Source organism: Peribacillus asahii (assembly GCF_004006295.1).
Classification (GTDB): domain Bacteria; phylum Bacillota; class Bacilli; order Bacillales; family DSM-1321; genus Peribacillus; species Peribacillus asahii_A.
This window is the reverse complement of record NZ_CP026095.1, coordinates 1,883,433-1,998,775: the sequence shown is the minus strand read 5'-3', so window position 1 is coordinate 1,998,775 and position 115,343 is coordinate 1,883,433. Positions and strand designations below refer to the sequence as shown.

Genomic DNA, 115,343 nt, shown 5'->3' with positions numbered 1-115,343 from the left:
CATTTTTAGCGCCGGCCCGAATTCTCGGCAAAAAAGCACAATGCAGCTCAGCACAATGAAACATTGGAGCTGTAATTAAGCCTACATCATCACTGTCTAACTTTTGTGCCTTTGATAAAATATCGCTTTGGATAACCATCTCTTTATGAAGATGAACAACTCCTTTTGACCTTCCGGTCGTTCCACTCGTATACATAATCGCATACCAATCGTCTTCTGTTACTGTTTCATCTAGCACTAGATTAGGGGCTGATGATAATTTTTCATGATAATTGGCTGCATAAGATGGAGTATCTTCGTCAATATACCAAAATGCTATTGTTGGAAAACGCTCTTCTAATGCAGAAACAACCGATTCTAACGATTGTTCAAATAAGACTACTTTTGGCTCGGCATCTTGTAGAATGCAAGCAACTTCCTCAGCCATTAGACGAAAATTAATTGGATTAAATACCGCTCCAATTTTAGCACAAGCAAAGAAAGCGGTTGCTAACTCTTCATTATTATAAAGATACGTTGACACCCGATCTCCCTTTTTAACTCCTTCCTTCTTTAAAGCTCTGGCCAAGGCATCTACTTGATTGTTCCATTCTTTGAAGGTGAAGCGTCTATTTCTTCTGACATCGTATAGTGCTTCTTTGTTAGGGAATGTGTTTACTGTCTTTTCGAAAATCTCGCTAATCGTTTTGGACATATCCTTTTTCCCTCCTTCAATATAAATAAATGATCAATCTAGTCTTTCAATAATCGTTGCATTTGCCATACCGTGGCCTTCACACATTGTTTGCAGCCCATATCTTCCACCTGTACGTTCTAGTTCATGCATAAGCGTCACCATTAAACGAGCACCGCTGCCTCCAAGCGGATGACCGAGCGCAATCGCCCCACCATTTGGATTCACTTTTTTCGGATCAGCTCCTGTTTCTTTTAACCAAGCTAACACAACGGGCGCAAATGCTTCATTCACTTCAAACACATCGATATCGTCTATGGAAAGTCCTGATTTCTCTAATACTTTCTGAGTTGCTGGAATCGGACCCGTTAACATCAGGGTTGGATCTGAACCAACAACAACGCGAGTGTGTACTTTAAAACGAGGCTTTAGGCCAAGCTCCTCTGCTTTCTTTCGTTCCATTAAAAGTAACGCAGCTGCACCATCACTAATTTGGCTTGAATTTCCCGCATGAATAACACCATCTTCTTTAAACACCGTTTTTAACCCGGCTAACACTTCAAGCGTCGTTCCTGGTCGTGGACCGGAATCTTCCCTCACTTCGGTTAGATTTCCTTCTTTATCACTTCCAACAATCGGGATGATTTCTCGTTCAAAATATCCTTCACGTTGTGCACGAAGAGCGCGCTCATGACTTTCTACAGATAATTGGTCACATTCTTCACGAGTGATTCCCCATTTCTCAGCAATCCGCTCCGCAGAAAGCCCTTGATGAATCACTTCATACTTGTCTAAATATTTTTGACTTGTTTTAGTACCTTGGTAGTTCGAACCGATTGGTACGCGCGACATATTTTCTACTCCGCCTGCAACTATTACATCCATATCGCCGGCAAGAATCGCTTGAGCGGCAAAGTGAACAGCTTGTTGACTAGATCCACATTGGCGGTCCAGCGTTACACCTGGAACTTCAATCGGATATCCCGCAATTAACGAAGCAACGCGCGCAATATCACCCGCTTGCTCTCCTGCTTGTGAGACACAACCGAGAATGACATCATCGATTATCGCTGCATCAATGCCTGTCTTCTCCACTAACTTCTTCAACACTTCTGCAGCTAAATCATCTGGACGAATATCTCTAAAAACCCCATTTCTTCTTCCAACTGGTGTACGTACTCCTTCAACAATGACCACTTCGCGCATCCTACTTCCCCCTCTAAACGGTTACAACCCTAGATTTTTGGCAATGATTGTTTTCATAATTTCATTTGTACCGGCATAGATACTGGCTACAGGAATATCTCGATAGCGTCTAGCAATCTTGTATTCTTCCATATATCCATATCCACCGTGAAGCTGCATACAGGCAGTTGAAATGTTTCGAGCCATCTCTGTTAATTTCCATTTAGCCATAGATACCTCGGTTACTACATGTTCACCAGCGATATGCTTTGCGATTAATTGGTCGAGAAAGGCTCTTCCCATTTTAATTTCTGTTGCCATTTCAGCAATTTTAAATTGGGTATTTTGAAACTTGCTAATGGACTTTCCAAACGCTTCGCGACTTTTCACATATTCAATCGTCTCTTGAAGCATATCCTCTGATGCTGCTTGCGCACAAATTGCAACAACAAGCCGCTCTTGTTGCAATTTCTCCATTAAATAAGTAAAACCTTTGCCTTCTACACCAATTAAATTTTCTTTTGGCACACGACAATCTTCGAAGATCAACTCTGCTGTATCTTGACTATGTAGACCAACTTTGTTTAATTTTCTGCCTCTTGAAAAACCTGGCGTATCCCTTTCAATCGCTAATAAGCTAACCCCTTTATGCTTAGGAACTGCGTTTGGATCGGTTTTACAAGCGACAATCACTAAATCTGCATGAATTCCATTTGTAATAAATGTTTTTTGCCCGTTCACAATATAATGATTGCCATCTAAGACAGCTGTTGTTTTAATACTAGCAAGATCCGATCCTGCTCCCGGTTCCGTCATCGCAATCGCAGTAATACATTCTCCTGTCGTACATTTTGGCAGCCAACGCGATTTTTGTGCTCTAGTTCCATAAGCAGAAATATACGGAACGACGATATCGTTATGCAAACCTACGCCAATTAAACTCGAACCAACTCGTTCAAGCTCTTCATTGACCACAACAGAAAAGCCCCAATCCACATCTGAACCACCATACTCTTCTGGTAAATCTGGAGCTAAAAATCCTTGTTCCCCAAGCTTTTTCCAAAATGAACGTGGAATGATTCGATCTTCTTCCCATTGTTCATAAAAAGGAACAGCCTCTTTTTCTAAAAACTTACGCAATGATTGTCGAAAAATAACATGATCATCTGTTAAATATGGATGCTTCAACTGTCAGTCCTCCTCTAGGCAACATCATCATTTTGTCTACGGCTGCATGCGAATCGCGCCATCTAAACGAATCGTTTCCCCATTCAGCATCGGATTCGTTATAATGCTTTCTGCTAATTTCGCATATTCTTCTGGATAACCAAGACGAGATGGGAATGGTACCGTTTTTCCTAAAGCAATCATCGCTTCTTCCGGTAACGCGTCAACCATCGGTGTGTGGAATAAGCCTGGCGCAATCGATACGACACGAATGCCATTTGAAGCAAATTCACGGGCAAGCGGAAGCGTCATCCCAGCGACTCCACCTTTTGAAGCACTGTATGCAACTTGTCCAATTTGGCCCTCAAAAGCAGCAACTGAAGCGGTGTTAATAATAACCCCTCTTTCTCCTGATTCATTTGCTTCATTTTGAGCCATTTTCTCTGCAGCCAAACGAATCACATTAAACGTGCCAATTAAATTAACAGAAATCACTTTTGAGAACGCTTCCAATTCATGAATCCCTCGACGACTTAAAACCTTTTTTGCAATAGCAATCCCCGCACAATTGACAACAGTATTAATCTGCCCAAATCGCTGAACGGCTTGGTCGACAGCTCTTTGAACGTCCTCTTCCTTCGTTACATCGGTTTTCACAAACAAAACGGACTCACCATACTGCTTAGCAAGTTGCGCACCATTCTCTTCAAAAAGATCAAGAATGACGGCCTTTCCGCCATTTTCCACAATATGTTGTACCGTCGCCTTCCCAAGACCAGAAGCTCCACCCGTTACAATGGCAATTGAATCTTGAATGTTCATACGAGTACCCCTCTCCCAAATATTTGAAATATACTTTTATATTAGCATGACTATTTCGAAAATTCATATATCAATACCCTTTTTATGGTTTTTTTTACAAAAAGTTCGTATTATAACAGCTACGATTTGGAGATAAATAGGAATGTTATCATCATGTTTAAAGATTGGAGTATGTATAGCATGAAAATCATGCATTTAACAATAGAACTGATTGCGGGATTTTTTCTGCTTTTTATAATCATCAAATTCGTTGGCAAGAAAATTATTAATCAAATTACACCTTTCACTTTTATTTCCGCTATAGTATTAGGAGAATTACTAGGCAACGCCTTATACGATCATCAAATTGGGATTCTTTATGTTATATACTCCATGGTATTATGGGGAATTTTGCTCTTTATAGTCGAATATCTTGGACAAAAATCTTTATGGTTTCGTGGCCTTTTTGAAGGAAAACCATCTGCTCTTATTAAAAATAGAGTGGTTGACCGAGAAGAGTTGAGGAAAAATCGGATGAATATTAATCAGTTACAAAGCTTACTTCGGCAAAGTGAAACCTTTTCGATTCGAGAAGTCGCCTTTTGTTATTTAGAGGCGAACGGTTCTATTAGCATTTTAAAAAAACCACAGTATCAGAAAGAAAACAACATTGCAGGATTTCAATCTTTCAGGGACACCTGTTTACGTTCCTGTTACGCTCATTCGTGATGGGGAAGTACTGTGGGATGAACTAAAAGATTTAGGATTTGATGAACATTGGTTAAAGGTGCAACTCTCATCACAAAATATTTCAGATTATAAAGATGTTTTTATCGCTGAATGGTTGGAGGGAGACGGGATTTTTGTACAGACTTATCAGTTTCAATCCTCATCTTCTAACTAAGGAGGATACTATGCCGTAGTGGGGATAAGTTGGTATGGTTGTTTTATAAAGAAAGATATTCGCGAACCCCCCTGTATACACTACATTGATGGAGGTTCGCAATTTTTTTAAAAGCAATAGTTATTCAAAGTCAACAGGATTCCCCTCTTAAACTTTCAACGAATATCATTATAAATACACTTATCTATTTACAAAATACATAGTCATTGACTTATTTAGAGCGACCTCCCCACTCCCCCTCAAAAATCAATCCATCCAATTGTTGCCGCTTTTCCCAATTGTAGATCTCTAGCAAAGGTCGATCTGGATAATTTTCCGTATAACCAACGGAAAGTAAGGCGATTGGGTCCACATGATAGGGAATATTCAAAATCGTTCTGACATCAGCTTTTTTATAAAAGCTCACCCAGCCCATTGCTAGTCCTTCTGCATAGGCAGCAAGCCACATGTTTTGGATGGCACAGCTTGTGGACATTAAATCCGTTTCTGGAATCGAGTTTCTTCCTAGTACATGGTCACCGGCACTGAATGGGTTACATGTTACACAAATTGTGACAGGTGCTTCAAGAATTCCGGCAATTTTCAAATCTAAAAAGGTTAACTCGCGGTCCGTTCCTTCATAATGAATGGCGAGTGCGCGTCGTTCTTTTTCAACGATCGCAGCTAGCTTTTTCTTTGTTTCGTCATCTTTAATAATGATAAAATTCCATGGCTGCATAAATCCAACTGATGGGCCACTGTGAGCCGCTTCTAATAGTTTATATAATGTTTCATCCGGAATTGGTGTTTGTAAAAAGGTCCGAATATCTCTTCGATTAAAAATCGCTTTATAGACTCCACTTTTTTCTTCTTCACTTAACTTATTCATACTAATCCCTCCAATTTTTAGACAATAAAAAAATTCCCAGCCTAAATAGGCTGAGAATTTGCCAAATCTCAGAACATCCAATACTGGCAGGTCTCCTGGCTCTGATTCAACGTCAGTCTGTCCCTTCCCGGAAATAATCCGGTGGCTATGACAGCGACTCCTCAACTACAGTGGCGGGCTCCGCATCGTTTTACCGATTTCCCTATTCTCTTCCACATGGAAGCACCAATATGGCGTTTAGATAATATGTCTAATACTATTGTTATCCGAAACTAAATTACCATGACTCATATAATAAGTCAAGATTTTACTCTTTTGATAACATTCCTTCAACATTCTCTGATGCTTGCATGTTATAGATTGGTAGAATAAACAAAAGCCCGATAATAAATAGAATCGCTGCTACTTCAAAGATCATAATAATTGAAAACATTTCTTTTAAAATACCAGCAGTACTCATTGTTAACACCATCGCTCCAGAGAAAAGCGGACTTAACGTACCGTTCACTCTTCCAATAAATTCTGATTTTGTGTTTTGTAAAATCATCGTATTAATGCCGACTTGAATACATGGGAGGAAAAATCCGTTCACAAATTCAGCGACAAGAGTTAATGTAAGGTCTGTTGAAAAGCCAATCACACTCATCCCAATTGCATTGGCTAGCATCCCGATTACTAAAAGCTTTTGCGGAAGAAGAGATTTAGAGAATATAACAGAAGCCGCTCCCCCCAATATCATTCCAATTCCATTCACCATTAACAGCCATTGTAAATTTTCTTTTGCTAACTCTAATCGTTCTGTTACAAGAAAAACGGCTAAAGGTTGAATAAGTCCGATTGCAAGTCCTGCAGCCATAAAACAAATTCCAAGTAGCTTCAATTCCTTTTTAGCAAGAACATAACGAATTCCGCTTTTCATATCTTCAAGTAACGTTGTAGCTTTTTGTTCATCCTCTGTTTTATGGTCAGCTGGAATGAATAGAAGCATCACTGCAGAAAGAAGAAAGGCTATTCCTGTAACAACCATCGACACAACGATTCCAAATTGTTGGAAAATCATCGTACCAAGAACAGGCCCAAGCACCATAAAGACAGCAAAAATCGTTTGGTAAATCGACATCGCTGACTGCAGCAATTCCGGGCTTAAATGCATCTTAAATAGTTTCATCCCCGACGGCTGAGAAAACTGCGATAAAATCGACGAAATCAATGTAGCAAAAAAGACAATATGCCAAGAACCAAACACTAGTGTGAGAACTACCGCAAAAACCGAAATAGCACTTAATATATCACACCATACCATCGTTCTTTTTGGCCGCCAACGATCAGCAAATGTCCCGCCAATAAAAGAAAAAATAAAAATCGGAGCAAATTCAGCAACAGAGATCATGGAAACAGCAAAAGCATTTCCATTTGTTTTTTCCATAATAAATAACAAAATCGCAAAATTCCTCACCCAAATGCCTATTTGAAGAAACAAAGCGGATAGGAAAATCGCTTGAACAAATCGATTTTTCAATAATTGTGACATAACAGTCCCCTTTTCTATTAATGATTATGGGAGACAACAAAAAACCTCCCATCCGTTATTTTTGGATAGAAGGTCGTCTAAAACCATGGAAAAAGACGTAGTACACCATGTACTACAACTTCAATGATTTTTTTAAAGTACAGACTAATCCCATTCAAAAATAACTTCGTATTATATAACGAATCTATTCTTCAAAACAGGATTAGTTAATCATCGTCCTACGGTCACCCTTTCGATTTATGATGTACTTATATTACAGTTTTTCCCTATTTTTTTCAATGCATTTTTTACTAAATTAATAATAATTTTACACTTCCGGCGTATCCGTTGGCTTTGCATATCCTTCTTCATATTGTTGATCAATCGCTTCTCGTATTTCTTTTACCGTTTTTCCGTTGTTAAAATCAACTACTGCCTGAGCGGCAATTTCTAAACAGACACCACATTTAGTCCCATGATCATCCCAGACAACAGCTCCGCTTTCTTTGTTTTCAAACACAAAGCAGTCATAATTGTTTTTGTGATTGGCCGATTCCCCACATCCACAGTAACAGGGGATTTGCTCTAATAGCTTTTGATGTTTAGCAGCAGCTACATAGATTGTCTGCATATCTTCTGATTTATCTGCTAGAAATTCAGGCATTTGTTCTACCCCGCTTGTCTCTTCACGAATATCACCTGAATCTGTATGTTCCGTATGAATTGGATGATTATCATGACTTTCTTCTTTACTAGAACAAGCTCCAAGTAATAAGGTAGAACAAATTCCAAACGTTAGCATTGTTTTTTTCCATCTCATCATATACACCTCTAGAAAAATTTGGTTTTTCTTATTTTACTAGAAAAAGAGGAGTTTCTTCAAAGTTAATGTTTTCTTAAAACAAATTTATCAACATTCAATTGATAGGATTCTTCACTACTACTTATTCCTCCAACCTCCTATTCTATTAGTTCATAACCTGTCTTATTCAAAATCTCTCATTACCTCTTTTTCATATAAAAACAATATTCCGCCATATTCTTAATATTCATTTACTTTAAATTAATACCACCTTAATAATGTGGTTTTATATTGTATTCATAGGAATAAATACATAAAAAGGAGTAAAAACAATGAAAAACAATATTTTTAAAACATGCTTGGTCTTATCAAGTGCATTTATGTTAACAGCATGCGGACAAGAAACTAGTAATACCACATCAACAAAAGATGGAAAATCAAGCAATTTATCAGGAGAATTAACCGTCTACACAGCAATAGAAGAAGAATTGATTCCACAGTATTTAGAGACATTTGAGGAAACATATCCAGAGATTGACTTGAATATTGTGCGAGATTCTACAGGAATCATTACCGCTAAATTGCTTGCAGAAGGGAAAAATACAGAAGCTGATGTAGTCTGGGGAACGGCGGCATCTAGTTTACTAGAATTAGATGAGAAAGACATGATTGAAGGGTATACACCAAAAGACAGTAATAAAATTCTTCCGCAATATAAAGATAATTTACAGCCAGAAAAATGGGTTGGAAACACGACCTTCATGACAGGAATTGTCGTGAACACACAAGAGTTGAAAAAAAGAGGATTAGCTATTCCGAAATCGTATGAAGACTTATTAAAACCAGAATATAAAGGAGTAATTGTAATGCCTCACCCCGCTTCTTCCGGCACTGGATTTTTGACTGTCTCTGCTTGGCTACAAATGATGGGAGACGAAAAAGGCTGGAACTACATGACAAAATTACATAACAATATTGGAACTTATACACACTCTGGTTCTAAACCAGCCAAACTTGCAGCCTCTGGCGAATATCCAATTGGCGTTTCATTAGTATACAGCGGTGTGAAGCAAAAACAAGAAGGTGCTCCGGTAGAAATCATCTTGCCTGAAGAAGGTCTTGGATGGGAAGTGGAAGCCAACGCCCTAATTAAAAAAGAAGACAAAGAAAGCGACACATTAGCGAAAGCATTCCTTGACTGGGCAATTTCTGATGAAGTAATGAAAAAATACTATGAAGCGAATGGCTTCTCTACGATGAAAAATAATTTTGAACAGCTCGAAGCATTTCCAGAGGGTGTCGAAGAGAAAATGTATGCAGACAATAATTTAAAATGGGCTGCAGAATTCCGAAGCACGATCCTAGAAAAATGGGAACAACAATATGGCCAAAAAGCCGAACCGAAAGAATAAAAAGGAGTTGTAACCTTGACTAATCCCTATTTAAAAATCGATCAAATTCATAAACAATTTGGTTCATTTACAGCTTTAAATGATATTTCTATCGATATTAACAAAAAAGAGTTTGTTTGCTTACTAGGGCCAAGTGGATGTGGGAAAACAACGCTGCTTCGAATTATTGCCGGCTTAGAAGAAGCGACTACTGGAAGTATTTTTATGAATGGTCAGGATATTTCGACGCTGCCGCCTGCTAGGCGGAATTTCGGCATTGTATTCCAGTCTTATGCCCTCTTCCCTAACCTAACAGCTTTGCAAAATATTGAATTTGGATTAAAAGCAAGAAAAATCAATAAAAAAGAGGCAAGAGAAAAAGCTCTAGAATCACTCGCCCTCGTAGATTTGCTAAAGCAAAAAGATAAATATCCTGCTCAAATGTCAGGCGGTCAGCAACAACGGATTGCATTAGCACGTGCCATTGCTTTATCACCGGATTTCTTGCTTCTTGATGAGCCTCTCTCTGCTCTTGATGCCAAAGTGCGCGAAAAGCTGCGTAGAGAAATTCGTTCGATTCAAGAAAAGCTTCAAATTACAACCATTATGGTGACACATGATCAAGATGAAGCATTATCGATGGCAGATAAAATCGTCGTTATGAATAATGCAGAAGTCATGCAAATCGGAACACCGCAAGAAGTGTATCAAACACCTGCTAATCCATTCATTGCCGATTTCATTGGTTCAATTAACTTCTGGGAGAATGCCGAACCTACTCGAGATGTTGAAAATACATTTGCCATTCGACCTGAGCATATCCGCTTATCCAATAAAGAAGGCATTCTTTCAAAAGTAGAAGAAATTGAGTTTCGCGGGCCAATCTATCGCGTTCAATTTAAAGTTATAGATTCTTCTTCTTACTTGTATGGCAGATCTATTAAAGTAGATGTTTCTACTCATGATGTGCATACATTTAACCTTTCAAAAGGCGTGAACACCCATATTTCATTGCCAGCGGAAAGAATCCTTACTTATAAAGGACAGGTGGTTGTTTAATATGGATGTCATTCGTAAGACAAATAGCATCGAATCAAGGAACAGAATACATAAGGATGATTGGATACAACGCTCCCTCCTTCTCTCTATTATTCTCATTTTTCTTGGTGTATTAGTCTTACCATTAGCAACACTATTTACAAAAGCATTTCAACATGAAGATGGAACTTTTGTTGGTTTGGATAATTTTATTCATTACTTTTCAACGCCATCTTTAGTTCAATCTTTGCAAAACACACTCTTTATTGCATCAATGACAACTGTCATTTCTGTTTCATTGGCATTCGTTTATGCGTATTGCTTAATAAGAACAAATATAAAAGGAAAAGCGTTCTTTCATTTTGCAGCTCTCTTGCCTCTATTTGCTCCAACCATGATGCATGGAATTGCACTTATGTATTTATTCGGAAACCAAGGTTTGATTACAACGGGTTTCTTCGGAGCCATTCCCGGGTTCAACATTGATTTATATGGACCAATCGGAATCATTATGGCGGAAGTTATTTATACGTTTCCACAAGCCTTTTTAATCATGCTTGTGGCGTTAAATGGCTCAGATTACAGATTATATGAAGCAGCTAATACGTTGGGTGTTCATAAAATAAAACAATTTATGACCATCACTCTATCTAGTGTGAAATACGGTTTAATTAGTGCGATCTTTGTTGTTTTCTCACTTAGTTTTACCGATTATGGTGCACCTAAAGTCGTTGGAGGCCAATATAACGTACTTGCAACGGATGTGTACAAGCAAGTCATCGGTCAGCAAAAAATGGAAATGGGGGCAACGGTAGGAATCATTTTGATCTTACCAGCTCTAGTTGCTTTTCTCGTCGATCAGATGACGCAACGCAAACAAGGAAGCTATATTTCTTCCAAGTCTGCTCCCTATCAGATTAGTGAAAATCGTAAAAGAGACATGCTTTCATTGATGTTTTGTTTCCTTGTTTCAGCTTGTATTATGGCAATTTTTGCAGCCGTTGCATTAGCTGCAAGCGTCAAAGTATGGCCGTATGATATGAGTCTGACATGGAAGCATTTTGAACTTAAAAGCTATACAGGAGATGGACTTACTGCTTATAAAAACAGTTTAATAGCTGCTGCATTAACTGCTGTATTTGGAACGATCTTTACGTTTATATCAGCTTATGCTATTGAAAAAATCCGAAAAATGATGGGCTTGAGAAAGCTTGGACACTTTCTTTCAATCGTTCCACTTGCAATTCCAGGTCTTGTAATTGGATTAAGTTATGTGTTCTTTTTTAGCCAACCTGAAATAAACGTATTAGGTTTCACTATTTCGAACCCTCTTAACTTTTTATACGGAACAATTGCGATTGTTGTGATCGCCAACATTCTTCACTTTTACTCGGTTGCTTATGTGACAGCTACAACTGCATTAAAAAAGCTAGACCGTGAATTTGAACTTGTATCAGAGTCAATGGGTGTTCCTTTTTATAAAACGTTCTTCAAAATTACACTGCCGATGTGTTTACCGGCTGTGCTGGAAATGACTATGTATTTCTTTGTTAATGCGATGGTAACTGTATCTGCTGTTATTTTCTTATATACAGCCGACTTCAAACTGGCCGCCATCTCGATTGTAAATATGGATGACGCGGGGAATTTAGCCTCAGCTGCTGCCATGAGTGTTTTAATTATCGCAACAAATATTATTGTAAGAGTTCTGTATGAAAGCGTAACGAAGATCCTCCGCAAGAAAAATAACAAATGGCAAAATAAATGATGAGATGAAAGGAAAGATGAAGATGAACATGAATAAAATCGAAGCAGTTGTATTTGACTGGGCAGGCACAATGATTGATTACGGGTGCTTTGCCCCACTTGAAGCATTTCTAGAAATTTTCCGTAAACGTCAAGTCACCATTACGGTCGATGAAGCAAGAGAACCGATGGGAATGTTGAAAATCGAACACATACGTTCCCTTTGCGCTATGCCACGTATTCGCACTGAGTGGATTCGTGTTCACGGCACAGAGCCTACTGAAAAAGACATTATTGAAATGAATGATGATTTTGAATCAATCTTATTTAGCTTGCTGCCAGACTTCACCTCCCCTATTCCAGGTGCAATCGAATTAGTAGAACGCTTAAGAGAAAAAGGCATCAAAATTGGTTCAACTACCGGGTATACGAAAGCCATGATGGAGATTGTTGCTCCAAGAGCTAAGCAAAATGGATATGCGCCTGACTGCTATTTCACAGCTGATGATGTGAAAGCTGGTCGCCCATTTCCTTGGATGTGTTATGCCAATGCAACGGAATTAAATGTGTATCCAATGAACCGTATGATCAAGGTTGGAGATACGACAACAGATATGAAAGAAGGAAAAAACGCTGGCATGTGGACAGTAGGTGTTGTACTAGGAAGCAGCGAGCTTGCCCTTTCAGAAGACGAAGTTAAGCAAATGACTGAAACAGAATTACAACAAAGAATGGAAACCGTTCGTAAGCGCCTATTTGGCGCAGGAGCTGATTTTGTTATTGATTGTATTTCAGATTTAGATCAAATCATTGAACAATTAGAACAATAAACGAAAAAAGAAATGGAGAGATTCATAATGAAAAATCCGTACTTACTTTTAACACCTGGCCCCCTTTCAACAACAGATTCTGTTCGTGAAGCAATGATGCGAGATTGGTGTACATGGGATGATGAGTACAATGAACTTGTACAGAAAGTGCGTCATCGGCTGGTTACACTTGCAACGAAAAATCCAAAGCAATACACAGCAATTCTTATGCAAGGAAGCGGCACATTTTCGGTAGAAGCTACAATTGGAACCGTTCTACCCAAATCAAACGGTAAATTATTAATTGCTACAAACGGTGTATACGGTAACCGTATCGCTCAAATATGTGATTATTTAGGAATTAAAACAGTGATTGCCGAAGCAAATGAACAAGAGCCGATTGCATTAGACACGATGGAGCAGCTTCTTCAATCACACCAAGATATCACTCATGTGATGATGGTTCATTGTGAAACGACGACAGGAATTCTAAATCCACTTGAAGAAGCATGTCAGCTTGCGAAGCAATATAACAAAATCACAATTGTAGATGCAATGAGCAGCTTTGGAGGTATTCCATTAGATGTGTCCGAACTACAAATTGATTTTCTTATTAGTAGTTCTAATAAATGTATCCAAGGCGTTCCAGGGTTTGGATTTGTTATTGCTAAACAAGATGAATTAGCCAAATGCAAAGGTCATGCTCGTTCTCTATCACTAGATTTATATGATCAACATGAAACGATGGAAAAGTATAATGGGAAATGGAGATTTACCTCCCCTACCCATGTAGTACGAGCCTTCTATCAAGCTTTAGTAGAGCTTGAAGCAGAAGGTGGAATTCAAGCTCGCTACGAACGCTATCAGCAAAATCAAAAATTATTAGTTCAAGGAATGAAGAAACTAGGCTTTCAAGCATTGATAAAAGAGGAGTACCAATCACCTATTATCACCTCTTTTCTCTATCCAGAAGAGGCATTTTCCTTCGCTGCGTTCTATCAATTATTGAAGGATCAAGGTTTTGTCATCTATCCAGGTAAAGTATCACGAGTGGCAACATTCCGAATCGGAAATATTGGCGATGTACATATACACGATATCCAACGTTTATTAACTGTTATAAATAATACACAAGCAAAAGGAGCGGTTGTACGATGAAAGTATTTTGTTTAGGTGGAGCAGGTAAAATATGTCGAGAAGCGATATTAGATTTGGTTCAATATTCTTCATTTAAAAAAATAACAGTCGCTGATTTTAATGAAGAAGAAGGCCGCAAGGTTGTCGAATGGCTGAATGACTCTCGCGTTGATTTTGTGAAGGTCAATGTATTTGACCATGAAGAAACAGTCGAGAAAATGCGCGGATACGATATTGTTATGGATGGAACAACCATTAAATTAAATGGACTATCAACCGCTTGTATTGCTGAAGCTGGATGTCATGCTATTAATTTAAACGGTTTTGGTGAGGAAGATCACTCACACGAGATTTTTTTAGCACAAGGAAAAACATGCTTACCAGGATTCGGGATGACACCAGGCTTAACACAAATGATGGCGATGCATGCTGCCAACCAATTAGATTCGGTACATTCAGTACGTGTAAGCCATGGTTCTTATCGTCCAATTGCGTTTTCAAAATCCATTGCCGAAACAACAACATATGAATATGATCCTAATTTGCCAACGCGAGTCGTATATGAAAACGGTGAATTCATTCAAGTCCCTCCTTTCGCCCGCCCGAGGGAAATTCAGCTGCCTGAGCCATATGGAACAGCCGTTCAATATATCATTCCTCATTCGGAAACAAAGACGCTTGCAAAAGCACTGAAGAACAAAGATGTACAACTTATCGAAGTACGCGGAACATGGCCGCAAGAAAATATGGAGCTTGTACGTGCTCTTTATAACTACGGTTTCTTAAAAAACGAAACAATTACAATCCATGATCAACAAGTAGGAATTATGGATTGTATCAGTGAATACTTATATCAATCAGAAAAAGGAAATACGACTAAATTGTACGGGTATGCGCTTCATGTAGAAGTAACCGGTACAAAAGATGGAAAGTTCTATCAGCACACATTAACACATACTCACCCTGCTTCCGATGGTTCTGTTGAAGGCTGGGAAGGATTACGCGCTTATACAAGAAATGTAGGCATTCCTATGGCGATTGCTACTGAATTAATTGCCAAAGGAAGCATCGCTCAAAAAGGGGTCATTATTCCAGAAGAAGCTTTTCTTAACCCGCAAGCTATTTTTATGGAGTTAGAAAAACGTGGTATATTTGTACAAGAAGAAGTAAAAGAATTACAATCTTTAGAAGATGAAATCATTTTAGCTTAAAACGCAAGGAGTAACGTGGATGTCTTTATTAGCAGAAGAACGAAAAAAGCAAATTATTGAGATGATAGAAAGTCAAGGACAAGTAAAAGTAAATGACTTAGCTAAAGACTTCGAAGTATCTACAGAAACGATACGCCGTTATTTGGAAGATTTAGAAAGTGAAAATAAGTTAAAAAAAGTATACGGCGGTGCTATAAAAGTAGATTCGGAAGAAGAGCCATCTATGTTTGAACGTGAGATCCTAAGAATTGATGAGAAAAAACAAATTGGCCAAAAAGCCGCTTCTCTCATTCAAAAAGGTGATGTCATCTTTATTGATGAAGGCAGTACGACTTTACAGATGGCCTCCTCTCTTACTGACTTGCTGGATGTAACCATCATTACGAACTCCTTTCCTCTCGTGACGATGCTTATGAAATATGAAAGCAAAGGACTTTTTACAGGAGATATAATTTTTCTCGGTGGTCATGTGAACAGTAAACATTTTCGTGCATCTGGCTCACTAGCTGAAAAAATGGCTAAAGATTTCTACGTGAATAAAGCTTTTATTGCCATTGATGGCGTTCATCCTGAAACAGGCATCACAAGCTTTGATTTAGAGAAATGCCTTTTATCCAAGATTTTTATTCACAATGCTAGTGAAACATTCGTCCTTGCTGATCATACCAAACTTAATGTAAAAGCAACTTACAAAATAGAATCACTGAAAGAGATTGACCATTTGATTACGAATGTCCCAATGCCAACAGATTGGAATATACAAGATATGAACTGGATTATTTGATGAACCTCCCCCACCTATCGCGTTCGCGCTTGAGGAGGGGGATTCTTGTTGTTTCATTTATCTTTTTCACCCTACATTTTCGCTCGTTCTCTCAATTCAATCCTCTTACTTTTCGATTCAATTCCTTATTAGAAAAATAAACAAACTGAATATTTTCTTTCATAAAAAAGTATTTATGAAGATAGTTCGCTAGCAGCCAAATAAAAACATAAGAAAAACTATACCAAACAATGGTCATCACAACAGGAACAATGGTTGGAGAAAGTCCTATTAGGTAATGAGCAATAATATACCCTCCAGGAACGGAAACACGGACCAATGTATATTGCCAAGCTGGTGTGTTCTTCTTTGGCCGTTTTTCAATCGAATCATATTTTTTATATTGCTGAAGTATAGAAAAATAGACTGTCGCGAGAAATAATACACACATCACAATATAATAGATTGGTGATTGGATTCCGCCTATAAAAGAATACTTTAGCGCCATGAGAAAATAACAGATTGCACCAACTACACCTAAACACCCAATATATAATACAGAATCCAATTCTATATCTTCAACTTTCTTACACAAAAGCCAGATCGCCCATACACTTATTCCTGCTAATAAAGGTAAAATGACATACAGAAAAGCCTTCATATGCGGAAAAAGCAAAGGGATAAGAACAAAAGCATCCAGCAATAAAAATGTACCACCTGCAATAACAAATTTAATCTGATAAACAGGTAAAGGCTGTAGCTGGTCTTGAATATGTCCTGGTAATTGATTAAGTCTTTTATGTTGTGGTATTTTCAACATGTATGAACCACCTAATTTTTAAAGTATTATCAAAATAAAAAAGGCGAGTCGTGTCTCACCTTTTCCTTTTATATCGAATGAAGCCTATTGTTTAACCTGCTCCAATACAGTTTGGAACTCTTCCTCTTCTTCATTAGCAAATCCTTCAAAGATGACTTTAGCGATATTAGCATGATTAAACACATACGTATACTCCGGTGATATATAGCCTTCTGGATAAGGGACAGCTAAGTAATCATACATCGTTCCCTGTTGATTGTCTTCCGTCATCAGAATTTGTTTTCTTCCGTAAATCATTAACTTTATATTCCCGCCTTCTAGTACTACAATCGAACCATTAGGTACTAATTTCTGCTTCATGTTATATCCTCACTTTTTTATTCACATTTTTCAACCTACATTTCTGCCCGTTCTCTCAATCCAATCCTCTTACTTTCCGATACAGTTCTTTATTGGCAAAGTACGCTACATGCATGTTTTTCTTAATAAAAAAATATTTATGAAACGACCTAGCCATTATAAAAATAAAAAAGATGCAAAAAATCCAATAGACCAACATCATAATCGAAAGGAGGATTGATTGAGAAAAGCTCATTACATATTGTGCCACAATATATCCTGCTGGTACTGATATACTTACCAAGGTATACTGCCAAGCCGGTGTTTTCTTCTCTGATTGTTTTTCCAAAGACGAATATTTTTTTATTTGTTGACGCACAAAAAAATAAATCAACGCTGCATAAATCATAAACCAGATTACATAATAAATTGGTGATGTAAATCCTAACATATACGAATACTTAAGAATTAACATAAAGTAACAAAATGATCCGATGATGCCTAAACCACCTATAAATAAAAGGGATTCCATTTCGGTTTTTTCTGGTTTTCTAATCAGAAGCGCGATTGCCCAAATATTAATCATGGCCATTAAAGGAAATGTTACATAAAGAATCGGTTTGATAACCGGAAAAAGGAGTGGCATGATAATAAGAAAATCAAGAAGAAGGAAGGTATAAGCAAAAATCATTCCTTTAATTTGCACTGTAGAAAAAGGGGTTAATCCTTCCTGAATATGATCAGGTAAATCTCTTCGTTTTATATCTTTGCTGATTGTTAACATGTACTAAATCACCTATTTTCCATTCTATTACTTCAGCCACCCTGCAACCGTTTTGATTCCCTTTTGAACCCCATCTTTCAGACTATCAGAAATGTTCTTTTCATCTTTTCCAATCTTAATTCCGTCCAACACATAGGTACTAGCTATAGAAAATCCAAATCCTATTACAGCTGCTCCAAGTAAAGGAACACCGCCTGCGACAACTGCTGAAACAACTACAGCACCGGCAGCTAATGTCGCAGCCCCAATACCTGCATCCACAACTGCATCTCCAACAATTTTCTCGGCAGAAGCATTCGACTGAACATTTTTCACAATATTCTCTCCCGTTGATAAGGTAATTCCTGCGATTCCTAGCTTACTCATAAAGGCACTTTTCACAGCAGCTGAAGGTCTCACATGCTCAGCAATTTTTAATTTATGACCATTCCCTAATTTAACCTGAGAATCAATATAGCTATTTTTATAATCTTTACCGGACATATCTAGATACTTGCCATTTATAACTTTAAAACCACTATCATATTTTTCGATGCTCACTCCATGTTTTTTGACCTTATAAACGGTTTCCGTTAATGCACTGATTTCTGAAACCGTTCCAAATGTAGCCCCTTTGGAAGCAAAAGGTGCTGTGGCATCAAATACGACATGTTTCCCAAAAGGTGTAGATAAAGCTGTCCAGTTCACCTTTTCCATTTCTTTCTTCATATCACGATAACTGTCCATTTTTTCTAATTGCTTGCTATTAAAGCTGTCTATGGAGACTTTTCCGCTCTTAAACTTCGATTCTAGTTCTTTTACATATGCAATGAGAAGCTTCAGTTCTTCTTCTACTTCTTTCAGCGCTTTTGTTTGTTCTTCATCAAATATATTCAAGTTCTCAATCGTTTTTTCTATTTTCTTTTGTGAATCCTCTACTCCTATAATAACGTGATCATCGCGGAGTTTAGGCAGGTTTACAATATCATCTACTCTCGCTGTTAGTGTATTGACTTCATCTACCAAATCAATGGTCGTATTTTTAACTTTTCGTAGGCCCTGCTTCAATTCACCTTCCAAAAAGCTTTCTCGAACGAATCCTTTTTTATTTGGCTCTACTGTCGGATATGCATTATCCGCTTCTTTCAGGACACGGCGATATTTTTTAAGAAACTCGCTGTAATAGAGTAAAAAAGGAACATGACAATCTTGATAAAAGGATTTAATCGCTTCAGCACCCTTTCCCTCAAAAGCCTCACCTAAGTTAATCACGTCATTCACATCTTTAGATAATTGCGTAATTTTTTCTTGCTGATCATCTATCCCTTTGACTGTTTCCTCTATTCCGCTAACCAATGGCTCCACGTCTAATATTTTCATCAAACTTGACTCCTTTTGATACTCGCTGAAATAACCTCATCCGTTTCTTTCATCGCTTCCACAGACGATTGAGTAGCTTTGATATTTGTCAGTAAAAGAGCTTGATAGCTTTGAGCCAACGTTGCCAGATCTTTATTGATGTCGGTTATCTTTATTACAGCATTTAATTCATTGCTGCCTTCAATAGATGGTACTGTAAACTGAATAAGTCCAGTCGATGTTTGTACCTTATTCAGTGCTTTTTCCACTTCATCATAACGAATTTTGATTTCCTTACTCACTTGCATCACTTCCCTTGTAAAGCCTTAGCTTCTTTTTCTTCCCGAGCTGCTGCCTCTGCTGCAGCAATTGCTTTATGTAAAGCTTGAATTTCCTCCAATAAGCTCTCGATTTTTGACTGAATGATCAAGAAAAGTTGTGGAAATTGCTCATCTAAAATTTGTTTATAAGAATCATACACTTCTCTATTACGAAATTCATCAAAATCACTGGCTATGTCCCCTTTCCAAGCATCAGCAGCTAAACTCGGCTCTAGACAAGCCAATGCATTTATGGCGAAATCATTATAAAGCTGTTCTAGCTCTGGAATGATTTCCTGTAATCGTCGAAGCTCATCCTGCTTTTTAGCAAGTTTACTATATAAAGAGGAAAGCGAAGAATCGAACACGACATTAAGCACCTCACCCATTGAATCCTATAATTAATGTTTCTCACCAATCTATTAAATCATAAAAAATTTAGAAGTCTCAATGCTATTGATGAAGGATATGCCAAAAATGAGCCATATTCCCTGTTAGAGTAAAAACATTTCACAGGAAGAAAGAACCAAGCTGATTTTTTATAGAATCGACAAAGTGCTCCAAATCTATGAAACTATTCATTATAAAAACAAGCTTCCTTCAAAAGAAAGAAGCTTGCTGATGCTATTATTGATAAATCTTTGAACCACTCTGACGGAATTCCTCCGCTTTCTCTTCTAGCGCTTTATCCATTTCCATATCACGAATATTATGAGAAATCTTCATGCTGCAAAATTTTGGGCCGCACATTGAACAGAAATGAGCGGTTTTAGCTCCTTCTGCTGGCAGCGTTTCATCATGGTATTCCATTGCTCGCTCCGGATCAAGTGATAAGTTAAATTGATCACGCCAACGGAATTCAAATCGTGCTTTTGAAAGAGCGTTATCACGAAGTTCTGCTCCAGGATGTCCTTTGGCAAGATCCGCTGCATGAGCGGCAATTTTATACGTAATTACCCCATCGCGCACATCGTCTTTATTTGGCAAGCCTAAATGTTCTTTCGGTGTTACATAGCAAAGCATGGCTGTTCCGTATGAAGCAATCATCGCTGCGCCAATGGCTGACGTAATATGGTCATAGCCTGGTGCAATATCAGTCGTTAATGGTCCAAGCGTATAGAACGGCGCTTCCATACAAATATCTAATTGCTTATCCATATTTTCTTTAATTTTATGCATCGGTACATGACCTGGTCCTTCAATCATCACTTGTACATCATGTTTCCAAGCAATTTTCGTTAATTCACCAAGCGTTTCAAGCTCCGCAAATTGAGCATCATCATTCGCATCGGCAATCGAACCTGGACGAAGCCCATCTCCTAATGAAAAGGAAACATCGTACGCTTTCATAATTTCACATATTTCTTCAAAATGTGTGTATAGGAAGTTTTCTTGATGATGCGCTAAACACCATTGGGCCATAATCGATCCCCCGCGAGATACAATGCCTGTTGTTCTCTTTGCTGTTAGTGGGATATATGGCAGACGTACTCCCGCATGAATCGTAAAGTAATCCACCCCTTGTTCCGCTTGTTCAATTAACGTATCCCGGAACACTTCCCATGTTAAATCTTCGGCAATACCATTCACTTTTTCAAGCGCTTGATAAATCGGAACCGTCCCAACTGGAACCGGACAATTGCGAATAATCCACTCTCGCGTTGTATGAATGTTTTTCCCTGTAGAAAGATCCATCATCGTGTCTGCTCCCCAACGAATAGCCCACGTCATTTTTTCCACTTCTTCATCGATTGACGAAGTTACTGCAGAATTACCGATATTAGCATTAATTTTCACTAAAAAATTACGTCCAATAATCATTGGTTCACTTTCTGGATGATTAATATTAGCTGGAATAATCGCTCGCCCTTCCGCTACTTCTTTACGAACAAATTCTGGGTCCATATTTTCTCGCAATGCGATATATTCCATTTCAGGTGTAATGATTCCTTGACGGGCATAATGCATTTGCGTTACATTTTTCCCTTTTTTTGCACGAAGCGGCTTTCTTTTTAATCCAGGAAAGACAAATTCTTTTCCTTGATTGATATTTTTATAGCCATTGTCCTCAGGCTTTATTTCACGCCCGATATATTCCTCGGTATCCTCACGATTACGAATCCATTCGCTCCGTACAGATGATAGACCTTTTTCAATATCAATCTTCACTTGTGGATCTGTATAGGGACCACTCGTATCATAGACACGGATGGGCAGATTTACTTCTTCCCCTCGCGCTGTCACAGTTGGAGACTGTTCAATCTCACGAAAAGGAACTCTTATACTTGGTTGGGATCCTTCTACAAATACTTTTTTACTAGCTGGAAAACTTGTCATTACGACGTTCTTTTGTTCACTCATCATCCATTCCTCCTTTAGTTATAGGACGAAATCTGATTCCCAAACGGCATGAAAAAACCGGGATCTGTATAAACAGAACCCGGTAGTAGTCAGTTTTTTAAACGGCACAAAGCCATAAAAAAAGCAGATAACAACTTCCCCACGCTGGTATGAGCCAGATCAGGTCCTGAGGGTTAAGAAACTTCATCGTGTTTCTCTCTCAGCCCAACTTATTGGACACCCCTAGTACGAAAATATTAACTTTTCTACTACTACTATAGAATAAATTCATAGACATGTAAAGAGAATATTGGAAATTTTGTCTATTGAACCTTATTGTCTAAAAACTGAACAATTTCATTACATAACAAATCCAGATTATCCATTAATAGAGAATGACCACAAGCCGCCAATTCTTTAAAAACCGCTCGGCCATGAAAATCCTCCATGATTTCATCGGCCATTTGTTTAGAAATCACTAAATCATCACTTCCTCGTAATATAAGGACAGGTATTTGAATATCCTTCACTTGATTTCTACCTTGAAGCAACCCATTATGTTGATCACTTATATTAAAAATATTTAAAGTATGATAGACTTCGGCAAGATTGCGCTGTGTAAGCATATCGTCCACATATTCCTCATACTTCTTGTCATCAGGCTGCTTCTTTGTATAAATTAAAGTATTCCACACAGACTTCAAAAAGTCTCGATTATTCATATCATATGCTTGTTGTACAGCCATTGTCTTAGCATCATTTCTGACTTCTTCCTGTGTTTGCAGTCGTTTCGTCAAGTCCGGGCTGCCAAACGTTGGATATCCCCTCGTTGAAACAGAGGCTAATAAAATTAATTGCTCGCATAGCCCTGGATAATCCGCACAAAACTGCATTGCAACCGCACCGCCAGTCGACCAACCAATCATACTGAACTCGGACAGCTGTAACTGATCAACAAAAAGTTTGAGATCATCTGAAAAATCTTTGATGCTTTCAACCGGACGTATATACGTCGAATGACCGAAACCTCGTAAATCCACAGCTAATATTTTATAAGAGGAAGGAATAACATCGATTAAAAGATCCCAATGCTTAGAAGAGGTCATATTTCCATGAACAAGAAGTAACACTTTATCTCCGCCTGCTCTTTCACGGTATCCTAATGTTTCTCCATTTGCTAAAGTCGTTCTTTTCAGTTCCACTCCCACTTTATTCATTCACTTCATCTCCTCATCTACTATTTGCTAAATACACCCCTCGATTTCTTTTCTTTATCGTTTCGTAAGCGATTGTCTTACAAAATTTACGGCATCATCTAGATTTTCGAAGGTCATTTCATCATCGTCTTGAATATGAGTCACTTTAATCCTCCACTGCTTCTCTTCTGTCAATGTTTCCGTGTTTGCGAGATGGAAGCGAAAGATAAATGAAACGATTGTTTGCCCGCTCATCTCACCCCTCCTTCACTATATTCTCTGAAGTCGATACATCTTCCTTCTTTCCTTTTTTTGCAACAAGTTTTCGGACACTACCGACAATACCATTTGGAAAAAACATTACTGCAAGGATATACACAATGCCAAACAAAATAAGCCAACGCTCAAAAATCCAATGCACTTTTGCAAGTCCTGTCAACCAATGGTGAGCCAATTCAATAATAGCTGCTCCTAAAACAGGACCAATTAATGTACCCACTCCACCAATAATCGTCATTAATAAAGCATCAAGCGTAATGTCCATCGTAAATACACTCGTATTGACAAAACGCAGCGATAAAGCATATAAAGAACCACTTAAACTCGCAATTCCGCCAGCTACGATACTCGCAATGATTTTATAATGCAAAACTTGATAGCCAAGTGATTCTGCCCGTTGTTCATTATCCTTAATAGCTAGCAATATTCTTCCTAATGGAGACTGAATAAATCGTTTTAATCCAAAATAGACAATGATCATCAGCACAAGACAAACAAGATAAAAGTGAAGTCGACTATGGAAAAACTCAGGAACTCGAAACGTAAATCCATCATTTCCGTACGTAAGGGTCCTCCATTTTTCTGCAGCGACAAGAAATAGACCAGCAAGAGCCAGCGTCAACATCGCATAATAATGACTTTTTAAACGAAGCGTCATCAACCCTACAACAAAACTGATAATTAGAGAAAACAAAACACCCAAAATAATCGCCCCAGTAACAAGAAGCATCGTTGGTTCATAATGCTTTAACATAACACTGACACAGTAAGCTCCAATGCCAAAAAACATTGCATGCCCAAAAGAAACAATGCCGGTAAAACCAAGTAAAATATCATAGCTCATCGCAAAAATCGCAAAGATAAAAATTTGTGTAAAAAGGATTAACATGCTTCGATCTTCATAAATAAATGGAAATACGAATAAAGCGAGACCTATAATCAAAAATAGCAGAGACTCTTTATCAGTAAATCTATTCCTTCTCACCTCATCACCCCTTTAGCGCAAACAATCCTTGCGGCCTAACTAGTAAAACAACAGCCATAATCAGCATATTAACGGCTAGCGAAAGCTCAGGAACATAATAAGCCATAAAGGAACCAATAAGTCCAACAAGCGTAGCTGCTAAGATGGAACCTGTAATATTACCCATCCCGCCAATGACAACGACGATAAAAGCGAGAATCGCATATTCCATCCCCATATTTCCATGAATCACTCCCGCATATGGAGCAATCAACATGCCGCTTAATGCTGCCATAGCCGCTCCAGCCATAAACACATATAAAAAAATCCGCTTAATATTAATACCTAATGACTGAACCATTTCTTTATTAATCACTCCTGCACGTACAATCAGCCCAATCTTCGTATGTTTTAACATATAATAAATCAAGGCGTACATGAGGAAGCCGACCACAATAATAAAAGCTCGATATTTAATAATTAAAATATTCCCGATTTCCCAGCTTCCTGTTAAATAGGCTGGAGGTGTAACAGCAATTTGATTAGGTCCCCAGATTACTTTCAAAAATTCCGAGAGAACAATCATAAAACCGAGTGTAATCAATATTTGCTGAACATGATTTCCATACACAGGCTGAATAATCCACTTTTCCGTTATAAAACCAAGAATGATACCCATGAAAATAGCTCCTATTATTCCTGCTATAAAACTATTTGTTAATAGATACAGCCAGACACCGGCATATGCTCCCCAAGCAAAAAGGCCCCCATGAGCAAAATTCAAAACACTCATTAAACCGAAAATTAATGTTAAACCTGCAGCTAGAAGGAAAATTAACATTCCTGTTGCAAGACCATTAATCGTTAAATTAATGAATAGCTCCATATTATGCCCCCTAAGCGATTCCTAAATATTTCCGACGAAGACTTTCATCTTCACGAAGAAGCTGCATCCGTCCATTAAATACCGTTCTACCGTCGTCAATAATATAAAAAGAGTCTCCTATTTGACTGGCCATCAAAAAGTTTTGTTCAACTAGAATAATCGTTGTTTTTTGCTTCATTTCTTGAATAGAATGCATAACTTTCTCCACAACAATCGGTGCTAAGCCTTTACTTGGTTCGTCAATCAGCAACAATTCGGTTTCATTGACATAAGCTCTGGCAATAGAAAGCATTTGCTTTTGCCCGCCGCTTAGCAGTCCGCCTGGCTTTTTCCAAAATGTTTTTAAGTCTGGAAAAAGATTAAGAATCCATTCCATTCTCTCCATCACATCATCACTTTCTTTTTTAATCGCTACTTTCATATTTTCTTCAACTGTTAACTCTCCAAAGATTCCTTGGTCTTCTGGCACATACCCAATCCCTCTATTGGCAATGTCATGTGGAGGCAACCCGTTCATGATTGCTCCTTTAAAGGCTACCTCTCCCTTTGTCGGTGGATTTAAGCCCATAATCGTTCGTAAAGTTGTCGTCTTGCCCGCTCCATTTCTACCTAATAGCACCGTTACTTCTCCAGCTGGTACTTCAAATGAAATATCTTGAAGAATATGATATTGGTCAATATACGTTTCAACATTTTTAAGACTGAGAAGTGAATTCATCGTACAAACCTCCTAAATAAGCGGACTGCACCATTTCATTGTCCATAATTTCCCTCGGTGTTCCTTCCGCGAGAAGTTTCCCATTAAATAACACCATAATTCGATCAGACAAATCCATAATCATATCCATTTTGTGTTCAATCAATAAAATCGTTTTATCTCCTTCTTCTTTAATTTTTTTAATCACTTGTAGAATAGCTGGTACATCTTCCAACGACATTCCTGCTGTCGGTTCATCTAATAAGAGTAACTCTGGTTCAAGTGCAAGCAACATGGCCATTTCTAGCTTTCGTTTCTCTCCATGAGCAAGATTAATGGCTAATGTGTTTTCTTTATGATCTAGTAGAGCTACATGCAGCCAATGTAACGCTTTTTCTTCAAATTTTTGATAGCTGCGATAATGCGTAAAAGCTTGATAGCGCAATTTAGCTTGTGACTGGACAGCCAATCTTACATTTTCTAATACAGTTAAATTAGAGAAAACATTAGTAATCTGAAAAGAACGCCCTATCCCTAAGCGTGTTCGTTCAACGACAGAGCGCTTCGTGATTTGTTGTCCCTTCAGATATATTTCTCCTTTTGTTGGCTTCAATTGTCCACTTAAGAGATTGAACAAGGTCGTTTTCCCCGCTCCATTTGGACCAATAATCGATTTAAATTCATTTTTCTCAACCGAAAAGCTAACATCCTGTACAGCTTGGTGTGCTCCAAATGTAATGCCTAGATTTTTCGTTTCAAGAATCGCCACCACTCACTCACCATCCTTTTAAGATGTTCTATTTAAAAACTCCCCTACACCTTCACAGTCTGGTCCAAAGGCATAAGGGGAGTACAACTACATTTACTTATTCCGGATCGGCGGCGCTGTTTCTTCAGGGCTTAATTCTCTAATTAAAACAGGCACTGGATAATCCACACCCTTCTTATTCTCTAGTTTAATAGAATAAAGAGTTTGAAGGGCTTGATGATCTTCTTTACGGAAAGTCATCGTTCCTTTCGGTGTTTCAAAACTCATTCCTTCCATAGCCTCAATCAGCTTATCAGAATCCGTACTATTCTCTGTTTTCTTCAAAGCTTCGACAATTGAAATAGCTGCACTCATCCCACCTGGTGTAAACAAATCAGGAAGCTCACCATTAAAACGATCTTTATGCTCCTTTACTAACCAATCATTGACTTCATTGTTGGGCAGATCATGATAATATACGCTAAATCCTTCCATTCCTACTAATGGCTTCATTGTTTTTAACGCGGCAATATCTGGAGCACCAGTCGAAATGGTAATTCCTTTGTCTTGTACTTTCATATCAGCGATTTGATTCCAAGGAGAATTAGCACCTGCCCACACAACAAATAAATAGTCTGGTTTAGCATTGATAATTTTTTGGATATTGGAAGTAAAATCTGTTCCAGCCGGATCGGCAAATTCTTCATGAGTGATGGTTGCTCCCAATTTTTCTGCCGCTTCCTTAAATGCAGTTATTCCATCATGCCCAAAGCTGTTATCTGGTGCAAACGTAGCAATTTTCACTCCTTTTTTAGCAATCGCTGCTGCTCCTGCTACAGCATCTTGTGAGGAGTTTCGCGCTGTTCTAAACACGTATTTATTGAACTCTGAGCCAGTAATACTATCTGCAACAGCTGGTTCTACAACAAAGATTTTTTTATATTCTTCTGCAAGCGGTACAACAGCTAGCGTATCAACAGAACTAGATGACCCCACTAGAAAATCTACTTGATCCTCTTCAAGTAGTTTCGTTGCTTTTTGTACAGCTACTTCTGCTTTCGTTTCTGTATCTTCTATAATGAATTCAATTTTTCGCCCATCGATTTCTCGCGTTCCATCCGTTGCATAATCAAGCCCTAGCTCAAACCCTCTTGTTGTTTGCTTACCATATGATTCAAGTGCCCCTGTCATGGAAGCAAGCACACCAATTTTGATTGTTCCTTCTTTAGATGATTGCTCAGAGGATGAAGAGCCAGAGCTACAAGCTGATGTAAAGACCATCATAAGTAAAACTACAAACAAAGCACCTTTCATTTTCCTCATTCGTTTTCCTCCTATTTTAAAAAATGAAATCCATTACTGCTTGATATCATCTTAAAAAAAGGAAGTTACAAAGGAGTTACAAAATCGGGAGCGAATAAAAAAGCTGAATCGAGGCTTCCCTCATTCAGCTTAGATTGAGTCATTTTCGGATAAGGTGATATCTGTTGCTTCCATAATCATCTTATACATTTCTTTTGTAGCAGCAAGTGGTTCGACACCGATTTCTTCTTGCAACACATCACAGCACTTTTTGTACCATTTTAAACTTTGCGGACGATTGTTATGCATATAATAACAATACATTAAGAGACGATATGCTTCCTCCCAAGTGCGATCTTTTTCTAGAATTTTTTCACACCAGTAAATGGCCTCATGGTACGCTTCTGTGACAATACTTAATTGAGCATACCTCTCCGCTCCTCTCAGAAACAGCACCAATAATCGTTCTCGTTCATTTAAACACCAATCATGAAATTTGCGTTCAGGTAAATAATCTCCTTTATAAAGTGTCAATCCTCTTTTTAAATATTCTTTCGCCTGCTTTTGATTACGTTCTTCTAAGCCGCTTAACATCCATTGTTCAAACATGGTAGTATCCAGCATATAAGCTGACTGGTCATTTATTCCGTAACTACTGCCCACTCTTTTAATAAAAAAAGATTGTGACCTTGCTTTCCGTTCCGGCTCTAGTACACTATTAAGAGCATTTAAAGCTACTTTAAAATCTCGGTCTGCTGTTTTCTCATCTTGTTCAGGCCATAGTATCTCTATAATTTCTCTCTTTTGCAGCAGTTTATTTCTTTTTGTAAGAAATAGTTGAAACAATTCTTTTGCTTTGCCTCTTTGCCAGCCTTTATCCTTTACTTCCTGATTGCCTAAAAGGACTTTGAATTGTCCGAGCGTTGAAATCTTTAGTGTATAACCAGGATGTGTCAAAAGATCATGATATCCTAGTTCCTTTAACATTTTAGAAACAAACGGTTGCCCAATATTCCGTTTTTGAGCTTCGAGCAGAATGGGGACGAACTGCTGGACATCCACCGGACCATACAGTGTTCGTTTTAAAAGTAAATATTCATACTGTCCAAGTTGAATTTTTTGAAATAAATTTATACATTCCTGCTCAAATACATGCCAGGAACTTGCGGAATAAGCAAGCTGAACTTTCCATAGCGTAACAAGAGTAAGCCCGTAAGCATCGCCGCATTGCCAAAATAGCTGCTCCGCTTCATCCAATTCTTGCTCAGCTATCGTCCAACTTTCCGTATAAACATAAGCAATGGCGATACTTAAACGAATGTAAGCTGTCAGCCATTGGTCATGTACCTTTTCTGTTTCCTCCATAGCCAATCGTCCGTATTCAACCGCTTGTTTATCATCTTTTCTTCCTGCATAGTACAAACATAAGCCTAAATACGGTTCTGCTTTTCCTCTTGAATTTTTTATATCTCCCATAATCGTTAATGCCGTTTCATAACACTGTATCGATAAAGCAGGATCATAGGCTGAAAGCAGTTGAATGGCATGCCCCATTCTAATCCAGCCACAAGCTTCTATATAAGATGATTTTAGTTGAATTCCATGTCCAATCGCGGCTTGAGCTAAACGTTTGCTCTCTTCAGCATTACCAATATAGGTCTCTACTAAGGATAAAATAAGTTCCGTTTCTCGATGAAATTGAGGAATATGCGTTTCTTGATTAAAAGAGTACTCCTTCTGTCTTTCTTGTAAAATTTCTTTTGCCATCATTAATCTGCCTGTTCGCAAGTATAAACGAGCTAGCAAATTTCCATTTTTACTTGTGTTGATTTGCTTAATACGTGTTAACCATTGTTCTGCTTGATTCGTTTTTCCAGAATTAATTAAGTTTTCAACTAACAATTGATGCAGCTCTGCGATTTCCTCTTCATCGACACCATAGCTATTCTCTCTTAATTGAATGGCTGCTTGTAAATGCCGTTCAGCTTTACCAGGCTGGAGCGTGTCTAAATATATCCTCGCTTTCCCCTCGTGGGCACGACTCATTATTTGTTTATCATCATATTGCCTGCTAAAAAAAATCAATCGATTATAACAAAATTCTGCTCTTTCATATTGAGAACAAAGCCGCATCACTTCCGCTTCAATCAACCATAGCAAATAATGTTCATCTTTTTTTATTTCAGGAAGAGCGGTTACTTTCTCCAATAAATAATGAATCTTTCCTTTTTTCAACATACTCATCCCGTGCATATGCAAAATTCTAGCCATCCCACCGAAATCAACAAGTTTCTCCAAATGATAAAGACTCATTTCAAACAAACCTCTATTTTCATAATAGTGGGCGGCTCTCTTATTTAATTGAAAAAAACGGTCTGATTGCATGTCTTTACATCGGTTCTCCAATAGCTCTTGGAATAAGGGATGATAACGGTATTGTTGATGACCAGTTGGTATAATAAACAAGTTTTGAAGATTCAAATATTGCAGCATTTCCTCAGCATTCTCGATATCCAGAATATAATCACATGCTTCGGGAGACAATTCTTCTAATATACTTGTTTGTTCCAAAAAGGATTGAACTGTTGAAGATTGATTGCGTAATACTTCCAACGTGATATATTGAAAAAAATCCTCTAAATAGGAAGAACGATTGGTGATGATTTTATGAAGATGTATTCCCTCCATCAATTGTTGAGCAACAACTTCTAGAGCAATAGCCCATCCTTCCGTTAACTGAAAAATACGTGCTAACTCTTCGTCACATAACGTCAGATGGTAAAAGTCGATGAAAAGAAGCTCAGCCTCTTCCTTTGTTAGCGCTAAATAATCTTGAGTTATTTCAAGCATATGGCCATTCATCTTTAAACGAGGAATCCAGTTCCACTGCGGTTTATTTCGGCTAGATACAACAAGGTGCAGGTTCGAAGGATAATAGTTGATAAGGTATTCCATAAACAATTGAATAGACATAGATTTTTCTACATGATGAAAATTGTCGATAATTACAATCACTTCTTCAGATAAGGCAGCCAGTTCATTAATAAATAAAATACTCCATTCTACCAGCTCATCTGTTTTAGAAAACGGGGTACTTGCGTAAGCCCTTTCTAGTAAAACTTGTCCGAAAGAAGGATAGAGTTGTTGAATACTATGAATCATATACTGATAAAATTGAAAAAAATCATCATCTTGCGAAGAAACATCGTACCAACATACTTTTTCTTTCACATCTTGGACAAAAAGAGCTAAAGCTGTACTTTTTCCATAACCAGCACCGGCATGGATGATTGTCAAAGGATACTGATTGATCTGTTTCAATTTCCGGTATAACCCAGCACGCCTAATCTTTGGTTCGCGAATCATTGGAGGCTTTAGCTTAGTACTAATCACAGCAAGTGGTTTCATAAGCTTCATCCTTTTTTCATAGTTATCCAGATTCACTATTATATAAGCGCTTTCATTTTGATATTACACGATAAAAACAAAAAGGGAAAGTTATCCAAAAGCATAACTCCCTAAATCAACGTCTTTCATCTGCTTACTACAATAAACCCTATTCTTTCTATTTAGAATAACTAGCCGCTGTCCCATGTACCATTTCGACGATCAAATTCATCGTTGCTTGTGCGTCCTGTATTCCTAACTGATAAAGCTTCTTAAGCTTTTCCTTATTTTTTTCAAAACGACTAATCGTAATCGGAGAACTTGGCGCAATAACAAGTGCTCTTCCCTCACGTTCAAGCTTCGTCACATAATGAAGAGTTTCATTATAGATTTCATGACGTTGATCTAATAAACGAATCATTTCCGGATATTTCTTAAATAGACGTTTATAGATGATTCGGAATTTCTCAGGTGTTTTCACATAATTGCGATCACGTGTTAAAACGACAATTACTTTGTCACATCCATCCGCAATCGCTTTCCGTACAGGAATTGGATCAGATGTTCCACCATCTAAATATTTTCCACCTTTATAGTCGACCATAGGCGAAAATACCGGAATCGATGAAGAAGCACGAAGAACAGTCGAATCATAATTCATATGTTCTTTTCCAAAATAAACAGGCTTTCCTGTTATCACATCCGTTACACCTGTTACAAACTCACAAGAAGAGGCTAGAAAAGCATCATAATCAAAAATTTCTAATTGATGCGGAATTTCATCAAAAAGAAAATCCATCCCAAATAGCGATTTTGTTTTCATAAAGTTTGACAGGCTTACATATCTTTTGTCTTCAATATAGTTTGTGTTCACGCGATAATTGCGACCATGTTGTTGAGAAACATAAGATACACCATTACAAGCTCCTGCCGATACACCAATCACATAATCTGTCATAATCTGTTGATCAATAAACGAGTCAAGGACGCCGATTGTATACAATCCGCGCATACCTCCACCCTCTAAAACGAGTCCAATTTTTTCTTTTTTCATTATAATCCTCCCAACTGACATAAAACAAAATAAGTTCGTATACGTGTACTATTCATAATCATTAACAGGTATATTAATCTAGCATACACTTTTTCAAAGTAATATTTTCTCCATTTTAAGGATATCATTCATTCAACACATGTAACAGCAATTAGCATTCTGACCCTTAATATAGAAGCAATCGAATCGTTTAGCACCATTTATTAGTTATATCGAAATAAAGTAAAACTTCCAGTAACCCAATGTGGAGTACTGCCTCTTCATCCGTACACAAAAAATCCTTTGCTGAAATAGGCAAAGGATTTTTTGTACTATATATGAAAAAAGAATGGAATAAAGGAGCCAATAATCGCACCTAAAATAGCCGTTAACGCCATTGAAATCGAACTCATTGAGAAACTCAGTTCTCCATATTCAGAAGCCTTCGACGTTCCTAGTGCGTGTGATGCGCTACCAAGAGCAATCCCTTTCCCCATATCACTGTTAATACGGCTCCATTTCAAAAAAGAAGGTCCTAATACAGCTCCAACAAAACCTGCAATCACCACAAATACAACGGTAATAGCTGGGATACCACCTAATTGATCAGAAACTTCCATTGCTATAGGGGTTGTAAGCGATTTTGGTAAAAGTGAGAGAATCATATCTTTATGTAGTCCAAATACAAATGCCAATATAGAACCACTGATTATTCCTACAAACAACCCAATACATACACCTGTAATAATAGGTGCTAAATGCTTCATTAACATTTTTCTTTGATTATATAAAGGATAAGCTAAAGCGACAACAGCTGGCCCTAGCAAGAAATTAATCCATTTTCCGCCGATTAAATACGTATTATAAGGAATATGAAAACAAACAAGAAACCCTATAATAATTAGCACTGTTGTTAAAATCGGTGATAGCAGCGGAGAAGAGAAACGTATATATAACCGATTCATAGCTAAATAAATAATGACTGTCAACGTAATTATAATGATTGCGATGAGTGTTTGTGCCACTTTTTCTTCTGCTTCCTTTCTTTCGTTTTGCTTTCAGCAACTTCACTTGCTTTCCCTGCTGCGATCATTGTAATAACTGTACTGATAACAACAACTAAAAGGACCAAGATTCCTTTACCAGTAAAAAGCTCCGGATACTTAATAATGCCTACTAGCGTTGGAACAAATAACAATGGTAAAAAAGCTAATAAAAACCCTGCTCCCTGTTCAATCCATTTAACAGAGCAAACATTTAAAGATAATACAAGAAAAAGTAATAATAATCCTATAATACTTCCTGGTAATGGAATGTGTAGGTAAGTATGCACTAGATCACCAAGAAATGAAAAACCGAATAATATTGCAATTTGTACAATAATTCTGATGATATTCATAAATAAATAGATATCCCTTTTTTAGGACAACTATCCTCCTTCTCTTTTAGACTATGTTAAATCCTGTATTCTTTCAAAATCATTATACTCCCTTTTACCCCTTCATGAAACCTTAACAATTGAAGCTCTCTTTTTACATCATTTCCACCTTTTATTAACAATCTTCTTCTATTATGGAATTGTTGGAAGAAATGTTACATACTGGAGGAGAATATATGAGAAAAATCAGTAGAAAAGTTGCTGGACTGACGCTTGCTGGAGCAGTCGCTGTTTCATCAATCGGATTTATTGCCGCAAATCATGGAGTGACGGAAGCAGAAGCAAAAACAAAGAAAAAAGAGCCGACGAATGTCATTATGATGGTAATGGACGGGGCTAGTGATGATGCGGTCACTTTATCAAGATGGTATAAAGGAAGTAATCTTGCTATGGATGGAATTCTATCTGGCGGTGTCAGAACGTACTCAGCAGAATCTGCCATTACCGATTCTGCACCAGCAGCAACGGCCCTTGCCACAGCTCATAAGTCAAATGACAAATTTGTCGGTGTCCTCCCTTCTATTGTTAATTCTCCTGGACTTTCACAAGTGAAGTCAGAAGATGCTCAAAGACCAGTAGCCAATGTTCTAGAAGGAGCGAAGCAACAAGGAAAAGCAACCGGTCTGATTTCAACTTCAGAAATTCAACATGCTACACCAGCAGGTTTTTCTGCCCATGTGACACATCGAAGTAACTATGAAGATATTGCAGAACAACAAGTCTATCAAAATATTGATGTTGTATTAGGCGGTGGAAAAGAGTCCCTCTCCCCTGGTTCAACGAAGAATGCTCGTAAAGATGGCGAAAATCTGACTGATGTACTAAAAGAGAAGAACTATGATATCGTTGAAAATCGCGATGATTTATTAAATAGTAAATCAAAGAAAATTTGGGGAAGCTTTGCTCCAAGTGCTCTTGCTTATGACATGGATCGTGCGACAACTAAGCCAAGCGAACCTACATTAGCAGAAATGACTGATAAAGCGATTAAAACATTAAATAAAGACAAAGATGGATTCTTCCTATTTGTAGAAGGAAGTAAAGTAGATTGGGCTGCTCATGCGAATGATTCAATCGGCATGATTAGCGATATTTTAGCTTTTGATGACGCAGTAAAAAAAGCAGTAGAGTTTGCGAAAAAAGATGGAAATACAATGGTCATCGCTGTGACGGATCACGGAAACAGCGGTATTACAATCGGAAATGCTAATACAAGTTCAACTTATCCAAGTGTGCCTGTTTCTGCCTACATCGACCCGCTTAAAAAAGCGAAAATGACGGTAGAAGGTGCATTAAGTCAACTAAAATCAGACAAATCTAATCTAAAAGAAGTCGCTGCCTTATATGGGTTAGACGACCTTACTTCTGAAGAACTGGCTACTTTAACCGCTTCTAAAAACATAGCTGCAGATATGGTGAAAATGCTCGCTAACCGTGCAAATATCGGTTTTACAACAACAGGACATACTGGTGAAGATGTATTCCTCTATTCTTATGGTCCATCTAAACCAACTGGGTTAGTAGAAAATACAGATTTAGCGAAGAGCATGGCAAAATTTATGAACTTCAATTTAAATAAGGTAACCGACTCTATGTATTTAAATGCAGATCAAGCGTTTAAGAAAAAAGGCTATTCTACTCGTATCGACCAAACAGACAAAAACAATCTTGTTTTTGTCGCTACAAAACGGGATCAAACGATAGAGATTCCTGTCAACAAAAATATTGTGATTCAAAAAACGAAAAAAGGTCAAACAAAACAAGAAGTAAAGACCATTAATATTTATAACGGAAAAGACTTCTATGTTTCTGATGAAGTATTGAAAATAGTAAAATAAGAATAAGCAAACATAAAAGGAACCCCTTATTTTGTTATATTTAAGTTGAATAGGCAAACTTATGAAGATAAAAGGGTCGTACATATTAGATATGTCTAATATGTACGACCCTTATTTTATTTCTTGTTGAATAAGGAACAGGTAAATAACAGAAAGTTCATGGTATAATTATCATAAATAACCATTTGAGAAACAAAATAAAACCATCATTCTAAAAATTAAATCTCTTGAGAGGGCGATGAAAGTTGGTAAAAGAACAAACTATTTTTAATCACATCGGAAATAAAATCAAAACAGAAGATAGAGAAATTAATATAATTGCTAGATTAGAAGAACCACTAATAGTAATTTTAGGAAATGTTTTGAGTGAAGAAGAATGTGACGAACTAATTAGATTGTCACAAGACAAAATGCATCGTTCTAAAATTGGAGTTACCCGCGAAGTAAATGAGATCAGAACAAGCAGCAGTATGTTTTTTCAAGAAAATGAAAATGACATCATTGCCAAAATTGAAAAAAGAATATCATCGATTATGAATATACCCGTTGAACATGGAGAGGGTATTCAAATTCTTAAATATACTCCTGGTCAAGAGTACAAAGCTCATTTTGATTTTTTTACCTCTGCAAGTAAAGCAACAAAAAATAATAGAATCAGCACGATCGTCATGTACTTAAATGATGTGGAGCATGGAGGAGAAACTTTTTTTCCTAAACTAAATTTTTCAATATCCCCCGGAAAAGGAATGGCCGTGTATTTCGAATATTTCTATAACGACAAAAACATAAACGAACTAACTTTACATGGTGGAGCGCCAGTTATAACTGGCGAAAAATGGGTTGCCACACAATGGATGAGAAGACAAAAATAGTAGATTCTTCACCTGCACTCTTACATTCTAAAACAGACACACCCTTTCAGAAATCATTGTAAAGACTTAACTAAAATGTGTCCATCCATCAAATCCGATAACGTGGAGAAACAATAGAAATAGCATACAAAAACGAGTATAAAATCGCCAAGGTTTTTATACTCGTTTTTTTGTTGTTATATAAGGATTTATCGCTCTTTTATGATGAATTGACAACCGAAATAGCATATCAATTAACAAGATGACAATAGTTATTGTCACTTGGCTATTTCTTATGCAATTTAGGTTGTTATTTGAGGTTTTCTCCACAATAACGGAACTAATTATTTTAATAAGAGTTTCCTTTTATGCTTTTTATTTTTAGCCCCAATTACACCTTACTTCCCTATTAAAAATACAGAATCTGCAGTTGCCCAATTGTTCAATGGCACTACTATATATTTAACGTTAGGTTTCAATGTGCTGTTTGTCATATCGAAAATTCCAACTGCCCCTTTACGAGAAGAATTGCGATATTGAGCTTGTAAAACGCTACCGTCTTCCCCTTTTAATTGCACACTTCGACCTGCAAATAACTCCATGCCTGGGTCTTTATCCAATACAATTTGGAATGTCTTATTATCAATTGCTTCTGCCGATTGAAGTGTAAGCGGTGCGATATATTGTGCCGTAAATGTTCTATTTCCAATGTCAGCCCACTTAGATGTCACCTTATATGTTACACCTGGTTTTAATGTTTGTCCTGCTGGTAGTCGGAATTTTGGTGCTTGTCTTCCATCAGCAGCCTGAGTGAATGGAACGTAATTGGCTACAAACTGTTCTCCGTTATTTCCAGTAATCGTTACAACACGATCACGTAAAGACGAAATAATATCAAAATGCTTTCCGTTTTCATCTCTGTTTCTATTATTTAATTCAAATGCTAAATCACCACGCCCTGCACGGTAGGCTTCAATAATATTTGCGTAGTCTGTTACTCCATCTTCTAAAAATGATTCTATCTCAAATGTATCATTTGTTACTTGTTGAGTTTTACGGAAATCAATCTTTTGATCTGTGCCTTCGAAGGATTTTACTCGTTGTCCCTTGTAACTTAATTTATATTTAACGCCATCCTTTTGAATCGTAACTGGTACAATATATGTGCTTTTTGCTCCTGTTTTTAAACGAGGTACATTGACAATGCTCATACCATGATTAAATTTGAATTGTTTTTTAATATTCTCCAAGTTATTCGGATCGACATCTTCTGCCGCTAATGGTTTATTGAATGTAATTTGTAGTGTCATTGTATTCAATACATTTATTTTATTAATTCTTGCTTCTTGTTGCTTCTTCTCTTGTGCTGTTATGTGTTTACTCGCTGCCTCTACTTCTACTGTTGGATGAACAGTAACTATTCCAGATGATAATACAGATACAGCTAATACTGCTGGTATAATACGTTTTTTAAAGTGCATTTTTCACATTCTCCTTATTTTGTATTGTTAATTACAAAATTTATCATACAAGTAACATCTAAACTGGCTATAAAAAAATTCTTAAAAAAGTATAAAATTTTAAAATTTCTTTTATCGTGAAAACTACATAAAAAAGGAACCTCTGGATGTGAATAAGACTATTCTTTTCAGCTTGAAATGTTTTGTAAGTTCTTCTAGAAACTCTTCTTATTTTGTTGTTAAAGTGACTGTATCCGGTGTTGCCCAGTTGCCCATCGGTACGACCGCATATTTAACGCCTGATTGCAATGTTTTTTCGTTTAGCACATCAAAGATTCCAACAGGTCCTTTGCGAGAAGAGAAGCGGTATTGGGCTTCTATATTGCTGCCATCATCACCTCTTAATTCCACTTTACGACCAGCAAATAACTCCATACCCGGATCTTTATCTAATGTTATTTGGAACGATTTGTTATCGATTGCTTCTGCTGACTCGATTGTAAGTGGAGTAAACTCTTTAGCAGTGAAAGATGAATTCTTGATTATTGCCCAATCAGACGTCACAGTATATTTCGTACCAGGATTTAATGTTTGACCGTCAGGTAAACGAAATTTTGGTGCTTGTCTACCATCTGCAGCTTGGGTAAACGGAACATAATTTGCTTTGATTTCTTCACCCTTATCTGTGGTAATTGTGACTACACGATCTCGTAAAGATGAAATTACTTGATACTGTTTTCCATTTTCATCTTTATTTTCGTCATCTACTTGAAAAGCCAAATTACCACGCCCTGCCCGATACGCTTCAATAATATTTGCGTAATCTGTTACACCATCTTCTATAAAGGATTCAATTTCAAATGTATCGTTTGTGACTTGTCTAGTTTGACGAATATTAATTTTTTCATCACTTGCTTCAAAAGACTGTTTTTCTCCATCTTTATAACTAACTGTATACGTTGTTCCTGGTTTCTGGATTGTAACGGGCACAATATACGTACTTTTCGCACCAATCTTTAATCGTGGAACATTGACGATGCTCATGTCGTTATTAAATTCAAAATTCTTTTTAATCTTTTCTAAATTATCGATATTGACTTCTTCTTCCGATAAAGGCTCAGAGAACGTCATTTGTATTGTCATAGCATTTAAAGATTGTAATCTCGTAATTTGTGCTTCTTTTTGTATTTGTTCTTGCTTCGGTTCACTTTGGTTGTCTTGTATGTCCGTATTACACCCTGTTATAGCTAATGTTAATCCTAGAAGAACAGGTGATACTATCTTTACTTTTTTGTACATCATGCCATCTCCTAATTTTGCATATTTTTATTCTTTGAATCTGGTTATCGCGCTCCTGCTTTTAACAAAATTTGCTCAATCTCTTTAAAACCTTTTTCTCGTGCATGTTGTAAAGGAGTCATATTATTTTCGTCTGGAAGGTTCACATCTGCCCCATAATCTATCAGTAATTGAATAGTTTGCTGCAGTTTTTCATCCCCATCATTCAATAGGATTGCTTCTAATAAAGCCGTCCAACCTAGGTTATTGACGTGATTTACATCAACATCTGTATGAGTAAGAAGTTCTTTAACCACATTCACATATCCATGTTCGGAAGTAGGGATCAAAGCAGTTCCTCCATACCGGTTAGTAATCGTGGCATCCGCACCAGCATCTATCGTAAGTTTTAAGATATCAAGATATCCTTCTGCACCCGCAAACAGGAAAGGAGTGTTTTTCATATCATCCTGAATATTAACGTCCGCACCCGCGTCAATCAGGATCTTTGCGGTCGTAGCGTCATTGTTATAAGTAGCAATCATAGTGGCAGTTCGCCCTTCTGAGTCCTGTATATTAATATCGACACCTTCCTTAATCAACCTGCTTACCATTTCCGTTTCTTTATGTTCTACAGCTTGAATCAGTTGTTCATTCACATCTTCCTCTGTCTCTTTTTCTTGTTTATTTAACTCTCCTTCACTATCTATGACACAGCCCTGAAGTATAAAAAAGCATCCAGTGGCTATTATCAACCACTTCCACACGAAATATATCATTCTATTATTCTTTATGATGATTTTTCCCCCTTATAAATTTTTAGTTAGACTTTGATATTCCGTCTTACATTATGTTAGTCCTTAACCTTAAACTCCCTCTAAACAATTTCTTAAAAAAAGATAAACTTATTCATAAAATTTTTTAATGTTTATAAAAAAAACCGCCACTTTTGTGACGGATCATAAAATATACTATTTCAACTCTGTTAAATAATATTATTGATCAAATGAGCCCAAAATCAACAGCATCCTATAACAAACCCTATACATTAAAACGATATCCCGCTCCCCAAACGGTTTCCAAAAATTTCGGATGGGCAGGATCTCTTTCGATTTTTTCACGTAATTTTCTGATATGGACGGTTACAGTTGAAACATCTGCCGCTGACTCTAACCCCCAAATCCTTTCATAAAGCTGCTCTTTGCTTAATACTTGATTCGGATGCATCACAAGAAACGCTAACAAATCGAATTCCTTTGTCGTAAACGGCTTTTCTTCACCGTTAATATGAACTTTACGCGCAGACTTATCAATAGAAATTCCCTGAACGAAAATGGTATTTGTTTGAACCGGACTCCCTGCTAAACGTTCATAACGTGCTAAATGCGCCTTCACTCTTGCAACCAATTCACTTGGACTAAACGGCTTCGTAATATAATCATCTGCACCTAAACCCAGCCCCCGGACTTTATCAATATCTTCCTTTTTAGCAGATACAAGCAAGATTGGAATATCTTTAGCAGCTCGTATTTGTTTACAGATCTCAAATCCATTTAAACCTGGAAGCATGATATCTAAAATAATTAAGTTATAATCTCCTTGAAGAGCCTGCCTAAGTCCCTCATCACCCGTATGTTGCATATCAACATAAAAATCATGGATTTCTAAATAATCTCGTTGCAATTCTGCGATGCTAACTTCGTCTTCAATCAATAATATTCTTTTCACCTTGTTCACCTTTCCTTAAAGAAAAGAAAATACTTGTACCTTTTCCTATTTCACTAGTCGCCCAAATATTCCCTCCGTGCTCTTCAATAATTTGTTTTGTAATGGCAAGTCCCAAACCACTCCCACCCGTCTGAGAATTTCGAGATTGCTCCGCACGGTAAAAACGATTAAAAATGTATGGTAATGCAGAGGCTTCTATCCCCGCTCCATTATCAGCTACTTGTACGATGACATCATCCTCTCCTTCATGCAAAGACACAACAATCTTCTTCTGTTCTTTATTCATATACTTCACACAGTTGCTGATTAGATTCGTCAATACACGTTTTAATTTCTCTCTATCTGCTATCACATATATAGATTGGTTAATCAGTTGAAGGTCAATCTGAATTCCTTGTTGAATTAAATCGAGATAAAGTTCTTCAATGAAGTCTCTCATATAGCTATCTAGTTCCACAGTTTCAAAAGTAAAGGGTTCTTTTTTTAAATCTAACTTTGAAAATAAAAACAGTTCATCTATTAATGCATCTATATCTTTTGCTTTTAAATACACCGTTGATAAATACTTGTCCATTTTCTGTGGAGTATTTGCCACACCGTCTTTAATCCCCTCAACATACCCAATAATCGAAGTAATCGGTGTCTTCAAATCATGCGAAATATTAGACAGAAGTTCTTTTCGATTTTCCTCGTACTGAAGCTGAAGCTGTATGGACTCTTTTAATTTTATTCTCATTTCCTCAAACGTTCTATTTAATTGTCCGATTTCATCATTCGAAGTAGTTTTAATTTCAAAATTTAAATCGCCTGATTTGATTCGTTCTGCACCTTCTTTAAGAATCGAAATAGGCTTGATGATACTTCGTGAAACCAAATAGTTCAAAAGCCCAATAATCATAATAAACAGCAATAGTAATAAACCAAATAAGATCGGAAACAACTCTCGAGTCAACTCAGCATAGGAACTTGCCTTTCTCAAAACAAAAATACTTCCTTCGCTTTTATCTAAAAAATAAAAATCAAACTTCACATACGTGAAAAAAAAGTCATCGATTTTAATCGTATCTCGTGTATTAATGTTCGTCGCTTCAAATCTAGGAAGAGACTTAACTAATACCTGCTTGTCAAGAGTTGAAGAAGCGTACTCGACATGTGTATCTTTTCTAACCACAATCGCAAGATCCTTCTGTTCAATCTTCTGCAGCTGCTCTTCGTTTAGAAGCTGGTTCGGGTTATTTTTAGCCAACAGTTTTAAATCCAGAAACGCATTTTCTTCCGCTGTAGTCAATGGCCTTTGAACATAAGACTTTTTGTAAAAATGCTCCATAGATTTTATATCGCCCGTTATCGAAAAGATGATTAAAAAGCCAGCTACTAACAATAAAGTAATAGCAATAAGGATTACTCCAACGTACGACAATAGAAATCTCGTTTTAATCGACATGATTAATCACTCCGGTGTTTTAGACTATAGAATACTACGTTCACTGTATGGAATACCCTATAATTAGTTTATTCTTAAAGTACAGAAATACCATTTGCAAACCACTCTACCCTAATAATAAAAACCGTAACACATAAACCTTAAAACTTTCTAAAATATATATAAAAAATTCCTAAACATCCGTCTCTTTTAACATGAGATAAAGTAAAACTTCCATCTAAATACATCAGACTTTCACTGATGAGTCAATTATTTAAGAAACTTTTTAGCACTAGTTTAGAGAATTTTAAGATTTTAACTGTACTATATAATTGAAGGTAAAATAAGGCTACATGCTTTAAATACATATTTCTAAAGGTGAAACAACATGGAGAGACAACGTTTTTACGGTAGCTTAAGCACATTTCAATGGTTAGTTTTTCTACTAGCCAATTCCATCGCATTACCGATTGTAATCGGTGGCATATTTCATTTGTCAATTGAGGAGATTTCCTCATTAATGCAGCGAACGTTTTTCGTTGTGGGAATTAGTTCTTTTATACAAGGATGGCTGGGGCATCGATATTCGATTGCTGACGGACCTGCAGGATCATGGGTTAGTGTGTTTGTGATATTAGCAGATGTGGCTATTCAGCAGGGACAAAATACGAAGGAAACCTTACAAATTTTAGAAGGAGGATTAATCGTTGCAGGTTCTTTACTCTTCATTCTCGGTATGACCGGTTTAGTTCATCGGCTACTATTTTTATTCCCCCCTTTAGTTACCGGTTCCTTTCTTTTGATTTTAGCCCTTCAACTTAGCGGTGTTTTTTTAGAAGGAATGATGGGATTACAAGGAGAATCACCCCGCCCTGATTATGGAATAGCAGCCATTTCATTCGGTGTATTTTTACTTGTTATTATACTATCAAGTAAAGGAAAAGGATGGATGAAAAGTTACGCCGTGTTAATCGGGATTTTATTAGGATGGCTATTATCTACCCTATTCGGCAAATCTTCCAATACTTTTGCCGAATCGACTTCCTTGATTAAATTACCGGAAATGTTTGCTTGAGGTGTTCCGAAACTAAATACAGGAATTGCTATAACATCTATTCTTTTTACGTTTATTTTAGTCTCAAACACGATTGCAGCCGTTACAGCTGTCAAACAAGTAGTTCCAAAATCTGAGGAAAACGAAAAACAAACGATTAATCGTGGTAGTTGGGTTGGTGGAATTTCACATTTTATATCTGCTCTTTTTTCAACAATTAGAGTCGTCCCCTTACCAGTATCGGCCGGTTTTATCCGATTAACGGAGCAAAAAAGAATAAAGCCATTCCTTATAGCTAGCTTAGCTTTAGCGGGTGTAGCGTTCATTCCTGCAATCGTCCATTTTTTAGCTTTGCTTCCAGGACCTATTGCTAGCGCTGCACTTCTAGCCTCATTTGTCCAAATGATAGGAATTGCCTTTCAGGCTATTCTAAAAGAAGAACTAGATCAGCGCAGATTGACCATATTAGGAATCACATTGATAATCAGCATTGGATTAATGTTTCTTCCTACTGGTATATTTCAGGATCTTCCTTCCATTCTACAATATATCTGTAGTAATGGACTGCTTGTCGGTACTATAATTGTAATCCTGCTAGAACAACTATGGAAAACGAACAATAAGAGTACATGATTGTCGCATTTAAAAATCACCATTTATGTTACAAATCTTAATTTTTAAAAAGGAGTGTAATAAATATGAGTCACAATGAATTTATGCAACAAGCAATCGAGTTAGCTTATGAAAATACCAAGAAGAAAAAAGGAAAACCATTTGGCGCTCTTATCGTCAAAGACGGAAAGATTATTGCAAAAGGCGTAAATGATGTTCTCGAAACGCATGATCCAACTGCGCATGCTGAACTTCAAGCTATCCGTGAAGCTTGCCGTATCCTAGGCACTTCTAACCTTTCTGATTGTGAACTTTACGCAAGCGGCGAACCTTGCCCTATGTGTTTAAGCGCTATTTATTGGGCAAATTTAAAACATGTTTATTATGCCTACACTGCAGAAGAGGAAGAAGAAGCTGGATTAGGTACAAAATATGTTTACGATCAAATAGCGCTTCCAAAAGAGGAACGAGATATCAAGTTGAAGAATTTAGATAAAGACCTCCAAAGAAAAAATCCTTTTGCTCTTTGGCAAGAACTAAAAAAATAAAATAACGCTGCTGAAAATATCAGCAGCGTTTTTACTAAACTAAGAAAGAATGAAAACGTTTGTCTATTTCTTAAAATGCAAACCAATTTTCGTCCATCCACTCACTAAACTTAATATTGGACAAACGATGCAGAAGAATGCAAATGGTGCATATTCGAGAGTCGTGACACCGAGCACTTGCGTAAGGAATACACCACATACCCCCCATGGGACAAGTGGATTAACGACTGTTCCTGCGTCCTCCAATACCCGGGTTAAAGATTTCCCTTCCAAACCTAATTCACTATATTTGTTTTGAAAAGCCTTCCCTGGTAATAGAACAGATAAATATTGCTCTCCCGCTAGGAAGTTCACGCCAATCCCTGTGAAAACGGTTGCCGAAATTAAGCGACCTACATTAATCAGCAACCCTTGAATCGCATTCAAAATTGACGGAATAATACCAAGTTCAAATAGTAGTCCACCCATTGCGAGAGCGAGTAACACAAGAGAAATAGAAAAATACATGCTTTCAATTCCACCGCGAGATAGAATCGTATCGAGCTGCTCCACCCCGCTATTTAAAACAAATCCAGAGTATAATACATTCGCCATTTCTTTAACTGTCTGTGTTGGCGTTTCTATAAATGTAATCGCTATCGCAGATACAATACCCGCAGCTAACGTCGGAATAGCTGATACTTTTTTCAAAGCCATTCCTCCGACGACTATAAATGGTAATAAACTCCAAAGACTAATTGTCGTATGTGTACTTAAAGCTGAGAGCATGTCTTCAATTTCTTGTACATTACTTCCACTAGATTTTGGTGAGAGAAAGAAAAACAGTACAAGCGTTACCACAAATCCAGGAATCGTTGTCCATAACATATTTTTAATATGCTCAAATAATGGAACACCGACCGTTCCAGAGGCAAGATTCGTTGAATCAGATAATGGTGACATTTTATCACCAAGAAAGGCCCCAGAAATGATGGCACCCGCAGTAATCGCTAATGAGAAATCCAGTGAGCTTGCCATTCCGATAAAAGCAACACCAATGGTTGCTGCCGTTGTTAATGAACTACCAATACATAAACCGATTAAAGAGGTAATCAAAAAGACGACCGCATAAAAAGCTTGCCCCGAAATAAATTCAAAACCATAAAACATAATCGTCGGGATCGTACCGCTTGCCATCCAACTTGAAATCAACATGCCAATAAAAAAGAAAATATAGATGGCTCCTAAACCAGATGATGCTCCTTGCATCATCGCTCTTTCCATAATGGAAAAAGAAACCCCCTTTATTCGACCATACAATAGTAGGAAGAGAACTCCCCCTAATATTGGCATATGCGGAATCATTTCAAAATAAATAATCCCTGTTCCAATAATGATAAATAAGCAAGCAAGTACAATCGTTGCTTCTATGCATGGAAGCTTAAGCTTTGCATTTTCTAATTTCATAACCATTTCCCCACTTTAATAATGTCACTGTTTCTAGTTGATATATTTTTATACATAAACGCTTTTGCGCATAAAAGCATAAAAAAATTCTAAGGGAAAATAGAATGTAAGTCAATGAGAGTCCTAGTATACCTACAATTCCGATAATTCACTCAATTTCTTTGTGTATCAATCTCTCTCCTTTCAATCACTTTTATAATACTAAAATAGTGATAAACTCATATTTTTGTTAAACTATCTTTATAAGAGACTTGTAAAAATAATTGGAGAGTAGATGATGAAAAGAAAACGAACACGAACACTATTTAATATTACCTTTGGAATAGCTATCTTATTTTTTATCTGTACGATGACTCTTCTATTCCATACAATCGAGCAGTTTTTAAACTCAACGAACACAACAAAAGAAGCGACAACAGTAACCGAAGTAGATGCTTTTGCAGATGTAAAAAAATATATCCCGCTCCTTGAAGATGAATTAAAAAAATATCAACTTGAGGACTACACAGTCGTTCTTGTATCCTTAATGCAGCAGGAAAGTCGAGGAAAAGGCGGAGATCCAATGCAGTCTTCTGAATCGGCAGGCCTTGCCCCTAATACAATCACAGATCCTAAAGAAAGTATTAAACAGGGCGTAAAGCACTTTCGTCGTGTCCTTCAATATGGAAAGAAAAAAGATGTTGATTTTCCAACGATTATTCAATCATACAATATGGGGATAGGCTATATTCATTACATCGCAAAAAACGGCGGCACACATAGCGAAGAGCTAGCAAAGAAATTTTCAATGATTCAAGTGAAAAAGAATCCAAAGCTCTATAATTGCGGCGGAGATAAAGACAATTTTCGCTATCCTTACTGCTATGGAGACTTCACTTATACAACTAAAGTCACTAAAAACATTGAAGTGATTTCTAGTGATAGCATTCCGGCCATGAATACAGAACAAATCACAGGTAAAGCTTTTTAAGGTTTGCCTGTGATTTATTTTTATTAAATTCCACTTTTTACAAAACCATTACCTTTTCTTTTAATGATTAATCATTATACAATAATTTTACTGCATATCGTTTAAACGAGGAGGTATTACATTGAGAGGGCTTACCAAACTTCTTATTTTTCTATGCCTAGTCGGCTTTATTTGGTATAAATACGAAGAGAATCTTGCAGATTCTAACTATGAGGCAGCATATGAAGATGTACAATCGGATATTCGCTCTGTCATTAATCACCCTAACGTTTCGGCTTCACTTGATACACTGCAAGATGGTGTCAATCATCTAATTGGTGAACTGAACCAACTGATAGATCGTATCCCAAGTGAAGACAAACAACAAACCCAAGATCAAGTGGAGCAACCTGATTTAAAAACACCTGACAAACAATCCCTCTCTGTTTATAATATTGAGCTTGGTGATTCGAAAGAAGACGTTGAAAAACAAGCAGGGACAGCCAAGCGCTCTTCTTATAATGAATACGGTGTGAAATGGTATGCTTACCATAAAAACTATCACAACTTTTTCATGGCCGCTTATGATGAAAACGAAAAAGTAGTCGGTTTATATACAAATCAAGATTTAATTTCGGCAAAACAAGGGATCGAATTAGGAAGTTCAAAAGATACGGTTCTTAAGCAATTCGGTGAACCGATTACAAAGATTCGAAAAGGTTTTGTCTTTTATCAACTGCAAAACAACGATGAATATCATTTATTTCAATTAGATGATAGTTATGTGACCATCTTTTATGATAAACATGAGGGCAATACCGTAACAGCTGTACAAATCATAAGCGAAGAAGTCGAAGAACAAAAGAAAGACTTTTATGTCGAAGCAAGTCCACAATTAAAGGAAGGTTTTGAATTTCAACTGTTTGATTTAACAAATGCCGCTAGAGTTGAGCACGATCTTCCTGCTCTTTCTTGGGATAATACTGTAAAAGAAACAGCTCGCAATCACAGTTCAGATATGGCTGCAAATAATTATTTCGATCATACAAATTTGAAAGGGCAATCCCCCTTTGATCGAATGAAAGAAGATAATATTCGCTTTAGAGTGGCCGGTGAAAACCTTGCTGCCGGCCAATTAAGCAGCATCTTTGCTCATGAAGGTCTTATGAACTCACTTGGACATCGTGAAAATATTTTGCATAATGACTTTGAATCATTAGGAGTAGGCGTAGCCTTCAATTCGGAATACAAACCATATTACACAGAGAATTTTTTAACAAAATAGGAAGATATACCCTTGAAGAATGCACCCAACCTCCTTATCATGATGGACAATAAGTGCAGGTTACTCGCCACATATGATGAATAGTGAGTTATGTTCATACATGTAGAAAAATTTAGGAGATTTAAAAAGTGAAGATTATTGTACAAAATTTTATTAAGGGTATTTTAACGATTGTACCCATTATTCTAGTTGTATATGTTGTTTTTAAAACATTTATCTTTTTAGATAGCATTCTCGGTAATGTATTAAAACCTTATTTAAAGGAAGACTACATCCCTGGAATTGGTTTATTAGCAACGATTGCTCTCATCACACTTTTAGGCTGGTTGTCTACGAAGTTTCTCACAGGAACAATGATTGGGTTGATTGATAAGCTTCTTGAACATATCCCAATTGTTAAAACAATCTACTCTGTAATTAAAGACACCATTCATTCATTTCTTGGTGAGAAGAAATCTTTTTCGAAAGTAGCCTTAGTTACGATACCTGGCACAGAAATCAAAAGCATGGGGTTCATTACAACAGAAGATTTAGAAAGTTTTTATGATCCGTTAAAAGACTATGTTGCTGTTTATATTCAACAAACCTTTCAAGTAGCTGGTGTAACCTTATTAATTCCAAAAGATCAGGTAGAAGTGATTGATGTAAAGCCGGAAGAAGCAATGAAATTTATTCTATCCGGGGGAATGACTTCTACAAAAGAAAAACAGAAGGTGTAAATATAGTCACCCTCGATCAAGATCGTACATCATTTAATATTGGTCAACAAAAAAAGCGATCGTGTTATTTAATACTACTAACACGATCGCTTATACTTTTATCTTCATGATATTCGCACTTTTTCCTCATCTAATTGACCCGAGGCATCTCTATAAAATTGATGAAATAAATATGTTAAATACGAATTTAATTCAAATCGATCTTCTTGAACAAAATCAGATAGTCGTAATTTATTTTCTGTAGACATCGCTTCTCCCTCTCTCCATTATGTTTTCTTTTATTATAATCCCTTGGCTATTATTGTTTTAGACGTCCCTTTTTAAGTTTTTGTAAATATCCAGTAAAGCTCCTCACAAAACCATTTTTGAAACCATTCACAAGAAATTATGTTGTACAGGCCCCACCTACGCCTAATACCATGATGGCCACGCATGCCATCCACCTATCTACAATTATAAAGAAAACGCTTACATTTTCCAATAATTTTCATACAACAAGTTTCGACACATTCTGTTTAGCGTAAATATTACACATACACATAGTGAAGTAACTTGCTATTCAAAAGACAATGCGTATATATCGAAATAAAGCTCTGCTAAACCGTATTGTTTATTAACTAATTCCCGACCGAAATACGCCAAAATTCAACAATATTATTTAACAGAACCTTATCTTTAAAAGTTGCCACTAACTTCGCTTTCTCACTCTAAACTGATCGTTTAGTAATACCCAATTTTGCGGGAACGGATAACCGAGTACCCAATACCCAATTCCACGTATACCATATTCCTTTACTAGGTTAAATTTGGCTTGAGCACTTCTAGCATCTTCAAACCACACTTCATGCCTTTTCCCTTGTTCATCTACATATTGATAAAACGGAGATTGAGCCATTTCATCATATTGAATTGTTGTCTTATACTTCACTGCCCTTTGCACTGCTTCCTGCATATCAAACGTTTCAGCTTCTTGGCCCTGCACGTGCGGGAGAAGCCAATCGCGAGCGTACAGCTGAAAACTCATTAATATTTTATTCCTTGGGATAACTGTTACAGCGTACTCAAGTACACTTCTCATTTGATTCAGCGGCGAAATAGCCTGAGGCGGCCCTAATCGATAGCCCCACTCATACGTCATTAAAAAAACAATGTCAACGATTCGACCATGGGCAGCATAATCATGTGCTTCATAAAGAAATCCTGTTTGTTCAGCACTTGTTTTTGGAGCAACGGCAGTCGAAACAAAATAACCATCTTCATGCAAACGATTAACAGCACGTTGCAAAAACTGATTATAATTCTCACGGTCCGTTGGATATAAGTTTTCAAAATTGATATTTAATCCACGATATCTCTTTTGCTCAATCGTCGCTACAATATTTTCTAATAATTTATCTTGCAGCTCTGTGCTTGCCAAAATGGTTTGGGCAGCGTCCGATCCCAGATTCCCATACGTAAAATTAGTGATGCACATAACCGGAAGAACTCCTTTAAAACGAGCAGCCTGGATAATAGCCTGATCATCTAATGGCTGTAATTCCCCATCGCTTCTCACAACGTAAGAAAAAGGAGACATACAAGTTAAAGAATCCCCTGCCTCCCTCACTTCATCCGCTCCTTTTTCTCCCATGTTAATGACGTAAGTATAAACATCAATGATAGCTTTTGAAAAAGGAATAATTAATCTGGTTCCTGAATAAACCTGATTAAGATTTTGAATAGAATTCGCTTCAATAATGTCCTGCACTGTTGTTCCATAGTTTTGAGCAATTTGTCCCAAACTTTCTCCAGGCCGAACCGTATGTGTACGAGCGGGAATATATAAAACTTTTCCTGGATTAATGACCGAAGAATCAGTTAATTGATTAGCTTGCATAATGCTATCTACTGAAGCTCCGTATTGTTGGGCAATTTTCCATAATGTTTCCCCAGATTCGACAGTATGTTGACGAGCAGAGCTAGGAATGATAAGCGCTTGACCAATCACTAATCGACCTGCATCTGGAAGTTTATTCACCGCCACAAGCCGTGCAAAATCTATACCATAACGACTCGCAATCTGCCACAATGTTTCTCCCGGTGTTACAACATGAATAAGCATAGTAACCCCCTTACCCCAAGATCCTATCCCTAATGTATGCGGCCATTTATCTATCCATGTAACTCCTAACTCAAAAAAAAGGAAGGGCTACTGAACGTCCCCTCCTGTTTCTCATTCATTTATTTCTGTAAAAATTCTTGAATTCGCTTCGCTGCTTCTCTCAGTCTTTCAGCCGGTTGCACTAAAGCCATGCGAACATATCCTTCCCCTTCCTTTCCAAAAGCATCTCCAGGAACGACTGCAACGCCGGCTTTATCAATCAACTCATAAGCAAATTCACGTGACTTCCACCCAGCAGGAATTTTTGCCCAAACAAACATCGTCGCAGCTGATTTAGGTACTTCCCAGCCAGCTTTAGCTAGTCCAGATAGCAGAGCATCTCGGCGTGCCTCATACTCTTTCACTTGTTCAGAAAGAATAGCTGGATCTGCCATAAGTGCTTTTTCAGCTGCTTTTTGAATGGGATAAAAAATGCCGTAATCAATATGAGATTTTAATGTGGCTAAAATATTTAGCGCTTCTGTATTTCCAACTACATAACCAATGCGGCAACCTGCCATATTAAAGGTTTTCGATAAAGAATTGAACTCAATTCCTACCTCTTTCGCTCCCGGAATAGACATAAAGCTAATTTGCGGATGATGATCGAAAATTAATTCAGAATAAGCAAAATCATGAACAACTAAAATGTGATGCTTTTTCGCAAACTCAATGACCTCTTTAAAAAACTCTTCATTTGCTAAAGCTGTGACCGGATTTCCCGGGTAACTAATAATCATCATTTTTGTTTTTTTCAATACATCTTCTGGAATTTGATTAAGCTGCGGCAAAAATTGATTTTCTGCCGTTAAAGGCATTGGATAAATGGTTCCTTCAGCAAGTGATACACTAGCTTCATAGATTGGATAACCAGGATCTGGAACTAATACATAGTCTCCTGGATTAATAATAGCCGTCGCTAAATGGGCAAGCCCATCTTGTGAACCCATAAGTTGCAGCACTTCTTTTTCTGCATCCAGCTCAACCCCGTAACGATTTCTATAAAAATAACAAACTGCATCATGAAATTCCGTTATCCCTTTTAACGTATAACCATATTTGCTTGTATCTTGTGCATATTCAATTAGCGTATCAATGACAAAGGAAGGAGGTGGTAAATCCGGGCTTCCTACACTTAAATCGATTACATCCTTCCCTTTTTGCAATGCCTCTTGTTTCCGACCTGCTACTTCCATAAAAACTCCTGTTGTTAACTGTGCCACTTTTTCTGACGCTGTAAATTGCATGTAACATTCCCCTTTTAAAATTTATATCCAATTTTCCTTATTTTTTGAATCTTGAATAATATTATTATAGCAAAATAAAGAGGAAGAACACCCTATTTTAGTGTTCTTCCTTCCATACTACTATCCTCATACATTTATTCAGTTTCATATTGAAGCCAGTCTGACCCATTAATTTGATTAGAGACGTCAATGATTTTATTTTTCACTCGCTCTGCTTCTGCTCCTTCTAATAACAATGGTTGATAATTATTTCTAGACGTAACAGAAGAAATTGAGAACGGTACAACTTTTATTTCTTTTTGATCTGTCAGTTCCCCATCCTTCAGGTGAAACGTTTGCTGAAACACATATGTATCCTTATCTGCCGGATTTCGGTTCCCGCCAAACATAAAGTTTCCTAAACTATAGACAATAAACTTGCCCTTATACTCCTCAATTCCTTGAACAACATGAGGGTGATGTCCTAGAATCAAATCCGCTCCGCTATCGATTGCATAACGAGCCAGTGATTGTTGGGATTCAGTTGGAACATAGCTTCTTTCAATTCCCCAATGAAAATGGATTAAAATAATCTGGACACCTTGTTCTCTTAAGCGCTTTATATTCGCATCAACAATAGCACGCGTTTCTGGTGTATCTTCCCAGCCCTCATATCCAAGAGCTCCTACTTTCACGCCTTTAATCGTCGTAACATAGTGATGTTCGTATCCGAAATAACCAATTTTTTGCTTCTCTAGTGTTGCAATTGTATCATCATACCCTTGTTGTAAATAATCCATAGTATGATTGTTTGCTAGATTGACCGCTTCGATTCCACCAAGTTCTAAAATTTGAGCATAAGAAGGATCTCCCTTAAAGCGAAACTTTTTGATTGCTTTTTCAGTAGTATTTGTTAATGTAGTTTCTAAATTAACGGTTGTTAAATCATCTTCTTCGAAAATATGATCCAATTTTTCGATAAAGTAAGGCAGTCCATTTTTAGAAGCTTCGTCCGGAAATGAACCTGCATATGTAAAACTTTCATCCGTTCCGAGTGTGAAATCCCCGGCTGCACTGATTTTAATCGTTTCAATAACGGGTTCAGCTGGTGCCTTTTCCTCCCCGGATTGCGTTTTCCCTTTTTTCTCTTCCTCTGTCACACCACTTGTAACTGGCTGGTCTTTCGTCATGATGTTATTAAAAATAAGCAGTGCGATAATTAAAAGCACTCCCGCCGTTAATATACGTCGTACCGACCTTTTTAACCGCCTCCGTTTTCTCATTCGCCCCATATCTCTATTATCCATACTTGACGACCCCCTACCTTTCCCAAAACACATGCACATTATACCTTAATTAACTAAATATATACATACATAGTACTATAAAAATTGAATATTATGTATTTTTTAGTGGTAATTTGTAAAAAAATAACCCCTTATTCTAGAAGGGATTATCATAATAAAGTACGAATTTATATGTAAGAGTATATTTTAGCTTCAACTTTGAGCAACGGTATTCAAAAAAAGACATCATATTTTTAATAGTTGTATTTTCTCATTGTAAATAAAGTGAGTAATAAGGCGGGGACCGAAGATAAAGTCATACCTAAAAACGATAGCTTCGGGGATATTTCGTATAAGAAGCCTCCTAAAAACGTAAGGAGTGCTATACTTAAACCCATCGCAAAAGCAGCATACATACCTTGAGCCGTTGGAATTTGATTGGGCTTTAATTTTTGTGAAATATATTGAATGAATGCATAGTGTGCAACACCAAATGATAAAACATGTAAAACTTGAGAAAATATAAATACAACAACGTTTGGAAATAAATAAATCATAACCCATCGCAGAGTAGAACCAAGCGCAGCAATACTATACATCGTAGATACTTTCATTTTTGAAAAAAACTGATCCACCTTTGTAAAAAATACGATTTCACATACTATAGCAACATTTAAAATTAACCCGATATAGAAGCTGCCTACCCCTAAATCTTGTAAATAAACAAATCCATAATTGTAATAAGAAGCGTGAGACCCTTGCACTAAGATAGAAATAAGAAGAACGATAACAAATCCTTCTGATGCAAATAATTTATTCAAACTCCCTTTTTCATCCACTTGATTAATCGGCTTAGTTTTTACATGTAATACAACTGGAGAAGCTTGAAATTGCGAAAAAACGATGGCAATTAGACCTATAATCATTAGCCATAAAATCGCTGCCTCTTGAAATACCGCAGTTCCTGCACCTACGATTAAAAGAGCAATTGTATAGCCAAGCGAGCCCCATGACCGACTTCTTCCATAATGGATTTTTCCAGTACTCACCAAGACTGAGGCACTGCTTTCCATAGCAGGTAAAAGATTTGGATAAACAGCACTAAATAACACTGTAATGATGAATAATGAACTATATGTATCGAATGGTATGTATAACAGTACTACTCCTAAGGACCCGACAGCCAAGCACTTCATTACAACACTTAAAGAATATAGCCTAGTGAACAGCGGAAATAGGAATAAGGTTGAACAGGCACGTACAATCATCCCCGTCCCCATAATCATACTTGCAGCGGAAACTGAAAGATTTTTTTCTGCAATAAGCCAACCGGTCCAGTATGGCAAAAAAATACCCCACGTAAAGAAAAAAGTATAAAAATTTAAAGATAACCAACGTTGATTATTCATTTAAATCCTCCCTAGAATTTCAGCTCGCCATGGATTACACATCCATTATCTGTTTTATTGAATGAGCATCTCATAAAAATACAAAGTTACCCTTTAAAGTAAAAATAATTGTAACATAAAGAAAGGGACCATGATAATTGAATACGCATTTATCACTTCTTAACAGAATACTGCCCAAAAATATTTTTGGAATAAACGGAAAAAGTGCTCATAAAATTAGCATTGTGTGTTAACTTGGAATTCAATTTTAGGGGGAGAAAAAATGAGTATGAGTGTACAGTTTCCAAGATGGATTGCAGTTATTGTATCGATTTTCGCTTTAGCAACGGCCTTCATCTTTAGTTCTACTTCTAACGCTTCAGCATCTATTAACTATGGAGAAGAAGTAGCAGCAACAGCGGAGTTATATATTGGTACACCTTATAAATATGGAGGAACTACACCAAAAGGCTTTGACGCAAGCGGTTTTACTCAATATGTTTATAAGCATGCGGCAACAGAATTAACGATTCCAAGAACGAGTGCCGCTCAATATAAAATCGGGAAAGCTGTTAAAAAGAACGCATTAAAGCAAGGTGATTTAGTATTTTATGCCACAGGTAAAAAAGGAAAAGTATCCTATGTAGGAATTTACAATGGTAATGGCACATTTATCGGTACTACTTCAAAAGGAGTAAAAATCGTTAAAATGAGTGATAAGTATTGGAAAGAGCGCTACATTGGGGCAAAACGCGTAATTAAATAAGGATTGAGGAAACCGGATTATGGATAATACGATTTTTGGCTCATGTGTGTGAGACAGTGGTCTCACACACCTTCCAGCTCTGCTGAAAGGTTGCTCTAGCCCCATGAAACAAGGGAGTAAGAGCCAAAATCAACAACGTTCTATCACACAGCTAAATAAAAAAGAATAGATAAAAACAAGCTCCGGAATTACAAATCCGGAGCCATTTTTCGAGCTATTTTCAAAACGGATTATTTTCACATAGCTAAGAGTTAAATACCTTAACAGAAAACCATTAAATGCCTATCAATATTTAGACCTTTTCATCATTAAATAAAGAAAGAATATTATTAAAGTAAGGATTGATGAAAATGGCTAAAAAATATAGAGGAAAAACGTTAAAAAAGCTACCGTCAAACGGACGTGGAGAATGTCCATTATGTAAAAAAACAAGAATCAAGCTATTATATCCCCATAGAACAGAGACAAACCAATTGATTCAAGTATGTAAAAATTGTCGTAATAAATAATATGCGCCGGGCTGTCACAAGCCCTTTTTTCTTTATTACAACTCATTTGTGCCACACAAGAACTCTATCCACCTTGATTTCAATCAACTAACGATTCAACTTTCCTAAAAGCCCCATCGTCAAATACTGCTTCTCTTCATTAAAATCCCACGGCCAATATTTTAGTGAAAAATCTGCTTTATTTGCATTCTCAATAAAATCTTTTATAGCAATGAGTGCAGCTCCATATCCTATATTCGAAGCTAAAGCAAAAATGGCATTTGGTCCTTGCTTAATCGTGTCTATGTACTCCGGTTCCATCTTTAAAATATCCGTCCATGTAATAACGAAGCCTGTTGTCTTGCAGCATTTAAAAATGGAATCGTGGTAAGCAAGAATGATGCTATCTCTTAAATCCAAAAACCCTTCTTTGATTTGTTCTAATTCTTCCTTATTATATTGGGTTTCATATTGAGATAACGTATCCAAAGCCCAGTTATAAAACAATTGCGTATAAATAGCTGATGATGCGACAATGTCAAAGCTATCAAGAAAATCTGCCCATTCATCCTTTGAGCTTTCAACCACATACTTCTCTAGATCCCTCACATACTGTAGAATGCTCTCAACCTTCTCACCACATTTCAATAAAGAAGACAAATGATTTTCAAAATCGATGTTCTTTAATCCTGTCACGTCCAGCTCAACGAGTTTGATTTTGTTACGAGTACTTGCTAAGAGATACTGAGCCCCTCTTTTCATACTTTCTACATCGAGATCAAATAAATAAATCGAGTTACAGTTGGATGCCAAATAATTCAACTCTAAATCATCACAATTACCCGCTCCAAAGATGGCTATTTTATCAACGGACGCTTTTTTTGAAAAAACATCATGAAATAAGCCACTTACTTGGTTACGATGACCCTCCCATTTCGTTCTTCTTGACTTATCTCTATTTTCATTCATTTCCCTTTGAAAATCTTCCAAAAATATCTCTCCTTTTATGTATATACCAACATAGTTGCGACACTCACTTCTTATAAAGTAAATCCCGCTGCAACCATTTATAAAATTGTACACTATTTTGTTTTTTAACGGATAATCTTCTCCTGCATAGTTTCTTACCTCTAAGCAAAAAGTAACATTGGAGGTGAACGAAATGAGTAAAAAAATTAAAGAAGACCGTTCCAAGTCAGTCCTTGGTTCTTCACAAGTCGAAGGTCAAGGCACAACTACACAAGAAACAGGTTCTATAGAAGTTCCTTCATCAAATAAAAAACAAAAACGTGATTAACCCTATTTTCTTTCATATGTTAACCAAACCATTGAAGCGAGGCTGAAGCTATGACGACAGAAAAACAAACCCAACATACTCCAAGAATTTACGCTGAGCCCTCAGAAAGTCCAAAACTTGTTATCACTACAAATTTGGATCAAAATGCAACAGAACAAAATCCATATGAACAAAAAAATAGCCCTAACAAGAAAGAATTCAAAGAATTTTTTGATGAATAATATGTTCAGGCGACTCAAATGGGTCGCCCCCTTTTATTCCCGGCTACAACCATGCTCTTAAAATATTTTCCCCATAAAGATTGACAAATAATAAGATTAAGCAATTAAAAAGTATATACAAAAAACTAATGAAATGATAATAATAAAGATACTAAGTATTACCACAGTCTTTTTAGGTGCACGAAATGTTTGATTATTAATAGCAGTAATTTTTTTCATATATACAGCGGTAGCCATAATAATAGTCAAAATACCTAATCCAACCGAAGATATCCCAATAATATTAGCTAATAAGTCACCTATTGGGGAAAGGCTTGATTTCATTGTAAAATGGACATTTGTAACAAGAAACCCTACTCCAATAATAGCAATTGCTGTACGAATCCAAGCTAAAAATGTACGTTCATTAGCTAGATGCTGCTGAATATATGTAGAATCAACAGTTGGAGAGCTGCTTTCTAATTTTTTTGTTCGATTTTCCTTCATAAACAATCACTCACTTACTAAAATAGATGTTATTTTCGTTGTTAAACTCTTCTTATATATAACACTAAAATGATAAAATATTTACTTCTTTTTATACTTTTCACTAGTTCTTTTATGATCTCTCGATTCACTGTAACAATAATTTTCTCCCCAATTAGACCTTGATTAGCCATTACATAGCTTGTTGGAATGGTTCCTTTTTACTTTTAGTCATATATTGATAGAATACTTATTAAAAAGGGGAATGAAAATGAACAGAGTGATTTTATTTGATGGAGAGTGCAATTTTTGTGACCAAAGTGTTCAATTCATCATCAAAAGAGACCCTATAGGCTACTATAAGTTTGCCTCCCTGCAAAGTGATATTGGTAAACAATTGTTAAAACAATTTAATGCTCCAGAAGATATGGATAGTTTCTTTCTGATAGATCATAACAAATGTTATTTTAAATCCTCGGCAGCTCTTCAAGTTTGCAAAAATTTAAAGGGCCTTTGGAAAATCCCCTATTTTCTTTTAATCATTCCAAGACCTATTAGAGATTTCTTTTATGAAATAATCGCCAAAAATAGATACAAATGGTTTGGCAAAAAAGATAGTTGTTTATTACCTTCTCCTGAAATTAGAAATCGGTTCTTATAATACTGTACTTGTCGTAGAGGTTTAAGTTTCTGTTCCAATGTATTTTTTCACCTATATAGTACATGCTTTAAAATAAGGCCTATCAAATTTAGAACAAGTGGAAGGAGTTTCTCACCATGAAAAAAGAAGGTAAACAACATGCAAAAATAAACGCGGAAAAACAAGAAGAATTACAAACCGTAAATGATTTTTCTAACAAAGAAAATACGCAACCAGTACCTCAACCAAAAGACTATGATGAAATAGAGTATTGAGATGAAAGTATACTCCGACACAACCACGAATGGACAAATTCCCCGGGCAACAAATTCAAGGGTGTAGTCAAGAAAAAAACATTTACAAATTTAGTTTTTTAAAATTAGATATGTTATATGGGACTTTTAATTTTAGGTAAATGTGGAATTTTCATTAGGACAAAAAACCAATATCTAACCTCACCATAAAATAACATCACGTTTGAAGTATATCGAGGAAGGATGAGGAACACTAATGTATTATTATCCACCTTTAAATAACACGCTTTATATGCCTTACAGAGATTTAAAAAGTGAAACACTGCAGGCTGTAAAACCTTTTGTGGATTATGGTTTACTAGAAGCAACTTTTACATCATATTCTCATGCACTTACAGAAGTCGCAGCAATCGCCTATTTGCTCGGAAAAGGGTATGACCCGCAAACCGCTTATAAAACGGTTGAATCATGGGAAATGAACGAAAAATTTTTTTAGACATATGAGAATGTTATCTGTTAAGTAACAATTTTATCGAAGGGTTATTGACATTTAAGTCCCTATCAAAACATTTCCAGCATTATCAAACACCAAAAAGCAAATATTAGATGATGGAAGGCCATCAATTTTGCTTTCCAAATGATTGATTGAGGAGTGTTTGACATTGAATAACTGGATATCTGCGCTTTTAAATATAGGGATGCGAAAAAACATGTTTAAAATGTTTGGCAGAAAAAGAAACAATAGAGGGATGATGTGGACGTCTTTATTAGGTCTAGGAGTTAGTGCAGTCGCTTATGGATTAGGTAAAAATCGAAACAGAAATATGCAGAATCCTGTTGAACATGTAACGAACAGGAGTCGAACGCAAACAGCTAATCCAATGCTAAAAGCTGCTCTAACAGAGTTTTCAAAGGAATTAGGACTCGATAAAAATCCTTCGACAAAAAAATGAATTTCATTCACATAAAAATGCCCACTTTAATGTGGGTATTTTTATGTGAATGAAATTGAAATTAGTAAAATCCGAAACAATTTATTCTCTGGCTAAAGAACAAATAATAATTACACATGATATCGTCTAAAATATAGTTGCTATTGACGTGCAAAATAATTTGCGAATCTGGACACTTTATCTAATGTGATGCTGATCATAGTGCCAATAAAGGCACTTCCGATAATATCAGATGGATAATGATGACCTACCCAAATACGTGAAAAGCCAGTCAACACAGATAATATCCACATGATTGAACCAAGGACACGGTCATAAAGAAAGATAGAAGTAGATATAGCAAATACAAGCAGAGTATGTTTACTTGGAAAAGAAGAATCTTTTTTTGAAGGAATAAGTATACCAACCCGACGTTTTACAAATGGACGTGGTTTAAAATAAAACAATTTAATCAAAGTGTTAATAAACAAAGTTAACCCTACAGATATCACCGCATTGCAAGACACTTTTTTGTAAAAATCATTTCTAAACCACATAAAAATCAAAACAAAAATAAATACATAACGAATCTTATTTGATATCAATATCATGAGCAAGTCAATTGGAGAACAACGTCTAGACAGCGGATTGACTGACTGAAATACTTTGTAGTTCATAACAATTATCTCCTTAATTTATAGATGAAGTAATTAGTAACAAACTGTGGAAAACATACGCTAAGGATGAAACTCCCTTCATATTTTTTTAAAATAAAAAAGGATAAGCATCGATATAACAATGTTTATCTTTCCTCATATGTATAAAGTTATGAGTAAACTTTTTTAAAACTTTCATACATCTACAACGCAATATTGATTATGTTACTTCACTGTTTAACTTAGGTCTAACTAGTTTCTCCCACTCTTTTTACTTGTTTCAAGCCTAAGCTTCGCTCAACTATAACAATCGGTATGATTAATAAAGTAGACACCAAAACAATTAGTAATAAAAAAATAGTTGCAAGGAAAAATAAAATATAAAAAAATTTCAAAGGGATAGATTACAAAGAACAACAGGCCGTAATTACGCAAGTATTCTTCTACTAGAAATTTCATTTTATGCATACCCTTTTCAGCACGTATATCTCTATATTCAAATCCCTTGTTATTAAGGTAAAATAATGATTTCTTTGTTAGGTTTAATATATGAGTACAGCAATACATATTAACCATTCTGAATAAAGAATAATGCTTAAAGATTTTAGAAATGATTTCAGATTGATTGAGGTGGTTATATACATGCCAATGTTAGATATAGATGGTGCAAACTTATATTACACTGTTAAAGGAAACGGGATTCCTATCGTTTTTATTCATCCCCCTGTGCTTACCAGTTCAAACTTTAAATACCAAGTAGAAGGATTATCTCGGAATTTTAAAGTTATTACTTTTGATATTAGAGGCCATGGCAGAAGTCAATATTCAGACACGCCAATTATCTATTCACTAATTGTAAAAGATATCAAACGTTTATTAGATCATTTAAACATTCAAAAAGCATTCATATGCGGCTATTCAACCGGTGGCTCTATTGCACTAGAATATTTATTAAATGCCCCTGATAGAGCTCTGGGAGGCATTGTAATAAGCGGTATGTCTGAAGTGAAAGATAGGGAGTTAAAGCAAAAGATTTCTTTAGGAATATCGCTTGCCAATAAAAAAGCAGTTCCACTTCTTGCACTAGCCATTTCGTGGGGCAATTCAAATAAGCAAGAGTTATTCAATAAGATGTTTAATGAGGCCCTAACAGGAGATGCAATAAATATCGAACAGTATTACCGTTATAGTTTGCATTATAATTGTACTAATCAGCTAAAGAACATTACCCTACCCGTTTTACTTGTTTATGGTGAAAAAGATAAACCATTCCATTATTATGCTGAGTTATTACATAAAAACTTGCCATATAATGAATTACAAGTCATTAATCATGTAAAGCATCAAATCCCTACAAAATCAGCTAATGATTTAAATCGACTTATTACACATTTTATTGAGATGACTATGAATGAAATCACACAAAGATATTGATGTAAGAACGCAAAATACCGCTCACCTTATAATGGAATGAGCGGTATTTGACTATATAGACAGATTGCTTTTTAAAAGGGCATACTCCCATTAAACTTTAATGATTGAGTCCGAGACTATTTCTTTCGCTTTTGCGCAGAAAACTCTTTACCATGTGCCTCTTGTTCTGCAATAACAGCTTCTTCTGGAACATGGTTATTCTTTTTTGGAGAATTGATGCGATTACGATGTTTTTTACCCATTATTGAACTCCCCTATCTATATGTTTTAAATTTTGATGATGGTTAGGTCTCATCTTGTATGTTGAACTGTTTGAAACTTCCATCAGGTGTGAGGTCTTACCACTCATTCATTTGTGATAAAAACCGCTTTTAAACAAGCATTATTAGCTTTCCCACCTAAGATGAAAACATGCTCCAGAAGCACTTTTGACCAACTATTGGTTATCCCCTAAGACCTTTACTCTCTTTAAACACTTGAATAAACGTCCCAGGATCATCCTTAACAGTAAAAGGGTATACACCCGCACTTGTATGAAGGTACAATATTCCTTCCTCACCTCCCATTTTCCGAAAAGATATATCATGAACGGTATGAATAGGAAATTCACGATATTTTGTAGTAATTTTATTTTCGTATAAATACATATCACGATCGGAAATGACTGTTCTTTGTTCATTATAGGTGACTTCTCTAAGAATTCTATAATACGGCTGATGAGCTTTCCACTTCATATAAAACATCTCCATCATAATAAGCTAGCCTAATGTTGACTTGATCGATACCTTCTTCGATATCTACTATGATAACAAGAGTCACAAATTGGAAAACGTGATTCATCCGGCAGCTTCTTCCCACATTGTTTACATTTTTTCTGGTAATTGATTACTTCATCTTTTAATTGATCATGCACACCGTTACTAATCTCTTCTCGGACCCTTTCCCAATATATCGCTTCACTCCTCCTATCAATACGATATAAAAATAATAGATGAAGACCAATAGCTTTATACGAAAGCTCAAGCTCCTCTAGATTTCCCCTTTTGATGACTGGTTCTGGAAACTCCCGATTCTCAGCAATCGCGAATATGGTATCCAACCACTGATTGACGAGTCTTGGTTCTTTTGTTGAAAACGGGAGATGAAGAAATCCATATAAATCCATCAAGGGAAAGCGCGCTTCGATTTCCGTATCACAAATAAGTTCATATAGCTCTCGTTCTTCTGAAAGAGAGGCTTTTTTTGTTCCTTTTGGTGGGTCAAATCGATCCCACAGTTCAAAAAATATCCCTAAGTTTCGATAATATTTCTGAAATCGTTCAAATACAGCTGATGTAGGAGCAATGGCAAAAGTTTTAATCGGCTCATCTGCCTGCTCCAGCAGTTTACGCATCATTTTAATGTCAGACGTAAATGCAACTTTACCGGTGTTATAAATGCCTTTCCGCCCAGCTCGCCCAGCAATTTGCTTAACTTCCTGGGAGGTCAATCTTCTCCTGCTCGTTCCATCGAACTTCTCGTTTTCTAAGATGACAATACGACGAATTGGCAGGTTTAACCCCATTCCTATTGCGTCTGTTGCGACAACAACGGAGGTTTCACCACGATTAAAAAGCTCAATTTGCCTTTTTCTTGTTTCTGGAGGCATGCTGCCATATATCATACTGACGTTATGTCCGTTCCGTCGTAAACTGGAAGCTGTTTCAAGAACCCGTCTCCTTGAAAAACAAACAAGAGCATCCCCTTTTTGCGTGTTTTTCAAACTGAACTCTCCATTCTCTACCTCCAAGGGGATTTCACGGCTATATTCATGCAGTTCAATATCAGCCCCATCTAGGAGATTAAGAAGCATCATTTTAGTATTTTGGCTTCCAATGATATGTACTTCTTTTGCATTTGCCTTCGTGATGGCTCGATACCATGAGAAACCACGATCTTTATCAGCAATCATTTGTGCCTCGTCAATGACCATCACTTCATAATAGTCCTTCTCATGAAACATCTCGACTGTAGAGGAAATATGGTTGGCATCCTCCATCAGCTTTTCTTCTTCACCAGTCTTTAAAGAGCACGGGACACCCTCTGCATTCAGCTTGTCATAAACTTCAAGTGCAAGAAGCCGAAGGGGAGCAAGATATAAACCACTTTGAGCGCTCTTCATTTTTTGCAGCGCTTGATAAGTCTTCCCTGTATTCGTCTCTCCAATATGGAGCACGTATCTCGTTTCTTTTCCTAAGACCGCGCTATACGCCTTACCAAAAATATCGTCAAGGATTCTTTCCTCTTCTGCTTTCCGGCGTTCCTGCTCTGCCAACTCTTCGGCCAGTCTTCGTTCTCTAGTCGCTTCATCTTTCTCAAAGATCTCCTGATGCAAAGTTTCGTCAAAAGGAACCCCTGCCAGTCTTAACAAATCAGAAAGGTATTCCTCCTGAAGCTCATCAAAACAAGCCTCAGATAAATCTGCCAATTCATCTCGCAACACCCCTTTTAAAGCTCCTATAGTCAGGGGGTCACCATAAATTTCCGTATAATCCTCCATTAACTTCTCGGGTAAATGTTCCATAACTGTTTTCGGAGCAAAGTCTAAAATGAATTCCGACACAATTCTTTCATAGCGATAGAAATAGGTTTCATATTCAAAGTCGCTTCTTCCCCAAACAAATAGCGAGTGAATATCACCTGTCAATTCTTCAAAGAAATCAGTAAGCATTACATAATCTGTCGCGTTAAACTCCCCCTGCACCCTCAATGGTTCTTCAAGTAAGTAGGGCTCTGTATAATGATACTTTTTCTTATTTTGAATATCATCAGACAACATTCGAGCTACGTGATAACGGACATGCAAATATGAAAGAAAAGCATTCTTATCCAAAAAGTCATAAGCAGCCTTTTGTAGTTTTTCTCGAATATGCCATCGCTGTTCAGCCTGCCTTTTCTCTTCTTGTCTCTTAAAGAAAGTTTGTCTTGCATTGACATATCTTTGCTCCCAGTCTTGCTCATTTTCAGATAAAGTTTGTTTCAGCCAAGGCAGCACATCAAAGGGATAATAATTTCTTAATTCGTTACGGAATAATTTATTAATTAGCTTTTTATCTGTCCCTTCGGTAACATATCCCTTTTCATTCAAAAAGGCCTTTTTTTCTTTTCTCGGTACATCATTTGAAGCTTTATTTAGCCAAACATTAATCCAAATCTGCTCAATATAAGACTGTCTGTCAGAAATATATGTTTGCCAGGCAGGAAGCGTATCTTGTGTCTCTAAATAGCGCTCAATATCCTGGATAACCTTTTGTTTCGTTTGCTCAATTGCGAGCGGATATATCTCTTCTAATTTTCCCATCATAATCCCCTTTTACGTGTCACAATATATAGTTATGCAGTGTTGTTCAATTAGTTAGATTTGAAACTAATAGCCTTTATGGACTTTCATTGTATGACACTTCTTTCTTTAATATCCATATTATATCAACCAGGAGCAAAAACAAAAACATTCGTTCTATTTTAGCCATTCCCTTAGCAAATTTAATTGAATAACTAAATGTACGTATTTGTTATTGTTAACTACCCTTTTTATTTTATAACCTGGCTGAAAAGCTAAGATTGTCCTACCATGTGTAAAGGTCCACTTCTCAGCTTTCCAACTATCTCCTGAACCAAATACAAATTCTTGATTGCAACACCTGTATTTACTGCATCGGAACTTTGAAAAGCCCTTGTAGTGTTTTATAGTGTAGATGCTTTTCTAGCTAATATGCAGCTTGATAAATAAGCTCTACAGGGACTTCAGTTATCTGTGCCATTTTTTCAGATGTCCAACTTGTCTAAAGATTGAAACATAATTATCCTCCTAGAACATCCTACCCAAATACTTAAAGAAGACTAAATAACGTTTTAGCTCCAATACAAGATCATTAAGAAATTCAATTTTTCCTATATTGACGATATCGATGTATTATGTTTTAATATTCTCAATTGTCAACTTATTTTAATTTAAGTTAACATCATTAGGAGGTTCTTATGAAAAAATGGACAACTTACGATCTTGCGCTGATTGCTTTGCTTGCTAGTTTTATAGCGATTACAGGAGCAATTAAGATTCCTATCGGCATTCCAGGCTCAGAATTCCAGCTTTCTGCTCCCATTGCTGTAGCAATTGCTGCTGTATTTGGATTCAAACGCTACCTTCTTGCAGGTATCCTTGCTAGTCTGATTCTATTTCTGCTTGGTATTCATAATCTATTAAACATCGAAATAGCGATGACTTTTCGAATCGTCGCTGGTGGAATAGTAGCTTTATTCGGAACTTCTCTTCCTGTTTTAATACTAGCTGGACCAATCGGGACTGTGGTTGCTCGCTTCGTACTTGCCTTCACTCTTGGCATTCCTTCTGGTCCGTTGCTTTTAGCGGCTATTCCAGGAATGATTTTTACCGCTTTAACAGTATGGCCATTAAAAGAAGTGTTCAAAAAAATTAGTGAAAAACAAAGGAGACATCATCATGTTAAACGAGCTTTATAGCATTAGAATGAGAGCAGCCGAAGGAGGAGCCCATGAACAAGGTGGTCGGCATATATCGGGCGGAGAGCGCCTCGGACAAAAAGAAGAACTATATAAATTGGCAACAGAACTGCTTACTAAATCGCTTAATCATTCCCGTGGTGATTGTGATTTCATTCAGTTAGTAATTGAAAAACTCCAAAATCAAGAAATCAAGACAATTAGCCCTCTTCCTGTTTCCACTGAACATGTACAAAACGTGACGGAAGGACGAAAAAAAGCTGTGTCTCTTCTTTCATTCCTTGAAATCTCAGATGAAGCGATTACACAAGGGCTGAACTTTCTCAAACAATCAACACATCAAAGAGGTGCCATTATTGTAGACAGCCAAACCGGAAAACGGCTAGATCATCAAGAACTGAAAGGTGTACGGGTATCCCGAATGGATTGGCATACACAAAGTTGGAGTAACTGGTCTGCATTTCACCAACCTTTTACCTCTTCTCGTATTAGAGAGGCACTCGCTCTCGCTTCAAAGGTCACAGCTTCTCCTTATACAATAGCTGAATTATGCTGGTCTGATGATCCAGATTATATAACTGGCTATGTGGCAAGTTCTGCTACTGGTTATAAACGGATTACTCACTTAAAAAATATTGGAGAAGATTGTGGAGGACGCATCTTTTTTGTTAAACAACATTGTCCTCTAGATGACTATATTTCTTATTTAGAAACAACACCTGTCTGTATTACATATGAAAACGAAACCGAGCATAGAAGGAGGGCAAGCTCATGACAGATTATCTTAACCAGGAATTACAGCAAATTCGAGAACAAGGATTATTTCGAACACTGCGGAGGATAGATGCAGCAAGTGATACAGAAACAGTGCTAGAAGGAAAAAAGATTCTTCTATTTTCTTCTAATAATTATCTAGGTTTAGCCAATGATTCACGTATGAAAGAAAAAGCCATTGAAGCAATCAAACAATTTGGTACAGGAAGCGGCGGCTCTCGTTTAACGACGGGAAATCTTTCTTTGCATGAACAGTTAGAACGTGACATTGCCTCTTTTAAAGGAAAGGAAGCTAGCCTTGTATTTAGCAGCGGATTCCTAGCAAATGTCGGCATTATTTCTACTTTGATGAAGCAGGGTGATGTTATTTTAAGCGATTCTCTAAACCACGCTAGCATCATTGATGGCTGCCGCTTAAGTAAAGCTGATACGGTTATTTACAATCACGTTGATATGAACGATTTAGAGAAAAAATTACAAAGTGTAACCTCTTATCAACGAAAGCTAATTGTTACAGACGGTGTGTTCAGCATGGACGGAAATATTGCTCCACTTCCTGCTATCGTCTTACTTGCAAAAAAATACGGAGCTATGGTAATGGTCGATGATGCACACTCTACGGGAATTCTGGGTAAAACAGGTGCTGGTACAGCCGAATATTTTGGATTGACGCAGCAGATCGATTTATTAATGGGAACGCTTAGTAAATCAATTGGCGCAGAGGGTGGATATGTCGCGGCATCTCAATCCCTCATTCAATATTTGCGCAATAAAGCTCGTTCTTTTATTTTCCAAACGGCTTTATCTCCTAGTGTTGTCGCTGCTAGTATAGAAGGAATTCGTATCATTCGTGAAGAAAGAGAAAGAAGCGTACGACTGCTTGAAAATGCGGAATTTTTACGGAACGGATTGAAAAAATCAGGTTTTACACTTGTAGATGGCTCTACTCCGATTCTTGCGGTTTTAATTGGTTCCGCACAAGATGCTGTGCGTTTTTCCAAAAGATTAGAAGAAGAAGGAATTTTTGCTCCAGCTATTCGCCCACCTACAGTACCTAAAGGCATGAGCCGTATTCGCCTAACCATAATGGCCACTCATCAGCAGGAACAGTTGGAATACGCTTTACATACCTTTGTGAAAATCGGAAAAGAGATGAATCTTCTTTCTACAAAAAATGTCATACAATCGAAATAGGAATCAAATAAAAAGCATTTCTCTATAAATAATGAGGAATGCTTTTTATTTTATCTAAAATTAAAGGGATAATTAAATAACAATAAAAATATTATTAAAATAAATAATTTTTTATTTTAAAACGATAAACCGTATGTTAAATTCAAATTGAAAATAAATAAGTGAGGTGCTTTTTATGAAACAAGTTACAACACTATTTTTAAAAATAGCTGTTATTTTTATTGGAATCCCAGTTCTTGCTTTGTGTATCTTTTTGGTGCCTGAGATAGGAAATATTACAGCACAATTGCTGCCAGAGTTTGCTTATATAAAATATCTCGTTTCCATCGTTTTTTATGCATCGGCGATACCTTTTTACTTTGCTCTGTATCAGGCATTTAAACTTTTAAGATATATTGACAAGAACAAAGCTTTCTCCGAATTATCTGTAAAAGCTTTAAAGAAAATCAAATACTGTGCCATCACAATCAGTAGCTTACATGTGCTAGTCTTGCCGCTCTTCTATCTATTTGCGGATAAAGACGACGCCCCAGGTGTCATCTTTATCGGATTGGTCGTTCCTTTTGCTTCAATGGTGATTGCAGTCTTTGCTGCTGTTCTTCAAAAACTGTTAAAAGAAGCGATTGATATAAAATCAGAAAATGACTTAACGGTCTGAGGTGAAAACAATGGCAATTATAATCAATATTGATGTGATGTTGGCGAAAAGGAAAATGAGCGTGACAGAACTATCCGAGAGAGTTGGCATAACAATGGCTAACCTTTCTATATTGAAGAATGGAAAGGCAAAAGCGATTCGATTATCCACTTTAGAGGCGATTTGTAAGGCTTTAGAATGTCAGCCTGGAGATATTTTAGAATACAAAAGTGATGAAGACACCCAATAAGCAGAACTTACACATATTCAGAAAAAACTTTCGGAGGCACCAATCATGAGAACACTAAAACAACTCGTTCGTTTTGGTTGGGAGCAGGCCCTATCGTGTTTGTTTCCTGTCATTATTTTTGCTGCTTTGGCTTTTACACAAATCATGCCACTTCCCTTCCTGCCACGGTATGACTGGCTGCTCATCATCTGCCTTCTGATGCAGTGGTACATGGTGCGTTCTGGGCTTGAAACACGGGATGAACTAAAGGTTATCACATTGTTCCACCTTATTGGACTTACTCTTGAACTTTTCAAGGTACATATGGGCTCCTGGTCTTATCCAGAGGAAGGATATTTCAAAATTTTTGGAGTGCCTTTGTATAGTGGATTCATGTACGCAAGTGTAGCGAGTTATCTTTGCCAGGCATGGAGGCGGTTGAAGGTTGAACTGGTTAGGTGGCCACCATTTTTGGTAGTTGTACCTCTTGCAGCTGCGATTTATTTGAATTTTTTCACCCACCATTATTGGATTGACGTTCGTTGGTGGTTATCTGGACTTGTAATGCTCGTCTTTTGGCAATCATGGGTTACATACGAGGTTGATGGAACTCGTTATCGTATGCCACTCGCACTTTCTTTTGTACTCATCGGGTTCTTTATATGGATAGCTGAAAATATCGCAACGTTCTTTGGAGCGTGGAAATATCCAAACCAAACCGAAGCATGGAGTCTCGTTCATCTAGGAAAGGTAAGTTCATGGCTCTTATTGGTGATTGTTAGCTTTCTCATAGTAGCGACGTTAAAGCAGGTGAAGGGAAGAAGTTCCACTAGGATGGATACCAGTCAATTTTTCTAACTGTTAAGGATCTTTAGGTTGAAGTTCTCCTAGCGTACAAAATTCGGAATAAAATAAATTGGAAAAAGGACATGGCATATTTGTTATATAAAATATGTTATATCCTTTTATTTATTTGATTTAGATCCTGATAAAACATTATATATAATCCCATCTTTATCCTCTCCCCTGATTTCTCAGGGATATCCTTAGGGGCATTCAAAAACCGTAATAGGCTATAAATAAATTAAGAAACAAAAAAGAGCAGAGCTAATTAACAGCCCTACTCTCATTTACATGATTTAATTACTCCGCATCAAATACTCTTACTTCTTTCATTGTGTCACCATTTTTCATAGCTCTTGCAGTTTCAAGACCTGATGTCACTTTACCAAAGACAGTGTGGACTCCATTTAGGTGAGGTTGCGGCTCATGAACAATGAAAAACTGACTAGAGCCTGTATCTCTACCAGCATGAGCCATAGATAAGCTGCCTGCTTCATGTTTATGAGGATTTCCCTCAGTCTCACATTTAATAGTAGTACCACTTCCACCCATTCCTGTACCTGTAGGGTCTCCACCTTGGCTTACAAACCCTGGAATTACTCTATGGAAAACTACTCCATCATAAAAGCCTTCATTAGCTAGTTTTTCAAAGTTAGCTACTGTGTTAGGAGCTTCATTAGGATAAAATTCAAGCTCAATCTTTTCTCCATTTTCCATTACAATGTATCCCTTTTTAGCCATTCTGTTCATCTCCTTAAATTATGTATGTAAAACCAATGTATATAATATCATTTATAATTCAATAAAAAAAGCAGAGAGATTATCAAGGAGTTAACGCACTAAAAATCCCATTGACTATTATCAGAATATTCCCTACAATTGTTTCCATTATCTATCGAAGAGATACAAATAGATGGGAGATTAGTAACATGAAAGATTTTTTCAGCAAGTTGTTAACTGGAATGAGCATCGGAATCGTTGTTTCGTTAATTCCAAATGCCCTATTAGGGGAAATTCTTAAACTATTAATTCCACATTTCCCTGCTTTACAATCTATTTTAGACATTACAGTGATTGTCATGAGCTTCTTGCCAGTTATGATTGGGGTAATGGTAGGGGTTACGTTTAAGTTAACAGCCATTCAAACAGCAAGCATTGGGATTGCAGCGATGGTTGGCAGCGGTGTTGTGCAAAAAACAGCAGAAGGGGCCTTTACGCTTAATGGAATTGGAATCGTAATTAATACCGGAATTACAGCTGCTTTAACGGTGTTATTTGTTCAATTTCTTGGCAATCGATTAAAAGAGTACTCCATTCTTTTAATGCCGACGTTAAGTATTTTAATCCCAGGCATGATTGGTTATTCCATTCTACCATTTGTCAAACATTCTACTGGTTTACTAGGCGTTGCTGTTGCCAATTTGACATCATTACAACCTGTTTTAATGGGAGCACTTATTTCTGTTATTTTCTGTATCATTATATTGTCACCTATTTCAACAGTAGGAGTTGCAACGGTTATTATGCTTTCTGGTATCGGATCCGGTGCAGCGAATTTAGGTATTGTAGCTGCGGGTGTCGGTCTAGCCATTGCTAGCTATAAAGCAAACTCACTTGGAACAGCATTAGCGCATGTGTTAGGTTCTCCTAAAATTCAAATGCGAAACTTTTTCATGAAGCCAAAAATCGCTTTTCCAATGTTAATCACAGCAGCAGTTCTTGGAGCTCTGGCCGGTGTATTAAATATTCAAGGAACACCTTATAGTGCTGGCTTCGGGTTATCAGGATTAGTCGGACCGCTCAATTATATAAATTTAGCTGACGGTGGCTGGACTACTAAAAATATGACCATCATGCTAAGTACATTCTTCATTATTCCGATTGGATTGAACCTTGTTCTAATCTACCTATTCTCTAAAAAATTAAAAATGATTAAAGCAGAAGATTATAAGTTACAGTTTGATTAATATCTTACACAGCTTCATAAAAGCTTGTAGACAACGCCTCCATATCAGGGTCTGTCTACAAGCTTTTTTTATATTAAAACTATGTAAATTTTCTATTAATCAAATTGAAAACGAACCATGCACTATGTTACATTTTATGAAAATTTGATTTTACCGTTGCAAGATTAAAAGAATGGAGAACCTCGATATGAACAGTAGATTTAAATCATTACTAGAAATACTCTTCGTTTCGACTAAACTTGGATTAACATCGTTTGGCGGTCCCGTTGCTCATTTAGGATATTTCCACGAGGTATATATTCGAAGAAGAAAATGGATGGATGAAAAAAGTTATGCGGACTTAGTAGCACTCTCTCAATTCTTACCCGGTCCAGCTAGTAGCCAAGTAGGAATCGGGATAGGAGTTATGCGCGCAGGAATTCTAGGTGGAATCGTAGCTTTTATCGGATTTACACTTCCTTCCGTAATTGCTCTCATACTATTTGCTATACTCCTTCAAGGGCTGGATACAGGAGAAGCTGGCTGGATACACGGATTAAAAATAGTGGCAGTAGCCGTAGTTGCACATGCTATTTTAGGGATGGCAAAAAATTTAACTCCTGATTTAAAGAGAAAAACCATTGCATTATTCGCATTAGTAGGAACACTTTTATGGCAATCCATTCTTACTCAAGTAGTTGTTATTTGCATTTCTGCCCTTCTTGGTTATCTTCTATATAAACAACATACTAAAAGTGACGAAGAAAGTATCCAGTTCCCCATTACAAGAAAAGTGGGAATCGTATGTTTAACAGTATTCTTTGGATTATTAATTCTATTGCCTATTTTAAAGGAGATAACTGCATCTCACTGGGTAGCCATGTTTGATAGCTTCTATCGATCTGGTTCCTTAGTGTTTGGCGGCGGTCACGTTGTTCTCCCTTTACTAGAAAGAGAATTGGTTCCCACTGGATGGATTAGCGAAGAAGCTTTCTTAGCTGGCTATGGTGTGACCCAAGCAGTACCCGGCCCCTTATTTACATTTGCCGCTTATTTAGGTGCTATTATGTATGGGTGGCAGGGCGGCTTAGTCGCAACTATCGCTATATTCTTACCCGCCTTCCTTCTAATCCTTGGTATGTTACCATTTTGGGATACTTTACGTCGTAATCCTAAAATTAAAGGGGCGTTTATGGGTATAAATGCTGCAGTAGTAGGAATTTTAATTTCAGCATTTTACCATCCTATTTGGACTAGCTCCATTCTAACCTCCATTGACTTTACCTTAGCTGCCATCTTATTTAGTATGCTTATGTTTTGGAAGCTCCCTCCTTGGATTATTGTTGTTTGCGGAGCCATTGGCGGTACATTACTTACATTTATTGAATCAAATATTTTCTAAGCTACCAAGTTTGGTAGCTTAGAAAATATTTCAAACTCAAAAAAATAGGCACAAACCAGAAGCCTGTGTCAAAGTCATCTCTCTTCTATTTAAATTGTGTAATTACATTAAACCCATATGTTTTATAGCTTGTCATATCATGAAGCACCTCAGATACATCATCTAAGGCAATCTCACGTGAAACGAGTGACTTTGGATTTAACTTTCCTTGAGCAATCAATGCTAGTAAACCATTATACTCCGAGCGAGGGTTACCTAGGCTTCCGACCACTTCTAACTCCATCGCCGTAATCGCATCAATCGGAAGACCAACTAAGCCCCCTTCATTTTTTGTAGTTAAACCGATTTGAACATGTCGGCCTCCTTTGCGTAAAGAAGTGACCGAATTTAAAATTGTTTCTTGAATTCCAAGCGCTTCGATGGATGCATGTGCCCCACCCTTCGTTATTTCTCGAATGGCTTCCACAACATTTTCTTGGCGAGCGTTCACACCAACAACGGCACCTTCTTTCTTAGCCTTGTCCAATTTAGCCTCATCTACATCAACTGCAATGACTTGAGCGCCTATCGCATTGGCAACTTGAACAGCAGATAGCCCAACACCTCCTGCACCATGAACAACAAGCCAATTCCCTGGCTTAATATTGCTGCGCATGACACCATGATAGCCAGTCATATAGCGACAACCAATAGCTGCAGCTGTAAGCGTGTCCACTTCATCAGGAAGAGCAACTAAGTTAAAATCCCCGTTTGGTACTTTCACATATTCTGCATACGCTCCATCATAACTAAATCCAAAAATTTGTAAAGAATCACAGCGATTTGATTGACCACTCAAACAGTTTAAACAATGTGAACAGCCTTCGTGGAAAGGAGTCGTTACTCGATCTCCTGGACGAAAGTTTTTCACTTCTTTTCCTACCGCTTCAACAATGCCGCCTAATTCATGACCTGGAATAATCGGAAGAATAGGACTTAAGCCAATCCACTCCCAATCTCCCATCCAAGCATGCCAATCACTACGGCACACTCCGCTTGCTTCGACTTTCACAATGACATCATGCGGACCTGGAGTTGGGTCAGGTACATGACCTATTCTTAACGGTTTTCTTTGTTCAATAATTTGAGCAGCTCTCATATGCTTGTCCCCCTTAATTACAGTATTTACATATTGTTAACGCCTTCTTTATCAAAGATATTCCGCAAGTCCTTTAAACATGAACAAAAAACTTTCTTCGACAAACATAATTAAACCCTGCCTGTTTTTATATATAAACGGGCAGGGTTTCTATTTGGCTTCAACTGCGAGATCCGTAGTCATCACGTCCTTTTTCATTAACTAGCTTGATTATCATATTCATTCAATTGTTCTTTCGTTAAGTGTGTTACAAAATGATAAAAAGTCATCGACTCCATTCCGTAATTTTCACATGCTCTTTTATAGCTTTCATATGCTTCACGATACGTTTCCATCTTCGTCCCCTCCTGTTGTATAACAATTTATTTAAGTTATATAAAATATATAACAGAATCACTACTGTGTCAATACATTTCCGAAAAATAAAAACCTGTTATATAACAAATTTATCGATCGATTTTTACCATTATCCCTCTTTTTAATTACCATAAATTACTGATAGCGTTTAGATCTAACGTGAATTAAGATTATATTCGAATGTACATTTTTAAAATGTGTTACTATCGCTTCATCTGGAAAACTTATAGTTTCATTGTTTGTTATCTTATATCTCACTTTATGTTGTCATTAAAAATTATGGATCGACACAGATTCCTGGATTCTTCCCAGACCTATATATTAATGATAAATTCAACAATGCCCTAGATTTACAGTTTTATTCGGCTAAATACAATGAATTAGATACCATTGTGGAGCTTGCTAAAGGCAAAACTTTAAGTGGATATTTGACTTATCAAGTATCGCCAGGTAAAAAATTAGAATTAGTGTATAGAGATTTTAACAGCTTTGATAGCATGACATTTTTTGGAACCAATTAATACAACTCATTCTACAATCTGGAAAAAGACTGATCACAGAATGCTAGTGATCAGTCTTTTATTATTTATTTCCCCTTATTAATGGCTAAGGTTTTTTGCAACACTATGTATTTTCGCGTTAACAAAGTCAACTGCGACAAACACGATAAATGAAATCACGATGGGTAACACAACGATAGGCATACCGAGTACAATTCCAATTTCCGCTTCTTTAAAGTCTTTATCATTTATAGGAGCAGAAAACTAAGGTGTATTTTTCTACCATTTTTTTAAAATAACGAAAGGAATTTCACCTAATAATAGCGAATATTTAAAGTTATAAATTATTGAAAGTTCGGTGCAACTATGTCTTTAATAACAAAAGATTTGTTAATTAACTTCTTATTTACTATTCTTCCGTTATTTTTAGTACAAATGATTTATTTTGCCAAATATTCTTATAGATTTGAAAACTTCAAAAGAAGGACATTTGCCATTTTTCCTATCGTCTCCCTTATTCTTTGCATGATATTCCCTGTTGCTACAGGGCCTTATTATGTATGGGACCTTCGTTGGATTCCCTTTATCCTTGGTTGGTTATATGGCGGATATAAATTAGGAATTCCTTTATTATTCTTAATGTTATCCATTCGCTTTTGGCTAAATGGCGATAACGGCTTTTATATAGCCTGTATTACTTTCTTTTCTTTTTCTATTGTACTATTCTTTATATCCAAATATTTTTCGCAATTTTCCGTGAAATATAAAGTGATAATAAGCAGTTCGCTAACTTTTATCGGCTTAATGATCTCCCTGTTGGTATCTGAGCAACTATTTAACATAAACAGAGGAGCAAATCTATGGACACAATATATTTCCATTCAAATCATTGCAATGGTGTTTACGAACTTACTGTGGGAAGTCATCCAAGCAAATTTTCAAGTATTACAAAAGTTAGTGAAAGCTGAGAAATTACAAATGGTGAGTCATCTAGCAGCTAGTATTTCTCATGAAGTTCGTAATCCCCTCACCACAAGTAGAGGATTTATCCAAATGCTATCTGAAGAAACCTCTGACCAAAAAAGAAAACAATATACAGAAATTGCATTACAAGAATTAGATCGAGCCACAGAAGTAATCAATGATTATTTAACATTTGCTAAGCCCGCACTTGAAAAGGAGGAAAAGATCCATGTTGCAGAGGAGATTCAGCATGTCATCAATATCATTACTCCTTTAGCTAATATGAACAGCATACAAATTAAACTATCTTTATTAGAAGATGACCAATATGTCGTTAAGGGCGAGCGTAAAAAGTTTCAACAATGTCTAATTAATATGTTAAAAAACGGTATAGAATCTATGGAGGTTAACGGAAAATTGCACGTCATCCAAACCAATAATCAGGATACGATTCAAATCGATATTCGAGATGAAGGATCAGGTATGACACAAGAACAAATCAATCGCCTTGGGGAGCCCTATTTTACAACCAAAGAAAAAGGCACAGGGCTTGGAATGATGGTTTCTTATAGTATTATTAATCAAATGAATGGTCAGATTACAGTCGTAAGTGAACAAGGAATAGGAACTTGCTTTTCTATCAAGCTCCCTATTTATCAATAAATTTTTTTAAAATTTTTGTTGTACACCTTCTAGATTTATGATATTTTAAATATAAATTTTAAAACTATTTAGTTAATTCACTAGGGGATCCCTTGATAAGGGCTGAGAATAAAGTAGTTACTTTTAAACCCTCATAACCTGAACAGGTTCGCACCTGCGTAGGGAAGTGTTCGTTATTCTTTGTGCTTATTTGTGTACAAATAACAAAACCACTTTCCTATTTAAGGTTAGTGGTTTTTTTGCGTGCACTACTTACTAGTAAAAAGGAGTAAACGAATATGAAACTGATTGCCGTAACAGATGATTCACATACGGTTGACGCGCTGACAAGTATTATTTCTTCTATTCAAAATATTGTTGATTATGTCCATATTCGTGAAAAATCAAAAACGGCTCATGAAGTTCTGTCACTCATTCAGCTTTTAGAACAAGCAGATGTAAACAAAGAAAAACTCGTCATTCATGATCGCTTAGATATCGCGTTACTCACACAAATGTCAAATATCCATCTTCCATCACATAGCCTCCCTATCCAAAAAGTGAGAGAAAACTTTCCGCACTTACGGATTGGTCGTTCGATTCATTCTGTAGAAGAAGCAAAACAAGCGGAAACAGATGGAGCGGATTATGTGTTATATGGACATTGTTTTGAAACAGATTGTAAGAAGGGACTAACGCCAAATGGCATACATACTATTAGCAACATGAAACAAGCACTAAAAATCCCTGTATATGCCATAGGTGGAATTACGCCAAATCGAGTACATGCTCTTCAACAACTAAAAACAGATGGCATTGCGGTTATGTCGGGCATTTTTTCTTCACCAAATCCCTATGCATCCGCATTAGATTTTTCAAAATTATGTAAGGAGAATTCATGTGAAAACAAATTATGAAGTAGCTATTATAGGCGGTGGAATTATCGGCTGCTCAATTGCCTATTATTTAGCGAAAGAACAGATTGATGTTGCTGTATTTGAGGAAAAGCAACTAGCTAGTAAATCGACAAGTGCAGCGGCTGGTATGCTAGGTGCTCATTCAGAATGCAATGACCTTGAGATTTTCTATCCTTTTGCAAGAAAGAGTCAACTAGCCTATTTTCAGCTTCAAGATGAGCTAAAAGAGCTAAGCGGTATCGATATTGAGTTAAGAAAAGGCGGCATTTTTCAGCTCGCTTATTCAGAGGCTGAAAAAAGTGAGCTAAACTCTACCATCTCCCTCCCTACCGTCAGATGGTATGACAGAGATAATGTACGCCATGAAGAATCTTCTGTTTCAACGAATATTATCGGAGCCGCTTTTATTGAAGATGATGTGAATGTCTTACCTAGTTCTGTTTGTCAAGCATTTGGAAAGAGTGCTCAAGTATTAGGGGCATCGGTTTTTGAACATACATCGGTTTTCTCGATTGAAAAACAAGACAGTTCCTATACGATTAAAACGAACAAAGGAAATTTCCAAGCTAAATATGTCGTTGTCGCAAATGGTGTATGGAGCTCTAATTTTTTCCATCAGCTTGGTTTAACCAATACGCTTACTCCCGTCAAAGGCGAATGTGTATCAGTTTCAAGTGAAAAGCCGCTTTTAAAGCATACATTGTTTCATGAACACTGCTATATTGTACCTCGAAACAACGGCAGACTTGTACTTGGAGCCAGCATGGTCGAAAATGATTGGAATGAACAAGCAAGTCTTGGCGGCATCGAGAAGCTCATTGCTAAAGCAAAAACGATGCTCCCGTCCATCATCGATATGAAAATCGAGTCCTTTTGGGCAGGGCTTCGTCCACAAACGTTTGATCAAAAGCCATTTATCGGTCATCATCCTGATGATGACGGCATTTTATTCGCCACAGGGCATTATCGAAATGGCATTTTGCTCGCTCCTGCCACAGGACAAATGATTCGAGATTTTATTATGAAAAAAGAAATAAGAAAAGATTGGATGGAAGCCTTTAAAATCAATCGCCAAAAGAGGTGAAATCATGAAGTCGATTCAATTAAACGGAAAAACTATTGAACTGCCAGAAACCGTACACTGTATTCAGGATTTACTTGAATTATATAAACTGGAAAACCGCATTGTTGTCGTAGAAGTAAATAAAGAAATTATTTATAAAGAGCAATACACAGCACAAGCATTATCAGATCGAGATACAGTAGAAATTGTTCATTTTGTAGGAGGAGGATGATAATCATGTTAAAAATAGCTCATCACACATTTCAATCAAAACTTTTACTAGGAACAGGGAAATTCCCTTCCTTTGAGGTTCAGAAGCAAGCCGTTGAAGTTTCTGGAACCGAGATTTTAACGTTTGCGGTTCGCAGAATGAATATTTTTGAAGAATCTCAACCAAACTTTCTTGAACAATTAGATTTAACTAAATATAAACTGCTTCCAAATACAGCTGGTGCCAAAACAGCTGAAGAAGCTGTTAGAATTGCTAAACTAGCAAAAGCTTCGGGCTTATGCGATATGATTAAAGTTGAAGTAATTGGTTGTGACAAATCTTTATTACCGGACCCTGTTGAAACACTAAAGGCTTGCGAAATGCTGTTAGCAGAAGGGTTTATTGTCCTGCCTTATACGTCTGATGATGTTGTATTAGCTAAAAGGCTTGAACAACTTGGAGTTCATGCAATTATGCCTGGCGCATCGCCAATCGGCTCTGGAAAAGGACTCATCAATCCGTTAAATCTTCAATTTATTATCGAACAGTCTTCCGTCCCTGTCATTGTTGATGCCGGTATTGGTTCTCCAAAAGACGCTGCGTATGCGATGGAGCTAGGAGCAAATGGCGTTTTACTTAATACAGCTGTTTCAGGCGCAAAAGACCCTGTCAAGATGGCACTGGCTATGAAACTAGCGATTGAAGCCGGACACCTTGGCTATGAAGCCGGAAGAATAGCAGAGAAAAACTTCGGTGAAGCAAGCAGCCCTACAACGGGGATGGTGACTTCTTGATTAATCGCTATCAAAAACAAGCATTATTTTTAGGTAATAATGAACAAGAACAATTACAACAAGCACATGTACTCATTATAGGAGCAGGTGCACTAGGATCAGCTAATGCAGAAATGCTTGCACGAGCAGGTGCCGGGACCATTACGATTGTGGACCGTGATTATGTCGAATATAGTAATTTACACCGACAACATCTTTATACAGAAGCAGATGCGATGAATAAGCTACCAAAAGCAGTGGCAGCCCAAAATCGTCTGCAGCAAATAAACAGCGAGATTACTATTAACAGTCATATTGTCGATATCAATGCCTCTAATATTGAAGCATTTGTCCAAGGTCAATCGATTATTATTGATGCAACGGACAACTTTGAAACAAGAATGGTTGTAAATGATGCCGCTGTTAAACAAGGCGTCCCCTTTATATTCGGTGCCTGTGTAGCTAGTTATGGTCTAACTTTTTCTATCATTCCAGGTAAGACCCCCTGTTTACATTGTTTAATGAGCCACTTGCCCCTTGATGGCATGACGTGTGATACAGTTGGCGTTATTGATCCAATCGTTCAAATCATCGCATCGTTTCAAGTGACACAAGCTTTAAAGTTACTCACTGGTCACGAGCTTGTACCAATGCTTCAATCAATCGATATTTGGAAAAGTGAAAAAGCGGACATTACAATCGCTAATATGAAAAATAAACATTGCCCGACATGCGGTGAGAAAGCGACCTATCCATATCTATCATTTGAAAACCAAACAAAAACAGATGTTTTATGTGGTCGAGATGCCGTGCAAATTCGCCCAGGTATCTCCCTTACGCTCTCACTAGATCGCTTGAAAGAAAGCTTACAATCGTTTGTTACTCAAGTGACGGTCAACCCTTATTTACTATCATGTACATTTGAAGACTATCGAATCGTTATATTTAAAGATGGTCGTGCGATTATTCACGGCACACATGATTCGAAAAGAGCACGAGTCGTATATAATCGAATCATTCAATGTTATTCATTATAAAGACTTTATAATAATGAGGTAAGTGTCTATTATAAAAGATAGATACTTACCTTTTTACATTTATCGATACTATCTTAATAAAATTATAGTATGATAGAAAGCGAATATTATTGTATGACATGTATTTAAGTCCCTATGAAAGGAAGCTTGCTTTGATTGAAATTTTACTTTTAAACTTTCTTTTTTTACTTCTTCCCGTTTTAACATTTCTTATTTTTTTTGAAAATACATTACCGGCTAGGCATCATAAATTCATTTATATTTTACTTTCAACTGCTTCCATGTTTTTATGTATGGCCTACCCTATTAAACTAGAAGTAGGATTTATTTTTGATTTACGCTTCGTCCCTTTTCTCATTCTCGCACTTTACAATGGATACAAAATGGTGTTCCCACTTTATGTAGTACTTAATATTTATCGATTCTTTATTGGCGGAGAAGGTGTTATACAGTCGTTCTTGTTCTCTTCTGTTATTTTTATAGTAATTCCTTTATTCAAAGGAAAATTCATTCAACTACATTCAAAAAACAGGGTCTTATATGCAACAGTAGCAGCTTTTTTTACTATGTTCCTGTACCTTCTTACCTTAAGTTTTCAAGTGCCAATCAATCAAGAATTTTGGGAATTAACATTCTACGCTATCATTACTTACAGTATTGCAATAATGATTATTACTACTTTAATAGAAAAAATTATCGCTAATATGAAAGAAAGAGAAACGTTTATTCATTCAGAGAAGTTAAATATCGTGAGTGAATTATCAGCTAGTGTAGCTCATGAAATAAGAAATCCACTGACTGTTACAAACGGCTTTCTCCAATTATTAAATACATCCAAAACGATAAGTATGGAGGAAAAGAAGTACATTGAATATTCCTTACTTGAATTAGAACGTGCCGAAAAAATCGTGAGTGATTTTTTAGTTTTCGCTAAACCGCAATCGAACAATATGGTTTACTCTAATTTTAAAGCAGAAATAGAATATGTAACAAACGTCATGACGCCCTATGCAAATATGCATCATGTTGCTATACAAGTAAATTTTAATAACTCCTTATATAAAACATTTGATATAAATCAAATTCAGCAATGTTTAATTAATTTGTACAAAAATGGAATCGAAGCAATGAAAAAAGACGGCGGTACTCTATATATCGATGTTTCAGAACGAAAGAAAAAGATCTTCATCCAAATTAGAGATACTGGAACGGGAATGACAAGTGAAGAAATTTCACATTTAGGGAAACCCTATTATTCTACGAAAAAAGAAGGTACAGGACTGGGTATGCTTATGGTATACAGTACAATCAACAAAGTGAACGGGAAAATTGAGGTAGAAAGTGAAGTTGGACAAGGAACCACTTTTCTCATTACCGTTCCTGTTTGATACTGCTTTCTATTTTTAAACGTCATTAGCTTTTATTACCGATGAAAATGTGCTATAACATATTGAACAGTTCTTATTGCTACAGAACTCGAAAGGATGGCATATATGTTAAATGATTTTAAAAAATTTGCTTTAAAAGGAAATGTTGTCGATCTAGCGGTTGGGGTTATTATTGGAGCCGCCTTCGGTAAAATTGTCTCATCTCTAGTAGAAGATGTTATTATGCCACTGATTGGTTTACTTCTTGGGGGCATCAGTTTTGCAAACTTGCAATTTACACTAGGAGATGCTGTTGTAAAATACGGAAATTTCATTCAAACGATTGTTGACTTTTTCATTGTGGCCTTTTCTATTTTTATATTCATTCGAGTATTCAATCGTTTACAAAGAAAGAAAGATAAAGAAGAGATTGCAGAACCAGCAAAGCCTACGCGTGAAGAAGAATTATTAACGGAAATTCGTGATTTATTAAAAGCACAAAAATAAGAAAGATAAGGCTTACACCTAGCACTTATCCATACATTCAAGTCCCCTTCGATGATATTGAAGGGGACTTGAATTTACATTCTCACAATAACCGATCCTCCGCCTGACGTTACAACACGATTTTGCTGTTGCTCCATCTTTCGTAATAATTTATTATTCTGTTCCATCAATTGAATAAGCCTGCCTAATTGATTTTCAAGCATAGTCATTCTTTGGGTGATTTGTTGTGAATCTACAAACTCCGGCATACTTTGAACCGGATAATTCGGATGTGAATTTCTGTGCGGATACATAAACTAACTCCTCCTTACCTAGACCTAGGTAATCCATTTTATGTGCTATAAACGTGAGTGTTCGCCTATTTTACTTATCCAACACCATTAAATATTCCAAAAACATAGTAAACTAATATATGGTTTATCTTATACACCTACCTCATTAATATCGTTAGTGCTTTTTATACAGAAAGCATCAACTCAACGAATGATTCAATTATTAGAAAATAGCACTAAAAAAGAAAAGATTAGAAAAACACCCCTGATATGGTGAAAGAAAATCAGGGGATTACTTTTCTTAAATTTCTTTTGTACCACGACTAAAGCTGTTTAATTTAGTCATCAATGCCATTAACGCTGGTATAAAAATCGGCAGCATAACAAAACTTAGTAGAATTAACGCAATAATAACAGCCGTTGCTATTTCGATGAGTGTAACAACTCCTGAAGGATATAGAGCAGCAAACGTTCCTCCCAAAATAATCGCAGCTGAAATAACAACTCCACCAATATGACGCGCCGCTTCTATAATAGCTGTCACCTGAAATACACCTTCTTCTATTTCACGGTAGCGCATCATTAAGAAAATACTATAATCGACTCCTAATGCAATGACCATAATAAAACTAAAGAACGGAACATTCCAGCTTAAATAATCCACATCTAAAATTTTTGTACAAATCATTTCGGCAATTCCAATAGATGTACTATATGCTAGTATTAAAGAACCGATAATGAAAATAGGCTGCCAAAATGAGCGAGTGATGATAATAAGAACAAACCCTATACCAATTAACATAATTGTTGCAGTGCGGCTAAAATCCCCACTAGCAATATCCTGTAAATCTGCATTTTGCGATGTTTTTCCACCAATCGCTACTTGCGCTTTTGATAATTCGCTTCCTTTTAACGAAGCTTCTACTTGTTTTTCAATATTTCTAACAACTAACATCGCTTCTGCTGAATAAGGATTCACATCTAAAATAATATTCATTCGAACCGTTTGACGATTACTAGACATATACATATCTAATGCCTTTTGGAAATCCTCACTTTTCATTACCTCTTTAGGAATATACAATTGATCAGATGCCTCTGACTCACTAAGTCCACTTAAATAGCCCCTAGCATCATCCAGCCCATTACTTACTTCATCCAATCCTTCTGAACTTTTTGAAAGGCCTGACTGTAGTTTTTTCATTTTCTTTTCTAAATCATTTAGTCCAGTTTGCAGTTGTTTTTGTCCTGCATTAATTTGTTGTAAGCCTGATTGTAAATCTGTCGTTTTATTGGCAATTTGGCTAGAACCCGCTGCACCGTCTCGTAAACCACTTTGTAAACTTACCGCTCCTGATTGTAACTTACCTACTCCCGTCTCCATTTGTGATAGGCCCTTGTTCACTTGTGCCAGTGCTGTATTTGCCTCTTTAAAGGAAGATATCGCTGCGTTATATTGAGGTGTCACTTTACTTAACTCTTCAGCAAATTTTCCTAATTGTTCTTTTCCTGATTTGGCAATCCCAATTGTTTTCTGTACATTTGAATCATTGGCTGCTTCTGGGTTAGCTTGAATATAACTTGTCATTAAAGTTTCAATTTGTTCATAACCAGCCTTAGCACCCGTTATTGCTTGTTCGATACTAGAAAATTGATTACCGACAGCACTTAATCCTACTTGCAGTTGATTATAGCTTTTGGATAATTCAGCAGTCCCATTTGATAATGTCCCGACTGTTTCTTTTAATGAAGCAAGCCCCGTTGCTAATTGCTCTGCTCCTTTGGACCCATCATTCATTCCTGCCGTTACTTGATTCATGGCCTCTCCCATGGCTGAAACGCCATTTTGTAATGCACTCGTACCATCGATTAACTGCTGTACACTGTCTTGTCCATTCGTATTACTTGCTAGCTGATCTCCAGTAGAAGAAAAACCTTCGCTTATTTTCCCAATTCCTTCATTAGCGTCACCGATTCCCTTATAAAGGGTGTTTGTTTGATTATCAATATATAAATCTTCTATTTTTTCACCAGCTGGACGTGTGGGCGTATAGACATTTGATACACCATCAATCTTCAACAACTTATTGGATAATTCATCCAAAACTTGTAGTGACTCTTGGTTATCTAACTTCTGATTTGATTGAATAACTAGAGTAGTTGGTGACGAAAAACCTGGTGGAAAATGGTCATCAATAATCTGAATACCTTGCTTAGATGCATAGACATCATCCACTTCTAAAAGGTCATTATAACTAAGTATGCTACTATACTTTAATAAAAATGGCGTACATAATATCGCTACTACTATGATAGATATAATTGGTCGTAACACCGATTTGCTTGCAAGGAATGCCCAGATACGACTATCTGTATGCCCCTCAAACCGTTTAATCGGCCAGAACATTCTTTTTCCAAGTACAGCCATAAAAAATGGATTTAGAGTAATTAAAACTAGAAGCAGAATTGCCACTCCAATGGCTACAGGAGAACTTGCTTGATAGAGCTTAAACTCCGCCAAAATAAGCGCCATAAAGCCAATAAAAACAGCAACGCCACTATATAAGACCGTTTTTCCTGCTGATTTATAAGTTATTTTAATCGCAGAAAGTACATCCTCTTGCTTACTAAGTTCTTCTTTAAATCGGGTATACAATAAAATATTATAGTCGGTCCCAATTCCAAACAAAATCACCACTAAAAAAACTTGTGTAAAGTTGGAAAATGGATAATTAAACTGGTCAACTAAATGAGCGATAATTCCTAACGAAACAATATAAGATACTCCAACTGTTAACAGAGAAATGACTGGAACAATTGGCGATCTAAAGATAAGAATTAATACAGCTAAAATAAAAATAACAGCGATTTTTTCTGTTGTCTTAATGCCTTCTTGAGAGGATTGAACAAAGTCTTCTCCAACTACTTCACTTCCTGTTAGATAAGTGTTTATCCCTTTTATCTCTATCCCTTTATAAAGTCGATTAGTTACCTCACTTATCGTTCCGGTCTCTCTCTCCACAGATATTTGCGTTAGAATAGTTGTTTGATCTTCAGAAAATAGTTGTTTTTCAACTTCTTTACTATCCAGATGAGAAACAATATCTTTAATTCCTAACTGTTCTTTCTTAGCTTTCAATTGATGAATAACTGATTCAATCTGTTCTTTTTGTTCTTTCGTTAATTCATGATCATTTCCACTATTGAAAACAGCAATAATCTGATAGGCTTCATCTCCATTTTCATCCATCTCTTTAATCATTGATTGCGCAACTTCACTTTGTGCATTTTCAGGAATTGTCAATTGTCCTTTGTCTCTTACTAATTGATTCATATCAGGCATTGTAAGAACTGTTATAATCGTCAGTACAATCCATATAAATAAAGATAATGTCCTCCAATTCTTTACTTTCTTCATTGTAGCTCTCCTTTCCCTTTTTAGGAATGAATATTCATTCCGCATATTTCAACGCTATCCAAGTCAATGAGCTTTGATAGCATTCCAACAACATTCTTCAATATTAACTAATAGTTCTGGTGTCTCTTCAAGTATATTCATGCGCATTAGTTTAAATAATTGAACAATAGCACCATATACGATCGCTATTAAAGCATCAGCAGGCATTGAACAAATATCGCCTTGTTTTTTGCCTCTCTCTAAAATTGATCGAAGAAATTCAAGAAAATCAGCAAACAGCTTTTGGCTCTTCTCATCTAAGTAATGAGCGCTGCAATGAGAATCGATAAAATGCAGGGCATGTTCATTATGATTCACAAATTGAATAATTTGAAAAAATATATGACGATGATGTAAACGAATATTTGTTAGATCGTTCGGGAAATTATCCTTGACTATTTCGGATAATCGAGTAACCCAATATTGAAATAACCAATTAAAAAGCGCTTCTTTATTTTCAAAATAGCGATAGATTGTACCCGCTCCTACTTTTGCTTTATCGGCAATCATCGGTATCGTTGTCCCATCGAATCCTCGTTCAGCGAATAAAATTAAAGCTGCGTCTAATACATCATCGCGTTTATTTGTAATCATATATTCCTCCTTCTAAAAACGGAATGAACGTTCAGTCCTCTTATTATACCGAAAAGGAAATTTGAAAATCAACGATTTATTTTTAAATCGTTCCCCCCTTCTCTATATAGAGGGAGTCTTCCACTGCAAATAAAAGAGACTGAACCAAAGTTGGAACAGTCTCTCTGCATTAGATATATTAAGCTTTATTTACGTTTGTTGCTTGCGGTCCACGTTGGCCTTCTTCTAGCTCAAATGTAACCTCTTGGCCTTCTTCTAATGTTTTGTAACCTTCACCTTGAATAGCCGAAAAGTGAACAAATACATCATCGCCACCTTCTCGCTCAATGAAGCCAAATCCTTTTTCACTGTTGAACCATTTTACTTTACCGCGTTCCATTTAATGCAACCTCCTAAATATGTAAATCAAACTACAATTTCGCCTTGCGTCTGTAGTTTGTCCAAAAATAAATCATTTCATACATACTACTCGAAAAGTTATTTTGATACAAAAATGATTCGGTTGTCGTTTAATAAACGGATTGTTCATCCAATGCATATATTCTTCCTAAAGAGGGAAAAACAATAGAGTATTATGTAAAGGCTGTGAGCACGTTAATCAAATTTGTAAAAGATATCCGCATTATCTTGAACTAACTTTTCGCTCTTCTCTATCTCGTATAAATAATGTAGCCAAATTACTTTTTCTTAACCGTTTATTTTGATACATTGCTTTATCAGCAGTAATGCGTAACTGTCTCATATTACCTAATGAACAATCCGTATACGCATAGCCTTTGGAAATTTTTAAAGTAAGTGTATTATCTTCTAAATTATATTTCATTAATTCATAATCGATTTGTTTCATAAGTTGAATAACGTTACTTTCCTCTACATTAATCATCAAAATCGTAAATTCATCTCCGCCAATTCGGGATACAATAATATGTTCATTAGAATACTGATTTAAAAACTGGGCAGCACTCTTAATTAATTCATCTCCTGCCTCATGCCCCATCTGATCATTTATATATTTCAGTTCATCTAAGTCACAGAGAATCATACCAACGGGTACGTCTACATCTTGGTTGTACTTACTAACTTCCTGTTCGAAATACGCACGATTGTAAATCTTCGTCATATAATCATGCGAAGTATTATAGAGTAATTCCTTTTGAAGTGAGCTTTGTAGCATACATGCTCTTACTTTCTCTTTATGATATAAGCTTGTCACAATAATTCCAATTATTAAACCACTTATTAAACCGACAGCAAACATATGTATACCTCTTAAGTACAGATAATTCCGTAATATTTTTGTTAGTTTGTTTCTATGAGACTACCCTAATCCTTTTTAATAGAAAAATGATTCTTTACATATAAAAAAACAGCCCCAACATGGAACTGTACTGTTTCTTAATTACAATTAAAAAGCCGCAATTGCCGTAGTTCAAGTAAGAAAGTTTTAAACCACCACTCCTCAAAGTGGGTGTTTGCAAAAACATTCCTGTTGTCCAGGTCAGTGACTAGGCTTAACATTCCTGTTTTAATATAAAACTCCCTATTACAGCTTAAAGGTTAAAACTTAATTATCATTACGTACAACGCAGCTTATAAAAGTATTGTATCGAAAAGCTTCAATAAAATCAATGTAATAATTTAACAACCAAATATCTTAATCTCTGATTATTGTTTGGGGCAACTCCATTAAAGGAATTGACTGCGATAAATTAAAAAAATCGGATATAATACTAGATATATAAATTATTCAGGAGGTAATGCGCCCGTGCTTTCTAATATCGGCTTCCCCGGATTACTATTAATTCTTACTTTAGCTCTTATCGTATTCGGCCCAAGCAAGCTCCCGCAAATCGGACGAGCTATTGGGTTAGCATTAAAAGAATTTAAAGAAGCAACAAAAGATATCCCTAATGAAATACAAGAACAAGTAAAAGAAGAAATTCGAACGGCCAAAGAAAGTCTCCCAAATAAAGAGAAAGACACCGACTAAATGCCGGTGTCTTTGATGCGTTTGTGGCGAGAACCGTTGGGCCACATCCCAACGTTTAGCATAAAGCATATTCTTCGACTTACACAAATTAGCTCATCGCTTTATTAATATAGCATATTGAAAAGGAGAACACAAGTAATTTTTCTCTTATAGCACCATCGTCATTTGTGTTAATTCATCAGAAGAATGGGCAACCTGTTCAAATGCTTGGTTCATTCCTTCAAAAATATTACTTAACTCTGTCATTTCTGAAGCAATATTGATATTTTGTTCTTTAACATTATTCATTGATTCAACAATTTGATCAAAAAAGAGGCTCGTCTCTTTCCCTTCTTGTGTACTCTTCCTAATATCTTCATTTACAACAGAAATCGACGTATTCATAGTGCTTGTATACCGACGAATTCCCTCGACAAGCTTTGAAACCTCCGATACAGAGGTTTTTGTATGTTCCGCTAATTTCCTTACCTCACCTGCGACAACGGCAAAGCCTCTTCCATTTTCTCCAGCTCGTGCCGCTTCAATCGCTGCATTTAATGCTAATAAGTTCGTTTGTTCAGCAATCGATGTTACCATCGTAACAATCCGCTCAATTTCCTTAGACGTTGAAGTTAATTGCTCCATTTCTGCAGCGATATACTTCATATTATCCTGTGCTTGATTCATTAATTCTTCCAGCGCTTTCAAACGTCGAAGACCTTCTTTCGACTTTTCTTCCGTTTTAATCGCAATCTCTGAACCTGTTTCCGTAATTTGATGAATCTCAGACACTTTATTAACAATTTGAACACTCGTTGCGCTCGTTTCTTCACTAATAGCAGCCAATTGCGCGGCGTTGTTATTCACCTGTACACGAAGCGCTTTTTTCTCTTTATCATTTTGATGACGAATACGCTTATTTTCTAGTTCATATGCTTCTAATACAATTTGCTGCTCTAAATTAATGATTTTCGTAATACTTAACGCCATTTCATGATAGTGCTGTACACTATGACAAGTCGGCATAATAATCGTTAATATAGACTGTAGCAGATCCTGAAAGGCACTCATATACCATTTAGGGTCTAAGCCGATTCGAACATGGACATGAGCAATAGTATAGCGCTGTTCTACAAACTGATCATCAAGAACACCTAAAAACATCTCGCCTATATGTTTTTGAAGTGATTGTCGTAATCGACTAACTGAACTATTGTTATCGATAATCTCCATTAGCGAAGGTTCTTTTGCCAGATTTTCATAGAAACGACTCACTAACTCCGATAAATGATCATTAACCGTATCTTGTATAGAACGAATCCTGCATAAATCTTCTTGTGTTAAATGAATCATCTCAATTTGCGTTAATAACTTTGAGTATTTATGTAAATCAATTCGAACATCATTTTTATATGTTAAAAAATATTCTCTATCGACAGTAGGTTTATTTCTTTTCCATAAATTTTTCATAGTGCCTCCGATTCTCTTTGCCATTCCAAACTCATTATAGTACTTTTATTGTGGATGATGTATAAATTATGTAAAAATTTTTAAGGATATCGGCATTTTGTTACTTTTATACCAGTATTTTATGACCATTAATAATCTTTCATATAATGATAATTTACATAAACTGCAATCAACTTTCTTAAATCACTTAAACTTCTACCTTAACAATTGACGAAAGTATTCACTTGTTAAGATGGAAAGTAAAGCTTCATATCAGCAGAAGCCTCATTTGTGCTAATCAAGAATCCAATAAAACACAAAACAACAGTCATGCATGTAATAATGAGTTTTTTCATAATTCTTCCCCTTCTATTGTCATAGTTGAATTGTACCGCACTATTATTGGGATTATATATTAATTGAAAAATCTTTTGTCATAAATAAAAAGGATAGCTGGAATGACTACCCCATTATGGTTCGATTCCTTCATGTTCAAGCAATCTGTATATTGTTCCAGTACCTACTTTATAAGTTTTGCGTATGTCTGCTATGCTAGTGCCTTCTTGATATGCTTTAATAATTGCGTTCCGTCTTACTTCTTCTCCGCCCTCAACAAGTTTAGTTTTACGACCAATAAAATGATTCGTTCATTCAACAATAAGGAGCTACCCACACGGATAGCTCCTTTAGTCATTATAGAATTGTGTTTTTCATATTGGTGTATATTACCTTTACTGTCTCATCAATTTCATCTCGGGACATCTTCATCGCCTTTTCAGCACGTGCGTAACCAATTTCGTTTTTTCCTGCTTCAAGGCCTTTAAATATCGCATCGGCAAATTCATCTACAGGGGTGCCAAAGGTATGCAGGCCTACTCCGCCTAAATCGGTATTAACTGCCGGCGGCGCAACTTCAATCACCTCAATGGCCGTATCTTCAAGCTGATGCCGTAAGCTCATCGTAAATGAATGAACCGCCGCTTTCGTAGCTGAATAAATCGGCGCAATCGCCATTGGGGTGAAAGCTAAACCAGATGATACATTAAGGATAGCCGCATAGTCTTTATTGGCAAAGTACGGCGCAAATAGCATAGCAAAATGAAATGGCGCCTCGATGTTGGAGGCTATTTCTTGACTGTAATATTTCCAATCTTCCTTCGCGTTCGTTTTAAGAACATGGTAGCGTTGCTGAATGCCTGCGTTGTTTACAAGCACGTTCACATCGGGGTGCTCGCTCGTTACCCAGTCAAACAAAGCAATCCGATCAGATTCTTTGGTAACATCACAAACGCGTATAATCAGTTCAGGATATTTTTCCTTTGCTTTCTGGAGCTTTGCTTCCCGTCTGCCGCAGACAATGACTTTATTGCCTGCTTTCATAAATCTCTCGGCAAACGCAAACCCGATTCCTGCTGCCCCGCCCGTAATAAGTACTGTATTCCCTGATAGTTTCATCATACCCCTCTTCCGTCGGACGTTATGTAATTCCTAATAAATATTTTAACCTTTTTAAAATCGCATTTCAAAATCACGTTTTTTTCAACGCTCTCCACTTCTGCTTCATAAATAAAAAAAGAGTCAGCACTGAAGCGAACCCACTCTTCTAAATTATCTTTATCTCTTTTTCAAACTAACAAGTTGGCTAAGTGTCTTCCCTTTATAAACTAATTTAACATGTCCTACATTTTTCGCATAATACCTTTTATACCCAAACTGATCTGTCACTTCAATACAGTTTTTAAATGTTCCTGCAGGTGTCTTAACTGTTTTAGAAATAGAAGTAATACGAGTATAGTTAGGTTCGCCAAAACCATTATCCCATGATTGACCCACTTTAACAGGATATTTTATATCAACAACATATTCAGATTCCATCCAACCCGAGTATAATCCATTTTTATCTTCATCAACGATATAACTGCCATCTTCACTTTTCCATATATCCCATTTTTTTAAGTCAGGAGCATATATACCTGTATATGTATGTTTGGATTTTTCCCCAGTTTTCATGTCTATGTATGTATATATCTTCTTTTTATCCATTAAATAAGAATTAGCAAACTTCAAATACTTTGTTGCTACATAGGCTTTCTTGTTTTTATAACGAATTTCTGACCAACCACTTTTAGTTTGGGAATAAACGTACACTCCTGCATCCTTTTTCAATGATCCAACTTTCTTATATTTTGTTCCTGCACCGCTTCGAATGGTAAGAGTACCACTCTTAATATTCACGTGCGCTATTTTAGTAGTAGCGGCTTCCGTATTCGATGAATTAAAAGAGAAAAACGATAATACTAAAATAAGCATAATCAATATCTTAAATAACCTTTTCACAACTATAGTCCTCCTTTACTGTTAAGATAATACAATTCTACTATATTTTCATAAAGAAGGGTTATTTAATTTAAACTTCTATACTCTTCGCTTGCCGTTGATAAAATAAAAAAGCGTCAACACTCCATTGACTCATGTAATCATCATTAATTCCTTTTAAAATTAATAATTTCATAACGCTCTCCTACATGCTTTAATCCGGCATATACAAATCCCATTTCGATTCATAGAGAACAAAAATATTCTAGCGAGCTTCTCGTTTTACTTCCCATATATGTCCATCCCCCCAAAAAAGTATAGGTGGATTAATCCTTCATCTTCAATTGCACAGTCATTGCTTCATCTTTCTCCCACTCATTAATGAACCACTTTTTCTGTTGAATGATTAACAGGAAAGATATTTTTTTGTTTAAAATATGGATATTTATTTAAATCTCACTTACCAACCAGTTATTAACTCGGTTTTTTATTTTAGATAAATATATTTACCTAAAATAAAAAACAAGGTAATGTGTCAACCTCTTTCTTCAATAAACTGAACCAGAGAGGGGATGCCTAATGAGAAAAATTTCATTTAGATACTTTTTTTTACTCATAAGTGTGTGTTTGGTTGGGTGTGGAAGTGACCCTGTACAAGAAGATTTATTGAATTATGTGAACAAAGAACTAAAACAAGCTGGAGAATTAGAGAACATAGCACTCGATGCCTACGACAGCGTTACAGGACAAAATTACAAGGATGATCAAACCATGTACGACGTTATCTCCCTTACCGTTATCCCAACTTATCGAGATTTTATTATGGAATTAGAAGATGTTAAAGCAGAAACAGAAGAAGTAAGAAAATTACATGAGCAATATATTGAAGCTGCTAATATACAACAAGGTGCATTTAGCCTCATTCTAACAGCCCTTGAGAATCAGAGTCATGAAAAAATGAGTGAGGCAAACGCAAAACTTGCGGAAGCTAGGAAGATGTTGAGGGACTATAACAAAGGAATAGAAGACTTAGCAAAAGAACACGATGTTGAATTAAATTGAACAACCATATAAAATACAATTCAAAATTTGCTAATGCTGCATACTAAATGACCATTTAGTAGCTTGGATAATTTAATCTTTTGCACGAAGGAAATCTCCCGCTATGTTCAGATAAAACAAGAAAACCCTTGTCATATATCAAGGGTTTTCATATTTATTGGCAGATCACATTTTGATAGTTCTGCAGCACATCGGCAGTCTCAATCACTTTTACCCGTGTTTCTTCAAATATTAATGACTCACCGTCAGTAAAGTTCATACGAATCCTTATTACTTCTCTTCTATCTCCTCCATCAACTTAAATAAAAATTGATAAATGAACTGATATGCTTCACCAATGGTCATATCTTCTGTAAATCCTTTTACATCATTTAAGGAAAAATTAAAGTTCCATAGACCATCCTCTGCGCTAAATATTAACGCAAATTTTGCATTTTCTCCTTGTAGTTCAGCTTGTAAATAGCTTCGAATTACTTTATCATACTTCTTCTGCAACTTTAACCCTAATAACGCTTCATATGTACCAAATAAATCATCGACTTCTAATGAAACGGCATCGACTCCAATAAGTTCGAACCACTTCGATTCTAGGTAAATAAATTCTTTTTTGTTTGTTTTTAGAAAAGTTAATGGTTGGTGTAAAAATTCGGATGTTTCTACAGCGATAAGATTTTCAAATTCTTTATCGGAACGCTCAATATAAGCATCGGTAAAGCGCGCCTCTGCATCCTTTTCTACGATTGTCATGCCTCCTTCAAGCAATTGATGCTTTTCTACATATTCTTTCTCTTCTTTATGTAAGGCAACCTGGTCACCCTTGAATGTCTTAATATGTTGTTCAATTTTGGGTTTTAGCATATTTTTATTCCTCCTGATGGTATCAATCTCTTCTAGTATGAATCATTCATCGCTCAGTGTCCAATCTAGTTTAGGCACGGGGTTATTGCTCTAGTCCTTCAGATAGTTTACGTAAAAAGTAATTCGCAATTCTAAGTATTAATCATGCGAAAAATATCAAAATTGCGAAAATTTTATTCAATCTTCCCTTATAAATAACTAGTAAAATCGGCACATAAATTGCTTGGAAAAGTAAGAGGACTAACCATTAAATTATTGTCCAAGTAATTCTACTGCATATTCATAAAAATGCACCTAACAGCTATCTCTCATCTCCCATTTCTGTAAGAATGCATTTTTATTTTAAATAGATTTTTAAGAGCTTGTTTATGCATTCTAAATAAAAAGTAGGAGGAGAAATATGCGTTCAATTAATATCAGTCGTACCGTTGATGAGTCAAAATTTAACCGCTTTCATGGTCTCGTTTTGTTCTTGTGTGCCTTTATCATTGTCTGTGATGGGTTTGATCTGGTGATTTATGGATCTGTCGTATCTGTACTGATGGAAGAGTGGCAATTAACAGCAGTTCAAGCAGGCACTTTAGGGAGCTATGCTCTTATAGGTATGATGTGCGGTGCTTTTATTTTTGCACCACTTGCGGATAAGATTGGGCGCAAAAAAGTTATTATTGTATGTGTGTTACTATTTAGTCTATTTACTGGTTTAATCGGTTTGGCCAAAAACCCTACTGAATTCGGCATCTATCGTTTGATATCAGGTTTAGGATTAGGAGGTGTTCTACCAATTACAGTAGCGTTAATGACGGAATATGCCCCGAAACCTCTCAGAAACCGATTAGTTACTATTATGATGTGCGGTTATTCTCTAGGTGGAATTATAGCAGCAGGGCTAGCAATCTTCCTCATTCCTAAATTTGGTTGGGAGTCTGTCTTTTTCGTAGGCGCTCTCCCTTTACTCACCTTACCTATTATTATCAAATTGCTCCCAGAGTCTCTAGAATTTCTTTTAGCTAGAAATAAACATAAGGAGATTGGTCGATTGTTATCAAAAATCGATCCATCCTACACACCTGAGAAAAATGATCGTTACGAAAGTGTTATTCCTAAAAAAACTGGTATTACAGTAGCAAAATTATTTGGAGATGGCCGAGCCTTAAGCACCCTCTTATTTTGGGTATCGTTTTTCATGTGTTTACTAATGGTCTATGGATTAAATACATGGCTGCCGAAGTTAATGGCTCAAGCAGGCTATGCCCTAGGTTCTAGTTTAATGTTCTTATTAGTGTTAAATGCTGGAGCCATATTAGGATCGGCTATTGGCGGATGGGCAGCAGACCGTTGGAATACGAAAAAAGTTGTGATTTGCTACTTTATTCTGGGTGGAATCGCTTTAACTTTACTCGGAACTCACCCAAATACATTTGTTCTCTATACTCTTGTTGCAATTGCAGGGGCTACCACAATCGGAACACAAATTATTCTATATTCATACGTTTCTCAATATTATCCAATCCAAATCCGTTCAACAGGACTCGGATGGGCTTCCGGGGTTGGTCGAATAGGCGGTATTGTAGGTCCGATACTGGGAGGAGTTCTTCTAAGCGCTCAATTGCCTTTACACCTAAATTTTATGGTTTTCGCTATCCCAGGAGTTATTGCAGCTATTGCTATCGTTAGTATACGAGAAAAAAAGAGTCCTTTGTCAGAAGTTTCTCTAGAAAGATCCGAACCAATCGAGAAAGTGTAGAAATGGTGGCGGCTGAGCGGGGACAACTGCTCGTAAAGCCGGATTAGTTCAACTTCCATCAGTGAGGATGAAGAAAAATCCCCACCGATGGAAGTTTCACTTTATAAACAGTAAGGCCTTTTCGATGAACGAACGTTTTATATAAAAAACACAGCCCCTCTTACATTATGGATTGTTTGTCCGGAATGTCCAAACCTTTGAACGAGTCTGGCCGTTATACTTGTCAGACACCTTTACATACCAGCCATATTCTCGGTCTTTCTCAAGACCTGTCCATACCATTTCTGCCATTTGTTGATTCGCTACATCCTTTACTTCGCCAATTTTTTCATCAGTGTATATATTCACTTCAAATAAATCGGTGGAGACCACTTTTTCTTTCGGTGTTAAATCTGTCTCCATGACAAATTCATCTTTGCCAGGATAGTTTTTCCGATTGTAGTAGTTATATCGATTAAGATATGGAGAATACGTTTTCATATAGATTTTATTCTCTACAGGATCAACCTGCATCATGCGCAAAAATCCTTGTCCACCTTCTGGCCCGCCTTGATAGTCCGCAAGCATTTGATATACTTTTCGGTCAATGACACCATCTTGATTATCGTCTATTTCATTAATTAATGTTTCACTATCATGGTAATGGCCAGATAATACGGCAATGACATTTTTATTCGGTAAGACAACATCGTTATAAATTTTCTCTCCAATCGGGCTGCGCTCTCCTGTGACAAGCAAATATTCATGAAAGCTTAAAATGGCTTTTCTTTCAGGATATTTCGCAAGAACTTTATTAATCCAAGCTATATCCTTATTACTTACTCCCCACCCCATATAAAGCATAATAAAATCATTGCCCTTTACACTAATTAAATCATAATGACCTCGGTTGTTTTGATATGATTCACCATAATAATTTTTGTTTTTAAAACGATTCGCTCCAAAATATTTACTAAATTGATGATAGTCACCTGTTTTATGGCCAACATCGTGATTACCAGCTAAAACACCATAAGGGATTTTTGTATGTTCTAAATAGCGCATATATTCATCTGCATAAGCCCATTGCTTGGACTCACTTGCTCGATCTACAAGATCTCCTGTATGAAACACATATTGAATATTTAGCGCCTTTCTTTGAGCAACAATCCATTCTGTCATATTTTTATAAATATGAGGGTAGCTAGCGCTATAGTATTGTGTATCCGACATCCAAATAAACGAATAATCAAATTGATTAGTGGCTGCAATTTCATCTTGAATCATAACTTGCACTTTTTGTTCCTTTACATAGTGAGAACCTTTTACAATACTCTGAAGCTTAAAGTTCTCTTCGTTTTCTGCGATTTTCCAACTTTTGCGTTCCCATTTCGACTTTTCATAGTTCCAAACATACATGGATACTTTTCGACCAATCAATGACTTACCTTCCCAACGTAATTCTACTTCGTCGTTCTGATTCACTTTTTGATCAAGGGTAATTTCAAAACGCTGATACGGAAATTGATTCGTTGATTTTGTTGTCACATATTTTGAATCAGCATCCGTAAGAGCATGTAACGCTGTAACTTTTTTCTCTCCTTCAGGAATCATCTCTTTTGGCGGCTCATGATCCACAGAATTTTGATAAACGACAACTTTATCCTGTTCGTTTGCTTTGTATTGATACCCCTTCATAAAAGAAACATCGAGGGAATCCTTAGTGGGGTCGGATACTCTCACCCCAAGCTTTGGAGCTAATGATATATGATTTGCACCATCTAATGGACTTACAACTTTAGGTTTATCCGGCTTTTCCTCAACAACTTGAAAATGTACAGTCTTAGAAGCTTTATTACCTGCTCGATCCGCTGCTATAACTTGAAAGGAATGCTGCCCTGGTGTAAGTGCGGCTGATGATATTTGATAAGGCAATGTAATATCCTTTCCATCGAGCTTCGCTGTCATTGTTTCAACACCAGACAGTGCATCTTTCGTTTTAGCATGTAGCCTAATATCACCTTTATATATTTCTCTTTCTTCAATAGACGGTATAATAACAGGTGCACTATTATCGACAATAACGGTTGATTTTTTTGATTTTCCATTATTGATTGCTTCGATTGTATGAGTGCCTTCCCCCACTTTTGTTGTATCCCAGCTGTACATTTTCGCTTTATATTTATTTTTAGGGATAGAGAACGCAAAATTAACGACTGGTCTCGCTTGTTTGCTGTCACCAATAAACAGTTCCTTTGTTGGATCCGCGTATTTAGGATCATAAATAACAGTTCCATCTTTTAAAACAAGACGAATATTTTTAATATAAAAGTCATCCCGATTTTGTTCAGAGTGTCGATCGAATGGAGACACTTTTGTACCTGAGCGAATGGAAATGACCGTCTTTTCTCCCCTTTGAAAAAACTTTGTATCAATAGGAATCGTTACTGCTTTATATTTATTGATAATATTGTCAAGCGTATACAATGTTTCCTTCCCAATCGTCACGGCATTTTTAAAATAAAGATTTACATTTTTAACATCAAAAGCAAAATAAGCAGGCTCTACTAACGTATACGATGCAGCGTCTGTTACATCTTGTTCATCAATCAGCAACCTAGTTTGTGAGAAGTTGTCGATATCATACGCTTTAATTAATACTTTGTCGTGTAATATTTGATTGTTTTTTATATTTAATCGAACACCTGGTTGGGGCTCTTCTTGTTGAATGGCAATTGATTTTGTTTCCGTTTTTGTTTCATTTTCTCCATCCGAAGCTACTACATAATAATCAAGTGAATGCTTTCCGATTAAATTCGTGGAGTCAATTGTATAATGAAACAAAGAATCATCAAAGCTTTCTGTTAAATCGACCGCATGAAACTCTTTTTCACTGTTATTTTTATAAAATAATCTCGCTGTTTTTACAACATGATTATCTTTTATATCAAATTTTAATGACAGGTCCTTCATTTCAGAAAGCGGTGCTTCATGGCTGGAAAGATCTTCAATGACTGGATTGAGTGTATCCTCAACTGGGATTACCTTTTGAGATGGCACTTGTCTTTTAGATACTCCCCCCGGTGTCCCCAGCTTTTTCCTGCTGCTATATTTTTTCATTAAGAGATCCCCAGGTTTTTTTGGAAAAGAGTAGAGAATGGCTTTGTTTTTTTTCACGTCTTTCTTGTTCCCTTGATTATAAAAAGCAATTGAAACTTCTTTGCCTGTATTCGTTGCAAGAACAATCCCGCGAAGATCTCTATATGCCATCCCTACAGAATGTATTTGAACGATGTTAACATTTTCAGTTAAGTTCACACCGTAATGATGATTAAAATCTGCAATCGTTAAATCTTGATTACCAGCATTCATAATCCAAAAAACCATCGTTTCTCCAGAAGGAAGCATAAGATTTTCCTTCTGGGGCTTCCAAATAAGGTCAGCATTATACCCTTCGAGGGAAAAACGGTACCGAATATGATAATCCTTTAAATTAATCGCTTTTGTCGTATTGTTGTAAATTTCAATGAATTGATAGGCATCAAAGTTCCCCGTATTCGTTGAATGCGGCATTAGTTCTGTCACTAATAATTCTGGTACTTTTTGTGAGTCGTATACTTTAACAGCATATTGCTTTGTTTTCTTTGTATTTGTACCGTCGCGAGCTAAAATGCGGTAATATACATGCTTCCCGCTATATGTTTCCTGTGGAATGATCGCTGTATATACACTAGAACCTGTTTTTTTCATTGGGCTTTCAATCCAAACATCATTTTTATTCGTTCTATATTGAAGCTGCACATTTTTTAGATTGGTTTCATCGGTCACTTTTGCTTGAATAGAAAGGTCTTCTTTTGCTGCAATTAATTTCACTGGTTGATGCTTAATAACGGGTGCTTCTCTATCAATAAAATATACAGGTTCTTTCGGTACTTGGTTTGTCAGTAAGACTCCTGGTGTAGCTAGTTTCTCAGCTTGCATCACTTTCATCTTTTTTTTATTGATTGAAATTTGAAAGTGAATGCCATTATTCTTGTTTACATGCTTTGGATGATACGTTGCCATTGATAGAGCCTTCCCTTCCAAATCGGTCAGCATAAGTGTTTGTTTCGATTGATTCGATAAACCCTTTGTTTTAACGGTTGCCAGCTGCTTACTAGATACACTCGTTTCATAATGTTTATTAAAATCGTTCAGCGTTAAAGATTGATTTTTTTCATTTTTAATCCATATGACCATCGTTTTTTGTGAAGGAATCGTTTTGTTCTCCGTAAATGTCCATTCAACACCTTCGACAACTAGCTTAAAATGGCTAAGAGAAACAGGTTTATCGCTATTATTGTAAAGCTCAATAAACTCATATTCATCTTGTGTTGTACGGTTAGTTGTATCCACTGCTAGTTCTGTAATAAAAAGAGTTGGATTTCTCTGGCTTCCACTTAGCTTCTTCGCTTCTACAGGAATAGACGTAAATAATAATAAAAGCATGATATAAGCTGCAAAGGCGAAGTGGGAAAACTTCTTATTCATAGAAACCACCTAATCGTAGAATGTATTTTATATCGTAAATAAACGTCTTCATAAAAAACAAATACTTTGTGACATGTTTACTAAAAAAGCCGTGATAAGTAGAAAAATAATGCCTATAACAGTAGTATTAAGATATACGTTTCAAGCTATTAGTGTTTCCTAAGTAAAACAAGAATATAAAGGATGTTTACCATGAAAAAAATCATTATAATTGGTGCCGGAATTTTAGGAGCTTCGACGGCCTATCAACTGGCAAAAAAAGATGTAGAAGTAATTATTGTAGACCGAAAAGATCAAGGACAAGCAACGGCAGCAGCAGCCGGTATTGTCTGTCCATGGATTTCACAGAGAAGAAATAAAGCTTGGTATCAACTTGCCAAAAATGGAGCTCGCTTTTACCCTCATTTAATCAAAGAGCTTGAATTGGACGGAGAAACGGACACAGGGTATGCCCAAGTTGGTGCGATTAGCTTACATACAGAGGAAAAAAAGTTAGCAGGAATGGAGGAACGAGCGACAAAACGAAGAGAGGATGCACCTGAAATTGGTAATATTACAAAGCTTGATACTGGAGCAACGAATGTCTTATTTCCCCCGCTCGCTGAAGAATATGCGTCCGTACATATAAGCGGAGCCGCAAGAGTAGATGGCCGTGCCCTTTGTACCGCGCTATTACGCGCCGCGCAGAAGCATGGAGCAACGCTTATTCATGGAGATGCCGTTCTTCAATATGAAGAAAAGCGGATTACAGGCATAACAGTAAACGATACATTTATTCATAGCGATGAAGTGATCGTCTGTGCAGGTGCTTGGGCAAAACAGTTATTACAGCCATTAGGAGTAGACTTTAAAGTAAGCTTTCAACGGGCACAAATTATTCACCTTTCCTTACCTGACCTAAACACAAATGAATGGCCTGTCGTTATGCCGCCAAGTGATCAATATCTTCTTGCATTCGATAATCATCGAATCGTAGCCGGGGCTACCCATGAAAATATAGAAGAATTTGATTATCGAATGACAGCAGCTGGTTTACAAGAAGTATTTAACAAAGCACTGCACACCGCTCCTGGTCTAGCAGATAGTACATTTCTTGAAGCAAGAGTCGGCTTTCGCCCCTTCACACCAGGCTTTCTTCCTGTAATAGGAGCGCTGCCAGGCTGGGAAGGTATAATTGTGGCCAATGGTCTAGGATCATCAGGTTTGACTATGGGCCCCTATATCGGAGAACAGCTTGCTCAGCTTTCTTTAGGCCTAGAAGTCGAAATTGATTTAAGTCTTTATGATGTGAGCACGGCCTTGTGAAACTTAAAAAGCACTATCCGAAAAAATGGATAGTGCCTTTTAAATTATGTTATTAAAATTCCTTCTTGGAAAAAGGTAAAAACCATCTTACTCCCCTTTTATTAAAGGGAAACACTTTCATATCCGTAATTAAATGACTGATATAACCGAGCATGCAAGTAAGAAACATCCCCTCAATTCCAACAGATGCTTCAAATTGATAAGCGATGATTCCAAAAAAAAGAACCCCAATAATAGAATGGGTATAACTACGATGCGCAACAAAAGAAGCTAAAATCATATAAACACCTAATAATAAAATCCAATTTTCTTCTATGTATATACCGGCTGCTACAACTCCGATTCCCGTAAGTGTAAGCATCATTCTCTGAGTTAAGAAAGAAGCTAAAATAATCACACCTACACCAAGTCCCGCCCCAATCCACCTCATTACATTAGCATGCTCTAAAAAGCTATATAATAAGATAAGGACGCCCATTAGTTGCAATGTCGCTCGGGCAAACTTATAAGAAAACGTAATCTTATTACTAAGCTTCCCGTCCGTATCCATATCCGGTATTAAAGCTGTTACTCCCCCAAGTCCTACAAACATAATGGTTGTCGTCGGATCTGCTTGCATAGCATATGCTACAGCAAATCCCGTTGACGCACCTACTATCATATGTGCTGTACCGTTCAATTCATTAATTCTCCTAATTTTAGATTCCCTCATTATTATAGAACATTAGTTCCCTTTATTCAACCTTTAAGTACTCATCCGACTAACATTCTTCTACATTGGAAAAAAGAAGATTCGCTCCGTCACTTTGACATAAGATTTTTTCAAACAAATAGAAAGAGCATGTTTTGATTAATCTTTTCCAAAACATGCTCTTTCTACTTTTATTTATATAGTATATCATCTCTAAGTGAAGCGACTTTCGTTAAAGCTGTATCTATATCAGCTTCTTCAACTCCATAGTGTGCAAGAGCGTCATGAAGATGTTTTGCAATAGCATCAAAATGAACTGGCTGTATATTCATCCCTTCATGTGCTTTTGCCATTGACTTTCCTGAATATTGATTAGGGCCACCTAAAGCAAAACTTATAAATTTTGTTTGATGACGTTGTTGTTTTTCCATATCTGTATTTTTAAAGAATCCATTAACGGTTTCATCCTTTAAAACCAATTCAGAGTAAAAATAATCCACAACCTTTGCAATAGCTTCCTCTCCACCAACTTTTTCGTACAATGTTTGTGTCATAAACTCTACACTCCTATTTTGAAATTTGTATAGAAGTATTTTCCTCAATACTTTCATTTTTATCCCATATATTGAAAAATTTATTTGTAGAAATGAAAGCATTTAAGAGTATGCAGTGTTTAGCGCATATTCACCGCTTTACATGGAGTGACGGATATGACTAGGCTCGTTTGCCTTTGCGAGAAATTATATCCGTAGAGTCTCCATGTCAAACGACTAGAGGCTGAGAATCTATTCATGAAAATGAATATCCTTAATTGCCGTTTAATGCATTTTTTAGGGTCTTACGCAACTTTGGTGAAAGATACTGTAGGTAGCCATTTGGTTCTTGCATTACTTTTTTAATATAGTTATGTAAATTGAAAAAGCATCCTTATACGCAGTAACGCAACACCCGCCCTTCCATACATCATTCGTTTGATTGTTTTTAATCGATTGACTTGTCCTTCCAATAAACCATTACTGAATGAATAGCGAAGGCTGTTCTCTATGAATTGTCTGTCCTGATACAATCTTTTGCAGTAATTTTTAATTTCTTCAATAGGTGTTTTACATGATGGACAACAACATCCAATCCTTATAAATGGATAGGAAATCACATGAATATGAGAATCACCTGTTTTACACCCCTTGTTACCTAAACTGGGAAAATTAAAATAAACTAACGAAAGTAATGATTGTCTTTCAAATTTAATTGCATTTTGCAAATCATTAATAGAAAAGCCCGTCTCATTAGAGAAGGGCTTTTAATGTTAGTTAACTAAGAATAAGGTTGCCCTGAACGAATGCTAATTACATAGAAAAAACTAATTAAATAAAAAAATAACGTGTGAAATTTACACGTCATATCTTGTCATTTTATTAATTAGCATCCATAGAATGGAACCCTTTAAGTGTATTTTAATCACTCTTGGGAATGTGTGTAGCTAAAATTTAATTCTTATTATAGCTTTTGTTTTTGTTATAGAGGAATGAATTATTCGTTACTTCTCAGAATATCATCCACTGTAGTTTTCATGGTATAAATCACAGTTTTCTTGTAACGTGCCGCTATACGCAGCACTCTTATTTGTTCGGATCGGGATAGATTTTTAAAACGAGGCTCTTGTTTCAAAAAAGAACGAACGATTAACCAGCTCGTTGGTACTAAAGGAAAGTCATCTAGGGGTTGTTTGTTCCGTAAACGATAAAACCACGATATCATTCCGGTGGAATCACTTTTATCGACTATACATGGCGCATAAGTATTTTTGGTGTGTTTTTTAAGAGATTCGAATCTATCTTGCCCGCTAACAATGATGTAGCTGTCATCCTTTCGATTTTTTTTGACAACCAAAAGATTAAACATGCAGTCCCACATTAATCTCTGAAGTTTCTTCATGTGCTCCGTAATTTTCAGCGATAAACCAGGTTTGATTTTGTTCAGTGGTATATACTCTATCGTAAATTTCATACTTAGCCCCTCCTGTTTTATTCATGCATCTCTCCTCAATTTCTTAGAATTTCACAGCAGGTGCGTTGTACCGGTGAATGCTGACTTTCTTTGTTTTCTAAAGTTGGTATTTATTATCGTTATGAAGTACTTAAACTTAAGTCCCCTTTAGATGATATGTATGAAATGATCGCATGTCACATTCGAAGTAATTATGAAAATACAAACAGCGCTCTTCCTTTTTAACGTATCCAACGAGAAGATTCTTATGTATTCAATTACTGGTCTATATCTATAAAACTGAAGTAAATCAAGCATACTAAAATAGAAAGGAGTGGGAAAAGTATGAACAAGAAAAAGCGGATAGTAAATAAAGAAGATCTACTGATTGCTGGAAAGACTTTTGATCCTTCTGATTACGACGGAACGTCTCAACTAGAACAAGGTTTGGCCATTACACATGAACAAGTCGGAGATGATTATACAGAAGGAACTGTGGACCAGCTTTCTAAATAGCCTAATGAATGATTTTTGTGATATGTACATCAACTCATTCATTTTATTTTACAGATTTCACCAATGAACAAGCCCATTACAATGCCATAGTACCCTCTAGAGCTCGGATGATAGTGAGGTTCAAATGCGAAGTACCATATAAAATCATAAGATTTGTGGTACTTCAAGCATTTGAAGATACTACTATCTTTATTGATCTGTTTCAATATTAATAGAACTACTCCCACCTACTCACAAGCTGTTGATTTCATTCCCATTTTGGATTATGTAGATGACCTTTCACTAATCTATTCGCCAAAAATGCCCTTTAACTCCTTAATTTATTGATTTGAGCAACTCCTGTTTCCATTGCAGCCTCAGCCACGGCTTCTGCTACATGTGCCACCACTCTAGGGTCAAATGGATCTGGAATCACATAATCCGGGTTAAGCTCTTCATCAGTAATTAATCCGGCAATCGCATAAACGGCTGCAAGTTTCATTTCTTCGTTGATTTCTTTTGCAGATACGTCCAAAGCACCACGAAATACACCAGGGAATGCAAGTACATTATTAACCTGATTGGGAAAGTCAGAGCGTCCTGTCCCTACTACGAGTGCTCCAGCTTCCTTTGCCTCCTCTGGCATGATTTCTGGCACCGGATTTGCCATGGCAAAAATAATCGCATCACGATTCATAGAATGTACCATCTCTTTCGTGACGGCACCTGCGGCCGATACTCCAACAAACACATCTGCCCCTACAAGTGCATCTGCAAGTGTACCTTTTTTCTGTTCTTTATTAGTGATAGATGCCATTTCCTCCTTAAAAGGGTTCATCCCGATTGGACGGCCTTTATAAATGATCCCTTTTGTATCACATAAAATGACATCCTTAACACCCATACGAAGGAGCAGCTTAACGATTGCAACTCCGGCAGCACCAGCACCATTTATAACAACGCGAATATCCTCTATATTTTTGGCAACGAGTTTTAATGCATTAATTAACCCCGCGGCGGTTACAATCGCTGTACCATGCTGATCATCATGGAAAATTGGAATATCACAAACCTTTCGCAGCCTGTCCTCAATTTCAAAGCATTGTGGTGCTGCAATATCTTCTAAGTTCACTCCTCCGAAAGTCGGTTCCAATAATTTAACAACCTCAACCATCTTTTCGGAATCTGTTATATCTAAGCAAATAGGGAAGGCATCTATGTCTGCAAACGCTTTAAATAATAAGGCTTTTCCTTCCATGACCGGCATAGCAGCCTTTGGACCGATATTCCCCAGACCAAGTACGGCTGTTCCGTTTGTAACAACTGCAACAAGATTCTTCTTCATGGTATAATCGTACACTTTGCTTTCATCCTTATAAATTTCTATACATGGCTCCGCTACACCTGGAGAATACGCGAGGCTTAAATCCTTTGCATTGCGTACGGGAACTTTTGAATGAACACCAAGCTTTCCTCCATTTTCCTTATGCATTTTTAGTGCTTCTTCACGTAAATTCCCCATACAATTCCTCTCCTTATGTTTAATTTAAAAGTGAATTTTACTTTTCACTTTTTTGATTATTGTCATAATCGCAGCGCAACTTTTCACTAATAGTGAATAAAGTTCCTTATATTTAAAAATATAAATAAATTTCAAAAAAATGTCAATTTTTATTTTTAAATTTTTTACTATTCATACAAATAAAGCAAGCGTGAGCGATTAGTCTTCGACCTCTCACTCTCCTTACTTATCGCTCGGTATACGGCAGTTCAATTATGACGCAGTTGTTCATACTTTTGATATAAACTTTTGAGACCGCGTTGACCCCAATAGGGTTTACGAAGTTTCTGTCTAAGATTGGACCCTTAGAAATTATCATACGTTTTCCCGCTTACCATTTAAAAACAATCCTGCTGAAATCCTTGTAAATACTGGCTTTTCTAACTCATATCTCGAATAAAATGTTTATTTTATCTTACTTAATACACAACTTTGAATAACAACAATATCGTTATAACGAACGTACGTATATGTATCTTTATCATCGAATAATAAATCCAAGTATGGGCAGTTTGAGTTCTGTTATCCGTAACTTCTTTTTTTATTTTATCGATAACTTGGGCAGTATTTACAGTAAGGTCTTTTACCTTACCCTTTCTTTCATCCATTTACACATATCTTTAAATGACTTTTGGTTATCAACATTGTTTAAATTAGAAAATCTCGTCCTCATGAGTTCATCTTTGTAAAAGAATTGGAGGAAAATGAATGGGAATTGTTACTGAAGCAAAATTTCATTTATTTAAAGAAAAAATATTTTCTCTAGAATTGCCCTTATGCGGTAATGACCTTTTAAATTCAACTTTCTTATTGCAAAGGGATGAAAAGAAAAAACTAGAGGTTTATTACACCCCTTTTGATTACATAAATGAGAATGCCAAAGTGGTTATAGTCGGCATTATACCTGGACTCCACCAGATGAAAAAAGCTTATACAGCAGTTATTGAGAATAGACATTTAAGTGATGAGGAACTCCTTCATCAGGTGAAAAAAAGTGCTAGTTTTGAGGGAACAATGAGAAAAAATCTCACAGCCATGCTAGATGAACTTGAATTACCGAGACATCTCGGCATTTCATCTTCAAGCGAACTTTTTGGTACAGCCAGTCACCTTGTTTACAATACTTCCATCCTCCCATATGCTGTATTTTTCAATCATCAAAATTTTAACGGTTCACGGCCCAATATTTTAAAAACCGAAATGCTATTAGAATATGTAAAAAATTATTTTATTAAAGATATCTCGACAATGGAAAATCCATTTATTATTCCTTTAGGAGTGAATGTAAGCAAAGTTCTCGACTATTTTTACAAAAATAAACCTATTTTAAAGGGATTCCCTCATCCTTCAGGAAGTAATGGTCATCGGCACAGACAATTTCGGGAAAATAAAGAGGATATGAAAAGACAAATGGAAAATTATTTTACACATAAATCGTTAGGATTTTTGTAAAGTGAACTTCTATTGTTATCTATGTATTTCTTAGGTCTTCCTTTATAGAATCCGTTTTGAAAAATAAGCTGCTTTCACCCCTTTTCACCGTCAAAGAGAATGTCAGTTCTTTTTTATCTGAACATTTTACCTTCCACTGTTAAATTTTCCAATTTAAAATGCTTGCAGCAACAAAAAAGAAGCCAATCCACCTTCCACTTCGCTCACTATCGCATTGCTACGGATTGAAGATGGGAGTCTTCCTGGTTAAAAAGACTAAAGGTAGGGAAAATAGAAGGATTTACTTTCCTCTTTTATCTTTTAAAATACATAGAAGGAGGTAGAGTAACATGTACAAAAAAGCAATCATCCTCGTGATGCTCTCATCAATATTATTAGTATTAGTATTGGTTAGAACTCATACAGCTGCTCCTGTTAACAATACAAATCCTAAAAGCAATGGTTCCTCTGAATATACTACGGTGGAATACAAGATTACCAATATTAATGGTAATCAATACTATGGAAAAGGTGATGACGGGACCGAGATTCGTTTTTCTGATAAAAACATCCTTTCAGAGGATAAAATACAAGTTCATGATGAGGTAATATGCTATTTTGAAAAGAATAATTTAGGTAAAGGATTAGTAAAAGTGGAGAAGAAATAATATCAGGGATGCCCCTTGTACTCACTTAAAACGAAGGTCATTTAATTCGTCCATACTTTTAGCGTTCTGGTGTTATTAGAAACATAGAATCTCAATATCCCTTTCATCTATAAATGATAATACTGAAATAATTTATGTATGAATTCAATCTCGCTTTGGACAGACTTCACCTTTTGTTGAAGTTGTCCTTTTTTCAGCGTATGCATCACCTTCATTCCACAGATAATCAGTTTGGCTTGTTCGAAACATTTAAACCCATAGAGGAAGATGGAATAAAAGGAAAAGCACATGCTCCTTTTATTCCATCGTTGAACTCCCCTACTAGGATTTTGTTATATAGAATCACTCAAGATTGATTATCTAAGAATCAATGGCAATTTGATCCATTTTTTGAATTGCATGCTGTTTTTGGCTTTGGACGAGGTAAATCGAGCGCTGGATTACGGTCGAAGAATCCAACCGGTTTTAATTGAAAATTAATGTACGCTGTCGGCATAACCGGCCAATCTTCTGGTCTTGTGATATGATGATGTCCCATTGTATACCACACAACTACGTCTTCATTTTCAATATTCCGATTTGCTGCCGTGTACTTTGGTAAGCCATCGCCGCCTTTATGTTGGTTCGGATATTTTCCTGTTGCATACATCTCATTTGGATCATATGGCGTAACGTGTAACTGATTCTTCAGAAAACCAGCACGTTTCATTACACTCGAATTATCACTTGCAAATGGAAGACAGTTTTCACCTGGCATAATTTTATAGCCAACCGGTGTGCCAACCGCATTCAAAGAATTCGGATTAATGATTTTCCATGTACGTTGAGTAGCCATATCTAGATTACGCTTGGCCTCTTCTTCTGTTTTAAATGTTTTTGAATCAATATAAAACGCATTACTATACGGATTATTCGGTCCCTCTTCTTCTGGAAGCGTGTTAATTTCCACTACAGAATTCTTCGGACCATCCAGCATCGTATCCAAGCGGAAATTAAAGAAATGTTGGTGATAAACCGCATTCAATTTTGGGGCAACCTCTGTTCCATATTTAGACTTACCGCTATCATCGAATGTACCCGTATTCAACATACCGGTTAATTTCACTTCCATTTCCAGCGTTCCATCTTGATAGAAGCTCCAATAAAAACCGTAATCATAATTACCGACCGTACAGAAGAACGAAAGAACCAATCGACGTGAGCGGCGCACCTCCACTTGTTCTGTTCGCCAATCGGTATGCTTCCATGCCACACCGTAATCTTCTTCATGTAAACAGATGGCATTGGGAATTGTTCGTACATTTCCTCTGCTATCCGTCATCACCGCGTCAAAATAACGAATTTCACCTAGACAATCGCATCCTAATTCTAAAGAATTCGCTAATTGTCCCAATCCGTATTCACCGGCATCGAAGGCATTTTGACTATTATGGGCAAAACTAGCATCACCATAAGGAACTACCATCTCTGACAAGGCAGCACGATACAAAATCGGACGAACCTTACCTTTGTCTTCATATCCGACTGTATGTAGAACTAATCCTTCTCTCGGTGTAAATCCGAATCGAATATTCCATTTTTGCCATTTGATCAGATGGCCATCTATTTCAAAACTCGGCCCTTCCGGTTGAATAATTTCAAGAGGTTTTAAATCAGTGCGAAGTGTAATGCTACCAGATGTTTCAGGAGAATAGTTACCATCTAATGGAGGCATCTGTCTTACACCATGGTCTTCTACTCTTAATACCTCCATTTTATTTAAATCAACAAATACGACAATCCCCGTTAACGGATAGGCATACCCATTATCATTTGGAAATTTTCGTACCCAACAAATTGCGCGGGCCAATCTTTTTCCTTCATTTTCTTTTATGCCAAAATAGCCGGCTGACCAAGGATCGACCATAACTAAATTAGAATCCGTAATGCCGCGTTTTAATAAAGCTTCCTGAAACTCAGGGCTATTTTTGACAACTTGCTCGCACTCCTCGAATTCATCTAACATAACTCCTGGTTGAACATTTGGGATATACTCCCAGGATGTTACTTTTCCTTTTGTAATAGAAACAATAGCCTCATATGTTTTTTCTGTTTTATTATCTAAAAGAATCATAAATGCTTCGCGTGTAATTGTATCTCCAGCTTCATAATTAAGTACAGTATCCTTCGCTGGCTCTTTTAGTGTCACTGTGACAAATCGTACGTATTGACTTAGATTTTTCTCCGTCCGTATGATTTCAACAGCCTTTTTGATTTCTTGACCTGTTAGTGGTTCCAACGGATGCTTCACGGCACTACTAATGGTTTCATGTACTCGCATAAACGATTCCTCCTAACATTGTAAGTGTACTCAATATACCTCTAAATTTTTAGGAATTCATTGTAAAAATCGGAACTAAACTTACTTTTTATGCGATAAATTAGTTCTACATACTACCATCTATTCGTTTTTATACTATAATCAACTTAATAATCTTAAGCCTTGTGAAATTAAAATAAATTATGTAAAAGGGGGAAGTGAAATAATGGGGGACAGAGATTTTTCTTTCTATCCAATTCAACCGGAAATGATGTCCAATTCTCAGCTATATCTCGAGAACCAGCCAAAAGGTCTTTTAAAAAATGAAGTAATCTTATTTTATCAATTAACGACAGGTGAACATACATCGGCTCACCTCCCAGTTATTCCAGACGGATGTTTAGACCTACTTTTTTGTTGCAATCCCTCTCAACCCTTTGCTATCCTTGCTACCAGTCCTGAATATCGTTGTCTCTACCACTTTAAACCGAATTGTGTTTATTTCGGTGTCAGACTTTTCCCAGAACAAACACTTCTTACTCTTCCATGTTCGATTAAAGAATTGATTCAGCATCAGCAAATCCCTTTATTTGAAATGGTACAATTTGATTCATCTCTACTCGAAAACATGGTACGACTTCAAAGTTTTCCAGAACGAATCAAATGGTTTATCTCCTTTTTTCAACAAAAACAGCAAGAGACCAACTACGATCAAAACCTCATCAAATATTGCCTAAACAGTATTTATGCCACGAATGGTATCATCCATATAAATCAATTGGCATCCGACACCGGATATTCAAGTAGATACCTACAAAGGAAATTCGAAGAATATATCGGCTTCTCACCCAAACAATTGTGTCAGATTATTCGATTGCAATACACTATTCAAGAACTGCTTCACCGTAATCAACTATTAAATACAGTCATCGATGATTTTAGTTTCTATGATAAATCTCATTTTTACAAAGGCTTCAAAAAATATATGAATCTAACGCCCAAACAATATATTAATACATATAAGTCAGTCAGCCACTCTTAAATTATAAGCACCAATCGAAAGAGGATATGTTTCAGTAGCTATTCCCATCTAAAAAAGAAATCGATTGAAATCCATTTTGAGGAGGGTATAACATGCTTACTTCAGTTAGTTTGCTGATGGTAATTGGATATAGCCTATATTTTTCGTTCTCCAGCTATCTAACAAACTGCAAAGAGAATCACTCATGGGTCAAATGCATTCCGATGATTCTCGGAATGACAAGCAGTTTGACAGTCGGTTTAGTAATTGGTACCTGGATGCCGGATCGACTTGCGGTCACAACTATTCTATCAATCGTTTTAAGCAGCATCCTTGGTAGTTTCATAGGAAAAAAGTTTGGAACAAATGGATTTATCGAAGCACAATCTTCAAGTTTAATGGGGGCCATGATGGGAGCGATGCTAGGCGTCATGCTGGAGACAAATGAAGTAAACATTATGATTATCGCCATAGATCTTATTTTTCTTATCAGTGTTTTTTCAATCCTACTCGGATTGGCAAATCGTCAGTTGGAGAAAAAGAAACCTATTTTAAAAAGTAAACCGGCGTCCTTTTATGTGTTCTTCCTTATAAATGTTTGTTTAATCTGTTTTCTACCCATTCTGCAAACCATCGATACGAAGGGGACGACCGATAAAATTGATTCATCGGAACATAGTCATCATCATTAACATTGTTGGAATTCTGCATTCTATAATGCTTAGTAAAGCTCTTCTCACTATGTAATGAAATTCAAAGAAAACAACCTTTATTCTTAAAAATAAAAGTTGTTTTCTTGTTTTATTCCCATAAAACTTCAGAGCTCGCCGCTAGCTAAATTCAAAGATTCTGCACACTAGTGCTTCCATCTCCTTTGGTCTAAGACCCCAGTAAAGATGGTTATATAGAGTTATCCCTTGTTAAAAAATTTTGATAACTAAAATTAAAAATAGAGTTTTGATTTCAGTTACGTACATAAAAAATAACAGCCTATTTGGATGCTAAGTTTAATCCTGTTCTATTTAATTCTAACTCTATAATTACTCTTTTTCACTTTAAACACAAATTTATACGAAATAATCCCTGCGTCTTCTTTAGTATTATCAACTACATATCCTAAATAACCTGCATTCCAAGCTTCTCTATCCTTGTCAACTAGAACAAGCATCATTTCTTGATTAAGTTTAGAATCAAGTCGTTCATAATGCTTAATAAATGTGTCAATCTTCGTTTGATCTTTAAATTCAGTTTCTCTTAATACTTGACCTGAGTATGCGTTTATATTTTGCATGATATATTTCATCTAACAACCTCCTATCCACCATATATTAACATAAATTGTAAATTACTTTTGGATATGAGGCTAATTGTCACTAAAATTACATATAGGGGACATAATTTTAATCAAAATAATTTGTTTCACAAAAGAGCAAAAACATACAAAAATGGATTAACGGATTCCGATGAGGGAGAGGAAATGTACAATTAGTGTATAAATTAGCAGCCAAATTGCATAGCAATTTGGCTGTCTTTTATTGTTATATCCACACTTATAACGAATTGACATTGAAAATAACCATAATATTAACTGTTTTTTACAAGGACAATAATTGTTGTCCGCTATAAAATGGATGTGTTAAATTTGTAGCTAAATCAAATGCAAAACAATCTGTTATAAGGTAATTAGAAAAACACGAACAAACGTTTTATAATATACCTATAAAATAACAGATCAATTGAATTAATTATGGAGGAAATTCATATGTATGTAACAATTTCAGATTTTATTAAAGAATGGAATAGAGAGGCAATGCTAACTCAAGAGGTTTTGGATGGTTTGACAGATGACTCTTTAAAACAACAGGTTTATCCAGAAGGACGAACTTTAGGGCGAATCGCTTGGCATTTCACAACAAACATTCCAGATTATTTAACTAATTTCGGATTGGAAATGAAAAAAGTTGATAATGCACAGAATGTCCCATCCTCAGCAAAAGAAATTGCGGAAACCTTTAAAAAGGTAAGTGCTGAAGCATCTCAAACTATTGAACAACAGTGGACCGATAACTCTTTGAGCCAAATACAAAAGGCGTTTGGCAGAGAGGAAACAAATGCTCAGATTTTAATGGGACTAATCAAACACATCGTTCATCATCGAGGGCAATTAACTATTCTTATCCGTCAAGCTGGGTTAAAACCTTTCGGGGTTTACGGACCTCCAAAGGAAGATTGGGTAAATTTAGGTGTCGAAAATCCTCCACTTTAATAAAAAGTTAAAAGAAATCTAAAAGAAAACGCTTGTTTCCAAGCGTTTTTTGTGCAAAATATAGTGTTGTTTGGGATGAGATTTAAGATGTAAATCATTACAAAAGTTT

The 115,343-nt window shown here is 36.5% G+C and carries 109 protein-coding genes, 1 other RNA gene, 3 pseudogenes and 3 riboswitches (2 of these 116 cut by a window edge); of the genes and pseudogenes, 49 read left to right on the top strand and 64 right to left on the bottom strand.

Going from position 1 to position 115,343, the window contains the following annotated elements:
• The 4 genes in view from BAOM_RS09680 to BAOM_RS09665 are tightly spaced (at most 36 nt apart) and all read right to left on the bottom strand, a layout consistent with a single transcriptional unit that may run on beyond the window.
• Positions 1-694 carry the 5' portion of a fatty acid--CoA ligase gene (locus BAOM_RS09680; RefSeq protein WP_127760099.1) on the bottom strand. The gene continues 866 nt to the left of window position 1, outside the view, so 694 of the gene's 1,560 nt are visible here — the first part of the coding sequence; the start codon lies at positions 692-694; its stop codon lies off the left edge, out of view.
• A 33-nt stretch (positions 695-727) separates the two neighbouring features.
• Positions 728-1,879 (bottom strand): thiolase family protein, encoded by a 1,152-nt coding sequence (locus BAOM_RS09675; RefSeq protein WP_127760098.1) that lies wholly within the window; start codon positions 1,877-1,879, stop codon positions 728-730.
• Between the two features lie 21 nt (positions 1,880-1,900).
• Entirely contained in the window at positions 1,901-3,046 is a 1,146-nt protein-coding gene (locus BAOM_RS09670; RefSeq protein ID WP_127760097.1) for an acyl-CoA dehydrogenase family protein, read from the bottom strand.
• 36 nt (positions 3,047-3,082) lie between these two features.
• Entirely contained in the window at positions 3,083-3,847 is a 765-nt protein-coding gene (locus BAOM_RS09665; protein ID WP_127760096.1) for a 3-hydroxyacyl-CoA dehydrogenase, read from the bottom strand.
• 180 nt (positions 3,848-4,027) lie between these two features.
• Here BAOM_RS09665 and BAOM_RS09660 point away from each other — a divergent pair.
• Positions 4,028-4,730, top strand: a pseudogene (locus BAOM_RS09660) (DUF421 domain-containing protein).
• A 211-nt stretch (positions 4,731-4,941) separates the two neighbouring features.
• Here the strand turns inward: BAOM_RS09660 and bluB are convergent.
• From bluB to BAOM_RS09645, 3 genes are all read right to left on the bottom strand, one after another.
• A complete protein-coding gene (bluB, locus tag BAOM_RS09655) occupies positions 4,942-5,598 on the bottom strand; it encodes a 5,6-dimethylbenzimidazole synthase (protein WP_127760095.1) in 657 nt (218 codons plus the stop codon).
• A gap of 68 nt (positions 5,599-5,666) precedes the next feature.
• Positions 5,667-5,843: riboswitch (cobalamin riboswitch) on the bottom strand.
• Positions 5,844-5,905: 62 nt separating this feature from the next.
• The gene (locus BAOM_RS09650) at positions 5,906-7,129 is read right to left on the bottom strand and encodes an MFS transporter (RefSeq protein WP_127760094.1); all 1,224 of its coding nucleotides are present in this window, start codon (positions 7,127-7,129) and stop codon (positions 5,906-5,908) included.
• Positions 7,130-7,436: 307 nt separating this feature from the next.
• The gene (locus BAOM_RS09645) at positions 7,437-7,928 is read right to left on the bottom strand and encodes a PCYCGC motif-containing (lipo)protein (RefSeq protein ID WP_127762519.1); all 492 of its coding nucleotides are present in this window, start codon (positions 7,926-7,928) and stop codon (positions 7,437-7,439) included.
• Between the two features lie 314 nt (positions 7,929-8,242).
• On the opposite strand from BAOM_RS09645, the gene BAOM_RS09640 reads away from it, so the two are divergent.
• Genes BAOM_RS09640 through BAOM_RS09610 form a run of 7 tightly spaced genes read left to right on the top strand, consistent with a single transcriptional unit; the run spans position 8,243 to position 16,026 of the window.
• A complete protein-coding gene (locus BAOM_RS09640; RefSeq protein WP_127760093.1) occupies positions 8,243-9,322 on the top strand; it encodes a putative 2-aminoethylphosphonate ABC transporter substrate-binding protein in 1,080 nt (359 codons plus the stop codon).
• 15 nt (positions 9,323-9,337) lie between these two features.
• On the top strand, positions 9,338-10,360 hold the full coding sequence (locus BAOM_RS09635) for a putative 2-aminoethylphosphonate ABC transporter ATP-binding protein (protein WP_127760092.1): 1,023 nt from the start codon (positions 9,338-9,340) through the stop codon (positions 10,358-10,360).
• A gap of 1 nt (position 10,361) precedes the next feature.
• A complete protein-coding gene (locus tag BAOM_RS09630) occupies positions 10,362-12,107 on the top strand; it encodes a putative 2-aminoethylphosphonate ABC transporter permease subunit (protein WP_127760091.1) in 1,746 nt (581 codons plus the stop codon).
• 22 nt (positions 12,108-12,129) lie between these two features.
• Positions 12,130-12,915 carry a phosphonoacetaldehyde hydrolase gene (gene phnX / locus BAOM_RS09625; RefSeq protein ID WP_180319831.1) on the top strand — a complete coding sequence of 262 codons (786 nt, stop codon included), beginning with the start codon at positions 12,130-12,132 and terminating at the stop codon, positions 12,913-12,915.
• A gap of 24 nt (positions 12,916-12,939) precedes the next feature.
• Positions 12,940-14,052, top strand: a complete 1,113-nt coding sequence (gene phnW, locus BAOM_RS09620) for a 2-aminoethylphosphonate--pyruvate transaminase (RefSeq protein ID WP_127762517.1) — start codon at positions 12,940-12,942, stop codon at positions 14,050-14,052.
• Positions 14,049-15,242, top strand: a complete 1,194-nt coding sequence (locus BAOM_RS09615) for a saccharopine dehydrogenase family protein (protein ID WP_127760090.1) — start codon at positions 14,049-14,051, stop codon at positions 15,240-15,242. Before phnW ends, BAOM_RS09615 begins: the two co-directional genes overlap by 4 nt.
• A 19-nt stretch (positions 15,243-15,261) precedes the next feature.
• Positions 15,262-16,026, top strand: a complete 765-nt coding sequence (locus tag BAOM_RS09610) for a DeoR/GlpR family DNA-binding transcription regulator (RefSeq protein WP_127760089.1) — start codon at positions 15,262-15,264, stop codon at positions 16,024-16,026.
• Between the two features lie 91 nt (positions 16,027-16,117).
• On the opposite strand, the gene BAOM_RS09605 is transcribed toward BAOM_RS09610, so the two are convergent.
• The 18 genes from BAOM_RS09605 to BAOM_RS09520 all read right to left on the bottom strand — a co-directional run bounded on the left by BAOM_RS09605 (position 16,118) and on the right by BAOM_RS09520 (position 33,837).
• Positions 16,118-16,825 (bottom strand): hypothetical protein, encoded by a 708-nt coding sequence (locus tag BAOM_RS09605; RefSeq protein WP_127760088.1) that lies wholly within the window; start codon positions 16,823-16,825, stop codon positions 16,118-16,120.
• Between the two features lie 84 nt (positions 16,826-16,909).
• Positions 16,910-17,185 carry a DUF4176 domain-containing protein gene (locus BAOM_RS09600; protein WP_127760087.1) on the bottom strand — a complete coding sequence of 92 codons (276 nt, stop codon included), beginning with the start codon at positions 17,183-17,185 and terminating at the stop codon, positions 16,910-16,912.
• A 55-nt stretch (positions 17,186-17,240) separates the two neighbouring features.
• Positions 17,241-17,948 carry a hypothetical protein gene (locus BAOM_RS09595; RefSeq protein ID WP_127760086.1) on the bottom strand — a complete coding sequence of 236 codons (708 nt, stop codon included), beginning with the start codon at positions 17,946-17,948 and terminating at the stop codon, positions 17,241-17,243.
• Positions 17,949-17,975: 27 nt separating this feature from the next.
• On the bottom strand, positions 17,976-19,307 hold the full coding sequence (locus BAOM_RS09590) for a ribonuclease YeeF family protein (RefSeq protein WP_127760085.1): 1,332 nt from the start codon (positions 19,305-19,307) through the stop codon (positions 17,976-17,978).
• Complete coding sequence (locus BAOM_RS09585; RefSeq protein ID WP_127760084.1) at positions 19,307-19,588, bottom strand: YwqI/YxiC family protein; 282 nt, start codon at positions 19,586-19,588, stop codon at positions 19,307-19,309. Before BAOM_RS09585 ends, BAOM_RS09590 begins: the two co-directional genes overlap by 1 nt.
• A 5-nt stretch (positions 19,589-19,593) precedes the next feature.
• A complete protein-coding gene (locus BAOM_RS09580; RefSeq protein ID WP_127760083.1) occupies positions 19,594-19,974 on the bottom strand; it encodes a hypothetical protein in 381 nt (126 codons plus the stop codon).
• Between the two features lie 259 nt (positions 19,975-20,233).
• The gene (thiC, locus tag BAOM_RS09575) at positions 20,234-21,970 is read right to left on the bottom strand and encodes a phosphomethylpyrimidine synthase ThiC (protein ID WP_127760082.1); all 1,737 of its coding nucleotides are present in this window, start codon (positions 21,968-21,970) and stop codon (positions 20,234-20,236) included.
• A 116-nt stretch (positions 21,971-22,086) separates the two neighbouring features.
• Positions 22,087-22,201, bottom strand: a riboswitch (TPP riboswitch).
• A 68-nt stretch (positions 22,202-22,269) separates the two neighbouring features.
• Positions 22,270-23,163 carry an intracellular short-chain-length polyhydroxyalkanoate depolymerase gene (gene phaZ, locus BAOM_RS09570; protein ID WP_127760081.1) on the bottom strand — a complete coding sequence of 298 codons (894 nt, stop codon included), beginning with the start codon at positions 23,161-23,163 and terminating at the stop codon, positions 22,270-22,272.
• 54 nt (positions 23,164-23,217) lie between these two features.
• The gene (locus BAOM_RS09565; protein ID WP_127760080.1) at positions 23,218-23,397 is read right to left on the bottom strand and encodes a hypothetical protein; all 180 of its coding nucleotides are present in this window, start codon (positions 23,395-23,397) and stop codon (positions 23,218-23,220) included.
• Position 23,398: 1 nt separating this feature from the next.
• Positions 23,399-24,406, bottom strand: coding sequence for a branched-chain amino acid ABC transporter permease (locus tag BAOM_RS09560; RefSeq protein WP_252283361.1), 1,008 nt, complete (start codon positions 24,404-24,406; stop codon positions 23,399-23,401).
• Positions 24,407-24,410: 4 nt separating this feature from the next.
• Positions 24,411-25,271, bottom strand: coding sequence for a branched-chain amino acid ABC transporter permease (locus BAOM_RS09555; protein ID WP_127760079.1), 861 nt, complete (start codon positions 25,269-25,271; stop codon positions 24,411-24,413).
• 10 nt (positions 25,272-25,281) lie between these two features.
• Positions 25,282-25,989, bottom strand: coding sequence for an ABC transporter ATP-binding protein (locus tag BAOM_RS09550; protein ID WP_127760078.1), 708 nt, complete (start codon positions 25,987-25,989; stop codon positions 25,282-25,284).
• Complete coding sequence (locus BAOM_RS09545; RefSeq protein ID WP_127760077.1) at positions 25,967-26,740, bottom strand: ABC transporter ATP-binding protein; 774 nt, start codon at positions 26,738-26,740, stop codon at positions 25,967-25,969. Before BAOM_RS09545 ends, BAOM_RS09550 begins: the two co-directional genes overlap by 23 nt.
• A 90-nt stretch (positions 26,741-26,830) precedes the next feature.
• Positions 26,831-28,039, bottom strand: coding sequence for a substrate-binding domain-containing protein (locus BAOM_RS09540; RefSeq protein WP_127760076.1), 1,209 nt, complete (start codon positions 28,037-28,039; stop codon positions 26,831-26,833).
• A 129-nt stretch (positions 28,040-28,168) separates the two neighbouring features.
• The gene (locus BAOM_RS09535) at positions 28,169-31,426 is read right to left on the bottom strand and encodes an AfsR/SARP family transcriptional regulator (RefSeq protein ID WP_164853178.1); all 3,258 of its coding nucleotides are present in this window, start codon (positions 31,424-31,426) and stop codon (positions 28,169-28,171) included.
• A gap of 157 nt (positions 31,427-31,583) precedes the next feature.
• Positions 31,584-32,459 carry a patatin-like phospholipase family protein gene (locus tag BAOM_RS09530; RefSeq protein ID WP_127760074.1) on the bottom strand — a complete coding sequence of 292 codons (876 nt, stop codon included), beginning with the start codon at positions 32,457-32,459 and terminating at the stop codon, positions 31,584-31,586.
• 311 nt (positions 32,460-32,770) lie between these two features.
• Positions 32,771-33,463: an LrgB family protein gene (locus BAOM_RS09525; RefSeq protein WP_127760073.1), complete on the bottom strand. Its 693-nt coding sequence runs from the start codon at positions 33,461-33,463 to the stop codon at positions 32,771-32,773.
• On the bottom strand, positions 33,433-33,837 hold the full coding sequence (locus BAOM_RS09520) for a CidA/LrgA family holin-like protein (protein WP_127760072.1): 405 nt from the start codon (positions 33,835-33,837) through the stop codon (positions 33,433-33,435). Before BAOM_RS09520 ends, BAOM_RS09525 begins: the two co-directional genes overlap by 31 nt.
• Before the next feature lie 215 nt (positions 33,838-34,052).
• On the opposite strand from BAOM_RS09520, the gene BAOM_RS09515 reads away from it, so the two are divergent.
• Entirely contained in the window at positions 34,053-35,714 is a 1,662-nt protein-coding gene (locus tag BAOM_RS09515) for an alkaline phosphatase (RefSeq protein ID WP_127760071.1), read from the top strand.
• A gap of 245 nt (positions 35,715-35,959) precedes the next feature.
• The gene (locus tag BAOM_RS09510; protein WP_127760070.1) at positions 35,960-36,586 is read left to right on the top strand and encodes a 2OG-Fe(II) oxygenase; all 627 of its coding nucleotides are present in this window, start codon (positions 35,960-35,962) and stop codon (positions 36,584-36,586) included.
• A gap of 377 nt (positions 36,587-36,963) precedes the next feature.
• Here BAOM_RS09510 and BAOM_RS09505 read toward each other — a convergent pair whose 3' ends face one another.
• The 5 genes from BAOM_RS09505 to BAOM_RS09485 all read right to left on the bottom strand — a co-directional run bounded on the left by BAOM_RS09505 (position 36,964) and on the right by BAOM_RS09485 (position 42,475).
• Positions 36,964-38,046: a hypothetical protein gene (locus tag BAOM_RS09505; RefSeq protein ID WP_127760069.1), complete on the bottom strand. Its 1,083-nt coding sequence runs from the start codon at positions 38,044-38,046 to the stop codon at positions 36,964-36,966.
• Positions 38,047-38,253: 207 nt separating this feature from the next.
• Positions 38,254-39,324 carry a hypothetical protein gene (locus BAOM_RS09500; protein ID WP_127762515.1) on the bottom strand — a complete coding sequence of 357 codons (1,071 nt, stop codon included), beginning with the start codon at positions 39,322-39,324 and terminating at the stop codon, positions 38,254-38,256.
• Positions 39,325-39,368: 44 nt separating this feature from the next.
• The gene (locus BAOM_RS09495; RefSeq protein ID WP_373995324.1) at positions 39,369-40,070 is read right to left on the bottom strand and encodes an ankyrin repeat domain-containing protein; all 702 of its coding nucleotides are present in this window, start codon (positions 40,068-40,070) and stop codon (positions 39,369-39,371) included.
• 274 nt (positions 40,071-40,344) lie between these two features.
• On the bottom strand, positions 40,345-41,031 hold the full coding sequence (locus BAOM_RS09490) for a response regulator transcription factor (RefSeq protein WP_127760067.1): 687 nt from the start codon (positions 41,029-41,031) through the stop codon (positions 40,345-40,347).
• Positions 41,009-42,475: a sensor histidine kinase gene (locus BAOM_RS09485; protein WP_127760066.1), complete on the bottom strand. Its 1,467-nt coding sequence runs from the start codon at positions 42,473-42,475 to the stop codon at positions 41,009-41,011. The genes BAOM_RS09490 and BAOM_RS09485 overlap by 23 nt, the downstream gene beginning before the upstream one ends.
• A gap of 367 nt (positions 42,476-42,842) precedes the next feature.
• Between BAOM_RS09485 and BAOM_RS09480 the strand changes: the two are divergent.
• Positions 42,843-44,141: pseudogene (locus tag BAOM_RS09480) on the top strand (purine/pyrimidine permease).
• A 65-nt stretch (positions 44,142-44,206) separates the two neighbouring features.
• Positions 44,207-44,668: a nucleoside deaminase gene (locus BAOM_RS09475; RefSeq protein WP_127760065.1), complete on the top strand. Its 462-nt coding sequence runs from the start codon at positions 44,207-44,209 to the stop codon at positions 44,666-44,668.
• A 63-nt stretch (positions 44,669-44,731) separates the two neighbouring features.
• Here the strand turns inward: BAOM_RS09475 and nhaC are convergent, their stop codons facing one another.
• Positions 44,732-46,114, bottom strand: a complete 1,383-nt coding sequence (gene nhaC, locus BAOM_RS09470; RefSeq protein ID WP_127760064.1) for a Na+/H+ antiporter NhaC — start codon at positions 46,112-46,114, stop codon at positions 44,732-44,734.
• 274 nt (positions 46,115-46,388) lie between these two features.
• Between nhaC and BAOM_RS09465 the strand changes: the two genes are divergently transcribed.
• From BAOM_RS09465 to BAOM_RS09455, 3 genes are all read left to right on the top strand, one after another.
• Positions 46,389-47,084 carry a lysozyme family protein gene (locus tag BAOM_RS09465; RefSeq protein ID WP_445081490.1) on the top strand — a complete coding sequence of 232 codons (696 nt, stop codon included), beginning with the start codon at positions 46,389-46,391 and terminating at the stop codon, positions 47,082-47,084.
• Positions 47,085-47,205: 121 nt separating this feature from the next.
• The gene (locus tag BAOM_RS09460; RefSeq protein WP_127760063.1) at positions 47,206-48,348 is read left to right on the top strand and encodes a CAP domain-containing protein; all 1,143 of its coding nucleotides are present in this window, start codon (positions 47,206-47,208) and stop codon (positions 48,346-48,348) included.
• Between the two features lie 128 nt (positions 48,349-48,476).
• Complete coding sequence (locus BAOM_RS09455) at positions 48,477-49,067, top strand: DUF502 domain-containing protein (protein WP_127760062.1); 591 nt, start codon at positions 48,477-48,479, stop codon at positions 49,065-49,067.
• Positions 49,068-49,171: 104 nt separating this feature from the next.
• Here the strand turns inward: BAOM_RS09455 and BAOM_RS24320 are convergent, their stop codons facing one another.
• From BAOM_RS24320 to BAOM_RS09435, 5 genes are all read right to left on the bottom strand, one after another.
• Positions 49,172-49,315, bottom strand: a complete 144-nt coding sequence (locus tag BAOM_RS24320; RefSeq protein ID WP_164853177.1) for a hypothetical protein — start codon at positions 49,313-49,315, stop codon at positions 49,172-49,174.
• Positions 49,316-49,755: 440 nt separating this feature from the next.
• A complete protein-coding gene (locus BAOM_RS09450; RefSeq protein ID WP_127760061.1) occupies positions 49,756-51,168 on the bottom strand; it encodes a glycoside hydrolase family 18 protein in 1,413 nt (470 codons plus the stop codon).
• Positions 51,169-51,287: 119 nt separating this feature from the next.
• Positions 51,288-52,454: an LL-diaminopimelate aminotransferase gene (locus BAOM_RS09445; RefSeq protein WP_127760060.1), complete on the bottom strand. Its 1,167-nt coding sequence runs from the start codon at positions 52,452-52,454 to the stop codon at positions 51,288-51,290.
• Positions 52,455-52,588: 134 nt separating this feature from the next.
• Complete coding sequence (locus tag BAOM_RS09440) at positions 52,589-53,740, bottom strand: CapA family protein (protein WP_127760059.1); 1,152 nt, start codon at positions 53,738-53,740, stop codon at positions 52,589-52,591.
• Positions 53,741-53,973: 233 nt separating this feature from the next.
• Positions 53,974-55,128, bottom strand: a complete 1,155-nt coding sequence (locus BAOM_RS09435; protein ID WP_127760058.1) for an MFS transporter — start codon at positions 55,126-55,128, stop codon at positions 53,974-53,976.
• A gap of 262 nt (positions 55,129-55,390) precedes the next feature.
• Between BAOM_RS09435 and BAOM_RS09430 the strand changes: the two genes are divergently transcribed.
• Positions 55,391-55,873, top strand: coding sequence for a C40 family peptidase (locus BAOM_RS09430; protein ID WP_127760057.1), 483 nt, complete (start codon positions 55,391-55,393; stop codon positions 55,871-55,873).
• A gap of 596 nt (positions 55,874-56,469) precedes the next feature.
• On the opposite strand, the gene BAOM_RS09425 is transcribed toward BAOM_RS09430, so the two are convergent.
• The gene (locus tag BAOM_RS09425; protein ID WP_127760056.1) at positions 56,470-57,351 is read right to left on the bottom strand and encodes a hypothetical protein; all 882 of its coding nucleotides are present in this window, start codon (positions 57,349-57,351) and stop codon (positions 56,470-56,472) included.
• Positions 57,352-57,523: 172 nt separating this feature from the next.
• Between BAOM_RS09425 and BAOM_RS09420 the strand changes: the two genes are divergently transcribed.
• Both BAOM_RS09420 and BAOM_RS24315 read left to right on the top strand, forming a co-directional pair.
• Entirely contained in the window at positions 57,524-57,658 is a 135-nt protein-coding gene (locus tag BAOM_RS09420; RefSeq protein WP_119117925.1) for a YuzL family protein, read from the top strand.
• Positions 57,659-57,708: 50 nt separating this feature from the next.
• The gene (locus BAOM_RS24315; protein WP_164853176.1) at positions 57,709-57,879 is read left to right on the top strand and encodes a hypothetical protein; all 171 of its coding nucleotides are present in this window, start codon (positions 57,709-57,711) and stop codon (positions 57,877-57,879) included.
• 96 nt (positions 57,880-57,975) lie between these two features.
• On the opposite strand, the gene BAOM_RS09415 is transcribed toward BAOM_RS24315, so the two are convergent.
• A complete protein-coding gene (locus BAOM_RS09415; protein WP_127760055.1) occupies positions 57,976-58,365 on the bottom strand; it encodes a YidH family protein in 390 nt (129 codons plus the stop codon).
• A gap of 250 nt (positions 58,366-58,615) precedes the next feature.
• On the opposite strand from BAOM_RS09415, the gene BAOM_RS09410 reads away from it, so the two are divergent.
• From BAOM_RS09410 to BAOM_RS09400, 4 genes are all read left to right on the top strand, one after another.
• Positions 58,616-59,005, top strand: a complete 390-nt coding sequence (locus BAOM_RS09410) for a thiol-disulfide oxidoreductase DCC family protein (protein ID WP_127760054.1) — start codon at positions 58,616-58,618, stop codon at positions 59,003-59,005.
• A 116-nt stretch (positions 59,006-59,121) separates the two neighbouring features.
• Positions 59,122-59,259: a hypothetical protein gene (locus BAOM_RS24310; protein ID WP_164853175.1), complete on the top strand. Its 138-nt coding sequence runs from the start codon at positions 59,122-59,124 to the stop codon at positions 59,257-59,259.
• Positions 59,260-59,494: 235 nt separating this feature from the next.
• Positions 59,495-59,734 carry a hypothetical protein gene (locus BAOM_RS09405; protein ID WP_127760053.1) on the top strand — a complete coding sequence of 80 codons (240 nt, stop codon included), beginning with the start codon at positions 59,495-59,497 and terminating at the stop codon, positions 59,732-59,734.
• Between the two features lie 166 nt (positions 59,735-59,900).
• Positions 59,901-60,191 (top strand): hypothetical protein, encoded by a 291-nt coding sequence (locus tag BAOM_RS09400; RefSeq protein WP_127760052.1) that lies wholly within the window; start codon positions 59,901-59,903, stop codon positions 60,189-60,191.
• A 140-nt stretch (positions 60,192-60,331) separates the two neighbouring features.
• Here the strand turns inward: BAOM_RS09400 and BAOM_RS09395 are convergent, their stop codons facing one another.
• Positions 60,332-60,847 carry an undecaprenyl-diphosphatase gene (locus BAOM_RS09395; protein WP_127760051.1) on the bottom strand — a complete coding sequence of 172 codons (516 nt, stop codon included), beginning with the start codon at positions 60,845-60,847 and terminating at the stop codon, positions 60,332-60,334.
• Positions 60,848-61,468: 621 nt separating this feature from the next.
• Between BAOM_RS09395 and BAOM_RS09390 the strand changes: the two genes are divergently transcribed.
• Positions 61,469-62,260, top strand: coding sequence for an alpha/beta fold hydrolase (locus BAOM_RS09390; protein WP_127760050.1), 792 nt, complete (start codon positions 61,469-61,471; stop codon positions 62,258-62,260).
• Positions 62,261-62,376: 116 nt separating this feature from the next.
• On the opposite strand, the gene BAOM_RS24935 is transcribed toward BAOM_RS09390, so the two are convergent.
• From BAOM_RS24935 to BAOM_RS09380, 3 genes are all read right to left on the bottom strand, one after another.
• A complete protein-coding gene (locus tag BAOM_RS24935; RefSeq protein ID WP_252283341.1) occupies positions 62,377-62,502 on the bottom strand; it encodes a hypothetical protein in 126 nt (41 codons plus the stop codon).
• Positions 62,503-62,703: 201 nt separating this feature from the next.
• On the bottom strand, positions 62,704-62,994 hold the full coding sequence (locus BAOM_RS09385; protein WP_127760049.1) for a hypothetical protein: 291 nt from the start codon (positions 62,992-62,994) through the stop codon (positions 62,704-62,706).
• 29 nt (positions 62,995-63,023) lie between these two features.
• A complete protein-coding gene (locus tag BAOM_RS09380) occupies positions 63,024-65,600 on the bottom strand; it encodes a DEAD/DEAH box helicase (RefSeq protein WP_127762513.1) in 2,577 nt (858 codons plus the stop codon).
• 677 nt (positions 65,601-66,277) lie between these two features.
• On the opposite strand from BAOM_RS09380, the gene BAOM_RS09375 reads away from it, so the two are divergent.
• The 6 genes from BAOM_RS09375 to BAOM_RS09350 all read left to right on the top strand — a co-directional run bounded on the left by BAOM_RS09375 (position 66,278) and on the right by BAOM_RS09350 (position 70,470).
• On the top strand, positions 66,278-66,778 hold the full coding sequence (locus tag BAOM_RS09375) for a hypothetical protein (protein ID WP_127760048.1): 501 nt from the start codon (positions 66,278-66,280) through the stop codon (positions 66,776-66,778).
• Positions 66,759-67,553: a 6-carboxyhexanoate--CoA ligase gene (locus BAOM_RS09370; RefSeq protein ID WP_127760047.1), complete on the top strand. Its 795-nt coding sequence runs from the start codon at positions 66,759-66,761 to the stop codon at positions 67,551-67,553. The genes BAOM_RS09375 and BAOM_RS09370 overlap by 20 nt, the downstream gene beginning before the upstream one ends.
• Positions 67,550-68,746: an 8-amino-7-oxononanoate synthase gene (bioF, locus tag BAOM_RS09365; protein WP_127760046.1), complete on the top strand. Its 1,197-nt coding sequence runs from the start codon at positions 67,550-67,552 to the stop codon at positions 68,744-68,746. Before BAOM_RS09370 ends, bioF begins: the two co-directional genes overlap by 4 nt.
• Positions 68,747-68,921: 175 nt before the next feature.
• Positions 68,922-69,404 (top strand): DUF2975 domain-containing protein, encoded by a 483-nt coding sequence (locus tag BAOM_RS09360; RefSeq protein ID WP_127760045.1) that lies wholly within the window; start codon positions 68,922-68,924, stop codon positions 69,402-69,404.
• Between the two features lie 10 nt (positions 69,405-69,414).
• Positions 69,415-69,633, top strand: coding sequence for a helix-turn-helix domain-containing protein (locus tag BAOM_RS09355; protein WP_119117935.1), 219 nt, complete (start codon positions 69,415-69,417; stop codon positions 69,631-69,633).
• Positions 69,634-69,678: 45 nt separating this feature from the next.
• Positions 69,679-70,470, top strand: coding sequence for a DUF817 domain-containing protein (locus tag BAOM_RS09350; RefSeq protein WP_127760044.1), 792 nt, complete (start codon positions 69,679-69,681; stop codon positions 70,468-70,470).
• A 285-nt stretch (positions 70,471-70,755) separates the two neighbouring features.
• Here the strand turns inward: BAOM_RS09350 and BAOM_RS09345 are convergent, their stop codons facing one another.
• Positions 70,756-71,196 (bottom strand): peptidylprolyl isomerase, encoded by a 441-nt coding sequence (locus BAOM_RS09345; protein ID WP_127760043.1) that lies wholly within the window; start codon positions 71,194-71,196, stop codon positions 70,756-70,758.
• A gap of 188 nt (positions 71,197-71,384) precedes the next feature.
• Here BAOM_RS09345 and BAOM_RS09340 point away from each other — a divergent pair, with 188 nt between their 5' ends.
• Together BAOM_RS09340 and BAOM_RS09335 are read left to right on the top strand one after the other, a co-directional pair.
• Positions 71,385-72,422: a PTS sugar transporter subunit IIC gene (locus BAOM_RS09340; protein WP_127760042.1), complete on the top strand. Its 1,038-nt coding sequence runs from the start codon at positions 71,385-71,387 to the stop codon at positions 72,420-72,422.
• Between the two features lie 187 nt (positions 72,423-72,609).
• Positions 72,610-73,803 carry a chromate transporter gene (locus BAOM_RS09335; protein ID WP_252283336.1) on the top strand — a complete coding sequence of 398 codons (1,194 nt, stop codon included), beginning with the start codon at positions 72,610-72,612 and terminating at the stop codon, positions 73,801-73,803.
• Between the two features lie 85 nt (positions 73,804-73,888).
• Here BAOM_RS09335 and BAOM_RS09330 read toward each other — a convergent pair whose 3' ends face one another.
• Together BAOM_RS09330 and BAOM_RS24305 are read right to left on the bottom strand one after the other, a co-directional pair.
• The gene (locus tag BAOM_RS09330) at positions 73,889-74,941 is read right to left on the bottom strand and encodes a zinc-dependent alcohol dehydrogenase family protein (protein WP_127760040.1); all 1,053 of its coding nucleotides are present in this window, start codon (positions 74,939-74,941) and stop codon (positions 73,889-73,891) included.
• Positions 74,942-75,138: 197 nt separating this feature from the next.
• Positions 75,139-75,276, bottom strand: coding sequence for a hypothetical protein (locus BAOM_RS24305; RefSeq protein ID WP_164853174.1), 138 nt, complete (start codon positions 75,274-75,276; stop codon positions 75,139-75,141).
• An 888-nt stretch (positions 75,277-76,164) separates the two neighbouring features.
• Here BAOM_RS24305 and BAOM_RS09320 point away from each other — a divergent pair.
• The 8 genes from BAOM_RS09320 (at position 76,165) to mscL (ending at position 83,278) form a co-directional block, all read left to right on the top strand.
• Positions 76,165-77,424 carry an ATP-binding protein gene (locus BAOM_RS09320; protein WP_127760038.1) on the top strand — a complete coding sequence of 420 codons (1,260 nt, stop codon included), beginning with the start codon at positions 76,165-76,167 and terminating at the stop codon, positions 77,422-77,424.
• 72 nt (positions 77,425-77,496) lie between these two features.
• Positions 77,497-77,606, top strand: a riboswitch (TPP riboswitch).
• A gap of 96 nt (positions 77,607-77,702) precedes the next feature.
• Positions 77,703-78,320 (top strand): thiazole tautomerase TenI, encoded by a 618-nt coding sequence (tenI, locus tag BAOM_RS09315; protein ID WP_127760037.1) that lies wholly within the window; start codon positions 77,703-77,705, stop codon positions 78,318-78,320.
• Complete coding sequence (gene thiO, locus BAOM_RS09310) at positions 78,304-79,404, top strand: glycine oxidase ThiO (RefSeq protein WP_127760036.1); 1,101 nt, start codon at positions 78,304-78,306, stop codon at positions 79,402-79,404. The genes tenI and thiO overlap by 17 nt, the downstream gene beginning before the upstream one ends.
• A gap of 4 nt (positions 79,405-79,408) precedes the next feature.
• A complete protein-coding gene (gene thiS, locus BAOM_RS09305; protein WP_119117943.1) occupies positions 79,409-79,615 on the top strand; it encodes a sulfur carrier protein ThiS in 207 nt (68 codons plus the stop codon).
• 5 nt (positions 79,616-79,620) lie between these two features.
• A complete protein-coding gene (locus tag BAOM_RS09300; RefSeq protein WP_127760035.1) occupies positions 79,621-80,388 on the top strand; it encodes a thiazole synthase in 768 nt (255 codons plus the stop codon).
• Positions 80,385-81,404, top strand: coding sequence for a ThiF family adenylyltransferase (locus tag BAOM_RS09295; protein ID WP_127760034.1), 1,020 nt, complete (start codon positions 80,385-80,387; stop codon positions 81,402-81,404). Before BAOM_RS09300 ends, BAOM_RS09295 begins: the two co-directional genes overlap by 4 nt.
• A 152-nt stretch (positions 81,405-81,556) precedes the next feature.
• Positions 81,557-82,792, top strand: a complete 1,236-nt coding sequence (locus tag BAOM_RS09290) for a sensor histidine kinase (RefSeq protein WP_127760033.1) — start codon at positions 81,557-81,559, stop codon at positions 82,790-82,792.
• A 105-nt stretch (positions 82,793-82,897) separates the two neighbouring features.
• Positions 82,898-83,278, top strand: coding sequence for a large conductance mechanosensitive channel protein MscL (gene mscL / locus BAOM_RS09285; RefSeq protein WP_127760032.1), 381 nt, complete (start codon positions 82,898-82,900; stop codon positions 83,276-83,278).
• 74 nt (positions 83,279-83,352) lie between these two features.
• Here mscL and BAOM_RS09280 read toward each other — a convergent pair whose 3' ends face one another.
• The 6 genes from BAOM_RS09280 to ssrS form a co-directional block, all read right to left on the bottom strand.
• On the bottom strand, positions 83,353-83,571 hold the full coding sequence (locus tag BAOM_RS09280; protein WP_127760031.1) for a hypothetical protein: 219 nt from the start codon (positions 83,569-83,571) through the stop codon (positions 83,353-83,355).
• A gap of 280 nt (positions 83,572-83,851) precedes the next feature.
• On the bottom strand, positions 83,852-86,968 hold the full coding sequence (locus tag BAOM_RS09275) for an MMPL family transporter (protein WP_127760030.1): 3,117 nt from the start codon (positions 86,966-86,968) through the stop codon (positions 83,852-83,854).
• A 63-nt stretch (positions 86,969-87,031) separates the two neighbouring features.
• On the bottom strand, positions 87,032-87,601 hold the full coding sequence (locus tag BAOM_RS09270; RefSeq protein ID WP_127760029.1) for a TetR/AcrR family transcriptional regulator: 570 nt from the start codon (positions 87,599-87,601) through the stop codon (positions 87,032-87,034).
• A gap of 178 nt (positions 87,602-87,779) precedes the next feature.
• Positions 87,780-87,980: a cold-shock protein gene (locus tag BAOM_RS09265; RefSeq protein WP_127760028.1), complete on the bottom strand. Its 201-nt coding sequence runs from the start codon at positions 87,978-87,980 to the stop codon at positions 87,780-87,782.
• A 243-nt stretch (positions 87,981-88,223) separates the two neighbouring features.
• Positions 88,224-88,859: a GGDEF domain-containing protein gene (locus tag BAOM_RS09260; RefSeq protein ID WP_127760027.1), complete on the bottom strand. Its 636-nt coding sequence runs from the start codon at positions 88,857-88,859 to the stop codon at positions 88,224-88,226.
• Positions 88,860-89,007: 148 nt separating this feature from the next.
• Positions 89,008-89,196: non-coding RNA, 6S RNA (ssrS, locus tag BAOM_RS09255), on the bottom strand.
• Between the two features lie 170 nt (positions 89,197-89,366).
• On the opposite strand from ssrS, the gene tatA reads away from it, so the two are divergent.
• Entirely contained in the window at positions 89,367-89,591 is a 225-nt protein-coding gene (tatA, locus tag BAOM_RS09250) for a twin-arginine translocase TatA/TatE family subunit (protein WP_127760026.1), read from the top strand.
• Between the two features lie 147 nt (positions 89,592-89,738).
• Here tatA and BAOM_RS09245 read toward each other — a convergent pair whose 3' ends face one another.
• From BAOM_RS09245 to BAOM_RS09230, 3 genes are all read right to left on the bottom strand, one after another.
• Positions 89,739-91,040 (bottom strand): globin-coupled sensor protein, encoded by a 1,302-nt coding sequence (locus BAOM_RS09245; protein ID WP_164853173.1) that lies wholly within the window; start codon positions 91,038-91,040, stop codon positions 89,739-89,741.
• A 672-nt stretch (positions 91,041-91,712) separates the two neighbouring features.
• Complete coding sequence (locus BAOM_RS09235; protein ID WP_127762512.1) at positions 91,713-92,474, bottom strand: SDR family oxidoreductase; 762 nt, start codon at positions 92,472-92,474, stop codon at positions 91,713-91,715.
• A gap of 159 nt (positions 92,475-92,633) precedes the next feature.
• A complete protein-coding gene (locus BAOM_RS09230) occupies positions 92,634-93,356 on the bottom strand; it encodes an SH3 domain-containing protein (RefSeq protein WP_127760024.1) in 723 nt (240 codons plus the stop codon).
• A gap of 558 nt (positions 93,357-93,914) precedes the next feature.
• Here BAOM_RS09230 and BAOM_RS09225 point away from each other — a divergent pair.
• Positions 93,915-94,397: a hypothetical protein gene (locus tag BAOM_RS09225; protein WP_127760023.1), complete on the top strand. Its 483-nt coding sequence runs from the start codon at positions 93,915-93,917 to the stop codon at positions 94,395-94,397.
• Between the two features lie 270 nt (positions 94,398-94,667).
• Here the strand turns inward: BAOM_RS09225 and BAOM_RS09220 are convergent, their stop codons facing one another.
• Entirely contained in the window at positions 94,668-95,255 is a 588-nt protein-coding gene (locus BAOM_RS09220; protein WP_127760022.1) for a branched-chain amino acid aminotransferase, read from the bottom strand.
• A gap of 400 nt (positions 95,256-95,655) precedes the next feature.
• Between BAOM_RS09220 and BAOM_RS09215 the strand changes: the two genes are divergently transcribed.
• Entirely contained in the window at positions 95,656-97,002 is a 1,347-nt protein-coding gene (locus tag BAOM_RS09215) for an MFS transporter (protein WP_127760021.1), read from the top strand.
• 165 nt (positions 97,003-97,167) lie between these two features.
• Here the strand turns inward: BAOM_RS09215 and BAOM_RS09210 are convergent, their stop codons facing one another.
• Positions 97,168-101,511: a lamin tail domain-containing metallophosphoesterase family protein gene (locus BAOM_RS09210; RefSeq protein WP_127760020.1), complete on the bottom strand. Its 4,344-nt coding sequence runs from the start codon at positions 101,509-101,511 to the stop codon at positions 97,168-97,170.
• Between the two features lie 192 nt (positions 101,512-101,703).
• Between BAOM_RS09210 and BAOM_RS09205 the strand changes: the two genes are divergently transcribed.
• On the top strand, positions 101,704-102,816 hold the full coding sequence (locus BAOM_RS09205; protein ID WP_127760019.1) for an NAD(P)/FAD-dependent oxidoreductase: 1,113 nt from the start codon (positions 101,704-101,706) through the stop codon (positions 102,814-102,816).
• A gap of 52 nt (positions 102,817-102,868) precedes the next feature.
• On the opposite strand, the gene BAOM_RS09200 is transcribed toward BAOM_RS09205, so the two are convergent.
• From BAOM_RS09200 to BAOM_RS09185, 4 genes are all read right to left on the bottom strand, one after another.
• A complete protein-coding gene (locus BAOM_RS09200; protein WP_127760018.1) occupies positions 102,869-103,495 on the bottom strand; it encodes a metal-dependent hydrolase in 627 nt (208 codons plus the stop codon).
• A 203-nt stretch (positions 103,496-103,698) separates the two neighbouring features.
• Complete coding sequence (locus BAOM_RS09195) at positions 103,699-104,061, bottom strand: group I truncated hemoglobin (RefSeq protein WP_127760017.1); 363 nt, start codon at positions 104,059-104,061, stop codon at positions 103,699-103,701.
• Positions 104,062-104,411: 350 nt separating this feature from the next.
• On the bottom strand, positions 104,412-104,660 hold the full coding sequence (locus tag BAOM_RS24930; RefSeq protein WP_252283496.1) for a transposase: 249 nt from the start codon (positions 104,658-104,660) through the stop codon (positions 104,412-104,414).
• Between the two features lie 377 nt (positions 104,661-105,037).
• A complete protein-coding gene (locus BAOM_RS09185) occupies positions 105,038-105,514 on the bottom strand; it encodes a hypothetical protein (RefSeq protein WP_127760016.1) in 477 nt (158 codons plus the stop codon).
• Positions 105,515-105,877: 363 nt separating this feature from the next.
• Here BAOM_RS09185 and BAOM_RS09180 point away from each other — a divergent pair.
• Positions 105,878-106,009: pseudogene (locus tag BAOM_RS09180) on the top strand (YozQ family protein); the annotation flags it as partial.
• Positions 106,010-106,316: 307 nt separating this feature from the next.
• On the opposite strand, the gene BAOM_RS09175 reads toward BAOM_RS09180, so the two are convergent.
• Positions 106,317-107,510, bottom strand: a complete 1,194-nt coding sequence (locus BAOM_RS09175; protein ID WP_127760014.1) for an NADP-dependent malic enzyme — start codon at positions 107,508-107,510, stop codon at positions 106,317-106,319.
• Between the two features lie 747 nt (positions 107,511-108,257).
• Here BAOM_RS09175 and BAOM_RS09170 point away from each other — a divergent pair.
• Together BAOM_RS09170 and BAOM_RS09165 are read left to right on the top strand one after the other, a co-directional pair.
• Positions 108,258-109,001, top strand: coding sequence for a uracil-DNA glycosylase family protein (locus BAOM_RS09170; RefSeq protein WP_127760013.1), 744 nt, complete (start codon positions 108,258-108,260; stop codon positions 108,999-109,001).
• A gap of 329 nt (positions 109,002-109,330) precedes the next feature.
• The gene (locus BAOM_RS09165; protein WP_127760012.1) at positions 109,331-109,648 is read left to right on the top strand and encodes a hypothetical protein; all 318 of its coding nucleotides are present in this window, start codon (positions 109,331-109,333) and stop codon (positions 109,646-109,648) included.
• 367 nt (positions 109,649-110,015) lie between these two features.
• On the opposite strand, the gene BAOM_RS09155 is transcribed toward BAOM_RS09165, so the two are convergent.
• Positions 110,016-111,968, bottom strand: a complete 1,953-nt coding sequence (locus BAOM_RS09155; protein WP_127760011.1) for a primary-amine oxidase — start codon at positions 111,966-111,968, stop codon at positions 110,016-110,018.
• 205 nt (positions 111,969-112,173) lie between these two features.
• Between BAOM_RS09155 and BAOM_RS09150 the strand changes: the two genes are divergently transcribed.
• Both BAOM_RS09150 and BAOM_RS09145 read left to right on the top strand, forming a co-directional pair.
• Entirely contained in the window at positions 112,174-112,989 is an 816-nt protein-coding gene (locus BAOM_RS09150; RefSeq protein WP_127760010.1) for a helix-turn-helix domain-containing protein, read from the top strand.
• 92 nt (positions 112,990-113,081) lie between these two features.
• A complete protein-coding gene (locus BAOM_RS09145) occupies positions 113,082-113,660 on the top strand; it encodes a hypothetical protein (protein WP_127760009.1) in 579 nt (192 codons plus the stop codon).
• A 326-nt stretch (positions 113,661-113,986) separates the two neighbouring features.
• Here the strand turns inward: BAOM_RS09145 and BAOM_RS09140 are convergent, their stop codons facing one another.
• On the bottom strand, positions 113,987-114,271 hold the full coding sequence (locus BAOM_RS09140) for a hypothetical protein (protein WP_127760008.1): 285 nt from the start codon (positions 114,269-114,271) through the stop codon (positions 113,987-113,989).
• 459 nt (positions 114,272-114,730) lie between these two features.
• Here BAOM_RS09140 and BAOM_RS09135 point away from each other — a divergent pair, with 459 nt between their 5' ends.
• A complete protein-coding gene (locus BAOM_RS09135) occupies positions 114,731-115,234 on the top strand; it encodes a DinB family protein (RefSeq protein WP_127760007.1) in 504 nt (167 codons plus the stop codon).
• Between the two features lie 97 nt (positions 115,235-115,331).
• On the opposite strand, the gene abc-f is transcribed toward BAOM_RS09135, so the two are convergent.
• A protein-coding gene (gene abc-f / locus BAOM_RS09130; protein ID WP_127760006.1) for a ribosomal protection-like ABC-F family protein crosses the window boundary here: on the bottom strand, positions 115,332-115,343 show its end. It continues 1,620 nt past the right edge of the window; the window shows 12 of its 1,632 coding nt (coding positions 1,621-1,632); its start codon lies beyond the right edge, outside the window — the gene reads right to left on this strand; it ends in the stop codon at positions 115,332-115,334.

Bases quoted from the DNA above. Each gene is read 5' to 3' on its own strand.
- BAOM_RS09380 (WP_127762513.1), bottom strand. From the start codon at position 65,600: ATGGGAAAATTAGAAGAGATATATCCGCTCGCAATTGAGCAAACGAAA.
- tenI (WP_127760037.1), top strand. From the start codon at position 77,703: ATGAAACTGATTGCCGTAACAGATGATTCACATACGGTTGACGCGCTG.
- BAOM_RS09145 (WP_127760009.1), top strand. From the start codon at position 113,082: ATGCTTACTTCAGTTAGTTTGCTGATGGTAATTGGATATAGCCTATAT.
- BAOM_RS09650 (WP_127760094.1), bottom strand. From the start codon at position 7,129: ATGTCACAATTATTGAAAAATCGATTTGTTCAAGCGATTTTCCTATCC.
- BAOM_RS09430 (WP_127760057.1), top strand. From the start codon at position 55,391: ATGAGTATGAGTGTACAGTTTCCAAGATGGATTGCAGTTATTGTATCG.
- BAOM_RS09275 (WP_127760030.1), bottom strand. From the start codon at position 86,968: ATGAAGAAAGTAAAGAATTGGAGGACATTATCTTTATTTATATGGATT.
- BAOM_RS09420 (WP_119117925.1), top strand. From the start codon at position 57,524: ATGAGTAAAAAAATTAAAGAAGACCGTTCCAAGTCAGTCCTTGGTTCT.
- BAOM_RS09475 (WP_127760065.1), top strand. From the start codon at position 44,207: ATGAGTCACAATGAATTTATGCAACAAGCAATCGAGTTAGCTTATGAA.
- BAOM_RS09540 (WP_127760076.1), bottom strand. From the start codon at position 28,039: ATGAGGAAAATGAAAGGTGCTTTGTTTGTAGTTTTACTTATGATGGTC.
- BAOM_RS09590 (WP_127760085.1), bottom strand. From the start codon at position 19,307: ATGAAAATATTAGACGTGGAGCCATTGGTTAGCGGAATAGAGGAAACA.
- BAOM_RS09260 (WP_127760027.1), bottom strand. From the start codon at position 88,859: ATGTTTGCTGTCGGTTTAATAAGTGGTTTAATAATTGGAATTATTGTG.
- BAOM_RS09210 (WP_127760020.1), bottom strand. From the start codon at position 101,511: ATGAATAAGAAGTTTTCCCACTTCGCCTTTGCAGCTTATATCATGCTT.
- thiS (WP_119117943.1), top strand. From the start codon at position 79,409: ATGAAGTCGATTCAATTAAACGGAAAAACTATTGAACTGCCAGAAACC.
- BAOM_RS24310 (WP_164853175.1), top strand. From the start codon at position 59,122: ATGAAAAAAGAAGGTAAACAACATGCAAAAATAAACGCGGAAAAACAA.
- BAOM_RS09385 (WP_127760049.1), bottom strand. From the start codon at position 62,994: ATGAAGTGGAAAGCTCATCAGCCGTATTATAGAATTCTTAGAGAAGTC.
- BAOM_RS09515 (WP_127760071.1), top strand. From the start codon at position 34,053: ATGAGAAAAATCAGTAGAAAAGTTGCTGGACTGACGCTTGCTGGAGCA.
- BAOM_RS09215 (WP_127760021.1), top strand. From the start codon at position 95,656: ATGCGTTCAATTAATATCAGTCGTACCGTTGATGAGTCAAAATTTAAC.
- BAOM_RS09405 (WP_127760053.1), top strand. From the start codon at position 59,495: ATGTATTATTATCCACCTTTAAATAACACGCTTTATATGCCTTACAGA.
- BAOM_RS09485 (WP_127760066.1), bottom strand. From the start codon at position 42,475: ATGTCGATTAAAACGAGATTTCTATTGTCGTACGTTGGAGTAATCCTT.
- BAOM_RS09320 (WP_127760038.1), top strand. From the start codon at position 76,165: ATGTCTTTAATAACAAAAGATTTGTTAATTAACTTCTTATTTACTATT.
- BAOM_RS09505 (WP_127760069.1), bottom strand. From the start codon at position 38,046: ATGCACTTTAAAAAACGTATTATACCAGCAGTATTAGCTGTATCTGTA.
- BAOM_RS09390 (WP_127760050.1), top strand. From the start codon at position 61,469: ATGCCAATGTTAGATATAGATGGTGCAAACTTATATTACACTGTTAAA.
- BAOM_RS24320 (WP_164853177.1), bottom strand. From the start codon at position 49,315: ATGTCTACAGAAAATAAATTACGACTATCTGATTTTGTTCAAGAAGAT.
- BAOM_RS09350 (WP_127760044.1), top strand. From the start codon at position 69,679: ATGAGAACACTAAAACAACTCGTTCGTTTTGGTTGGGAGCAGGCCCTA.
- BAOM_RS09170 (WP_127760013.1), top strand. From the start codon at position 108,258: ATGGGAATTGTTACTGAAGCAAAATTTCATTTATTTAAAGAAAAAATA.
- phaZ (WP_127760081.1), bottom strand. From the start codon at position 23,163: ATGAATAAAGTGGGAGTGGAACTGAAAAGAACGACTTTAGCAAATGGA.
- BAOM_RS09150 (WP_127760010.1), top strand. From the start codon at position 112,174: ATGGGGGACAGAGATTTTTCTTTCTATCCAATTCAACCGGAAATGATG.
- BAOM_RS09535 (WP_164853178.1), bottom strand. From the start codon at position 31,426: ATGAAACCACTTGCTGTGATTAGTACTAAGCTAAAGCCTCCAATGATT.
- BAOM_RS09355 (WP_119117935.1), top strand. From the start codon at position 69,415: ATGGCAATTATAATCAATATTGATGTGATGTTGGCGAAAAGGAAAATG.
- BAOM_RS09175 (WP_127760014.1), bottom strand. From the start codon at position 107,510: ATGGGGAATTTACGTGAAGAAGCACTAAAAATGCATAAGGAAAATGGA.
- BAOM_RS09300 (WP_127760035.1), top strand. From the start codon at position 79,621: ATGTTAAAAATAGCTCATCACACATTTCAATCAAAACTTTTACTAGGA.
- BAOM_RS09395 (WP_127760051.1), bottom strand. From the start codon at position 60,847: ATGAACTACAAAGTATTTCAGTCAGTCAATCCGCTGTCTAGACGTTGT.
- BAOM_RS09265 (WP_127760028.1), bottom strand. From the start codon at position 87,980: ATGGAACGCGGTAAAGTAAAATGGTTCAACAGTGAAAAAGGATTTGGC.
- BAOM_RS09370 (WP_127760047.1), top strand. From the start codon at position 66,759: ATGTTAAACGAGCTTTATAGCATTAGAATGAGAGCAGCCGAAGGAGGA.
- BAOM_RS09565 (WP_127760080.1), bottom strand. From the start codon at position 23,397: ATGAGCGGGCAAACAATCGTTTCATTTATCTTTCGCTTCCATCTCGCA.
- bioF (WP_127760046.1), top strand. From the start codon at position 67,550: ATGACAGATTATCTTAACCAGGAATTACAGCAAATTCGAGAACAAGGA.
- BAOM_RS09345 (WP_127760043.1), bottom strand. From the start codon at position 71,196: ATGGCTAAAAAGGGATACATTGTAATGGAAAATGGAGAAAAGATTGAG.
- BAOM_RS09340 (WP_127760042.1), top strand. From the start codon at position 71,385: ATGAAAGATTTTTTCAGCAAGTTGTTAACTGGAATGAGCATCGGAATC.
- BAOM_RS09270 (WP_127760029.1), bottom strand. From the start codon at position 87,601: ATGATTACAAATAAACGCGATGATGTATTAGACGCAGCTTTAATTTTA.
- nhaC (WP_127760064.1), bottom strand. From the start codon at position 46,114: ATGAAATTAGAAAATGCAAAGCTTAAGCTTCCATGCATAGAAGCAACG.
- BAOM_RS09610 (WP_127760089.1), top strand. From the start codon at position 15,262: ATGTCTTTATTAGCAGAAGAACGAAAAAAGCAAATTATTGAGATGATA.
- BAOM_RS09445 (WP_127760060.1), bottom strand. From the start codon at position 52,454: ATGCAATTTACAGCGTCAGAAAAAGTGGCACAGTTAACAACAGGAGTT.
- BAOM_RS09595 (WP_127760086.1), bottom strand. From the start codon at position 17,948: ATGTTAACAATCAGCAAAGATATAAAACGAAGAGATTTACCTGATCAT.
- BAOM_RS09195 (WP_127760017.1), bottom strand. From the start codon at position 104,061: ATGACACAAACATTGTACGAAAAAGTTGGTGGAGAGGAAGCTATTGCA.
- BAOM_RS09435 (WP_127760058.1), bottom strand. From the start codon at position 55,128: ATGAATAATCAACGTTGGTTATCTTTAAATTTTTATACTTTTTTCTTT.
- BAOM_RS09520 (WP_127760072.1), bottom strand. From the start codon at position 33,837: ATGAATATCATCAGAATTATTGTACAAATTGCAATATTATTCGGTTTT.
- BAOM_RS09615 (WP_127760090.1), top strand. From the start codon at position 14,049: ATGAAAGTATTTTGTTTAGGTGGAGCAGGTAAAATATGTCGAGAAGCG.
- BAOM_RS09335 (WP_252283336.1), top strand. From the start codon at position 72,610: ATGAACAGTAGATTTAAATCATTACTAGAAATACTCTTCGTTTCGACT.
- BAOM_RS09500 (WP_127762515.1), bottom strand. From the start codon at position 39,324: ATGTACAAAAAAGTAAAGATAGTATCACCTGTTCTTCTAGGATTAACA.
- BAOM_RS09665 (WP_127760096.1), bottom strand. From the start codon at position 3,847: ATGAACATTCAAGATTCAATTGCCATTGTAACGGGTGGAGCTTCTGGT.
- thiC (WP_127760082.1), bottom strand. From the start codon at position 21,970: ATGATGAGTGAACAAAAGAACGTCGTAATGACAAGTTTTCCAGCTAGT.
- BAOM_RS09220 (WP_127760022.1), bottom strand. From the start codon at position 95,255: ATGCTAAAACCCAAAATTGAACAACATATTAAGACATTCAAGGGTGAC.
- BAOM_RS09645 (WP_127762519.1), bottom strand. From the start codon at position 7,928: ATGAGATGGAAAAAAACAATGCTAACGTTTGGAATTTGTTCTACCTTA.
- BAOM_RS09280 (WP_127760031.1), bottom strand. From the start codon at position 83,571: ATGTATCCGCACAGAAATTCACATCCGAATTATCCGGTTCAAAGTATG.
- BAOM_RS09185 (WP_127760016.1), bottom strand. From the start codon at position 105,514: ATGAAATTTACGATAGAGTATATACCACTGAACAAAATCAAACCTGGT.
- BAOM_RS09630 (WP_127760091.1), top strand. From the start codon at position 10,362: ATGGATGTCATTCGTAAGACAAATAGCATCGAATCAAGGAACAGAATA.
- BAOM_RS09440 (WP_127760059.1), bottom strand. From the start codon at position 53,740: ATGGATAATAGAGATATGGGGCGAATGAGAAAACGGAGGCGGTTAAAA.
- BAOM_RS09640 (WP_127760093.1), top strand. From the start codon at position 8,243: ATGAAAAACAATATTTTTAAAACATGCTTGGTCTTATCAAGTGCATTT.
- BAOM_RS24305 (WP_164853174.1), bottom strand. From the start codon at position 75,276: ATGGAAACGTATCGTGAAGCATATGAAAGCTATAAAAGAGCATGTGAA.
- BAOM_RS09140 (WP_127760008.1), bottom strand. From the start codon at position 114,271: ATGAAATATATCATGCAAAATATAAACGCATACTCAGGTCAAGTATTA.
- BAOM_RS24315 (WP_164853176.1), top strand. From the start codon at position 57,709: ATGACGACAGAAAAACAAACCCAACATACTCCAAGAATTTACGCTGAG.
- BAOM_RS09550 (WP_127760078.1), bottom strand. From the start codon at position 25,989: ATGAATTCACTTCTCAGTCTTAAAAATGTTGAAACGTATATTGACCAA.
- mscL (WP_127760032.1), top strand. From the start codon at position 82,898: ATGTTAAATGATTTTAAAAAATTTGCTTTAAAAGGAAATGTTGTCGAT.
- BAOM_RS24935 (WP_252283341.1), bottom strand. From the start codon at position 62,502: ATGGGTAAAAAACATCGTAATCGCATCAATTCTCCAAAAAAGAATAAC.
- BAOM_RS09465 (WP_445081490.1), top strand. From the start codon at position 46,389: ATGATGAAAAGAAAACGAACACGAACACTATTTAATATTACCTTTGGA.
- BAOM_RS09165 (WP_127760012.1), top strand. From the start codon at position 109,331: ATGTACAAAAAAGCAATCATCCTCGTGATGCTCTCATCAATATTATTA.
- bluB (WP_127760095.1), bottom strand. From the start codon at position 5,598: ATGAATAAGTTAAGTGAAGAAGAAAAAAGTGGAGTCTATAAAGCGATT.
- BAOM_RS09450 (WP_127760061.1), bottom strand. From the start codon at position 51,168: ATGCTTATTCATGTTGTAACACCGGGAGAAACATTGTGGCAGATTGCG.
- BAOM_RS09555 (WP_127760079.1), bottom strand. From the start codon at position 25,271: ATGGAGCTATTCATTAATTTAACGATTAATGGTCTTGCAACAGGAATG.
- phnX (WP_180319831.1), top strand. From the start codon at position 12,130: ATGAACATGAATAAAATCGAAGCAGTTGTATTTGACTGGGCAGGCACA.
- BAOM_RS09135 (WP_127760007.1), top strand. From the start codon at position 114,731: ATGTATGTAACAATTTCAGATTTTATTAAAGAATGGAATAGAGAGGCA.
- BAOM_RS09600 (WP_127760087.1), bottom strand. From the start codon at position 17,185: ATGAAGCAGAAATTAGTACCTAATGGTTCGATTGTAGTACTAGAAGGC.
- BAOM_RS09155 (WP_127760011.1), bottom strand. From the start codon at position 111,968: ATGCGAGTACATGAAACCATTAGTAGTGCCGTGAAGCATCCGTTGGAA.
- BAOM_RS09605 (WP_127760088.1), bottom strand. From the start codon at position 16,825: ATGTTGAAAATACCACAACATAAAAGACTTAATCAATTACCAGGACAT.
- BAOM_RS09360 (WP_127760045.1), top strand. From the start codon at position 68,922: ATGAAACAAGTTACAACACTATTTTTAAAAATAGCTGTTATTTTTATT.
- BAOM_RS09675 (WP_127760098.1), bottom strand. From the start codon at position 1,879: ATGCGCGAAGTGGTCATTGTTGAAGGAGTACGTACACCAGTTGGAAGA.
- BAOM_RS09375 (WP_127760048.1), top strand. From the start codon at position 66,278: ATGAAAAAATGGACAACTTACGATCTTGCGCTGATTGCTTTGCTTGCT.
- BAOM_RS09235 (WP_127762512.1), bottom strand. From the start codon at position 92,474: ATGAAACTATCAGGGAATACAGTACTTATTACGGGCGGGGCAGCAGGA.
- BAOM_RS09330 (WP_127760040.1), bottom strand. From the start codon at position 74,941: ATGAGAGCTGCTCAAATTATTGAACAAAGAAAACCGTTAAGAATAGGT.
- BAOM_RS09245 (WP_164853173.1), bottom strand. From the start codon at position 91,040: ATGAAAAATTTATGGAAAAGAAATAAACCTACTGTCGATAGAGAATAT.
- BAOM_RS09205 (WP_127760019.1), top strand. From the start codon at position 101,704: ATGAAAAAAATCATTATAATTGGTGCCGGAATTTTAGGAGCTTCGACG.
- BAOM_RS09410 (WP_127760054.1), top strand. From the start codon at position 58,616: ATGAACAGAGTGATTTTATTTGATGGAGAGTGCAATTTTTGTGACCAA.
- BAOM_RS09530 (WP_127760074.1), bottom strand. From the start codon at position 32,459: ATGAAAAAAGAAAAAATTGGACTCGTTTTAGAGGGTGGAGGTATGCGC.
- BAOM_RS09225 (WP_127760023.1), top strand. From the start codon at position 93,915: ATGAGAAAAATTTCATTTAGATACTTTTTTTTACTCATAAGTGTGTGT.
- BAOM_RS09415 (WP_127760055.1), bottom strand. From the start codon at position 58,365: ATGAAGGAAAATCGAACAAAAAAATTAGAAAGCAGCTCTCCAACTGTT.